110 protein-coding genes and 3 tRNA genes (1 of these 113 running past the window's edge) are annotated in these 113138 nt (G+C 66.8%); 78 read left to right on the top strand and 35 right to left on the bottom strand.

The window, feature by feature from the left end; translation table 11 throughout:
• Positions 1 to 326, top strand: the 3' portion of a protein-coding gene (trxA, locus tag QCD75_RS06725) for a thioredoxin (RefSeq protein ID WP_301226911.1). It extends 88 nt beyond the left edge of the window; only the last 326 of its 414 coding nucleotides appear in the window; its start codon lies beyond the left edge, outside the window; its stop codon occupies positions 324 to 326.
• 114 nt (positions 327 to 440) lie between these two features.
• Here trxA and QCD75_RS06720 read toward each other — a convergent pair whose 3' ends face one another.
• A complete protein-coding gene (locus QCD75_RS06720; protein ID WP_226758396.1) occupies positions 441 to 719 on the bottom strand; it encodes a putative quinol monooxygenase in 279 nt (92 codons plus the stop codon).
• 101 nt (positions 720 to 820) lie between these two features.
• Between QCD75_RS06720 and QCD75_RS06715 the strand changes: the two genes are divergently transcribed.
• The gene (locus QCD75_RS06715; protein ID WP_301226909.1) at positions 821 to 2497 is read left to right on the top strand and encodes an AMP-binding protein; all 1677 of its coding nucleotides are present in this window, start codon (positions 821 to 823) and stop codon (positions 2495 to 2497) included.
• A 173-nt stretch (positions 2498 to 2670) separates the two neighbouring features.
• Entirely contained in the window at positions 2671 to 3591 is a 921-nt protein-coding gene (locus tag QCD75_RS06710; RefSeq protein ID WP_301226907.1) for a hypothetical protein, read from the top strand.
• Positions 3592 to 3694: 103 nt separating this feature from the next.
• On the opposite strand, the gene QCD75_RS06705 is transcribed toward QCD75_RS06710, so the two are convergent.
• A complete protein-coding gene (locus QCD75_RS06705; RefSeq protein WP_301226905.1) occupies positions 3695 to 4675 on the bottom strand; it encodes a DNA-3-methyladenine glycosylase family protein in 981 nt (326 codons plus the stop codon).
• Between the two features lie 164 nt (positions 4676 to 4839).
• Between QCD75_RS06705 and QCD75_RS06700 the strand changes: the two genes are divergently transcribed.
• Complete coding sequence (locus tag QCD75_RS06700; protein WP_301226904.1) at positions 4840 to 5268, top strand: VOC family protein; 429 nt, start codon at positions 4840 to 4842, stop codon at positions 5266 to 5268.
• A gap of 24 nt (positions 5269 to 5292) precedes the next feature.
• Here QCD75_RS06700 and QCD75_RS06695 read toward each other — a convergent pair whose 3' ends face one another.
• On the bottom strand, positions 5293 to 6459 hold the full coding sequence (locus tag QCD75_RS06695; protein WP_301226901.1) for an SLC13 family permease: 1167 nt from the start codon (positions 6457 to 6459) through the stop codon (positions 5293 to 5295).
• A 97-nt stretch (positions 6460 to 6556) separates the two neighbouring features.
• On the opposite strand from QCD75_RS06695, the gene QCD75_RS06690 reads away from it, so the two are divergent.
• From QCD75_RS06690 to QCD75_RS06665, 6 genes are all read left to right on the top strand, one after another.
• A complete protein-coding gene (locus QCD75_RS06690) occupies positions 6557 to 7942 on the top strand; it encodes a cystathionine beta-synthase (protein ID WP_301226899.1) in 1386 nt (461 codons plus the stop codon).
• An 84-nt stretch (positions 7943 to 8026) separates the two neighbouring features.
• Positions 8027 to 9229 carry a cystathionine gamma-synthase gene (locus QCD75_RS06685; protein ID WP_301226897.1) on the top strand — a complete coding sequence of 401 codons (1203 nt, stop codon included), beginning with the start codon at positions 8027 to 8029 and terminating at the stop codon, positions 9227 to 9229.
• Positions 9230 to 9235: 6 nt separating this feature from the next.
• Complete coding sequence (locus tag QCD75_RS06680) at positions 9236 to 10528, top strand: glycosyltransferase 87 family protein (protein ID WP_301226896.1); 1293 nt, start codon at positions 9236 to 9238, stop codon at positions 10526 to 10528.
• 77 nt (positions 10529 to 10605) lie between these two features.
• A complete protein-coding gene (locus QCD75_RS06675) occupies positions 10606 to 11136 on the top strand; it encodes a winged helix-turn-helix transcriptional regulator (RefSeq protein ID WP_301226895.1) in 531 nt (176 codons plus the stop codon).
• Positions 11133 to 12479, top strand: coding sequence for an MFS transporter (locus tag QCD75_RS06670; RefSeq protein ID WP_301226893.1), 1347 nt, complete (start codon positions 11133 to 11135; stop codon positions 12477 to 12479). The genes QCD75_RS06675 and QCD75_RS06670 overlap by 4 nt, the downstream gene beginning before the upstream one ends.
• An 82-nt stretch (positions 12480 to 12561) precedes the next feature.
• The gene (locus QCD75_RS06665) at positions 12562 to 13923 is read left to right on the top strand and encodes a glycosyltransferase 87 family protein (RefSeq protein WP_301226891.1); all 1362 of its coding nucleotides are present in this window, start codon (positions 12562 to 12564) and stop codon (positions 13921 to 13923) included.
• 72 nt (positions 13924 to 13995) lie between these two features.
• On the opposite strand, the gene QCD75_RS06660 is transcribed toward QCD75_RS06665, so the two are convergent.
• From QCD75_RS06660 to QCD75_RS06645, 4 genes are read right to left on the bottom strand one after another with little or no spacing between them, the layout of a single operon-like run.
• Positions 13996 to 15195 (bottom strand): acyl-CoA dehydrogenase family protein, encoded by a 1200-nt coding sequence (locus QCD75_RS06660; RefSeq protein WP_301226889.1) that lies wholly within the window; start codon positions 15193 to 15195, stop codon positions 13996 to 13998.
• Positions 15196 to 15219: 24 nt separating this feature from the next.
• Complete coding sequence (locus QCD75_RS06655) at positions 15220 to 16725, bottom strand: APC family permease (protein WP_301226887.1); 1506 nt, start codon at positions 16723 to 16725, stop codon at positions 15220 to 15222.
• Positions 16722 to 17939, bottom strand: a complete 1218-nt coding sequence (locus QCD75_RS06650; RefSeq protein WP_301226885.1) for a glutathionylspermidine synthase family protein — start codon at positions 17937 to 17939, stop codon at positions 16722 to 16724. The genes QCD75_RS06655 and QCD75_RS06650 overlap by 4 nt, the downstream gene beginning before the upstream one ends.
• A 2-nt stretch (positions 17940 to 17941) precedes the next feature.
• On the bottom strand, positions 17942 to 18622 hold the full coding sequence (locus tag QCD75_RS06645) for a Tat pathway signal protein (RefSeq protein WP_301226883.1): 681 nt from the start codon (positions 18620 to 18622) through the stop codon (positions 17942 to 17944).
• Between the two features lie 163 nt (positions 18623 to 18785).
• Between QCD75_RS06645 and QCD75_RS06640 the strand changes: the two genes are divergently transcribed.
• The 6 genes from QCD75_RS06640 to QCD75_RS06615 all read left to right on the top strand — a co-directional run bounded on the left by QCD75_RS06640 (position 18786) and on the right by QCD75_RS06615 (position 24919).
• Positions 18786 to 19439, top strand: coding sequence for an MOSC domain-containing protein (locus tag QCD75_RS06640; protein ID WP_301226881.1), 654 nt, complete (start codon positions 18786 to 18788; stop codon positions 19437 to 19439).
• Positions 19440 to 19832: 393 nt separating this feature from the next.
• Positions 19833 to 21983, top strand: a complete 2151-nt coding sequence (locus tag QCD75_RS06635; RefSeq protein WP_301226879.1) for a DEAD/DEAH box helicase — start codon at positions 19833 to 19835, stop codon at positions 21981 to 21983.
• A gap of 231 nt (positions 21984 to 22214) precedes the next feature.
• Positions 22215 to 22286, top strand: a tRNA-Thr gene (locus tag QCD75_RS06630).
• Positions 22287 to 22348: 62 nt separating this feature from the next.
• Positions 22349 to 22422: transfer RNA gene (locus QCD75_RS06625), tRNA-Met, on the top strand.
• A 147-nt stretch (positions 22423 to 22569) separates the two neighbouring features.
• Complete coding sequence (locus QCD75_RS06620; RefSeq protein WP_301226877.1) at positions 22570 to 23229, top strand: NAD(P)H-binding protein; 660 nt, start codon at positions 22570 to 22572, stop codon at positions 23227 to 23229.
• A gap of 121 nt (positions 23230 to 23350) precedes the next feature.
• Complete coding sequence (locus QCD75_RS06615; RefSeq protein WP_301226875.1) at positions 23351 to 24919, top strand: Na+/H+ antiporter; 1569 nt, start codon at positions 23351 to 23353, stop codon at positions 24917 to 24919.
• A gap of 210 nt (positions 24920 to 25129) precedes the next feature.
• Here the strand turns inward: QCD75_RS06615 and QCD75_RS06610 are convergent, their stop codons facing one another.
• Both QCD75_RS06610 and QCD75_RS06605 read right to left on the bottom strand, forming a co-directional pair.
• A complete protein-coding gene (locus QCD75_RS06610; RefSeq protein ID WP_301226873.1) occupies positions 25130 to 28078 on the bottom strand; it encodes an FG-GAP-like repeat-containing protein in 2949 nt (982 codons plus the stop codon).
• A gap of 224 nt (positions 28079 to 28302) precedes the next feature.
• A complete protein-coding gene (locus tag QCD75_RS06605; protein ID WP_301226990.1) occupies positions 28303 to 29478 on the bottom strand; it encodes an ROK family protein in 1176 nt (391 codons plus the stop codon).
• 107 nt (positions 29479 to 29585) lie between these two features.
• On the opposite strand from QCD75_RS06605, the gene QCD75_RS06600 reads away from it, so the two are divergent.
• The 5 genes from QCD75_RS06600 (at position 29586) to QCD75_RS06580 (ending at position 34672) form a co-directional block, all read left to right on the top strand.
• Positions 29586 to 31292 (top strand): glycoside hydrolase family 13 protein, encoded by a 1707-nt coding sequence (locus tag QCD75_RS06600; RefSeq protein ID WP_301226871.1) that lies wholly within the window; start codon positions 29586 to 29588, stop codon positions 31290 to 31292.
• A 62-nt stretch (positions 31293 to 31354) separates the two neighbouring features.
• Positions 31355 to 32287 carry an aldo/keto reductase gene (locus QCD75_RS06595; RefSeq protein WP_301226988.1) on the top strand — a complete coding sequence of 311 codons (933 nt, stop codon included), beginning with the start codon at positions 31355 to 31357 and terminating at the stop codon, positions 32285 to 32287.
• A 184-nt stretch (positions 32288 to 32471) separates the two neighbouring features.
• Positions 32472 to 33335 carry an HpcH/HpaI aldolase/citrate lyase family protein gene (locus QCD75_RS06590; protein WP_301226869.1) on the top strand — a complete coding sequence of 288 codons (864 nt, stop codon included), beginning with the start codon at positions 32472 to 32474 and terminating at the stop codon, positions 33333 to 33335.
• A 24-nt stretch (positions 33336 to 33359) separates the two neighbouring features.
• The gene (locus tag QCD75_RS06585; RefSeq protein ID WP_301226867.1) at positions 33360 to 34319 is read left to right on the top strand and encodes a DUF2797 domain-containing protein; all 960 of its coding nucleotides are present in this window, start codon (positions 33360 to 33362) and stop codon (positions 34317 to 34319) included.
• A 128-nt stretch (positions 34320 to 34447) separates the two neighbouring features.
• On the top strand, positions 34448 to 34672 hold the full coding sequence (locus QCD75_RS06580) for a DUF3188 domain-containing protein (RefSeq protein ID WP_301226865.1): 225 nt from the start codon (positions 34448 to 34450) through the stop codon (positions 34670 to 34672).
• Here the strand turns inward: QCD75_RS06580 and QCD75_RS06575 are convergent.
• Together QCD75_RS06575 and QCD75_RS06570 are read right to left on the bottom strand one after the other, a co-directional pair.
• The gene (locus QCD75_RS06575; protein WP_301226863.1) at positions 34662 to 36323 is read right to left on the bottom strand and encodes a SulP family inorganic anion transporter; all 1662 of its coding nucleotides are present in this window, start codon (positions 36321 to 36323) and stop codon (positions 34662 to 34664) included. The genes QCD75_RS06580 and QCD75_RS06575 overlap by 11 nt on opposite strands.
• Entirely contained in the window at positions 36320 to 36697 is a 378-nt protein-coding gene (locus QCD75_RS06570) for an ArsR/SmtB family transcription factor (protein ID WP_226760464.1), read from the bottom strand. Before QCD75_RS06570 ends, QCD75_RS06575 begins: the two co-directional genes overlap by 4 nt.
• 168 nt (positions 36698 to 36865) lie before the next feature.
• Here QCD75_RS06570 and QCD75_RS06565 point away from each other — a divergent pair, with 168 nt between their 5' ends.
• Genes QCD75_RS06565 through QCD75_RS06550 form a run of 4 tightly spaced genes read left to right on the top strand, consistent with a single transcriptional unit; the run spans position 36866 to position 40204 of the window.
• Complete coding sequence (locus QCD75_RS06565; RefSeq protein ID WP_301226860.1) at positions 36866 to 37351, top strand: FAS1-like dehydratase domain-containing protein; 486 nt, start codon at positions 36866 to 36868, stop codon at positions 37349 to 37351.
• Between the two features lie 2 nt (positions 37352 to 37353).
• On the top strand, positions 37354 to 37791 hold the full coding sequence (locus tag QCD75_RS06560) for a MaoC family dehydratase (RefSeq protein WP_301226858.1): 438 nt from the start codon (positions 37354 to 37356) through the stop codon (positions 37789 to 37791).
• Positions 37792 to 37806: 15 nt separating this feature from the next.
• Complete coding sequence (locus QCD75_RS06555) at positions 37807 to 39084, top strand: MFS transporter (protein WP_301226856.1); 1278 nt, start codon at positions 37807 to 37809, stop codon at positions 39082 to 39084.
• 52 nt (positions 39085 to 39136) lie between these two features.
• On the top strand, positions 39137 to 40204 hold the full coding sequence (locus QCD75_RS06550) for a UDP-N-acetylmuramate dehydrogenase (protein ID WP_301226854.1): 1068 nt from the start codon (positions 39137 to 39139) through the stop codon (positions 40202 to 40204).
• A gap of 12 nt (positions 40205 to 40216) precedes the next feature.
• On the opposite strand, the gene QCD75_RS06545 is transcribed toward QCD75_RS06550, so the two are convergent.
• The gene (locus tag QCD75_RS06545) at positions 40217 to 40696 is read right to left on the bottom strand and encodes a hypothetical protein (protein ID WP_301226852.1); all 480 of its coding nucleotides are present in this window, start codon (positions 40694 to 40696) and stop codon (positions 40217 to 40219) included.
• A gap of 69 nt (positions 40697 to 40765) precedes the next feature.
• Between QCD75_RS06545 and QCD75_RS06540 the strand changes: the two genes are divergently transcribed.
• Positions 40766 to 41872 (top strand): winged helix DNA-binding domain-containing protein, encoded by a 1107-nt coding sequence (locus QCD75_RS06540; protein WP_301226850.1) that lies wholly within the window; start codon positions 40766 to 40768, stop codon positions 41870 to 41872.
• A 39-nt stretch (positions 41873 to 41911) separates the two neighbouring features.
• On the opposite strand, the gene asd is transcribed toward QCD75_RS06540, so the two are convergent.
• From asd to QCD75_RS06470, 14 genes are all read right to left on the bottom strand, one after another.
• On the bottom strand, positions 41912 to 43042 hold the full coding sequence (asd, locus tag QCD75_RS06535; protein WP_301226848.1) for an aspartate-semialdehyde dehydrogenase: 1131 nt from the start codon (positions 43040 to 43042) through the stop codon (positions 41912 to 41914).
• A gap of 52 nt (positions 43043 to 43094) precedes the next feature.
• Positions 43095 to 43514, bottom strand: coding sequence for a hypothetical protein (locus QCD75_RS06530; RefSeq protein ID WP_301226846.1), 420 nt, complete (start codon positions 43512 to 43514; stop codon positions 43095 to 43097).
• Positions 43515 to 43589: 75 nt separating this feature from the next.
• The gene (locus tag QCD75_RS06525) at positions 43590 to 43991 is read right to left on the bottom strand and encodes a hypothetical protein (RefSeq protein WP_301226844.1); all 402 of its coding nucleotides are present in this window, start codon (positions 43989 to 43991) and stop codon (positions 43590 to 43592) included.
• Positions 43978 to 44409: a hypothetical protein gene (locus QCD75_RS06520; RefSeq protein WP_301226842.1), complete on the bottom strand. Its 432-nt coding sequence runs from the start codon at positions 44407 to 44409 to the stop codon at positions 43978 to 43980. Before QCD75_RS06520 ends, QCD75_RS06525 begins: the two co-directional genes overlap by 14 nt.
• 7 nt (positions 44410 to 44416) lie before the next feature.
• Positions 44417 to 45070, bottom strand: coding sequence for a hypothetical protein (locus QCD75_RS06515; protein WP_301226840.1), 654 nt, complete (start codon positions 45068 to 45070; stop codon positions 44417 to 44419).
• A 9-nt stretch (positions 45071 to 45079) separates the two neighbouring features.
• A complete protein-coding gene (locus QCD75_RS06510; protein ID WP_301226838.1) occupies positions 45080 to 46165 on the bottom strand; it encodes a hypothetical protein in 1086 nt (361 codons plus the stop codon).
• Between the two features lie 147 nt (positions 46166 to 46312).
• Positions 46313 to 46717, bottom strand: a complete 405-nt coding sequence (locus QCD75_RS06505; protein ID WP_301226836.1) for a hypothetical protein — start codon at positions 46715 to 46717, stop codon at positions 46313 to 46315.
• On the bottom strand, positions 46714 to 46947 hold the full coding sequence (locus QCD75_RS06500) for an NF038396 family protein (protein ID WP_301226834.1): 234 nt from the start codon (positions 46945 to 46947) through the stop codon (positions 46714 to 46716). The genes QCD75_RS06505 and QCD75_RS06500 overlap by 4 nt, the downstream gene beginning before the upstream one ends.
• Before the next feature lie 4 nt (positions 46948 to 46951).
• Complete coding sequence (locus QCD75_RS06495) at positions 46952 to 47539, bottom strand: dihydrofolate reductase (protein ID WP_301226832.1); 588 nt, start codon at positions 47537 to 47539, stop codon at positions 46952 to 46954.
• Positions 47536 to 48339, bottom strand: coding sequence for a thymidylate synthase (locus QCD75_RS06490; RefSeq protein WP_301226830.1), 804 nt, complete (start codon positions 48337 to 48339; stop codon positions 47536 to 47538). The genes QCD75_RS06495 and QCD75_RS06490 overlap by 4 nt, the downstream gene beginning before the upstream one ends.
• A gap of 75 nt (positions 48340 to 48414) precedes the next feature.
• A complete protein-coding gene (locus QCD75_RS06485; RefSeq protein ID WP_301226828.1) occupies positions 48415 to 49392 on the bottom strand; it encodes an NUDIX hydrolase in 978 nt (325 codons plus the stop codon).
• Between the two features lie 11 nt (positions 49393 to 49403).
• Positions 49404 to 51668: an RNA degradosome polyphosphate kinase gene (locus tag QCD75_RS06480; RefSeq protein ID WP_301226826.1), complete on the bottom strand. Its 2265-nt coding sequence runs from the start codon at positions 51666 to 51668 to the stop codon at positions 49404 to 49406.
• 114 nt (positions 51669 to 51782) lie between these two features.
• Positions 51783 to 52754: a mycothiol synthase gene (mshD, locus tag QCD75_RS06475; RefSeq protein WP_301226824.1), complete on the bottom strand. Its 972-nt coding sequence runs from the start codon at positions 52752 to 52754 to the stop codon at positions 51783 to 51785.
• 247 nt (positions 52755 to 53001) lie between these two features.
• Positions 53002 to 53700: a winged helix-turn-helix transcriptional regulator gene (locus QCD75_RS06470; RefSeq protein WP_226760481.1), complete on the bottom strand. Its 699-nt coding sequence runs from the start codon at positions 53698 to 53700 to the stop codon at positions 53002 to 53004.
• Between the two features lie 256 nt (positions 53701 to 53956).
• On the opposite strand from QCD75_RS06470, the gene QCD75_RS06465 reads away from it, so the two are divergent.
• From QCD75_RS06465 to QCD75_RS06435, 7 genes are all read left to right on the top strand, one after another.
• Positions 53957 to 54691 carry a permease gene (locus QCD75_RS06465; RefSeq protein WP_301226821.1) on the top strand — a complete coding sequence of 245 codons (735 nt, stop codon included), beginning with the start codon at positions 53957 to 53959 and terminating at the stop codon, positions 54689 to 54691.
• Positions 54692 to 54867: 176 nt separating this feature from the next.
• The gene (locus QCD75_RS06460; protein WP_301226819.1) at positions 54868 to 55482 is read left to right on the top strand and encodes an FABP family protein; all 615 of its coding nucleotides are present in this window, start codon (positions 54868 to 54870) and stop codon (positions 55480 to 55482) included.
• 117 nt (positions 55483 to 55599) lie between these two features.
• Complete coding sequence (locus QCD75_RS06455; RefSeq protein ID WP_441005442.1) at positions 55600 to 56307, top strand: flavodoxin family protein; 708 nt, start codon at positions 55600 to 55602, stop codon at positions 56305 to 56307.
• A 22-nt stretch (positions 56308 to 56329) separates the two neighbouring features.
• Positions 56330 to 57412 (top strand): CAF17-like 4Fe-4S cluster assembly/insertion protein YgfZ, encoded by a 1083-nt coding sequence (gene ygfZ / locus QCD75_RS06450; protein WP_301226817.1) that lies wholly within the window; start codon positions 56330 to 56332, stop codon positions 57410 to 57412.
• A complete protein-coding gene (locus QCD75_RS06445; protein WP_301226815.1) occupies positions 57409 to 57807 on the top strand; it encodes an ankyrin repeat domain-containing protein in 399 nt (132 codons plus the stop codon). The genes ygfZ and QCD75_RS06445 overlap by 4 nt, the downstream gene beginning before the upstream one ends.
• 119 nt (positions 57808 to 57926) lie before the next feature.
• Positions 57927 to 58490, top strand: a complete 564-nt coding sequence (locus QCD75_RS06440; protein WP_301226813.1) for a PadR family transcriptional regulator — start codon at positions 57927 to 57929, stop codon at positions 58488 to 58490.
• A gap of 75 nt (positions 58491 to 58565) precedes the next feature.
• Positions 58566 to 60092 (top strand): DHA2 family efflux MFS transporter permease subunit, encoded by a 1527-nt coding sequence (locus QCD75_RS06435; RefSeq protein WP_301226811.1) that lies wholly within the window; start codon positions 58566 to 58568, stop codon positions 60090 to 60092.
• Positions 60093 to 60130: 38 nt separating this feature from the next.
• Here QCD75_RS06435 and QCD75_RS06430 read toward each other — a convergent pair whose 3' ends face one another.
• From QCD75_RS06430 to QCD75_RS06410, 5 genes are all read right to left on the bottom strand, one after another.
• A complete protein-coding gene (locus QCD75_RS06430) occupies positions 60131 to 60841 on the bottom strand; it encodes a GNAT family N-acetyltransferase (RefSeq protein ID WP_301226809.1) in 711 nt (236 codons plus the stop codon).
• Between the two features lie 52 nt (positions 60842 to 60893).
• Positions 60894 to 61919: a 6-phosphofructokinase gene (locus QCD75_RS06425; protein WP_301226807.1), complete on the bottom strand. Its 1026-nt coding sequence runs from the start codon at positions 61917 to 61919 to the stop codon at positions 60894 to 60896.
• A 156-nt stretch (positions 61920 to 62075) separates the two neighbouring features.
• Positions 62076 to 62330 carry a PspC domain-containing protein gene (locus tag QCD75_RS06420; RefSeq protein ID WP_301226806.1) on the bottom strand — a complete coding sequence of 85 codons (255 nt, stop codon included), beginning with the start codon at positions 62328 to 62330 and terminating at the stop codon, positions 62076 to 62078.
• A gap of 3 nt (positions 62331 to 62333) precedes the next feature.
• Complete coding sequence (locus QCD75_RS06415; protein ID WP_301226804.1) at positions 62334 to 62624, bottom strand: hypothetical protein; 291 nt, start codon at positions 62622 to 62624, stop codon at positions 62334 to 62336.
• Between the two features lies 1 nt (position 62625).
• Complete coding sequence (locus QCD75_RS06410; RefSeq protein WP_367400634.1) at positions 62626 to 64047, bottom strand: PspC domain-containing protein; 1422 nt, start codon at positions 64045 to 64047, stop codon at positions 62626 to 62628.
• Between the two features lie 337 nt (positions 64048 to 64384).
• Here QCD75_RS06410 and QCD75_RS06405 point away from each other — a divergent pair, with 337 nt between their 5' ends.
• Complete coding sequence (locus QCD75_RS06405; protein ID WP_301226800.1) at positions 64385 to 65806, top strand: ATP-binding protein; 1422 nt, start codon at positions 64385 to 64387, stop codon at positions 65804 to 65806.
• Positions 65803 to 66477, top strand: a complete 675-nt coding sequence (locus QCD75_RS06400) for a LuxR C-terminal-related transcriptional regulator (protein WP_301226799.1) — start codon at positions 65803 to 65805, stop codon at positions 66475 to 66477. Before QCD75_RS06405 ends, QCD75_RS06400 begins: the two co-directional genes overlap by 4 nt.
• Positions 66478 to 66600: 123 nt before the next feature.
• Here QCD75_RS06400 and QCD75_RS06395 read toward each other — a convergent pair whose 3' ends face one another.
• Complete coding sequence (locus QCD75_RS06395) at positions 66601 to 67818, bottom strand: pyridoxal phosphate-dependent aminotransferase (RefSeq protein ID WP_301226798.1); 1218 nt, start codon at positions 67816 to 67818, stop codon at positions 66601 to 66603.
• Positions 67819 to 68142: 324 nt separating this feature from the next.
• Between QCD75_RS06395 and QCD75_RS06390 the strand changes: the two genes are divergently transcribed.
• From QCD75_RS06390 to QCD75_RS06345, 10 genes are all read left to right on the top strand, one after another.
• Positions 68143 to 68215, top strand: a tRNA-Trp gene (locus QCD75_RS06390).
• A 77-nt stretch (positions 68216 to 68292) separates the two neighbouring features.
• Positions 68293 to 68577: a preprotein translocase subunit SecE gene (gene secE, locus QCD75_RS06385; RefSeq protein ID WP_226760311.1), complete on the top strand. Its 285-nt coding sequence runs from the start codon at positions 68293 to 68295 to the stop codon at positions 68575 to 68577.
• A 115-nt stretch (positions 68578 to 68692) separates the two neighbouring features.
• Positions 68693 to 69571 carry a transcription termination/antitermination protein NusG gene (gene nusG, locus QCD75_RS06380; RefSeq protein WP_301226797.1) on the top strand — a complete coding sequence of 293 codons (879 nt, stop codon included), beginning with the start codon at positions 68693 to 68695 and terminating at the stop codon, positions 69569 to 69571.
• Positions 69572 to 69702: 131 nt separating this feature from the next.
• Positions 69703 to 70134 (top strand): 50S ribosomal protein L11, encoded by a 432-nt coding sequence (rplK, locus tag QCD75_RS06375; protein WP_024365990.1) that lies wholly within the window; start codon positions 69703 to 69705, stop codon positions 70132 to 70134.
• A 135-nt stretch (positions 70135 to 70269) separates the two neighbouring features.
• A complete protein-coding gene (rplA, locus tag QCD75_RS06370; RefSeq protein WP_301226794.1) occupies positions 70270 to 70977 on the top strand; it encodes a 50S ribosomal protein L1 in 708 nt (235 codons plus the stop codon).
• Positions 70978 to 71071: 94 nt separating this feature from the next.
• On the top strand, positions 71072 to 72187 hold the full coding sequence (locus tag QCD75_RS06365; protein ID WP_301226792.1) for a GNAT family N-acetyltransferase: 1116 nt from the start codon (positions 71072 to 71074) through the stop codon (positions 72185 to 72187).
• A 125-nt stretch (positions 72188 to 72312) separates the two neighbouring features.
• The gene (locus QCD75_RS06360) at positions 72313 to 73422 is read left to right on the top strand and encodes a GNAT family N-acetyltransferase (protein WP_301226790.1); all 1110 of its coding nucleotides are present in this window, start codon (positions 72313 to 72315) and stop codon (positions 73420 to 73422) included.
• A 332-nt stretch (positions 73423 to 73754) separates the two neighbouring features.
• Positions 73755 to 74339: a 50S ribosomal protein L10 gene (gene rplJ, locus QCD75_RS06355; RefSeq protein WP_301226788.1), complete on the top strand. Its 585-nt coding sequence runs from the start codon at positions 73755 to 73757 to the stop codon at positions 74337 to 74339.
• Positions 74340 to 74413: 74 nt separating this feature from the next.
• Positions 74414 to 74788, top strand: coding sequence for a 50S ribosomal protein L7/L12 (rplL, locus tag QCD75_RS06350; RefSeq protein ID WP_301226786.1), 375 nt, complete (start codon positions 74414 to 74416; stop codon positions 74786 to 74788).
• Positions 74789 to 75004: 216 nt separating this feature from the next.
• Positions 75005 to 76837, top strand: a complete 1833-nt coding sequence (locus QCD75_RS06345) for a bifunctional metallophosphatase/5'-nucleotidase (RefSeq protein WP_301226784.1) — start codon at positions 75005 to 75007, stop codon at positions 76835 to 76837.
• Between the two features lie 128 nt (positions 76838 to 76965).
• Here QCD75_RS06345 and QCD75_RS06340 read toward each other — a convergent pair whose 3' ends face one another.
• Both QCD75_RS06340 and QCD75_RS06335 read right to left on the bottom strand, forming a co-directional pair.
• The gene (locus QCD75_RS06340; RefSeq protein ID WP_301226782.1) at positions 76966 to 77475 is read right to left on the bottom strand and encodes an aminoacyl-tRNA deacylase; all 510 of its coding nucleotides are present in this window, start codon (positions 77473 to 77475) and stop codon (positions 76966 to 76968) included.
• 5 nt (positions 77476 to 77480) lie between these two features.
• A complete protein-coding gene (locus tag QCD75_RS06335) occupies positions 77481 to 78680 on the bottom strand; it encodes an acetyl-CoA C-acetyltransferase (protein ID WP_301226780.1) in 1200 nt (399 codons plus the stop codon).
• A 441-nt stretch (positions 78681 to 79121) separates the two neighbouring features.
• Between QCD75_RS06335 and rpoB the strand changes: the two genes are divergently transcribed.
• From rpoB to QCD75_RS06290, 9 genes are all read left to right on the top strand, one after another.
• The gene (gene rpoB, locus QCD75_RS06330; protein WP_069949305.1) at positions 79122 to 82640 is read left to right on the top strand and encodes a DNA-directed RNA polymerase subunit beta; all 3519 of its coding nucleotides are present in this window, start codon (positions 79122 to 79124) and stop codon (positions 82638 to 82640) included.
• 106 nt (positions 82641 to 82746) lie between these two features.
• On the top strand, positions 82747 to 86646 hold the full coding sequence (locus QCD75_RS06325) for a DNA-directed RNA polymerase subunit beta' (RefSeq protein WP_301226779.1): 3900 nt from the start codon (positions 82747 to 82749) through the stop codon (positions 86644 to 86646).
• A 464-nt stretch (positions 86647 to 87110) separates the two neighbouring features.
• Entirely contained in the window at positions 87111 to 87485 is a 375-nt protein-coding gene (rpsL, locus tag QCD75_RS06320; RefSeq protein WP_011692814.1) for a 30S ribosomal protein S12, read from the top strand.
• Position 87486: 1 nt separating this feature from the next.
• Positions 87487 to 87957: a 30S ribosomal protein S7 gene (gene rpsG / locus QCD75_RS06315; protein WP_011692813.1), complete on the top strand. Its 471-nt coding sequence runs from the start codon at positions 87487 to 87489 to the stop codon at positions 87955 to 87957.
• A gap of 69 nt (positions 87958 to 88026) precedes the next feature.
• Positions 88027 to 90141 carry an elongation factor G gene (gene fusA / locus QCD75_RS06310; RefSeq protein WP_226760322.1) on the top strand — a complete coding sequence of 705 codons (2115 nt, stop codon included), beginning with the start codon at positions 88027 to 88029 and terminating at the stop codon, positions 90139 to 90141.
• A 258-nt stretch (positions 90142 to 90399) separates the two neighbouring features.
• Positions 90400 to 91590 carry an elongation factor Tu gene (gene tuf, locus QCD75_RS06305; protein ID WP_069949303.1) on the top strand — a complete coding sequence of 397 codons (1191 nt, stop codon included), beginning with the start codon at positions 90400 to 90402 and terminating at the stop codon, positions 91588 to 91590.
• A gap of 288 nt (positions 91591 to 91878) precedes the next feature.
• Positions 91879 to 93432, top strand: a complete 1554-nt coding sequence (locus QCD75_RS06300; RefSeq protein WP_301226775.1) for a carboxylesterase/lipase family protein — start codon at positions 91879 to 91881, stop codon at positions 93430 to 93432.
• A gap of 84 nt (positions 93433 to 93516) precedes the next feature.
• Positions 93517 to 97590: a hypothetical protein gene (locus QCD75_RS06295; RefSeq protein ID WP_301226774.1), complete on the top strand. Its 4074-nt coding sequence runs from the start codon at positions 93517 to 93519 to the stop codon at positions 97588 to 97590.
• Between the two features lie 47 nt (positions 97591 to 97637).
• Entirely contained in the window at positions 97638 to 97763 is a 126-nt protein-coding gene (locus QCD75_RS06290; protein WP_264197201.1) for a hypothetical protein, read from the top strand.
• Positions 97764 to 97853: 90 nt separating this feature from the next.
• On the opposite strand, the gene QCD75_RS06285 is transcribed toward QCD75_RS06290, so the two are convergent.
• Positions 97854 to 99281 (bottom strand): GH1 family beta-glucosidase, encoded by a 1428-nt coding sequence (locus tag QCD75_RS06285; protein ID WP_301226770.1) that lies wholly within the window; start codon positions 99279 to 99281, stop codon positions 97854 to 97856.
• 402 nt (positions 99282 to 99683) lie between these two features.
• On the opposite strand from QCD75_RS06285, the gene rpsJ reads away from it, so the two are divergent.
• From rpsJ to QCD75_RS06165, 24 genes are all read left to right on the top strand, one after another.
• Positions 99684 to 99992: a 30S ribosomal protein S10 gene (rpsJ, locus tag QCD75_RS06280; protein ID WP_024366135.1), complete on the top strand. Its 309-nt coding sequence runs from the start codon at positions 99684 to 99686 to the stop codon at positions 99990 to 99992.
• Between the two features lie 17 nt (positions 99993 to 100009).
• A complete protein-coding gene (gene rplC / locus QCD75_RS06275; protein WP_301226767.1) occupies positions 100010 to 100660 on the top strand; it encodes a 50S ribosomal protein L3 in 651 nt (216 codons plus the stop codon).
• Positions 100661 to 100664: 4 nt separating this feature from the next.
• On the top strand, positions 100665 to 101288 hold the full coding sequence (rplD, locus tag QCD75_RS06270) for a 50S ribosomal protein L4 (protein WP_056425230.1): 624 nt from the start codon (positions 100665 to 100667) through the stop codon (positions 101286 to 101288).
• Positions 101285 to 101590: a 50S ribosomal protein L23 gene (rplW, locus tag QCD75_RS06265; RefSeq protein ID WP_056425233.1), complete on the top strand. Its 306-nt coding sequence runs from the start codon at positions 101285 to 101287 to the stop codon at positions 101588 to 101590. The genes rplD and rplW overlap by 4 nt, the downstream gene beginning before the upstream one ends.
• 29 nt (positions 101591 to 101619) lie before the next feature.
• Positions 101620 to 102459 carry a 50S ribosomal protein L2 gene (gene rplB, locus QCD75_RS06260; RefSeq protein ID WP_301226762.1) on the top strand — a complete coding sequence of 280 codons (840 nt, stop codon included), beginning with the start codon at positions 101620 to 101622 and terminating at the stop codon, positions 102457 to 102459.
• 12 nt (positions 102460 to 102471) lie between these two features.
• Complete coding sequence (gene rpsS, locus QCD75_RS06255) at positions 102472 to 102753, top strand: 30S ribosomal protein S19 (protein ID WP_018773666.1); 282 nt, start codon at positions 102472 to 102474, stop codon at positions 102751 to 102753.
• A gap of 38 nt (positions 102754 to 102791) precedes the next feature.
• Complete coding sequence (gene rplV / locus QCD75_RS06250) at positions 102792 to 103157, top strand: 50S ribosomal protein L22 (protein ID WP_069949298.1); 366 nt, start codon at positions 102792 to 102794, stop codon at positions 103155 to 103157.
• On the top strand, positions 103158 to 104003 hold the full coding sequence (gene rpsC / locus QCD75_RS06245; protein ID WP_301226758.1) for a 30S ribosomal protein S3: 846 nt from the start codon (positions 103158 to 103160) through the stop codon (positions 104001 to 104003).
• Positions 104004 to 104420 carry a 50S ribosomal protein L16 gene (rplP, locus tag QCD75_RS06240; protein WP_301226756.1) on the top strand — a complete coding sequence of 139 codons (417 nt, stop codon included), beginning with the start codon at positions 104004 to 104006 and terminating at the stop codon, positions 104418 to 104420. It begins immediately after the preceding gene.
• A 2-nt stretch (positions 104421 to 104422) separates the two neighbouring features.
• Complete coding sequence (gene rpmC, locus QCD75_RS06235) at positions 104423 to 104752, top strand: 50S ribosomal protein L29 (RefSeq protein WP_301226754.1); 330 nt, start codon at positions 104423 to 104425, stop codon at positions 104750 to 104752.
• Entirely contained in the window at positions 104749 to 105057 is a 309-nt protein-coding gene (gene rpsQ / locus QCD75_RS06230; RefSeq protein WP_226760326.1) for a 30S ribosomal protein S17, read from the top strand. Before rpmC ends, rpsQ begins: the two co-directional genes overlap by 4 nt.
• A gap of 421 nt (positions 105058 to 105478) precedes the next feature.
• Positions 105479 to 105847, top strand: a complete 369-nt coding sequence (rplN, locus tag QCD75_RS06225) for a 50S ribosomal protein L14 (RefSeq protein WP_003803789.1) — start codon at positions 105479 to 105481, stop codon at positions 105845 to 105847.
• Positions 105848 to 105850: 3 nt separating this feature from the next.
• Positions 105851 to 106210, top strand: a complete 360-nt coding sequence (gene rplX, locus QCD75_RS06220; protein WP_226760327.1) for a 50S ribosomal protein L24 — start codon at positions 105851 to 105853, stop codon at positions 106208 to 106210.
• Positions 106210 to 106791, top strand: a complete 582-nt coding sequence (gene rplE, locus QCD75_RS06215; protein WP_024366124.1) for a 50S ribosomal protein L5 — start codon at positions 106210 to 106212, stop codon at positions 106789 to 106791. Before rplX ends, rplE begins: the two co-directional genes overlap by 1 nt.
• A gap of 92 nt (positions 106792 to 106883) precedes the next feature.
• Positions 106884 to 107282: a 30S ribosomal protein S8 gene (rpsH, locus tag QCD75_RS06210; RefSeq protein ID WP_056425243.1), complete on the top strand. Its 399-nt coding sequence runs from the start codon at positions 106884 to 106886 to the stop codon at positions 107280 to 107282.
• Between the two features lie 18 nt (positions 107283 to 107300).
• Entirely contained in the window at positions 107301 to 107837 is a 537-nt protein-coding gene (gene rplF / locus QCD75_RS06205) for a 50S ribosomal protein L6 (protein WP_301226749.1), read from the top strand.
• Positions 107838 to 107839: 2 nt separating this feature from the next.
• Positions 107840 to 108223, top strand: coding sequence for a 50S ribosomal protein L18 (gene rplR, locus QCD75_RS06200; protein WP_226760329.1), 384 nt, complete (start codon positions 107840 to 107842; stop codon positions 108221 to 108223).
• Positions 108224 to 108249: 26 nt separating this feature from the next.
• Complete coding sequence (gene rpsE, locus QCD75_RS06195; protein WP_301226746.1) at positions 108250 to 108933, top strand: 30S ribosomal protein S5; 684 nt, start codon at positions 108250 to 108252, stop codon at positions 108931 to 108933.
• A gap of 1 nt (position 108934) precedes the next feature.
• Positions 108935 to 109141 (top strand): 50S ribosomal protein L30, encoded by a 207-nt coding sequence (gene rpmD / locus QCD75_RS06190; RefSeq protein WP_301226984.1) that lies wholly within the window; start codon positions 108935 to 108937, stop codon positions 109139 to 109141.
• A complete protein-coding gene (gene rplO / locus QCD75_RS06185; RefSeq protein ID WP_011692793.1) occupies positions 109142 to 109636 on the top strand; it encodes a 50S ribosomal protein L15 in 495 nt (164 codons plus the stop codon). It abuts the gene before it with no gap.
• Between the two features lie 185 nt (positions 109637 to 109821).
• Positions 109822 to 111132, top strand: coding sequence for a preprotein translocase subunit SecY (secY, locus tag QCD75_RS06180; RefSeq protein WP_301226743.1), 1311 nt, complete (start codon positions 109822 to 109824; stop codon positions 111130 to 111132).
• 5 nt (positions 111133 to 111137) lie between these two features.
• On the top strand, positions 111138 to 111707 hold the full coding sequence (locus tag QCD75_RS06175) for an adenylate kinase (RefSeq protein WP_301226982.1): 570 nt from the start codon (positions 111138 to 111140) through the stop codon (positions 111705 to 111707).
• A gap of 106 nt (positions 111708 to 111813) precedes the next feature.
• Positions 111814 to 112641 carry a type I methionyl aminopeptidase gene (gene map, locus QCD75_RS06170; protein ID WP_301226741.1) on the top strand — a complete coding sequence of 276 codons (828 nt, stop codon included), beginning with the start codon at positions 111814 to 111816 and terminating at the stop codon, positions 112639 to 112641.
• Between the two features lie 239 nt (positions 112642 to 112880).
• Positions 112881 to 113138 (top strand): hypothetical protein (locus QCD75_RS06165; RefSeq protein WP_301226739.1); only part of this gene is annotated, 258 nt, incomplete at its 3' end.

Below are 113138 nucleotides of genomic sequence, written 5' to 3'. Positions count from 1 at the left end.
GCGGCCCGTGCAAGCAGTTCGGACCCACATACGCCGCAGTTTCCGAGAAGCACCAGGACGTCGTCTTCTCCAAGGTGGACACCGAAGCCGAGCAGCAGCTCGCCGCCGAGGCCGGCATCACGTCCATCCCGACGCTGATGGCGTTCCGCGAAAAGGTGCTCGTGTTCTCCCAGCCGGGCGCCCTGAACGCCCAGCAGCTGGAGCAGGTCGTCGACGCCGTCAAGGCCCTGGACATGGAGGAAGTCCACGCGCACGTGGCCCGGTCCCAGGCCGAGGCCTCCGCGGCAGGCGGCAAGCAGGACGGCAGCCAGATCCCGGAGGCCTAACCGCCCCGCGTCTGACCGGCACGCAGCACACAGCAACGCGGGGTCACTTCGCGCCCATGATCTTCCGATTAATGGGCGCGGAGTGACCCCGCGTTGTCTTTGTTGGGGGCGTGTTTAGAGGTGGACGAGTTTGACCGGCTCGGCCAGCAGGGCGCTGAGGGACTCGTTGAGGTCCTGGACCGCGGAGCCCTTCGAGTGCTTGTCCAGGTCCTCCTGCGAGGCCCACTGTTCGGTCAGAACCAGCCGGTCCTCGGTGGCCTCGGTCAGCTCGTACCGGATGCAGCCGGGTTCGGTGACCACCTCGTCGATCGCGATCTCCAGCGCGAGCTTCACACGGAAGAACTCGCCGTCGTTGGGAATGAAGATGGCCTGAAGGTCAATGGGTGCGCTCATGGTTTTCACAATACCGGGCCGCGGCTTCCTGTCCCGAAGATTTCGTAGGACATCCAAGCTTTACTCTTCTCTTGCTGGCCGACTGTTGGTAGCGTCACATCATGCTTGCATACACAGCCGGGGACACTGACGTCCCGCTGCTCGAGGAAACCATCGGCGACAATTTCGAACGGATCGTGGCCAGGTTCCCTTTCCAGGACGCCCTGATCGAGGCCGCGGCCGTGCCCGGGGAAGAGGCCCGGCGCTGGAGCTACACCAAACTGAACGACGACGTCGACCGCGTGGCACGCGCGCTGCTGGCCCTGGGCGTGGCCAAGGGCGACCGGATCGGCATCTGGAGCCCGAACTGCGCCGAGTGGACCATCCTGCAGTACGCGACGGCCAAGACCGGGGCGGTCCTGGTCAACGTCAACCCCGCCTACCGCAGCCACGAGCTGGAGTTCGTCGTCAAACAGAACGGCATGCGGATGCTGGTCGCGGCGCCGTCGGACCGCAACAGCGACTACACCGGCATGGCCCGGCAGGCGCTGGCTGAATGCCCGGACCTGCGCGAACTCGTCTTCCTTCCCGACGCCGGCCTGCCGGCGCTGATGGCCGGGGTCCCCGAAACGGAGGCGGAGCGGACGTTCGCGGAGCTGCTCAAGCGGGCCGACGACGTCGCCCATGCCGACCTCAAGGCGCGGATGGCCGAACTGGACCCGCACGACGCGATCAACCTGCAGTACACCTCCGGCACGACCGGGTTCCCCAAGGGTGCCACGCTCTCGCACTACAACATCCTGAACAACGGCCACTCGATCGGCGAGCTGCTGGAGTACACCGAGCACGACCGGGTGGTGCTGCCGGTGCCGTTCTACCACTGCTTCGGCATGGTGATCGGGAACCTGGCCGCCCTGAGCCACGGCTGCGCCACCATCATTCCCGGCCGCGGGTTCACCCCTGCCGCGGCGCTGGAGGCGGTGCAGGACTTCGGCGGGACGTCGCTGTACGGGGTGCCGACGATGTTCATCGCCGAGCTCGCCCTGCCGGACTTCGCGTCCTATGACCTCTCGACCCTGCGCACCGGGGTGATGGCGGGCTCGCTGTGCCCGATCGAGGTGATGAACCGCGTCATCTCGGAGATGAACATGTCCGATGTGGCCATCTGCTACGGGATGACGGAGACCTCGCCGGTGTCCACCATGACCCGCAGCGTGGACACCATGGCCCAGCGCACCGAGAGTGTGGGCCGGACCATGCCGCAGCTGGAGAGCCAGATCGTGGACCCGATGACCGGGGCGGTGCTGCAGCGCGGCGAGATCGGCGAACTGTGCACCCGCGGGTACTCCGTGATGAAGGGCTACTGGAACCAGCCGGATAAGACCGCCGAGGCGATTGATGCCGAGGGCTGGATGCATACCGGCGACCTCGCCCGGATGGATGAGGACGGCTACATCGTGATCGAGGGCCGGATCAAGGACATGGTGATCCGCGGCGGCGAGAACGTCTATCCCCGCGAAATCGAGGAATTCCTGTACACGCATCCGGACATCCAGGACGTGCAGGTGATCGGGGTCCCCGACGCCCGGTACGGCGAGGAACTGATGGCCTGCGTGATCCTCAAGCCCGGCGCCGGCCCGATGGATGCGGTCAGCCTGGCCGAGTTCTGCCGCGGGAAGCTGGCGCACTACAAGATCCCGCGCTACGTGGACGTGCGCGAGGACTTCCCGATGACCGTCTCCGGCAAGATCCGCAAGGTGGACATGCGCCAGGAAGCCGTCGCCCGCCTGGGCCTCTGACGGCGCCCCTGACAGCAACGCGCCTGGCATCAACGCCCCTGACAGCAACGCGGGGTCACATCGCGCCCATAAATGCCCCCGGCATGGGCCGTAAGTGACCCCGCGTTGCCTGGAATCCGGGCGGCTGTGGATAACCTCCGCGCCCTCGTTGGTTCGGGGCCACAATGGGTCGCATGGTCCGCATCGCGCCGCTCCCCGACAGCCTCGTCCAGATCCCGTTCACGGTCTATGAGTCCCGCGCGCTGGGGGTCCCGCCCAAACGCCTGCGGGCCCGTGACCTGTCCGACGGCGGCCGCCTCATCTACCTGCCCGCCGGCCGGCACCTGGAAATTGTCGAACGTGCCCGCATCCTGGCCGCCGCCACCCCCGGCGCCTGGGTGTCCCACGAAACCGCCGCCGTCCTGACCCTGCTCGGCCTGCCCCCGTGGCTGGGGGAGTGCTCCAGCATCCACCTCAGCAAGCCGCATGGACTGCCCCGGGTCCGCCGCGCCGGGGTCACCGGCCACCGCGTGCGGTCCAACCCCGGTGAGCTGACCGACGTCGACGGCATCCCCGTGACGGCACCGCCGCGGACCTGGCTGGATCTGGCCGCGGACCTGCCGCTGAACTACCTCATTGCCCTGGGCGACCAGATCATCCGCAGACCCCGCCCGGGCCTCGAACAGCGGTCCCAGCCCTACGCATATAAGGAAGGGCTGCGGCTGCTCATCCGCCAGCATCCCAACATGAAAGGGGTCGAGAAAGCCCGGCTTGCCCTGGATGAGATGCGGGTGGGAGCCGACTCCTTCCCGGAGACCTTCCTGCGCCTGGCGCTGCTGGACGCGCGCCTGCCGGAGCCGGAGCTGCAGCTGCGACTGGAACCGGAGGACCCGCGCTCGCCGGCCGCCGACCTGGGCTACCGGAGGTACCGGATCGCGATCCAGTACGACGGCGCGCCCCACCTCACGCGGGAACAGCAGTCCCGCGACAACCGGCGGGACGAGGCGTTCCGCCACGCGGGCTGGGCATACTTCAAAGTCAACGCCGATGACCTGGCCGAAGGTTTCGAGGGCGCCATCGCCCGGATCAAGAGGGTCCGGCCCGGTCGTGCCTGACCCGCCCGCAGACAGCAACGCGGGGTCAGATTGCGCCCATAAAGCGGCTCCGGACGGGCCGTAAGTGACCCCGCGTTGCCAGTGGAGGGGAGGGGTGGGGCGGCTAGTGGGCGCGGTGGTCCTGGATGGTCATCCGCGGGCCGAAGGTCGGTTTGCGGAAGCCGCTCAGGCCGATCATCCGGACCACGCGCTGCCGGTGCCCGGCCCACGGGGCCAGCAGCCGGAGCATGCCGGCGTCGTCTGTCCTGCGGCCGGTCAGCGCCGCGCCCACATATGCCGCCAGGTGGTAGTCGCCCACGGCAATCGAGTCCGGGCAGCCGTGGGTGCGCTGCACGACCTCCGCAGCGGTCCATGCGCCGATGCCGGGGATGGTCTGCAGCTTCGCGGAGGCCTCCCCGGCCGGCAGCGCGGCCAGTCGTTCCAGTGCGACGGCGGAACGCAGCGCGCGCATCACGGTCGCCGAACGCTGGGGGCCCACCCCGGCCTTGTGCCATTCCCAGGACGGGATGCGCAGCCACTGCTCGGGCGTGGGCTGCACCATCAGGTTGGCCGGCGCGACGGTGCCGGCGCCCGGCGCCGGGGTTCCGAAGCGGTACATCAGATAACGGTAGCCGCGCCGGGCCTCGATCAGGGTCACCTTCTGTTCCAGGATCGTGGGGACGAGGGAGTCGATGAGGCGGCCGGTGGACGGCAGCCGCACGGCGGGGTTCCGGCGCCGCGCCTCCGTGACCATCCGGGGGAGCGTGGCGTGAAACGCGGGCTCGTCAAAACCGGACCAGTCGTCATCGCGGCCCAGCATCCGCGGTACGGAGTCGGCGGCATCGGCCGCGCCCGGCCCCCAGGCCTGGACATCGACTGCCGGGTCCGCCCGCGGGCCGGCGGCGGTGAGGCGGAGTGTGGCCGGCCCCGTGGGCGTCGTGAATCCCAGCCACAGGCCGTCCGGCATGGTGCGGATGGACGGATCGCCGTGCCCGCGCAGAAGCGTGCCGATTGTTTGGGACAGGTCGAAGGGGCCGCCCGGGTGCCAGCGCAGCGAGGCGTCCGCCGCGGCGGCCAAGCCGGCGGGGACGTCTGCAATGGTCATCCGACCATGATTCCACGAACGCCTGACAGCGGCCGTACCGGGGCGTCCGCGGCATGGGCCGTAGGCCCCTTATCCTCCCGCGTTGCCGGGGCTAGACTCCGGCTGTGGCACGGCCCGGCACCGCCCGCCGCCGGGCCCGGATCCCTTCTTCTTAGGAGCACGTCATGGCTGGTGGAGTAGTACATTTCGAGATCCCCGCGGACGACGAGAGCCGCGCCCGGGAGTTCTACAGTTCGATCTTCGGCTGGGAATTCCAGGTGCTGCCGGAGATGGACTATAGCCTCGCCATGACCACGCCGATGGACGAGCATGGCCGGCCCGCGGTGTCCGGTTCCATCAACGGCGGACTGTTCCGGCGGACGGGCCAGCTCACCGCCCCGGTGGTGACGGTGGATGTGGCGGACATTGACGCCGCCCTGGAGCAAATCGTGGCGCACGGCGGTTCCGTTCACCGGGAAAAGATGGAGGTGTCAGGGTCCGGCTGGAACGCTTATTTCAAGGACTCCGAGGGCAATATTGTGGGCCTGTGGCAGAACGCGGTCCCCGAGGGCGGAGCCGGCTCCGCGGCCTCCGGAAACGACCTCGGCGCCTGACGCCCGCGGCCGCCGCCCCTCCAGTCAGTGCATCCCGGTGGTGAGCCACAGCGCCACGACCGCGAGCGGCACGGTGAGGACGACTGCGGCGAGGCCGGCGACCGCGAAGCCGCCCCAGCGGATCTCGACGTTGAGCGTCCGGAGCCGTTCGTGCCAGAGCAGCGTGGCCAGCGAGGCCCACGGGGTCACCAGCGGGCCGAGGTTCACACCGATCAGCAGCGCCGCGAGCCGCACCGGCGAGTCGCCGGCCGGTTCCAGGGCGAGGTAGGCCGGCAGGTTGTTCACCGCATTGGCGGCCCCGGCGCCCAGTCCCGCGAGCTGCAGCAGGGCCGGGAGGGACTCGCCGGAGCCGGCGATTCCGGACAGGAACCGGGTCAGGCCGTTCGCGTGCAGGGCCTCCACCACCATGAACAGTCCCGAGGTAAGCATGAGGGGCCGCCAGGGAATCATGGACCAGCGCAGCGCCGAGCGGCGGCGCCACAGGAAGAAGCCCAGCAGCACCGCCGCGGCCGCCATTGCCGGATACTGCACCGGCACGCCGGAGACAAGCGCCGGCAGCAGCATCACCATCACCCCCGACGCCGAATACAGCAGCACCCTGTCCCGCGGCTTGTGGACCGGCTGCGGCCCGTAGCGGCCGGCGAGGTCCTTCCGGAAGGCCAGCCACAGCAGCACGATCGGGACCAGGATCCCCACCAGGGCCGGCGCCCAGACCAGGGAAGCGAAGCCGGCCGGGCTCAGGTGCAGCCGGTCCTGGGCGAGCAGATTGGTCAGGTTCGAGACCGGCAGCAGCAGGGAAGCGGTGTTGGCCAGCCAGATGGTGGTCAGTGCAAAGGGCAGCGGCGGGATCCGGGCGTGAATCGCCAGCAGCACGACGACGGGGGTCACCAGCACCGCCGTCGTGTCCAGGGACAGGAACACGGTGGAGACGGTGGCCAGGCCGATCACCAGCAGCCACAGCAGGAACACCCGGCCCCGGCCCAGCCTGGCGAGACGCTCCGTCACCACCCGGAACAGCCCGGCGTCGTCCACCAGCTCCGTCACCAGGGACATGGCCACCACAAAGGCCAGCACCGGCACGGTGCGGCCGGCCAGCTCCTCGAACGCCGGCCACGGCAGCAGTCCGGTGAGCAGCGCCGCACACCCTGCCGCCAGCATGCCGGCAGGGAGCAAGTAACTCTTCAGCTTCATCGGCTGTACCCACGGTTCACCGCATAATCTTCGCACCGGCGTTCCCAGAGAGCCGTTCCGACGTGCCCCGGGCCGCGGAGACGGTAACTTTGTACCTATGAAGTACGCCCAGTCCGTTCTGGACCTCATTGGCAATACGCCGCTCGTCAAGCTGCACCACGTTACCGACGGCATCGGGGCCACGGTCCTGGTGAAGCTGGAATACCTGAACCCCGGCGGTTCCATCAAGGACCGCATCGCGGTGAAGATGATCGAGGAGGCCGAACGCAGCGGCAAGCTCCAGCCCGGCGGCACCATCGTGGAACCCACCTCCGGCAACACCGGCGTCGGCCTGGCCCTCGTCGCCCAGCAGAAGGGCTACCGCTGCATCTTCGTGGTGCCGGACAAGGTCGGCGAGGACAAACGCGCCGTGCTGCAGGCCTACGGCGCCGAGGTCGTGGTGACGCCCACCGCCGTCGCCCCCGACAGCCCGCACAGCTACTACGGCGTCTCGGACCGGCTCGTCACCGAGATCCCCGGGGCCTACAAGCCCGACCAGTTCTCCAACCCCGCCGCCCCGGCCAGCCACTACGAGTCCACCGGGCCGGAGATCTGGCGGGACACGGACGGCCGGGTCACCCACTGCGTGATCGGCGCCGGCACCGGCGGCACCATCACCGGCACCGGCCGGTACCTCAAGGAAGTCTCCGCCGCCCGTGCGGAGGCCGACGGGGGCGTGGTCAAGATCATCGGCGCCGACCCCGCAGGTTCGGTCTACTCCGGCGGAACCGGCCGGCCGTACTTCGTCGAGGGGGTCGGCGAGGACATGTGGCCGGCCAACTACGACAAGGCCGTCCCGGATGACGTCATCGCGGTCAGCGACGCGGACTCCTTCGAGATGACGCGCCGGCTCGCCCGCGAGGAGGGCCTGCTCGTGGGCGGCTCCTCCGGCATGGCCGTCGTCGCCGCCCTGCAGGTCGCCAGGGACCTGCCCGACGAAGCCGTCGTCGTCGTGATCCTGCCCGACTCCGGCCGCGGCTACCTCGCCAAGATCTTCAACGACCAGTGGATGCGCTCCTACGGCTTCCTGGCCAGCGGCGACGAGGCCTCCGTGGGCGAAATCCTCAAGGCCAAGACCGGGGAACTGCCGGACCTCGTGCACATCCACCCCAACGAGAGCGTCCGCGACGTCATCAACATCATGAACGAGTACGGCGTCTCGCACATCCCGGTGCTGTCCCAGGAACCGCCCGTGGTGATGGGCGAGGTCCTCGGCGCCGTCGACGAACGCACCCTGACCGCCAAGCTCTTCCGCGGGGAGGCCAAACTCTCGGACAAGATCTCCGAACACATGGAGGCCCGGCTGCCGGTGATCGGCTCGCTCGAATCGATCTCGACCGCCCGCGAACTCCTCTCCGACGCGGACACCCTCATGGTGACGTTCGTCGGCGCGCCGGTGGGGATCCTCACCCGCCATGACCTGCTCGCCTACCTGAGCAACTGATCCCAGCAACTGACCCCAGCAACTGACCCGGACACCGGACCGCCCCCCGGGGAGCGGTCCGGCCACCGGCCGAAAGGAACGCAAATGTCAATGCCCGAAAACTCTTCCGCAAAAAACGCCGGCTTCAACACCCGCGCCGTGCACGCCGGCCAGGAGTTCGAGCCGCGCACCGGCGCGGTCGTGCCGCCCGTGCACTTCTCCACCACCTACGCCCAGGAAGCGATCGGCGTGCTGCGGGCCGGCTACGAATACGGCCGCGGCACCAACCCCACCCGTGACTCGCTGCAGGAACAGCTCGCCGCGCTGGAGGGCGGCTCCGCCGCGTTCTCCTTCAGCTCCGGCCTCGCCGCCGAGGACTCCATGATCCGCGCACTCACCCGCCCGGGTGACCACATTGTGCTCGGGAACGACGCCTACGGCGGTACCTACCGGCTGATCGCCCGGGTGCTGGGGGAGTGGGGCATCGGCAACACCCCGGTGGACATGTCCAACCTTGACGCCGTCGCCACGGCCGTGGCCGCCAACAAGACCCGGCTCGTGTGGGTGGAGACGCCGTCGAACCCAAAGATGAAGATCACCGACATCGCGGCCCTCGCCAAGGTCGCGCACGACGCCGGCGCCCTCCTCGTGGTGGACAACACCTTCGCCTCGCCGTACCTGCAGAACCCGCTGGCCCTCGGCGCCGACGTCGTGGTGCACTCCACCACCAAGTACATCGGCGGGCATTCCGACGTCGTCGGCGGCGCGATCATCGTCAATGACGCGGAGCTGGCCGAGAAGATCGGCTTCGTCCAGTTCGCCGTCGGCGCCGTTTCCGGCCCGATGGACGCCTTCCTCACCACCCGCGGGCTCAAGACCCTCGGCGTCCGGATGGACCGGCACAGCGACAACGCCCAGGCCGTGGCCGAGTGGCTGCTGGAGCGCCCCGAGGTGGAGGCCGTGCTGTACCCGGGACTGCCCTCGCACCCCGGGCACGAGCTGGCCAAAAAGCAGATGAAGAAGTTCGGCGGGATGATCTCCGTGCAGTTCAAGGGCGGCGAGGCGGCGGCACGCAAGGTGGCCGAATCGACCTCCGTGTTCACCCTCGCGGAGTCCCTGGGCGGCATCGAGTCCTTGATGAACTACCCCTCGGAAATGACGCACGCCTCGGTCAAGGGCACCGAGCTGGCCGTCCCGGTCAACCTGATCCGGCTCTCCTGCGGCATCGAGGACGTCGAGGACCTGATCGCCGACCTTGAGCAGGCGTTCACGCAGATTGCCTCCGCGACCGGCGAGTCAGGCAGCTAAGCACCCGTGACAACCACCACCAGGGCCCTGCCCTCCACCACACGCGGCTGGCTCGCGACGGCGGCCGGCGCGTCCGCCGTCGTCGCCGCCCTGGTGGTGCTGTACTCGGCCTACGATCCGCTGCTGAATGACTTCGAGGTCTACTTCTACGGCGGCAACCGGGTGCTCCAGACCGGGGAGACCGGCGTCAACGAGCTCTACGCGGCCCGGGACGGGCTGCCGTTCACCTACCCGCCGTTCGCGGCACTGCTGTTCGCGGCCCTGGCGACGCTGGGCCAGCGCGGCGGCGGCCTGGTATTCATCACCACGGCCCTGCTGGGCGCCGGCATCGTGTCCGCCTGGCTCGCGCGGCACTACTTCCGCCTCGGCGGCTGGCGGAACGCGGCCGCCGACTGGCGGTTCCGGGCCGTGACCCTGGCCGGCACCGCCGCGATCCTGCTCCTGGGGCCCTGGCGGGACACCTTCGATTTCGGCCAGATCAACATCATCCTGATGGGCCTGATCCTGGCTGACTTCGCGCTCCACGGCAAAGCCCGGGCCGGGGAGATCCGCTGGCCCGCGGGGCTGCTGATCGGCATCGCGGCCGGCATCAAACTGACCCCGCTCGCCTTCGGGCTGTACTTCCTGGTCCGCCGCGACTTCAAGGCCCTCGGCTGGATGGCGGCCGGCTTCTTCGGCTCGATCGGCCTGGCCTGGGCCGTGCTGCCCCACGCCTCCCTCACCTTCTGGACCCAGATCCTGCCCGACACCGGACGGATCGGCGGACCGGCCTATGTTGACAACCTCTCGGTCAAGGGCCTGCTGCTGCACCTGGGCCTGCCGGATTCCGGTCTGACCAGCCTGGTGTGGCTGGTGCTCTCCCTGGCCCTGGCCGCGGTTGCCGCGCTCGTGATCAAGTGGGCGGTGGACGCGGACGAGAACTTCGTCGCTGTCTCCGCGACCGCCGTGCTGATGCTCCTGGTCAGCCCGGTGTCCTGGTCGCACCACTGGGTGTGGATGGCCGTGGCGCTGCCCTGCATGGGCTTCGCGATCCACCGGGTGCCGTCCCGGAACGGGCGGATGCGCCTCGCCGGGTGGATCATCGTGGCGTTCTCGGCCCTCGCTTTTTACCTGACGCCCAAATACCTCTCGGTCATGGCCGGGGCGGCCGAGTGGGGCAAGGACCCGCAGACCCAGTGGCAGCTCATTGTGGCCAGCCTCGGCGTGGCCTGCGGCATCGCCATGCTGGTCTACTGGGCGCTGGCCTACCACCCGTCCCGCGCCGCGCTCCGCGGACGCACGGACGCCGGGCTCCGCTGAAGCTCTGACTCCGGGTTCCGCCGGCACTTTGCCTCCGGGTATGGCTTTCTTGAAGATAGTCAGCTAGTTTTGTCCGCATGGCACTTCGATCGGACTGGTCCCAGCGGAACTGCAGCATGGCGCGCGGGCTGGACATCCTGGGGGACCCGTGGGGCATGCTCGTCCTCCGCGAGGTCTTCTTCGGCAACGGCCGCTTCGACGCGATGAAGTCCCGGCTCGGGGCCGCGGATTCCGTCCTCACCAAACGCCTGGCCGCCCTCGTCGACGCCGGGCTGCTCGCCCGGCAGCCGTACGCCGACGGCGGCCGCACCCGCCAGGAGTACGTGCTCACCGCCAAGGGGGAGGATGCCCTGCCGGTGCTGAACGCCGTCGTCCTCTGGGCCGAAAAGCACCTGCCGGCGCCCTCGGAGCAGTCCCACATGTTCGTGATGCACACCGGCTGCGGGGCGCGCACCACGTCCGCGGACAGCTGCACGGCGTGCGGGGAACGGCTCACCGTCCGGAACACCAGCTGGCACAGTCTCACCCGCACCCCGGATCCCGTGCCGCTCGCCGCCGCCCCGGACCCGGCCGGCACCACCCCCCACGCGAACGGAGCCGCCTCATGAGCGCCCCGAAAAACACCCTGCTGCCCGCGCGCCGGCGGAGGATCCACCCGGCCTGGACCGTCGCCGCCGTCGCGTTCCTCGCGCTCGTCGGCGCGGCCGGCTTCCGGGCAGCGCCGGGGGTGCTGATGGTGCCGCTGCAAAACGAATTCGGCTGGTCCACCACCGTGCTCTCCGCCGCGGTCAGCATCAACCTGGTGCTCTTCGGCCTCACCGCGCCCTTCGCCGCGGCCCTGATGGAACGCTTCGGCGTCCGCGCCGTCACCGCCGTGGCGCTCGTGCTGATCGGGGCCGGCAGCGCCCTGACCGTGCTGGTGACCGAGTCCTGGCAGATCCTGCTGACCTGGGGACTGCTGATCGGGCTCGGAACCGGGTCCATGGCGCTGGTCTTCGCCGCGACCATTGCCAACACCTGGTTCGCGAAGAGCCGCGGGCTGGTGATCGGCATCCTCACCGCAGGCAGCGCCGCCGGGCAACTGGTCTTCCTGCCGTTCATCGCCGCCCTGGCCCAGGACCCGGGCTGGCGGCAGGCGTCGCTGCTGATCGCCGCCGGGGCCCTGGCCGTGGTGCCGCTGGTGCTGAAGTTCCTGAAGAACTCGCCCGCCGATGCCGGCGTGCTGCCCTACGGGGCCGACGCGGAGCCGGTGACCACGCCCGGGTCCACTTCCGGGTCCCCACCCGGGCCGGGTCAGGCGGGGGCCGGGGAACCCCGCCGGAATGCCGCCGCCCGGGCCCTGCAGGTACTCAAGCGCGCCAGCAAGTTGCGGACCTTCTGGGCCCTCGCTGCCGGGTTCGCGATCTGCGGCGCCACCACCAACGGACTGATCGGCACCCACTTCATCCCCTCCGCCCACGACCACGGCATGTCCCAGACGACGGCGGCAGGCCTGCTGGCCGTCGTCGGGATCTTCGACATCGCGGGGACGATCGCCTCCGGCTGGCTGACGGACCGGTTCAACCCGCGGATCCTGCTCGCTGTCTACTACCAGTTCCGCGGGATTGGCCTGCTGGTGCTGCCGCTGCTGCTGAGCGCCACCGTCCAGCCCAGCATGATCGTGTTCGTGGTGATCTACGGACTGGACTGGGTGGCCACCGTGCCGCCGACCGCTGCCATCTGCCGCCAGGTCTTCGGCGCGGACGGCAGCGTGGTGTTCGGCTGGGTCTTCGCCGCCCACCAGCTCGGCGCGGCCGCAGCGGCGCTGGCGGCCGGCGCCATCCGGGACGCCACCGGACAGTACACCTACGCCTGGTTCGGGGCGGCCGCGATGTGCACCATCGCCGCCGTGATCAGTGCAACCATCCGCAAGGATGCCGGCAGGAAGGACGTAGTCGCGGTCCCCGCGTAAGGCTTCGGTAGGATGACAGCGAGGCACGGCGCCTTGCCGGCGCCCTGAAGGGGCCCCGGCTCAGCCAGATCCTGGGGGACCCTTGCCACTGCTCGATGCCGAAAACAGGCCCGCGCCGTCCGCGCCATCGCAGCCCTCCGGGCTGTCGCAGCGGCATCCGGTCCCGCAACTGCTGCAGCTCTCCAACGCCCTGGCCCTGGCAGCGGTGCTGTACCTGGTGTGGACCTGGCTCGGTGTCTGGGCGGAGCAGGGCCTCGACTTCAGCGTCTACTGGCACGGCGGCAGGATCCTCAACGACGCCGGGGCTGCGCCGTCGGACCTCTACCGGGGCAACATCGACTGGTCTGGCGGTCCCCAGTTGCCGTTCACGTATCCGCCGTTTGCCGCGCTGCTCTTTGGCCTGCTGGCCAGGCTGCCGGAACCCCTGGCGCTCACGTTGTTCAACGCGGCCGGGACCGTTGTGGCGGGCTGGATTTCTCTGCGCGCCGTGAAGTACTGGAACGCCGGGGCTGACTGGCGGGGCACCTTCACTTCGGCGCGCAACCGCTGGGGCGCCGCCGTGCTGGTCCTGGCCGTCCTGAACCTTGGTCCCTGGCGTGAGACCCTGGCTTTCGGGCAGATCAACATCCTGCTCATGGGCCTGATGGTGGCGGATCTGCTGTCCCGGAACCGGCGCTGGACCAGCGGCTTCCCCGGCAGCGGATTCCTGGTGGGCGTCGCCGCCGGCATCAAGTTGACGCCACTGGTGTTCGGGCTGTACTTCCTGGTGCGAAAAGACTGGCGCGGGCTGCTCAACATGGGTGCGGGCTTCGCCGGCACCGTGCTGGTCGGCTGGGTGCTCCGTCCGGCCGAATCCCTGCAGTTCTGGTTGGAGATCCTCCCGGACACGTCCCGGATAGGTGGCGCCGGCTACGTCGACAACCTCTCCCTCAAAGGGGCGCTCCTGCACTTCGGCGTCCCGGAAGCTTCGGTCACCGTGCCGTGGTTGCTGCTGAGCCTGTTGGTGGTGGCGGTGGCTGCCGGGATCATCCGGTTGGCCAGCACCCAGGGCTCGCGCGTTGTGGCCATCTCGACGACGGCGCTCACCATGCTGCTGATCAGCCCGGTGTCCTGGTCACACCACTGGGTCTGGGTCGCGGCCGTACTGCCGGCCTTCGCCTGGACCCTTCGCGAGACGCCGCTTCGACACCGCGGAGTGCGGTGGCTCATGGGCGCAGTGCTGGGGATCTCGGTCCTGGTATTCCTGTTCTCGCCCAAGACCATTGGTGCGGCGCTGGGTGCGGAGAACCTGGACATCCAGACGCCGGGCCCCTGGATCATGGGCTCCAGTTCCGGCGTGTTCTGTGCCCTCGCCATCATGGGATGCTGGCTTCTGGTGCTCCGGCGCGGCTCGCTGGCCCCGGCGTTCGATGTTCACCAGGATGTTGAGCCGGCCAAGAGTTAAAGTTCTTGGGCAAGGCGGATGCGGATGTGACCGGGACGGTGGCGTTGCTGCTCTCGCCCCACGGGTGCAGGCCTAACGGAAGGCGGGGAGCCCGGTGATGTGCTGGCCCAGGACCAGGGTGTGGACCTCGTCCGTGCCCTCGTAGGTGCGCACCGACTCCAGGTTCGCGGCGTGCCGCAGCGGCGAGTAATCCAGGGTGATGCCGTTCCCGCCGAGGATGGTCCGGGCCTCCCGGGCGATGGTGATCGCCTCCCGCACGTTGTTGAGCTTGCCCAGCGAGATCTGCTCTGGCCGCAGCTTCCCGGCGTCCTTGAGCCGGCCCAGCTGCAGCGCCAGCAGCGTGCCCTTCTGGATCTCCAGCAGCATGTTCACGAGCTTCTCCTGGGTCATCTGGTAGCCGGCGAGCGGCCGGCCGAACTGCAGCCGTTCCTGTGCGTACTTCAGCGCGGCCTCGTAGGAGTCCCGGGCCGCACCCATCGCGCCCCACGCGATCCCGTATCGCGCCTCGTTCAGGCAGCTGAACGGGCCGCGCAGGCCGCGTGCTGCCGGGAGCAGGGCCTCCGGGCCCAGCCGGACGCCGTCGAACGTGACATCGCACTGGATCGAGGCGCGCATCGAGAGTTTCTGCCCGATCGGCGTCGCGGTCACCCCCGGGGTGCCGGCGGGGACCAGGAAGCCGTGGACGCCGTCATCGGTCATCGCCCACACCACCAGTACGTCGGCCACCGAGGCGAGCCCGATCCAGCGTTTGGTGCCGTCCAGAATCCAGCCGGCGTCCTCGCCGGTGCCGTCGCGGCGGGCGAAGGTCTTCATCGCGGCGGGGTCCGAACCGGCGGTGGGTTCGGTCAGCGCGAAGCAGCCGATCAGTTCGCCGGCCGCCATCCGGGGGAGCCAGTGGAGTTTCTGCTCCTCGGAGCCCCACTTGTGGATGGCCGTCATGGCCAGCGAACCCTGCACGGAGACGAAGGTGCGGATGCCGGAATCGCCGGCCTCCAGTTCCATCGCCGCCAGCCCGTATTCGACGGCGGAGCGGCCCGGGCAGCCGTAGCCCTCCAGATGCATGCCGAGGACGCCGAGTTCGCCCAGTTCCGGGGCCAGCTCGAGCGGGAAGACGCCGTCGTCGTACCAGCCCGCGATGCCCGGGCGGATGCGCTGGTCGGTGAAATCGCGGACCCGTTCCCTGACCGCCAGTTCCCCTGCGCTCAGCAGGGAATCGATGGCCAGGACGTCGGACAGGTCAGGACTGGCAGGAAAATCAGCGTCGTTGCTCATTCCAGCATCCTACGGCGGCGCCCGCTACACTGCGGCGCCGGCGGTCCTGCTTTCAAGGAAATAGCGCCGGGTTGACGGTGCGAAACGGCACACCGCGGCCAGCACCGCGCCGAGAGCCAACAGCACAACACCGCTGACGAAGGCCCCGCCGACGCCGAAGATCTGCGTATCGCCATAGCCCGGATCCCACATCTGCACCGCCGAGACGCAGAATGCCCCGGTCAGCGCCAGCGCGCCGGCCAGCGGGAGGACGCCGCGGAACCAGAGGTTGCGGGCCGAGCCGCGCAGGGTCCCGCGGAAATACCAGACGCAGGCGAACCCGGTGAGCGCATAGTAGAAGGCGATAAAGAGGCTGATGGAGCTGATCGAGTCCGAAAGCAGGTTCTCACTCAGCAGGCTCATCAGAACGTAGTAGGCCATGGCGGCGGCACCCATGACCTTGGTCGAGAACCCGGGGGTCTGGTAGCGGGGGTGGACCTCGCCGAACTTCGCGGGCAGGGCCCCGTGCGCCCCCATGGACAGGGCGCCCCGGGCCGTGGGGAGGATGGTGGTCTGCGTGGAGGACAGTACCGATGCCAGGACGGCCACGACGATCAGCCAGCCCCAGGGACCCAGCACCACGTCCTTCATCGCGAGGAACACGTCGTTCTGATTGGCCTGGTTGCCCAGGCCGATCCCTTCCGTGCCGACGGTGGCGTACATCATCACCAGCAGGGCCACGGATACGTAAATGGCCACTAGGACAAACGCCGAAATGATCGCGCCGCGGCCGGGCGTCGTGGCCGGGTTCTCCGTCTCTTCGTTTACCGCAAGGCAGGTGTCCCAGCCCCAGTAGATGAAGAGCGCCAGAAGCACGCCATGGACGACGGCGCCCGGATCGGCGAAGGCGCCGGCCGGGTTGAACCACTCAAAGTCGAAGGCCTGGCCCTCGGGGACGCCACCCGCGATCCGGAACACAATTGCCAGGGCGAAGATGCCCAGCGAGATGTATTGAACATAGGTCAGGACCCGCTGGACATGTTCACCGAGCCGGATGCCCCGGTAGTTCACCACGGTCATAAAGGCAATGAACAACACCCCGGTGGCGGTCACCACGAGGCTGTTTGAGGCCAGCGAGCCGTCCCCGACCAGCAGCCACAGGTACTGCCCGGCGACCTGGCCCAGGTTGGCCAGCACCACGACGCCGGCCAGCGCCACCCCCCAGCCGCCCAGCCAGCCGGCCCAGTGGCCGAAGGCGCGCCGGGCCCAGATGAAGGTGGTCCCGCAGTCCGGCATGGCGCTGTTCAGTTCGCGGAAGGCGTAGGCGATGAAAAGCACCGGGACGAAGCCCAGGAGCAGGATCAGGGGCGTGTAATTTCCATTCACCGCCACGATCAGGCCAAGGGTGGCGGCGAGGGAATAGACCGGGGCGGTGGACGCAAGGCCCAGCATTACCGAGTCACCGAGATCCAGGATTCCGGCGCGTAGCCCCTTGGAAGGGACGGCCTGTTGTCCACCGGGGCTGCCGGCCGTCGTCGTCCTGGTGCTCATAAAGTGGTACCTGCCTTGCTGGAATGGGCCTTCGATAGGGAGGAGGGCGGGGCCACAGAGTCGATCGTGTTTGGCACAAAGCGGCAGAAGTAGTCGGTGATCGGGCCATCGGATTCGCGGATGCCGCAGCCGACCGATTCGCCGTCGACCACCCAGAGCCCCAGCACCGGACGGTTGCCGTCAAAGTCAGGCAAGGCGTGGAACTGCTGGTAGCACCAGCCTTCACGGCCGTAGCCGCCGGGCTGTTCAAGGTTGACGCCTTTGGCGTGGATCTTGATGTTGTCCCCTTCGCGGCCGTGCAGCGGCTTGGCCACCCATTCGGTCAGTGGGCCCGGGCCGTCAAGATAGGCCGGCAGCAGGTTCGGATGGTCCGGGTAGAGATGCCACAGGGCCGCGAGCAGTGCCTTGTTGGACAGGAGCATTTTCCAGGCCGGCTCTACCCAGCGCGGGTTGTGGGCACGCTGGAGCAGGCGCTGGCCGAACGGCTCCTTCATCATCAGCTCCCAGGGATAGAGCTTGAACATGGTGCTGATCATGAAGTTGTCCAGGTCCACGAAGCGGTTGAGGTTCGGGTCCCAGCCGATATCGGACATGTTGATGCCGATAGTGGTCCAGCCGCCCTGGCCCGCGACGTCCCGCATGTAGGCAGCCGTCATCCAGTCTTCGCCGGATTCCTCCGCTTCGGCGTGGGCAACATGCAGGGTACTCATGCCGGTCCTGTATTGCAGCTTCTTCCACTGCCGGACCAGGGCTTCATGGATGCCGTTCCACTGGTCCTTCCCGGGGAAGACGTCCTGCAGCCAGAACCACTGCGCCACCGCTGCCTCGATGAGCCCCGTGGGGGTGTCCGCGTTGTATTCCAGCATCTTGGCCGGGCCGCCGTGGCCGTCGTAGACAAAGTCGAACCGTCCATAAACATCAGCGTCACCGGCCTGAAGCGACTCCGCGGCGAGCTCCAGCGCCTGCGGCCCGATACCAATCGTCCCCATTGCGCCGGTCGCGAGGAACTTCGCTGCCTCCAGAGACATCAGGTGCATCTCTTCCGCAGTCCCTTCAAGGGTCTCCACCTCGTCCACGGTGAACTCGTAATAGGCACCCTCGTGCCAGTACTCGACGGCGCGCCCGTCCGGCATGTCAGTGGTGGAGAAGACCAGGCCCTGCTGTTCGATCCGCTGCTTCCAGTCCGGCCGTGGCTCGGAAATATGTCGTTTCATGCCTAGCCGCCCGTGCTTCCGCCCTTGGAGCTGGAGCCGAAGCCGCCCCGGCTCACAGTTCCACCCTTGGAGCTGTACCCCGTCGACGCCTTCGCCCCGGCCGGGGCAGTCTTGGTGTAGCTGGGGTAGCCGGACCGGTTCTGTCCCACCCCCGGCACGCTCGCGCCGCGGGAATAGAAGTACCAGGCGTAGGCGCCGGAACCGCGTCCCTGGGTGCTGCTGTTGCCGCACTGGGAGTCATCGACGCGCTCGCCGGTGCCGTCGTTGAAGCACACCTGGGCGTAGTCGGCGTCATCCTCGTTGCTGGCCACCATCGCGGTGATGGTCCCGGCCAGCAGCGCGGTCACGCCGAGCGCCACAACAGCCGTGCGCCGCTGGGAGCGTTTCTTCCGGTCGGGAGCTGACGCCAGCTTCCGCGCACGTTCACGGCCGAAAGGGTCCACCAGGGGGCTCGACGGGCGGGCGCCGGCCAGCGGCGGGGGTCCGGGGGTATCTGACAAGGCGTGCTGGTCCGCCAGTTCGGGGCGGAGGGCCGGCTGAGGCACCTGCCACGGCGGCTGCTGACGGTCATTGCTCCGGGGCCTGGGGGTGAAGTCCTCCCGGGCAGTTCCCCACGCCGGCGGCCCTGAATCTGTTATTCCACCCTCCGGGTTCGCTTCCCCCGGGTGCTCCTGCTTGTCCATGCGTTCCCCTGCGTTCCCCTGGATTGCATTTGCCGTGACTTGCGGCAGTAGTGCCGGAGCCAGCCTAACCGCCATCCGTTCCACCGTTTACCGATGTATTGGGCAGAACTCCCCATGCCTGCCACGGCACCCGCCCGGCGGGGCCCGGGCCTACACTGGTGCCATGGACACCGCTTCCGTTCTCGCCGTCTGCCGCGTACACCAGCTGCTGGAGGACCCCGGCAGCGTCGGCGTCACCGCGATCGACAAACGGCCCGTGGCCGGACCGGTCAGGGTGCACAAGCTCGGGCTGCGCGGTGATGTCCAGGCCAGCCGCGTCCACCACGGCGGCGAGGACCAGGCGCTCTACGCCTATTCCCAGGACGACGCCGACTACTGGACAGCGGAGCTCGGCCGGGAACTGCCGCCGGGGATCTTCGGCGAGAACCTGCGCGTCGCCGGCATCAGCGCCACGGACGCCCTGATCGGCGAACGCTGGAAGATCGGACTCGACGTCGAAGTCGAGGTGACCTCCCCGCGCGTCCCCTGCGCCACCTTCCAGCGGCGGATGCATGAGCCGCACTGGGTGAAGCGGTTCGGCGACGCCGGGCGGGTCGGGACCTACCTGCGCGTGGTGCGGGTCGGCAGCATCCAGGCGGGGGACCACATCCACCGGATCTTCCTCCCCACCCACGGGGTCACCATCGGCAAGTGGTTCAGCGATCCCACGGTGGAGGACATGGAGGCCCTGCGGGACGCCGACGCCGACGGTGAGATCCGCCTCCAGCCGGAGTATCTGGGGGAGTTCGAGAAGCTGCAGCGCCGCCCCGGGGTGTAGCGGGCCGGGGGCCCGTGTGCGCAAGCTCACCGCCGTCGTGGGCTCCCGGGTTACCCAAGGGCGGATCCATGCCCTACAATTGAACTATCCCCCACTCCGGAAATCCCTTATTTCCTGCCCAATTCTTGAGGCAAGACTGGTAAGTGTTGGGGCCCGCGCAATTGAGATGCGGGCATTTTCATAGGGAGAGCCGGCTAAAGAAAACGCTGTACAGACTGCTGGGATAGCAGCCAAGAGTTGCAGCGGGAAGTCCTGCCACGGGATTGCGAAAGCGCCGGGCTTCTATGTGACCGGCCGGTCAAAGTATGCCCGGCGATTTTGTGTCACGCGTACTGCGGCCCCGCTCACCTCGGGTTGTGCCGCTTGGCCCCTATGGATGAGGATATTTCACCTATGCCCGAAACTCAGAACAACTCCGTCGAAACCGAAAACATTCAGAGCGACGTCGAGACTTCTGAAACGGCTGCCCCCGCAGCCGGCACCGCCCCGGTATTCACCGAGGCTCCTGCCCCCGTTGAGGTTCCGGCTGCTGCCGAGACCGCACCGCAGGCTGACACCACGGCCGCCCCGGCCAACGACAAGGCTGACACCCAGGCCGCCCCGGCCAAGGACGAGGACGAAGAAGAAGGCGTCAAGTTCGTTGACCTCGGCATCGACGCCCGTGTCCTGGCTGCCCTGCAGGACGTCGGCTACGAGAAGCCGTCCCCGATCCAGGCAGCAACCATTCCGCTGCTGCTCGAAGGCCGCGACGTCGTGGGCCTGGCCCAGACGGGCACCGGTAAGACTGCAGCATTCGCAGTACCGGCACTGTCCCGCCTGGCCGAGCTCCACGACCTCAACGGCCCGTCCCGCAAGACCCAGGCCCTGGTGCTCGCTCCGACCCGTGAGCTCGCACTCCAGGTCGCCGAGGCCTTCACCTCCTACGCCAAGCACATCGATGACTTCACCGTCCTCCCGGTGTACGGCGGCTCCGCCTACGGCCCCCAGCTCGCTGGCCTGCGCCGCGGCGCCCAGGTTGTTGTCGGTACCCCCGGCCGTGTGATCGACCACATCGCCAAGGGCTCCCTCGACCTGTCCGAACTCCAGTACCTGGTGCTGGACGAGGCTGACGAGATGCTCCGCATGGGCTTCGCCGAAGACGTTGAGCAGATCTTCCAGCAGACCCCCGAGGGCCGCCAGGTTGCACTGTTCTCCGCCACGATGCCGAGCCAGATCCGCCGGCTGTCGAAGCAGTACCTGAACAACCCGGCCGAGGTCCAGGTCAAGTCCAAGACCACCACCGGCGCGAACACCCGCCAGCGTTACCTGCAGGTCATGGGCCCGCACAAGCTCGACGCACTGACCCGCATCCTCGAGGTTGAAGAGTTCGAAGGCGTCATCGCCTTCGTCCGCACCAAGATGGCGACGGAGGACCTGGCCGACAAGCTGCGTTCACGGGGCTTCCAGGCTGCTGCCATTAATGGCGACATCCCGCAGCAGCAGCGCGAGCGCACCGTTGAGGCCCTGCGTGACGGAAAGATCGACATCCTCGTCGCCACCGACGTCGCGGCCCGCGGCCTTGACGTCGAGCGCGTCAGCCACGTGGTCAACTACGACATCCCCCACGACACCGAGTCCTACGTGCACCGCATTGGCCGTACCGGCCGTGCAGGCCGTTCCGGTGACGCGATCCTCTTCATGACGCCGCGGGAGAAGTACCTGCTGCGTTCCATTGAAAAGGCGACCCGCCAGCCGGTCGAGCAGATGCACCTGCCGACCGCGGAATCGGTCAACACCCTTCGCCTGGGCAAGTTTGCCGAGAAGATCACGGAGACGCTTGCGTCCGAGGACGTCGCCGCATTCCGCGACCTCATCTCCTCGTACGAAGAAGAGCACAACGTCCCGGCGTCGGAGATCGCTGCTGCGCTGGCCGTCATGGCCCAGGGCGGCCAGCCGCTCCTGGTCAAGGAACTGCCTGCTGCTCCTGAGTTCCAGAAGCGCGAGCGGTCCAAGGACGGCTTCGGCTCACGCGGCCCGACCCGCACCCTGACCGAGGGCAACGCCACCTACCGGATCGCCGTCGGACGCCGTCAGCGCGTTATGCCGGGTTCCATCGTTGGCGCCATTGCCAACGAGGGCGGCATCTCCTCGGCCCAGATCGGCGGCATCGACATCCGTGCGGACCACTCCCTCGTGGAGCTTCCCGCGGACCTCAGCGCCGACCAGCTGAAGGCGCTGTCCCGCACCCGGATCGGCGGCGAGCTGATCCACCTCGAGCTGGACAACGGCCGTTCGCCCGCGAGCGACCGCGGCGGCGAGCGTGGCGGCTACCAGGGTGGCGGCCAGGGCGGCAGCCGCGGCGGTTACTCCGGCGGCGGCGACCGTGGCGGCAACTTCAAGGGCAACGGCGGCTTCAAGCGCGAATTCCGCAAGAACGACGGCGAGCGGACTTCCGCTGACCGTGGCGGACGCTCCTTCAGCGACCGCAACGAGCGTGGCGTCGGCTCCGATGCGGCCCGCAAGCCGCGCACCGAAGGCGGCTTCAAGCCCCGCACCAAGTGGTAACCATGAGCTGCTAAACACTGACTCACCCTGAAAACGGGCCGGCTCCAGAGCCGGCCCGTTTTTCGTTAAGTTCCCTTGGTCACATCCGGGAGCCCGGCGGTGCTCCAGGCCCACCCGCGGGCCGTCGCCGGGCCTCCTACAGGCCCGATTTCCGCCGATTTTGACGCTTTGGGAGCCCTCCCGGTGCCGATTTGTTGGGAGCGGAATCTTCCGGTAGAGTATTTACTCGTTGCCCCCCTAGCTCAGTGGTAGAGCGCGTTCTTGGTAAGAACGAGGTCACCGGATCGATTCCGGTGGGGGGCTCTGAATGAGGGCCTGTGTCAAGGCGGTTTTTGACCGGCTTAGCGCAGGTTTTCCTCATTTATGGCGGCGTAGCTCAGTTGGTTAGAGCGCACGACTCATAATCGTGAGGTCGGGAGATCGAGCCTCCCCGCCGCTACAGAAAGACTCTGCAGGCCCGGCCTGTGGGGTCCTTTTGTTTTAACCCCCTTTGCGCTATCACTTTTGGTGCTTAACCGGGCGTTTTGGCCGCGATAAGTGATAGCGCAACGGGGGCCGGGGCGCGGTTGTGGGACAGAATGGGTCCATGACGCGAATCGCAATCATTGGCGGCCACGGCAAAGTGGCTCTGGAACTGTCCCGCATCCTTTCCGGGGAGGGAACGGACGTGACGTCGTTTATCCGGAACCCGGGCCACCGGGAGGACGTCGCGGCCACGGGCGCCACTCCCGTTGTGCTGGATGTTGAAAATTCGACGACGGCGGAGATCGCCGAGGCGCTGAGGAGCCATGATGCCGTGGTCTGGTCGGCCGGCGCGGGCGGCGGAAGCCCCGAGCGGACCTATGCGGTGGACCGGGACGCTGCCATCCGGTCGATGGACGCGGCGGCCGAAGCCGGCGTCGGGCGGTACCTCATGGTCTCCTATCTTGGTGCCGGGCCGGACCACGGCGTCCCCGAGGACAACAGTTTCTACGCGTACGCCGAGGCCAAGGCCGCAGCGGACGCCTATCTGCGCGGGACGGCCCTGGACTGGACCATCCTGGGCCCGGGAGCGCTCACGGACGGGCCCGGAAACGGCCTGATCGAAGTCAACCCCGCGGACACTTCCGGCGGCTCGGAAACGGCACGTGCCAACGTGGCCCTCGTCGCGGCCGCGGTGCTGGGCCTGCCATCAACGGCCGGGCGCACCATCGAATTCCGGGACGGCACGCTGCCCCTGGCGGCCGCCCTGGAGCCAGTGAGCTAATCGGGCGGCGGGCCGCCGGACGCCTGCCGGCTTGCGCCCGGCAGGTGCCGATAGGGTGGTGGGGGCGGCCGGCTCATCCAACGCAGCGGCCTGACCCGACGACTCCCGGGAAAGTGGGCCTATGGACCAGCTGGCACTCATCATTGGACTCCTGCTGGCCACCGTGGTGGCGGTCGGCATCGGGGACCGGCTGCGGCTGCCGTTTCCGGTCCTGATGCTCATCCTGGCCGCCTCGCTGACCTTCATTCCGGGGTTTCCGGAGATGTCCATCTCGCCGGAACTGATCCTGCCCATCTTCCTGCCGCCCTTGCTCTTCGCCACGGCCCAGCGCAGTTCCTGGGCCGTGTTCCGGGTCCGGTGGCGCACCCTGCTGATGCTTGCCGTGGCCCTCGTGGTGGTCTCGACCGCGGTGGTGGCCGGGGCGGCCTGGCTCCTGATCCCGGGGATCGGTATTCCCGCGGCGATCGCCCTCGGCGCCATGGTCGCCCCGCCGGATCCGGTGGCCGTGGAGTCCATCGCCGGCCGCGTCCACATGCCCCGGCGGCTCATCACCGTGCTCCAAAGCGAGGGCCTCTTCAACGACGCCGCGGCCATCGTCATTTTCCAGGCCGCGGTCGCCGCGACCGTCTCCGGCACCCAGTTCTCACCCGACGTGGCCCTGCAGTTTGTGCTCGGCGCGGCGGTCGCGGTGGCCGTGGGCATCGGCATGGGCTGGCTCACCAGCCTGATCACCCGGCTGGTGCAGTCCATGGTGGCCCGCAGCGCCGTCACCCTGGTAGTGCCGTTCGCGGCCTACATCCTCGCCGAGGAGGTTCACGCCTCGGGTGTGATCGCCGTCGTCGTCACCGCCCTGGAGATCCAGCGGCACGCCCGGCCGCAGGACGCCGCCGAGCGGGTCACCCGCAGCGCCTTCTGGGACGTCGTGGAGCTGCTGGTCACCGGGCTGGCGTTCGGCCTGGTGGGGCTGGAGGTGCGGCAGGTCGTCCGTGATGAAGGCGACGGCATCGTCGGCATGATCGGCAACGCCGTGGTGGTGTGCGTGCTGGTGTTCGCTGTCCGGTTTGCGTGGATGGCCATGATGTCCGGCCTGGCGCGCACCCGGGATTCCCTGCGGCCGACCTCCGCCAAGGAAGTCCTCATCCTCACCTGGTGCGGCATGCGCGGACTCGCCACCCTGGCCCTCGCCCTGGCGCTCCCGCTGACCGTTGCCGACGGTAGCCCGTTCCCGGCCCGGAGCCAGCTCATCGTCATAGCCTGCGCGGTCCTGCTGGCCACCCTGGTGCTCCCGGGGCTGACCCTGCCGTGGCTCATGCGGGCCCTGAAGGCTTCGGGTGACGGCTCGGAAGAGCGCGACGCCGCACGGGTACTCGCCCGGCGCGCACAGGAGGCGGCGATCGCGGCGCTGAAGGCGAACGAGCTGATGAAGGAGCTGCCGCCGGAGAAGGTGGCGCTGGTCAAGGAGAAAATGACCCGGCTGCACGCTGAACTCCTCGACGGCAGCATCCGCAACGAAAGTGTGGGGGAGCTGCGCCAACGCGGACGGGAGCTGGCGATTGCCGTGCAGACGATCGCGCTCGATGCGGCCCGCCAGGAAGTCGTCGCGGCCCGCAACGAGCCCGGCATGGACCCCGAGGTTGCGGACCGGGTCCTGCGGCAGCTGGATCTGCGCACCATGATCATGCCGGAGTAGGCCGCCGGAGGAGCCTGACGGCGTCGCCCGCCGGAGTACCCCGCCGGAGTACCCCGACGGCGTCGGCCGGAGTCGCCCCCGAGCTGCCTGCCGGAGCAGGCCGGCGGCGCAGCGCGCTCCGGCGGCGCCGCGGGTTAACAGAGGAAGGGCCGGATCGCTGACGCTCCGGCCCTTCCTCTCACCTCCCGGGCTCCCGGGTGCAGCCCCGGCCTACGACACCGAACCCGTGAAGGTCCGGGGGAGGTAGCCCTCGTTCGGCTGCATGCCTGTTCCCGAGTAGGCCCAGAGCGAACCGTCGGGCCTGCGGGCCACCAGGTCGGGGAAGCTGTCCGCGTTCAGGTTTCCGGCGCCCAGGACGGTGTCAAACACGTTCCAGCCTGAGCCGATCCTGCGCGGGACGGAAAGCTTTCCCGTGCCGTCTCCCGGGTACATCCACAGGGTGCCGTCGAACTTCCTGGCGACGATGTCATTCTTTCCGTCGGCGTTGAAGTCACCGGCGCCGAAGAGCTTGTCGAAGACTTCCCAGCCGTAGTCGCCGATCTTGACCGGCGAGGAGTAACCTTCGTTGGTTCCGCTGATGGTGCCCGTGCCGCGGTACAGCCAGAGCGAACCGTCGGATTTCCTTGCCATGAGGTCGTTCTTTCCGTCCCCGTTCAGGTCCCCGGTTCCGGTCAGGGCGGTGAAGGCGTCCCAGCCGGCCGTGCCGATTTTTTTCGGCGCCGTGTAACCGGGGTCGGTGGCGTCGACCCGGCCGGTGCCGGGGTAGATCCACAGGCTGCCGTCGGGCTTCCGGGCGACGAGGTCGCTCTTTCCGTCCCCCGTGAAGTCCCCGACGCTGACCAGCGCATTGAACACATCCCAGCCGAAGTCGCCGATCTTCCGCGGCACACCGTAGGCGCCCTTCCCGTCGCCGGGATAGAACCACAGTGTTCCGTCCGGCTTCCGGGCCAGCAGGTCTCCGACCTTGTCGCCGTTGAAATCCCCGACGGCCGTCAGGGAATCGAAGACGTCCCAGCCGAAGTCGCCGATCTTCCGCGCGCTGCTGTACCCCTCGTCCCGCATGGCGGTCCCGGCGTAGAAGAAGACGTTTCCGTCGGCCTGGCTGGCCACGAAGTCGGCCGTGCGGTCCCCGTTGGCGTCGCCGGTGCCCAGGATGGTCGTATAGATTCCCCAGCCTGACCCAATCTGCTGGGGCTGGACGAGCTTCGCGGGCCCGGAGTTGGAATACAGCCAAAGCGTTCCGTCCGGGCGCCGTGCCGCCAGGTCGTTGGTTCCGTCGCCGTTGAAATCCTGGATCGGGATCAGCTGGTCAAAGATGTCCCAGCCGTAGTCGATCTGACGGGGGGGTCCCGGCCAGCCCGTGCCCATTCCCGGGTAGAGCAGCAGCACGCCGTCGGGGCGCCGGGCCAGGATGTCCGGCCTGCCGTCGCCGTCGAAGTCGCGCACGCCCAGGAGCGCATTGAAGGCGTCCCAGCCGAAGTTGCCGATCTTGACCGCCGCGGTGTACCCCTCGTTGCCCGCCGAGACATTTCCGGTGCCGGCGTAGAACCAGAGCGATCCGTCGAATTTGCGGGCGACGAGGTCGTTCCTGCCATCACCGTTGAAATCGCCGGTCCCCATGATGGTGTCGTAGATCTCCCAGCCGGTGCCGATCCGCTGGCCGGCACCGGACTTGCCGGTGCCGTCGCCCGGGTAGAACCACAGCTCGCCGTTGGCCTTGCGCTGGATCAGGTCAGCGATTCCGTCGCCGTTGAAGTCACCGGGGGCGACCAGCACGGGCTTGGCCGCCGGCATGGCATCAATGGTGACCCCGGCGGCGGAATCCGAGACCCAGTCGATGGTTACCTTGGTCCCGGCATGGGTCGTGAAGGTCTGCCCGGCCTGCCAGGCCTGGTTGTAGCTGTAAAAGCCGTTGAAGGTCGTGGTGTTGGGCTGGAGGGCGATGGACCCTGCGCCGAATGCCTGGACAACCTTCACTCCGCGGTTACCGTTGACCGCCGTTGCCGCGTCATTGCCCACCGGAAGGCGAAGTTCCAGGTTGTAGCCCTCCCCGCTGACGGGATCGGTGAACTTCAGGGCGCGGCTCTCGTCGGCGCTTCCCCAGGCCCGCAACTGGTAGGAATTCCTGCCGACCGCCTTCCCCAGGTTCCTGACCTCGGCGCCGGCGCCGAATCCGCCGAATTCGTACATGGGGGAGCTGACCACCGGCTGGCTGCTCTGTGAGACGCCCATCACGTCGAGGTTGTCCTTGTATTCCTCCACGCTGCACGTGCTGTCCGCGAACGAACCGTCAGCGTTGGTGGCGGTGTCCACGGCCCCGTCCCCGCACCGGAGCCTGTTGGCGTGCATCAGGCCCAGGACGTGGCCGAATTCGTGCGTCAGCACGCTCCTGGTCAGCGACGCCGGGAGCGGCATAATGACGCGTCCGCTCGTTCCGCTGTAGCTCCAGCCGGCGCCGTAGGCTCCGTCGGAGAGCGTGGGTGAGGAAACGAAGACCACCATTGCTGTCAGGGGGCTGGGAACCCAGCCGGTTTCTGCGACGATCGTATTCATCATGGACGAATAGCTTTGGGTGGACGTTGCCTTGCTCGTCCTGTTTTCGACCGTGGCGACGCTCATGGACAGCCTGCCGTTCGACATGGCCTGCCAGTACTGGCTGCTGGTGTCGACGGCGGCACGGGCGTCCGCCTCCGGGATGGTCGCCGTCCTGTCGGCCAGCTGGACCATGACCAGCCTCACCTTGATGTCACCGCTGCGGCTGAGGGAATAGGCCTCGGTGGTTGCCTTGCGCTGTTCGGCGCCCTTCCTCACCTGCATCGCAGTGCTCTCAACGGACGCACTGGATGTGGGTCTGCTGCCGCCAACGACTTCCGTGAACAACGGCTCCGGAGCGGCCAAGGTCTGCGCCTCGGCCGTTGCCGCGGGAGCCGTGGTCAGCGCGGGGCTCGGCACGGGCGACGCTGCCGGGACCGGCGTGGCGGTGGTCGCGGAGGAGCCGGCTGCCGACGGCGTCGCTGTCGCCGTGGGCGTGGGCGAGGCCGTCGAGGCGGGGGCTGGGGTCGTTTCAGCGAGGGCCGGCGAGAGCGTCACGGCAGTGAGCGAGGCGAGAGTAACGACAAACGCTGTGAGAAGCGCCGTCGTCTTCCGTATTGAGTTCACGTTTTGTCTTTCATGAGACCGCCGCCCCGCTGAAGGCTCAGCGGAAAGGCCGGGGAGACCGGGAAGTGAGGTCAGTCTACGGACGGCGCGCCGTCAGACCCGGCGATCTGCAAGAAACTTTCGTCTTAGGTAGCAAATCGTTGCAGAATCTTGAGCAAAGCCTGCGCGCTACAGCCACCAGCCCCAGCCGCCAGCCCCACCGCCAGCCCCGCCGAATGCCGGTCCTACCGCCCGAGTTCCAGCTCGAGGGCGTTCGCCTCGACGTAGTCCAAGGCGTGCCGGATGGCGCCGACCGTGACGATCGCGTCGCCCAGCGGCGAGACCGTCACCCGAGGCGGCGTCGCCGTGAAGCGGGGGAGCAGGGCCGTGATGCCGGGCAGCAGCGCCCCCGCCGATTCCGCCACAGCGCCGCCGATCACCACCTGTTCCGGGTTGATGAAGCTCGCCACGGAGGCGATGACCCGTGCCATCCGTTCCGAGAGGCGGTCGAGGATGGCCAGCGCTGCGGGGTCCCCGGCGGCGGCATCCTCGAAGACACGCCGGGCGCTGGCCTCGCCGCCGGTGGCAGGTCCGCCGCCGGCCGCGGACCACTGCCTCGCCAGGGTGGCGATGCCGTCGCTGGAGCCCACCCCCTGCACCAGGTCCAGGTACCCCATTTCCCCGGCCGCGCCGCCGCGGCCGTGCAGCAGCCGCCCGGACTCCATCACCCCGGCGCCCAGCCGTTCACCGGCCAGCAGCACCACGAGGTCATCCACGCCGGCGCCGGAACCCCGCCACCGTTCGCCCAGGGCGGCAAGGTTCGCGTCGTTCTCCAGCAGCACCGTCCAGCCGTGCAGCTCCTTCAGCGCCGAACGGAGCCCGACGTCGAACAGGCTCCAGAAGGGCTGGCTGACCAGCACCTTCCCGTCGCGGTCCACGGGTGCGGCGATGCCGGCCCCCACAGCGAGGACACTGGCCGGGCTGGTCCCGGCGGCGGCCAGCGCCCGGCGGCAGGCACGGTCGACGACGTCGATCCGCTCCTCCGCGGGGATGTCGGCGGCCCGGAAGCTTTCGCTGGAACGTCCGAGGACGGTGCCGCGGAGGTCCGCGACGGCGGCGGTGGTGGTGGCGGCGCCGATGTCCAGGCCGAGGACGAATCCTGCCCGCGAGTTCAGCTCGAAGCGCCGTGCCGGGCGTCCCTTGCGCGGACTGCCGGGCTGGTCCTCATCGCGGGCGTCCAGCTCGCGGATCCAGCCGCGCCGGAGGAGGTCCTCACAGACGGCAATGACGGATGCCCGGGTCAGCCCGGTCCGGGCCATCAGCTCGGTGCCGGTGGCCACCTCCGTGCCCCGGATGACGCCCAGCACCGACCGGGCGTTCACCCGGCGCAGCAGCTGGGGGGTGGCGGCGGCGTGCGGCATCGGATTATTGACCTCCCCGTCGGTCCGGACCCATAATTGTTCAGGCAATATATTTAGCTTGTATCTAAATTACCAGAACCCAGTTCCGAACCCCGGAGGATCACCCCTTGTCCAACACCGCCACGCTGGCAACCCTGTCCGGTTCCGATCTCGCCGCCGACCCCAACTGGTGGCGCCAGGCCTCTGTGTACCAGATCTACCCGCGCAGCTTCTACGACTCCAACGGTGACGGACTCGGCGACATCAAGGGCATCACGGCCAAGGTCCCGTACCTGTTGGGACTCGGAATCGACGCCGTCTGGCTCAGTCCCTTCTACCCCTCGGCCCTCGCCGACGGCGGCTACGACGTCGACGACTACCGCGACGTGGACCCCAAGCTCGGAACACTGGCCGACTTCGATGAGATGTCCGCCGCCCTGCATGCCGCCGGCATCAAGCTGATCGCCGACATCGTGCCGAACCACTCCTCGAACCGGCACATCTGGTTCCAGGAGGCCCTCGCGTCCCCCCGCGGCTCCGACGCCCGCGAGCGGTACATCTTCCGGGACGGCAAGGGCGAAAACGGCGAAATCCCGCCCTCGGATTGGGAGTCCGTCTTCGGCGGCCCGGCCTGGGAACGCATCACCGAGCCGGACGGCACCCCCGGCCAGTGGTACATGCACATCTTCGCCAAGGAACAGCCGGACCTGAACTGGTCCAGCCGCGAAATCCGCGACGACTTCCTCAAGACCCTGCGCTTCTGGTCCGACCGCGGCGTGGACGGCTTCCGGGTCGACGTGGCGCACGCCCTCACCAAGGACCTCACCGAGCCGCTGCTGTCCAAGGTGGAGCTGAGTGAGGCCAACAGCGGCACCGACGGTTTCGACGACGGCTCGCACCCGTTCTGGGACCGCGACGAGGTCCACGAGATCTACGTCGAATGGCGCGAGGTCTTCAACGAATACACCCCGCCGCGCACCGCCGTCGCCGAAGCGTGGGTCCACGCGAGCCGGCGTGGCCGCTACGCGAGCCCGCAGGGCCTGGGCCAGGCCTTCAACTTCGACCTCCTGCAGGCGGACTTCGACGCCGAGGAATTCCGCGAAATCATCACCCGTAACCTCGCCGAAGCCACCGAGTCCGGCGCCTCCTCCACCTGGGTGTTCTCCAACCACGACGTCGTCCGGCACGCCACGCGCTACGGCCTGCCCCAGGGCGGCGGCCGGCATGCCAAGGGCCAGGACGGCAAGGGCTGGCTGCTGGCCGGCGCACCGGCCGAGGAGCTCGACGTCGAGCTCGGGCTGCGCCGTGCCCGCGCGGCCACCCAGCTGATGCTGGCGCTGCCGGGCTCCGCGTACCTTTACCAGGGCGAGGAACTCGGCCTGCAGGAGGTCGCGGAAATCCCCGACGCCGCCCGCCAGGACCCGACGTTCTTCCGCAACAAGGGCGTTGAGATCGGCCGGGACGGCTGCCGCGTCCCGCTGCCCTGGACCGCCGAGGGCACCTCCTTCGGGTTCGGCGACGGCGCGGCGCACCTGCCGCAGCCGGCCTGGTTCAGCCGCTACGCCGTCGCGGCCGAGGACGGGGTCGAGGGTTCCACCCTCGAGTTCTACCGCCGGGCGCTGAAGCTGCGCCGCGAACTGCAGACCTCCGAAGAACTGCAATGGCACCCCACCGCGAGCCCGGCAGTGCTGCACTTCAGCCGCCCGGGTGGCTGGCAGACCGTGACCAATTTCGGGAACGAGCCCGTGGAGCTCCCCGCCGGAGAGGTGCTGCTCAGCAGTGCACCGCTCGAGAAGAACCTCCTGCCGGGCAGCACCACCGTCTGGCTGCGGTGAACCGGCCGGAGGCAAGCGAGCCGGCCGGGGAGCCGGCCGTTCAGCCGGCCGCGGGCCAGGAGCTGATTTATGGCTGCATGGGCTTGGGCGGCAGCTGGTCCCCGGAGCCGTACTCGTCCGCGCAGGTGGACGAGGCGGCTGCCGCCGTCGGCGCCGCCCTCGAATCCGGCATCACCCTGTTCGACCATGCCGACATCTACCGTGGCGGCAAGTCCGAGGCGGTCTTCGGCGAGGTGCTGGCGCGGACTCCGGGTCTGCGCGAACGCATCCGGCTGCAGACCAAGGTGGGCATCCGGCTCAACGAACAGGGCCTGGAGACGTATTACGACCTGAGCGGGGACGCCATCCTGGCCCGGGTCAACGAAAGCCTCGCCCGGCTCCGCACGGACTACGTGGACGTCCTGATGCTGCACCGGCCCGATCCGCTGCTGGACCCCGCTGAGGTTGCCTCCGCCGTCGGGCAGCTGATGGCGGAGGGCAAGGTCCGGGCGCTGGGAGTGTCCAACATGTCCGGGCCGCAGATCGAGATGCTGCAGGACCGGCTCAATACGCCGGTGGTCGCCAACCAGCTGGAGATGAGCCTGTCCCGGCGCGCCTGGCTGGAGAGCACGGTGCTCGTCAACCATGCCGAGGGAACGGACTACAGCTTCCCGCACGGCACGGTGGAGCACTGTGTCCGGCACGGGATCACCCTGCAGGCCTACGGGTCGCTGTCGCGGGGCCTCTACACCGGGGCACCGGCCGCGGCGCCGTCGGCTGCGGAGGAGGCGACCGCCGCCCTGGTGGCGCAGCTGGCCGCGGAGAAGAAGACGACCGGGGAGGCGGTCCTGCTGGGCTGGCTGATGAAGCACCCGGCCCGCATCGCGCCCGTGATCGGCACCGCCAACCCGGACCGCATCCGCGCCTGCGCCGGCGCGGCAGAGGCCGCCGCCGGCATGACCCGGGCCCAGTGGTACCGGCTCTGGGTCACGGCGCGCGGCAGCAACATCCCCTAACAGCCCGCCGCCGCACCCCACCCGCCGCACCCCACCCGGTAGACCGCAGTTGAGGCCGTTCTGGGCCCCGGGAACGGCCTCAACTGCGAGCCACCCGGCCAAGGGCGTGATTTTGGTCGTATTGGTCGCCCCCAGGGGCCGGAATACTTCGCGGGGAACACCCCTGAACGGATAGCGTAGATACATGACTTCCACCACCACCGCCGGGACCGTCCGGCCCCAACGCAACATCCCAGCCGAAATCGCCCGCTCCTGGCTGCTGGTGAACGCCATGAAACCGGAGCTCTTCGACCAGTCGGCCGCGTCCCGCGCGGACGCCGTCATCCTGGATATCGAGGACGCGGTGGACCCCTCGCAGAAGGACGCCGCCCGCGCCAACGTCGTGGACTGGCTGACCGCCGGCGGCAGCGCCTGGGTCCGGATCAACGACGCCACCAGCCCCTTCTGGGCCGATGACCTCGCCGGGCTCCGCGGCACCCCGGGCCTGCTGGGCGTGATGCTCGCCAAGACCGAGTCCGCGGACCAGGTCACCGAGAGCTTCCACCGCATGGACGGCAAGACCCCGGTCATCGCGCTCGTCGAGTCCGCCGTGGGCATCGAGGAAGCCAACAACATCGCCAGGGCCCAGGGCGCGTTCCGGCTGGCCTTCGGTTCGGGCGACTTCCGCCGCGACACGGGCATGGCGGCCACCCCCGAGGCCATGGCGTACCCGCGGGCCAAGCTCGTGGTCGCCAGCCGCGTCGGGAACCTGCCGGGCCCCATCGACGGCCCCACCGTCGGCACCAACCACCCGATCCTGCGCGAGCAGACCGGCATCACGGTGATGATGGGCATGACCGGCAAGCTCTGCCTGGCGATCGACCAGACCCCGGTCATCAACGAGGTCATCAGCCCGACGCCCTCCGACGTCGCCTGGGCCACGGATTTCATGGCCGATTTCGAGGCCAGCGGCCGCGTCATTCGCGACGGCTCCGACCTCCCGCGTCTGGGCCGCGCCGAGAAGATCATGAAGCTCGCGGTAGCCTTCGGGGTGCAGCCGGCGCTCTAGCCGGCCCCGAACCAAGGAGACCCCGTGGCCGATACCCGCTATCTGGTCCACGGGGTCTTTTGGGATGCCGCACCGGCCGCGCCGGCCGCGCCGGCCGGATTGCCGGACCCCGACGGCGGGCGCCCGGCGCTGCGCCTGCAGGACCCTGACGGCGGCTTCATTGAACTTCCGCTCGACGCCGGGACCCGGCTGGGGTTCCGGCTCGCCGCCGACGGGAAGCGCTGCCTCGGGCACCACAGGGTGCACGGCCCTGCCGACCGCGACCACGTCCTGTGCCCGGCACGGGCACAGGCCGTGAAAGGCAGCCAGTGCGAGCGGTGCTTCGTGGTCGACGATTCGCGGCTCATCCACGACTTCCACCGCGGCGGGCATGTGCCGCCAGGGCTGCGGGCCTACCTGATGCAGCCGCACTGGCTCTACATCGCCACCTTCGCCAACGGCGCCAGCAAGGTGGGCACTGCCGCGAACCTGCGGAAATGGAAGAGGCTCGCCGAACAGGGCGCCGTCGTCGCCCGTTATGTCGCCCGGGCCGCCGACGGCCGCGTCGTCAGGATCCTCGAGGACCTGGTGACCCGCGACGCCGGTATTCCCCAGCAGATCCGGTCGGCCGCCAAGGCCGCGGCCCTGACCGGGCCGGCGCCGGCCGACGAACTGGACGCCCGGAACAGCCGGCTGGCCGGCGGCGTCCGCGGGCTGCTGGCCGGCGCCGGGGGCGGCGGCTTCGAGGTCCTGGACGAGCGGTGGCTGCGGCCCGGGCTGTCCGATGCGGCCTGCGCACCGGCTGCCCGGCACGCCTACCCGCATGAGCTCAGCTCGGGCGCCCACGGGTTCCGGATCGACTCGCTGAGCGGCAGCGTCGCGCTGGCCCGGCTCGACGGCGCCGACCTCGAGTTCGTCGTCAATCTCGCCCGGCTGAAGGCGCGGACCGTCAACCTCGGCGACTATGGAAGTGACGTCCCCGCAGTCCAGGAAGCCCTGTTCTGACGCTGGAACTGTCCCGCGACGCGCAGAAAACCGGACGCGCCCGAATGCCCGAGTCGCCAGGTATTGTGTGTGTCGCCAGGAATTTTGCGGCTCGCGGCGTTGCCGGCGGGCCCCAGTAGACTGGCACGGTGCTGAAAGAATTCTGGGAATCCGCGTCAACCACCTACAAGGTGCTGGTTTTCAGCGCGATGGGGCTGCTCGCCGTCGGCATCACCTTGAACCTCGTGGGGAACACCTCCGGCAACCAGGACCTCGCGGTCGCCTCCCTCGCCGTGATCGGCCTGGGCCTGATTCTGCACATCGCCGGGATTGTGGTGCGCGGCCAGACGATCCGGAAGAACCTCAAGCGTTAGCTGCGGCGTTCCGGAGCACGTGGCTGCGGGCATGCTCCACAGCCTCGGGCAGGGATGTGAACAGGTGCTTGTGGTGCCGCAGCGAGCGGATCACCCCGACGTTGGTGACCAGCTCGAGGTGCTGCGGCTGGACGCCTTTCAGCAGGACCGTCACGCCGCGCAGCTCCAGCGCAGCGATGACCTCCACCAGCGTGTGGGCCCCGGTGGCGTCGAGCATCCGCACCTGCGAGAGCCGGATGATGGCCACCTGGATGTCCTTGACCTGGCTGATTTCCTGCAGGACGCGTTCCGCGGCGCCGAAGAACATGGCCCCGTCGAGCCGGAAGATAGCGATGTGCTCGTCCCCCTCCTTGTGTGGTCCCGGCACCTCCTCGCGCTTCACCCCGCTGAGCGAGGCGAACTTGCGCAGGGTAAAGATGGCCGCGGCGACAAGCCCGATCTCGATGGCCACGATCAGGTCGAAGGCCACGGTGATCAGGGCCGTCAGGACGAACACGAAGGCGTCGGCGCGGGTGGAGCGCATGATGGCGCCGACCGTGTGCCTGGACACCATGCGGACTGCCGTGACCATCAGGATCCCGGCCAGGACCGCGAGCGGGATCCTTCCGACCAGTCCGGCCGCCAGATAGATGATGGCCAGCAGCACGAACGCGTGGACAATCGCAGACAGCCGGGTCTTGGCGCCGGAGCGGACATTGACCGCTGTCCGGGCGATGGCGCCGGTGGCCGGCATGCCGCCGAAGAACCCTGCCGCGACGGAGGCGAGCCCCTGCCCCGTGAGCTCCCGGTCCGGGCTGTAGGCCCCGGAGGGCCTCCCGTCAGGGCCCACCATCCCCGCTGCCACCCGTGCGGACAGCAGCGATTCGATGGCGGCCAGCATCGCAATGGACACCGCGGGCATCAGCAGCCCGCCCAGCGCCGCCGGATCGAGGGAGGGCATCGACGGTGCAGACAGCGAATGCGGCAGCTCACCGATCCGGGGGATCTCCAGCTGGAGCAGCTCGGCTGCCACGGTGGCCAGCAGGACCGCGACCAGGCTCGCGGGCAGGGCCTTGTTCAGCTTCGGGAGCAGGATCATCACGGCGGCCACGCCGGCCACGACGCCGAGCGTCTGGAAAACGGCGGGCGCGGTGGCCTGGGAGGCGCTCTCGATGGCGGCCAGGAGGGTGTTGTGGCCCGGTATCCCGGTGGTGCCGGTGGCCATCGGGACCTGCTGGAGGAAGATGATCGCGGCGATGCCGAGGGTAAAGCCCTCCACTACCGGCCACGGGATGAAGGCCACCGCCCGGCCCAGCCCGCTGATGCCCAGGATTATCACCAGCAGCCCCGCCATCAGGGAGACCAGGGCGATGCTGCCGACGCCATGGAGGGCGACGACCGGCGCCAGGACGACGACCATCGCGCCGGTCGGGCCGGAGACCTGCACGTGCGAGCCGCCCATGACGGCTGCCACGAGGCCGGCGACGACGGCGGTGACGAGTCCGGCTTCGGCGCCGACGCCGGAACTCACTCCGAAGGCCAGTGCCAGCGGCAGGGCCACAATCCCGACAGTGATCCCGGACAGCAGGTCCGTCTTCCAGGACGAGCGCAGGCCGTCATAGTCACGCCGGGACGGGAGGAACCGGCGGAGGTGCGCCAGTGCCGCGCTCATGAAACGGAATCCTTCAGGTGTTCGCTGGGCAGTTCCTGCGCGAGTCTGAGTCGGTCGTTGGAATCGGCCAGGCTGTCGAGGAGGAAGGTCCGGGCGATGGCCAGCAATTCGGCGATTTTCGGATGGGCCAGCCGGTAGGTCACCGTGTTGGCGGAGCGGGTCGAGGTCACCACCCCGTGCCGGCGCAGGGTGGCGAGGTGCTGGGACAGGTGGGACGCTTCGAGGCCCGTCTCGGCCAGCAGATAGCTGACGGGCGCCGCATTATCCGGCGCGGCGGACAGCAGTTCGAGCACACGGATCCGCGCCGGGTGGGCGAGGGCCTTGAACAGGTTCGCCTTGATCTCGTACAAGGGGGTTTGCGCTGCCGAAATCATCGCTGCCCGTGCTTTCTGGCCCTGAGGTCCCTCGACCGGCCATGAGTTGATGAATTGATGTTTTCATCATACCGCATTCCGGAATGCTGTTCAGAATTCCTGCCAGCATTCCATTCAGGGGACCGTCATCGGCGCAGCTGCCCGGAGGCCTGACGCTAGGCTGGAACCATGACTATCAATCCGGATCTGCAGGGGCGCAGCTACCCTGCCAAAGAGGTGTACGACGTCGGTCGCGAGAAAATCCGCGAGTTCGCCCGCGCCGTCAAAGCCACCCATCCCGCCCACTTCGAGGTGGATGCTGCCAGGGCCCTGGGCCACAGCGACCTCGTGGCGCCGCCGACCTTCGCCATCATCGTCGCCCAGCGGGCCGACGCCCAGCTGATCGAGGACCCGGACGCCGGCATCGACTTCTCCCGCGTGGTCCACGCGGACCAGCGGTTCATCCACCACCGGCCCATCATCGCCGGGGACCGGCTGGTTGCCGAACTGCACGTCGACGGCGTCCGTGCGATGGGCGGGGGAGCCATGATCACCACCCGCTCGGAAATCTTCGCCCTGGCCGCCGGTGCCACCGACGGTGAGGCCCGCGACGAGGCCCGCGAGGCCGTCGCCACCGCCACCTCGTCCATCCTGGTCCGCGGAGAGGGACAGTAGACATGACACCCACACTTTCGGAACTCGCGGTCGGCCAGGACATCGGCAGCCGCAGCATCAGCGTCACCCGCACGGACCTGGTCAAGTACGCCGGTGCCTCCGGCGACTTCAACCCCATCCACTGGAACGAGGCCTTCGCAACCGGCGTGGGACTGCCCGGTGTGATCGCGCACGGCATGTTCACCATGGGCTCCGCCGTCCAGCTCGTAACCGACTGGGCCGGGGATCCCGCCGCCGTCATCGATTTCCAGACCCGCTTCACCAAACCCGTTCCGGTGTCCGACACCACGGGGACCGCCGAGGCCGGCGCCGTGATTGAGGTCAGCGGCGCCATCGGAGCGCTCGACGCCGCGGTTGGCACTGCCCGGGTGGACCTGACCGTCGTCTCCGGCGGCCAGAAGGTGCTCATGAAGGCCCAGGCCGTCGTCAGGCTGGCGTAACCGGATGGCGATGCCGTGAACCTGCGCACCGGCCAGGCCGTAGAGGTCACGCAGTGGCGTAACGCCGTGGTGGCCGCGTACGCATTCAGCGGCATCGCGTTCGCCACCTGGGTGTCCCGGCTCCCGGCCATCCGCGACGGACTGGACCTGACCCCGGCGAACGTCGGACTGCTGTTGCTGTGCATGACCTTGGGCTCCTTCGTCTCGGTCTCAGCGTCGGGACTGATCGTGCTGCGCTTCGGCTCCAAGCAGACCATCCGGATCGGCAGCATCATGGTGGGCGCCGGGCTGGTCCTGGCCGGCATGGGAACCACGGTCCTGGCCAACCCGCCCGCCGTCGCCGCGGGGCTGGCCGTGATCGGACTCGGCACGGCCAGCTGGAACACGGCCTCCAACGTCGAGGGCGCCGCGGTGGAACGCGCCGTCCGACGGCACATCATGCCCCGGCTGCATGGATCGTTCAGCCTCGGGACCGTTGCCGGCGCCGGGGCAGGAGCCTGGGCCGCCGGATCCGGCGTCCCCGTCTTCTGGCATTTCGCCGCGGTGGGGCTGTTGGTCACCGGTTCGGTGGCCACGGCCGCTGCCTGGTTCCGTGCGGACATCACTCCGGTGGACGCCGGCCCGGGTTTCAAGCCGGCCCGGCCCGATACCTTCGAGGACCCCTCCACCGGACCCATTCCGGTCATCCTGCCGGGTACGGCCCAGCCCGAAGCCCCGCTGGACAACAAGCGTCAGATCGCCCTGGCCTGGCGGGACCGCCGCACCCTCCTGCTGGGGGTGCTCGTGCTGGGGCTGGCCCTCGCCGAGGGCGCAGCCGGGGACTGGGTGGCCCTGGCGCTCGCCGATGGCCACGGACAGTCCGACGCTGCGGGCGCCGCCGGGTACGGGCTCTTCGTCACGTTCATGACCGTGGGACGCTTCGCCGGCACCGTGGTCCTGGACCGCTTCGGCCGCGTCCCGGTGATGCGCTGGTGTGCGGCCTTGGCCGTGCTGGGCCTTGGCCTGTTCGTCTTCGCGCCGGTGCCGTGGGTGGCCTATGCCGCCCTCGCCGTCTGGGGACTGGGCGCCTCGCTGGGCTTCCCGGTGGGCATGTCCGCCGCCGCCGACGACCCGGCCAGGGCGGCCGCCCGCGTCTCCGTGGTCTCCACGATCGGCTACGGCGCATTCCTCTGCGGGCCGCCGCTGCTGGGCCTGCTGGCGGAGCACATCGGCATCCTGCACTCCCTGCTGGCCGTGGTGGTGATGCTGGTGGTCAGCTTCCTGCTTTCCCCGGTGGCCCGGAAAGTCAGCTGACCGGCAGGGCGCTGCTTAGGGCAGTGCGGTGTTCCCCGGCTAGGCTGGTCGGGTGACCCAGACTCTGCTTTCCGCCCTGACCACGGCCGCCGTCGGCGGCCCCGCCGGCAAATTCATCGAGGCCCGCACCGAGGCCGAGATCATCGAGGCCGTCCGCTCAGCGGATGCTGCCGGTGAGTCCCTGCTGATCATCGGCGGCGGCTCCAACCTGTTGGTGTCCGACGACGGGTTCCCCGGCACTGTGCTGAGGATCGCCTCGGAGGGGTTCACCGTCAACGCGGAGGACTCCTGCGGCGGCGTCGCCGTTGTGGTCCAGGCGGGCCACAACTGGGACGCCCTGGTGGAGCACGCCGTGAGGCATGCCTGGTCCGGGATCGAGGCGCTCTCGGGCATCCCGGGCTCCACGGGCGCCACCCCGGTCCAGAACGTCGGTGCCTACGGCTCGGACGTTTCCCAGACCATCGCCGCCGTACGGACCTGGGACCGGGAACGCAACGCCGTGCAGACCTTCACCAACTCGGAACTCAAGTTCGGCTACCGCGATTCGATCCTCAAACAGACCACCGTCAACGGCTCCCCGCGCTACGTTGTGCTCACGGTCGAGTTCCAGCTGCCGCTGGGCCGGATGAGCGCCCCCATCCGCTACGCCGAGCTCGCCCGCGCCCTGGGCGTTGAGGCCGGCCGGCGGGCCTACGCCAACGATGTCCGGCGGGAGGTCCTCCGGCTCCGGGCGTCCAAGGGCATGGTGTGGGACGCAGCGGACCGGGACACCTATTCCACCGGCTCCTTCTTCACGAACCCGATCGTGCCCGCAGCCGCCGCCGCCGGGCTGCCGGACGATGCGCCGCGCTACCCGGGCGGCGCGGACGGCCTGACCAAGCTCTCGGCGGCCTGGCTGATCGACCAGGCCGGCTACGGCAGGGGGTTCGGGCTTGAGCCGGACAGCGTCTCCGGCGGCCGGGCCTCGCTGTCCACCAAGCACACGCTGGCCATCACCAACCGGGGAGCCGCCAGCGCGGCGGACTTGCTGGCGATCGCGCGCGAGGTGCGCCGCGGCGTCGTCGAACGCTTCGGGATTGAACTGCACCCGGAACCGCTGCTCATCGGTGTGGAGCTCTAGGAAAGCGGCCGGTCAGTTCCTGCCGCGGTGCGGGACCACCCTGCTGAACAGCATAAAGGTGAAGCCGGACGCGGCGGCGCCGAGGAAGAAGACCTGGCAAAACGCCACGGACTGCTCGCTGGGCCCGCTGAGGAGCAGGAATCCGGCGAGGGCGAAGACGACCGCCCCTGCCAGCAGGGCCACGGAGCCGAGCAGGAGACTCTGCACGGTGTCGGGCAGCTCCCCAGGTTCCAGGCTGTCCGGTGATGCACCGTCGTCCCGCGCGGGGGAGCGCGGCTGCACCGACGTGGCCGTGATAAAGCTGGTCACCGCCACAGCCATGGACACCACGGCCACGAGCTGCAGGGTGCTCATCACGGGCGAGAGCCGCGTTCCGCTGGCGATGGCAATGGCGAGCCCCGCGGCCATGCCGGCGGCGCTGGAAGCCCAGCCCAGCAGGGCCAGCCTTCTGCTCAGGGGCCGCAGCAGCGGCCACATCTCGCTCATGGTCATCCCTCAAGCGTAAGGAGTCCGGCTGGAAGGCGGCTGGGAACTGCCAGTCCGGCGTCCTAGCATGGGTGCATGACAGCTACGGCGCGTCCCCGGCTCAGCCGGGCGATCCTGGGCCGGTTGCGGCTGGCCTCCCAGGGTCTGGCCGGGTCCGGATTCCGCAGCGTCGCGGAAGCGGTGCGCTGGATGACGGCGATGCAGGCGCAGGACCTGGGGGCAGCACTCTGGGCTGTCGGGATCCGCGTGCCGGGATCCCGCGTAGGGGACGTCCGCAGCGCCCTCAACCGGGGTGAAATAGTGCGCTCCTGGCCGATGCGCGGCACCCTGCACCTGATGGCTCCCGAGGACCTGAAGTGGATGCTGGCCATTACCTCCGATCGGCTGATCCGCGGCCTGGCCGGGCGTCACCGGGAGCTCGATATCTCCGCCGCGGACGTCGACGCCGCGGCCGGGACCGCGCTGCAGCTGGTCTCCGGCGGGGCGGCCGCCAGCCGGGCGGAGCTGTTCCAGGCCTTCGAACGGGCAGGCCAGTCCACGGCCGGCCAGCGCGGCATTCACCTGCTGGGGATCCTGTGCCAGCGGGCCTGGCTGGTCCAGGGGCCGATGGCCGGCAACCAGCAGCTGGTGGTGGCCTTCGACGACTGGATCACCGAATCGCGGACCGTGGACCGTGCGGCGGGCATCGCCGAGTGGCTGCTGCGCTACCTGCGCAGCCACGGTCCCGCCACCGAGCGTGACTTTGCCTGGTGGTCCGGCATTCCCCTGACGGAGGTCCGTGCCGCCCTGGCCGACGTGAAGGACCAGTTGGTGGAGGTGGCGTTCGAGGGGATCAGCTATTGGCTCTCGCCGGAAACGGCGGCGCTGCTCGACGAAGGCGTCCCCGCAGCGCGCCTGGTGCTGGCACTGCCCGGCTTCGATGAGTTCGTGCTCGGCTACACGGACCGGTCGCTCGTGCTGCCGCCCGAGCATGCGGACAGGGTCGTGCCGGGCGGCAACGGCGTCTTCCGGAAGACGATTGTTGCCGGCGGCCAGATCGTCGGCACCTGGGACGTCACCCGCAACGGCGGGGGCGCCGCCGTCGTCCCCAGGCCCTTTGACGACGTTAACGGGCTGCGGCCTGCCGCCCAAAAGTCTTTTGAGCTGCAGGCGGCGAAGTACCGGAGATTCCTCGGCACCTGAACCGGGGCGGTGGCGTCCGGCGCGGATGCCGCTGAGGTCCTAGAGGTTGCCGGTCGCGATGTTCAGCATGCGGCGCAGCGGCTCGGCCGCACCCCACAGCAGCTGGTCGCCGACCGTGAACGCGCTGATGTACTGCGGGCCCATTTCCAGCTTGCGGATGCGGCCCACCGGGATGTCCAGGGTGCCGGATGCCGCCACCGGGGTGAGCTGGGACACGGAGGCGTCCTTGGAGTTGGGCACCACCTTGGCCCACTCATTGTCCGAGTCCAGCAGCTTCTCGATCTCGGCGACAGAGAGGTCTTCGCGGAGCTTGAGCGTGAGTGCCTGGGAGTGCGAGCGCATCGCACCGATCCGGATGCACAGCCCGTCCATGATGATGTGCTGATCGCCGGAGGTACCGAGGATCTTGTTTGTCTCCACCCCGGCCTTCCACTCTTCCTTGGACTGGCCGTTGCCGAGGTCCGCATCGATCCAGGGGATCAGCGATCCGGCCAGCGGGACGCCGAACTGGGTGGCATCGATGTCGGTGCGCTGGTGGGCCAGGACCTTGCGGTCAATGTCCAGGATGGCCGACGCCGGGTCGTCCAGTTCCGAGTTGACCTGGGCGTTGAGGGTGCCGAACTGGCTCAGCAGTTCGCGCATGTGCCGGGCGCCCCCGCCGGAGGCAGCCTGGTAGGTCATGGAGGTGCCCCATTCGACAAGGCCGTTCTTGAACAGCCCGCCGAGGCCCATCAGCATGCAGGAGACGGTGCAGTTGCCGCCGATGTAGTCCTTCACGCCGCCGGAAAGACCGGCGTCGATGACGTCGCGGTTGATCGGGTCCAGCACGATGATCGAATCGTCGTTCATCCGCAGGGTGGAAGCAGCATCGATCCAGAGGCCGTCCCAGCCGCGGCTGCGCAGCTCCCCGTGGACCTGCTTCGTGTAGTCGCCGCCCTGGGCGGTGACGATAATCGGCAGCTTCGCCAGGGCATCGACGTCGAACGCGTCCTCGAGCTTGCCGGCCCCTTCAGCGAACGCCGGGGCTGCACCTCCCGCGTTGGAGGTGGAGAAAAATACCGGGTTGATGTTGGCGAAGTCGCCCTCGTCCTGCATGCGCTGCATCAGGACGGAACCGACCATGCCACGCCAACCGACCAGTCCAACGGACGGGGTAGCTGCTGTAGTCATTGGGCCAGTTTAGACTTTGTTGGCTCCGGGGCGCAGCCGGTTACGTCACCGCTCAATCCAACTGCCGCGGACTGGGATCCGGCATGCCCCGCTCCCGGCGGATTTTTCGCGCCCGGAATTCGGACACGGCCAGCCGTACGGCGTAGGCTGCCCCGGCGATCCCGCCGGCGGTAAGCGCGAGTGCTCCCCACAACGGGTCCTGGCCGGTGGCCGTGGGGGCCGCGAGCAGGAAAAGGGAGAACGCCGTCACCGCGGCGAAAATCATGGCGAGGACCAGCATGCCCGGCGCGGTGGTGACGATGGGTCCCGTGCCGGCACGGGCAAAACCGATCTCATCGGCGGCGTAGCTGTGCAGCCTGCCGCCGTCAGTAGTCCTGGCCAGCAGGCGCTTCTCGCCGTCGGCCACGGCCTGTTCGTGTCTGGCCCTGGTCTGCTCGTCTGCGTGGCGGCGCGCTGCGTAAAGGTCCATCATTCTCCTGGAAAAGGGTGGGTGCTGTCCGGGAAGAGCCACGGACGGGACAGGGCGGAAGGGCGGGTTGTGGTCGGGTTACTCAACGGGCCTCGGGAGGTTGCGGGCTTTGCGCAGCTTTTCGGCTTTGCGCTCGGATAAATAACTGGCCCAGCCGAAGTACAGCGGATAGAGGATGAGCAGGTACATCCACCAGATCTCGCCCAGAATCTCCCATTGATCGGTGATGCCCATTTGGACCAGTCCGTAAAGCATGCCGCCGAATGCGATGGTGATCAGGACGGCGAGGAACAGCAGGCCGGCCGATGAATTCGTGGGTGCGATGATGCCAAGACCATCGTCCTTGCGGACACCGTATTCCTCGGCCGTGTAGGCGACTATCTCGCCGTTCTCCGCGAGTCGGTGGACCACCCGCGCTTCCGGCGGTTGGTAGGGGATGTAGCCCGGTTCCTGGGGCACGTCCCGGCTACGCCTGGCCACGGGACTCCTCGAGGCCGTGCACGCTATTCAACGGGCCGTGGCAGGTTGCGGGCCGTGGCAGGGTGCGGGCCGCGCGCAGCTTTTCGGCATTGCGCTCGGAGAAGTAGCTGGCCCAAGCGAAAACAAAGGGACAAATGCACGCGGGAAACACCCACCACACCCGGCCCGCTATGTCCCACACGTCCTGGATGATCACTTGGACGACGAAGTAGGCCAGACCCCCCATTCCTGCCGACAGCAGGATTGCCAGGAACAGCAGACCCCCGGATGAGTTCACGGGTTCGATGATGCCAAGACCGTCGTTGTGGACACCGTATTCCTCGGCCGTGTACGCGACCACCTCGCCGTTCTCTGCCCGGCGGTGGATGACCCGTGCCTCCGTCGGCTGGTACGGCACATAGCCGGGCTCCTGGGGCACGTCCCGGCTACGCCTCGCCACGGCACTCCTGGATGGCGCGCAGCAGTCCGGCGTCGTCCAGCCCTTCGGTTTCAGCGACCTCGTCGGTGGCGAAGTTGGGGATGCCGGTGGCCCAGGAGTCCGCGCCGCGGCGGACCAGCAGGTGCTTCTCGGCGTCGAGGCTCTTGAACACGAGGTACGCCGTGCCCCCGGGATTCTCCGCCACATGCTTGCGGACCACGCGGAGGGTGGCCTCGGCCGAGCTGATTGATGGATCCTGGGCGAAGACGAACCAGGTCCCCAGCAGCCGTGGCTGCAGCATCAGGGCGACACCGGGCGCCTCGAGCAGCACCACGTTGTCCATGCTGTCCTCGGTCAGCAGGGAAAGTTCGGTCCAGCTCCCAGCCTGGCCGAGGGCCGTGGCGACGGCCGCGGCCACCCCCTTGACTCCGAGGTCGCCGTCGTCGTCGACGGCAGCCAGATCCCGGGCCAGGAGCGACGACGCCCCGGCCGTGGCCAGCGTGATGTCGTCCACCAGTTCCCCGGCTCGGAAGACGCTGACGGACCGGTCCCGGGCGGGCCCTTCGAACACGTTGAGGAGGTAGGCGAATTCGCCCACGCCGAAGCCGATGACGTCGACGCCGAGCCGCGGCTCCTGCTGTGTCTCTTCCTGAACAGTCATGCGATTCTCCTAATCCCCGAAGCCGAAGAACTTGGCCACGGACTTCCCAGCATCTTTGACGGTATCCTCGGCATCGCTGACGAATTTCCCGGGATCCCTGACGGCGTCGGCGATACCCTCTCCGATGTTCTGGCCCACGCTGCTGATCGTGTCCCAGTTTTCGTAGATGGCGACCCCGACGCTGGCGACCTGGCAGACGGTTCCGGCCGGAGGCGGCAGGAAGCAGCCGATGCCGAGCCCGGCTTTAAGCGCGCTGCCAACGCCGCCCTTGATGTCCCCGTCCGCGAAGCTTTGCACCGAGTCGTAGGTGTTAAAGCCCACTCCGGCCCAGCCGAGTCCGCGCGCCAGACCCGATTTCCCGAGCCATTCCATCTTGGACCCGGCTCCGATCCAGGCCTTTTCCTCCAGCAGCGGCCTGAGCTTGGACAGCGGTCCGCCGAACTGGTGCAGGTTCTTCAGGGAGACAATGTCCGAGGCTTTGTCGATCCGGGAAAGGAGTCGGTTTGCTTTGCCCGTGTCCTTGAGCAGCCCTTCCAGGGCGCGGTTGCCAGCGGTCGTCTGCCCCAGGTGCCGGCTGTCGAAAGCCGGTCCGCCCAGGCGGTGGTGACCTCTGGTCAGCATGGTCTGGGCCAGTTCCGCCCGCTGGTTTTTCAGGACCCAGCCGTACTGTCCGACGTGCTTGGCCAGCGTCAGCGGCGCCTTGATGTTCTTCTGGACTCCCATCGCGGCGCGGAACCCGCCGACAACGGCTGCTCCGCCGACAACGGCCAAGTTGCCGCCCGCGCTGCCGAGGGCGCCGGGGCCGCCGCCGGCTCCGGTGGCCGCGTTGCTGGCTTTCTCCTGCTGTTCGGCGTGGGTCAGCAGGCGCTTGGACTCCGCCTTGAGTGCCAGTGCAGTCTTTTGGATCAGGGCGCGGTGGCCGCCGTTCCACTCGGAGGTGAAGCGCGCGCCGTCGGCACCCTTCCAGACGGTGTTGTTGTTGATGGCCGACGTCAGCGTGGTCGACTGTTGTAGCAGCGTCTCGGACGTCTTGCCGAATTGTTGTGCGAGTGTGCGCAACTGGGCGACGTCGGCGCCCCACAAGTTTCCTGCCATAGCGGATCCCCCTATCCGTGCATCAGCCTAACCGGCTGCGGCCGGGATCTGGTGCATTCCGGCGTGCGTACCTAACCGGCACCAATGTAGCCGGAACCGCCGTGACCGGCGATGGGGTATTCTCCCCATCGCATTGCGCCAGCCCGCCTAGTCCCGGACTATTGAACGGCGGGTAGGGTGCTGAAGTGTCTTCCCGCTGGCCCGTCGAAGGCGGACGGCCTTGCGTTCCTTGACGTAGTACGCCCACGAGACGGGCACCGTGAAGAGGACGATGGCGAAGGCAATGATCAATTCCACCCAGTCCGTAACCTTGTCGTCGATCAACAGCCCGACGCCGGCTACAACTACCACGCCGGAGAACAGTGAGATCAGGACGGCAAGGAACAGCAGGCCCCCGGCCGAATTGATCGGCTCCACCCCACTCCCCACCGAGCCTTTGTAGACGCCGTACTCCTCAACGGTGAGTCCATGCTTCGCGGCTTCCAGTTCAATCTGGCGCTTGTAGAAGCCCTTGCGCCGGGGCGGGCGTCCGTTCTCCGGAGCGTCGCTCAACGTGGGCCGACGCCGTCGCCGCCCTGCTCCGTGAGCAGCGCATGCTTGCGCTTCCGTAGGGCGAAGAACGCCCCGAAGGCAAAGGCCTGGGTGACCACCACGAGCACGATTGCGCCGAGGATCTTGTCGCCACCCAGGATCATGGTCAGCCCCACGATCGCGGAGAGCAGCGCCAGCAGCGGCAGCAGCATATAGCCCAGGACAAAGAGGGTCTCGGATTTGGTCGGCATCCCCTTAGCCCTCCGCCCGGTGCCAGACGTTGATGCGGTAGCGGGTGCCGTTCTCCGCTGTCTGCCAGCCGTCGGCGGGCAGGCTCGCGCCCATGGTCCAGTCGTAGCCGAGGTCCGGGGCGAAGGTGTCGCCCTCCGTGGTGCTGTCGATAGTGGTGATAACGGCGACGTTGGCGAGGTCCATCGACTGCGCATAGATGTTGCCGCCGCCGATGATCCAGACCATTTCGTTGCCGGCGGCGAACTGGGACTCCAGGAGGGCATCGTCCAGGGACTTGACCGCGACGGCGCCCGCCGCGATGGGCGTCTCGCCCCAGCCTTCCTGGCGGGTGATCACAATGTTCGTCCGCCCGGGCAGGGGGCGGTATTTGTCGGGGAAGGACTCCCAGGTTTTGCGGCCCATGATCACGGGGTGTCCGCTGGTGAGCCGGGTGAAGTGCACCATGTCCTCGGGAAGGCGCCACGGCATGCCGCCGTCCTTGCCGATGACACCGGTGCTGGTTTGGGCCCAGACGACGCCGAGCCCGGTGAGGGCGTCCAGCGTGGCGGTAAAATCAACGGGCTGCGCGCCCGGCATTTTGTCGTTGCTCATACGGCTATCGGGGCCTTAATCGTCGGGTGGTGCTGGTATCCGACTACCTCGAAGTCATCGAGGGTGTAGTCGAAGATGGAGTCCGGCTTGCGGGTGATCTTGAGCTGCGGGTAGTCGTAGGGGGTCCGGGCGAGCTGCTTGAGGACCTGGTCCATGTGGTTGTCGTAGATGTGGACGTCGCCGCCGGTCCAGACGAATTCGCCGGGTTCAAGGCCGGTCTGCTGGGCAACCATGCAGGTCAGCAGGGCGTAGGAGGCGATGTTGAACGGCACGCCCAGGAAGGTGTCCGCGGAGCGCTGGTAAAGCTGGCATGAGAGCTTGCCGTCGGCGACGTAGAACTGGAAGAACGCGTGGCACGGCGGGAGGGCCATGTCCTTGAGCTCGGCCACGTTCCAGGCCGAGACGATGTGCCGCCGGGAATCCGGGTTGGTCTTGAGGTTCTCGATGAGTTCGGCGATCTGGTCAATGTGGCCGCCGTCGGGGGTCGGCCAGGAACGCCACTGGACGCCGTAGACCGGACCGAGTTCGCCGTCGGCATCGGCCCATTCGTTCCAGATGGTGACACCCTGGTCCTGCATCCACTTCACGTTCGTGTCCCCGCGGAGGAACCACAGCAGTTCCACGGCGACGGACTTGAAGTGCACGCGCTTGGTGGTGATCAGGGGGAAACTCTTGCTCAGATCGAAACGCATCTGGCGGCCGAAGACACTCAGGGTGCCCGTCCCGGTGCGGTCCGATTTGTGCGTGCCGTGATCCAGGACATCGCGCAGCAGGTCTTCATAGGGCGTTGGAATGCTCACCGTCCCAGTCTACTGAGAAGTCCGGTCCGAGCCTTATTCGTCTTGCTGGCTGAGCAGGCCGGAGGATCAGGGACCTCAGTCGTCGAAGGGCCTGAACCGCTCCACCGCGACGACTTTGTCCTTGCTGTGGTGCGCCACATGGCACACGATGATCTCGCCGGGAGCAAGGAACGGATCGGTGTCCGGCAGCAGGGCGCGCAGCCGGGAACCCATGTGCTTTCCCAGCTGGGCGAACACGGTGGGGAGGGCGGGGCGGTGGGTGCAAAGCGCGACGGCCCGCTGCTTGTCGAAAAGGCCCTCGACGGCGGCGGCCGTCTTGTGCGGATGGCGGCCGTGCCGGTGCTCCGTGAGGGCCTCGTTCAGCTTTACCTTCGCGTCGGACGCCTTGGCGTACGGGGCGATGGTGGCGACGCACCTAAGCCAGGGGCTGGAGACAACGCGCATGGGTTTCCACGCCTGCAGCAGCCGCCCCACGGCCTGCGCCTGCCGCATCCCGGTGGCAGCCAGGGGGCGGTCCCCTTCGGCTTTGGACCAGGAGGAGCGTGGCTTGGCCTTGGCATGGCGCACGATCACCAGCGGCCACGTTTTCAATTCGCCGCGGACGTGGGCGGCATCCAGATGCTCCAGCGGTGCCACGTCGCTCGGGTTGCTCAGCAGGCGGGCGGCCTTCTCCGGCGAGCACCACATGACGCTGTCCACCTCCTTGCCGTCCGGCAGGAGCGGGGCGCCGTCGACGTCGACCGCCCAGTAGTGGACCACTTTCAGGCCCGCCGGGACGTGGTAGTGGATGGCGGGCAGCGGGATGCCCAGCGGCGCCTTCAGCCCGATCTCTTCCTCGACCTCGCGGGAGGCGCACTCGGGCACCGTCTCGCCGGGGTCGATCTTTCCTTTGGGCCATGACCAGTCGTCATACCGCGGGCGGTGGATAAGCAGGACCTCGAGCTTGTCCTTGTCGCCCGGGGCGATGCGCCACGGCACGGCGCCCGCAGCCACCACGGCAATCTCTTCGCCGAGATGGTCTGTCTGGTCGGCAACCGGTGTATCGCTGCTCAACGCCAGAGCCCCTACCGCAGCCCTGCCGCGCGCTGCCGCGAGCGGGAATTGAGCAGCCACGACTGGATGTCCTCGAGTTCGTGCCCGTCTTCGGCAAGGTGGTGGCGGGTCCATTGCGCCTGGCTGTCCAGGTGCCAGCTGGCGGTGCCCGGATCCATGTAGCGGCGCAGCAGGTCCATGACGTACGTGGTGTCGTCCCCGCTGGTGAGCTGGACGAGGGCTTCCACCCGGCGGTCAAGGTTACGGTGCATCATGTCCGCCGAACCGATGTAGACCACCGGGTCCCCGCCATTGGCGAAAGCGAAGACGCGGGAGTGCTCCAGGAAACGGCCCAGTACCGAGCGGACGGTGATGTTCTCGCTGAGGCCTGGCACCCCGGGACGCAGTGAGCAGATGCCGCGGACGATGATGTCCACCGGCACACCGGCCTGCGAGGCCCGGTACAGGGAATCGATAATCGCTTCGTCCACCATCGAGTTGACCTTGATCTGGACCCGGGCGGTCAGGCCCGCCCGGGCGTTCCGGATCTCGGTTTCGATCCGGTCGATGAGTCCTGACCGGACCGAGCGCGGCGCCACCAGGAGCCGCTTGAAGGTCGACTTCGGCGCGTAGCCGGACAGCTGGTTGAAAAGCTTGGACAGGTCCTCGCCCACCTGCTCATTGGCCGTGAGCAGGCCCAGATCCTCGTAATAGCGGGCCGTGCGGGGGTGGTAGTTGCCGGTGCCGATGTGGCAGTAGCGGCGGAGGCCATCGACTTCCTGGCGGACCACGAGGGAGAGTTTGCAGTGCGTCTTGAGGCCCACGATTCCGTAGACCACGTGCACGCCGGCCTGCTCCAGCTTCCGGGCCCAGGAGATGTTGGCCTGTTCGTCGAAGCGGGCCTTGATCTCCACGAGGGCCAGGACCTGCTTGCCGGCTTCGGCGGCATCGATCAGGGCATCGACGATCGGCGAGTCGCCCGACGTGCGGTACAGCGTCTGCTTGATGGCCTGGACCTTCGGGTCCGAGGCCGCCTGCTCCAGGAACGCCTGCACGGAGGTCGAGAAGGAGTCATAGGGGTGGTGCAGCAGGATGTCCCGCCGCCGCATGGCCGCAAAGACGTTCGCCGCCTTGGACGTTTCCGATTCGTTGAGGTACCGGGAGGTGTGGGGGACGTGCTTGGGGTAATGCAGGTCCGCCCGGTCGATTCCGGCGATGACCGAGAGGCCCCGGAGGTCCAGCGGCGCGGGGACCGAGTAGACCTCGGACTCCTCGACGCCCAGCTCCCGGATCAGCAGGGCCCGGATGTTCGGATTGATGTCGTTCGTGACTTCCAGCCGGACCGGCGGCCCGAAACGGCGGCGCAGCAGTTCCTTTTCCAGGGCCTGCAGCAGGTTCTCGGCGTCGTCCTCCTCGACCTCGAGGTCCTCATTGCGGGTGACCCGGAAGGTGTGGTGCTCCAGCACCTCCATCCCGGCAAAGAGCTGGTCCAGGTGGACGGCGATGACTTCCTCGAGGGCGATGAAGCGGGCCACCCGGCCCGGCACCGAGCCGGCGCGCGGGCCGTCAACCGAGATCAGCCGGGGAAGCTGGTCCGGGACCTTGAGGCGGGCGAAGAGCTCCTTGTCGCTGACCGGATTGCGGACGACGACGGCGAGGTTGAGTGAGAGTCCCGAGATGTAGGGGAAGGGATGGGCCGGGTCCACGGCCAGGGGGGTCAGGATCGGGAAGACCTTCTCGGCGAACATGGCGCTGAGCTGGTCCTTGGCCTGGGAGTCGAGTTCGTCCCAGTGCATGAGATGGATGTGCTCATAGGCCAGCGCCGGACGGATCTGCTCGGCGTAGACGAGGGCATGGCGCTGCTGCAGCCGGTGGGCCTCCTCGCCGATCTGCTCGAGGACCTGCATCGGGCTGAGCCCGGCAGGGGAGGGGACGGCCAGGCCGGTGGCGATCCGGCGCTTCAGCCCGGCGACGCGGACCATAAAGAACTCGTCCAGGTTGGACGCGAAGATGGAGAGGAAGCTGACGCGTTCCAGCAGGTGCAGGTCCGGGTCTTCGGCCAGTTCCAGCACGCGGGCGTTGAAGGAGAGCCAGCTAAGTTCACGGTCCAGGAAGCGGTCCGGGCTGAAGTCGCCCTCCGGCTCCAGGCTGGGCGCGAATTCAGGAATGTCGATGCGGTCCTGGGTGGCCCGCGAGGCGGGCACTTCGGAGGAGCCAAACCGGGCACGCGCGGGTCGCACTTTTTTGTCCGATGTAGCGGCTTCAGACGTGGCTGTCCGGGCAGATTCCCGTTGCATGGTCTCTCCTAATGCTGGCGCGATTTAGCTTCAACCTTACAAGCAATCAGCCAGCGATCAGCTTTCGGGCGGTCCGGATTTCCCCGGGCGCAGACAGGATGTCTGCCCAGTGGATTAACGCCCTTCCAGCGGGGCGTACATGACGTCGACGTCCCAGCGGGTGAAGCCGAGCCGGCGGTACAGCGAAACGGCCGGGATGTTGTCCGCATCGACGTAGAGCATGACGGCGTGCAGCCCCTGGTGCTGGAGGTGCCGGACGCCGGCGACGGTCAGCGCCTTGCCCAGCCCGCTGCCCTGGGCCCCGGGTGTGACGCCGACCACGTACACCTCGCCGATGGCCGGGTGGTCTCCGTGCCGGGGGTGCACCTTGGTCCAGTGGTAGCCGAGGATCCGGTCCGCGGCATCGACGGCCAGCAGGAAACCGGCGGGATCGAACCACGGTTCGGCCATTCTGGCGTCCAGGTCGGCGCGGGTCATGTTTCCCTGCTCGGCGTGGTGCGCGAACGCGGCCCGGTTGGCGGCGAGCCAGGGATCCTCATCCCGGCCGGGAACGAAATCGCGCAGTGTCACCCCGTCGGGCAGGGGGACGTCGGGCAGTTCCGCTGCCGCGCCGGTGAGCCGCATCTTCCACAACTCGCGGACGGGGCCGTAGCCGTAGCGTGCGGCGAGGTCGGCCGCGGCTTCGTGGTTGCCGTGGGACCAGGCTTTCAGGCCGGTGAAGCCGCGGGTGTTCTTGAGCTCGCCGACGAGCCGGTCCGCCACGCCCTGGTTTCGGTAGCTCGGGTGGACGGCGATTTCCAGCACTCCTGTGCCGTCCGGGTCCCCGATGACGACGGCGACCCCGGCCAGGTCCTGCGCTGTCGCCGGGTCGGATTTGTCGTTGGGGCTGTACAGGGCGAGGGTCAGCACCGAATGCTCACCGGCGTCGGCGGCGCGCAGCGTGACGAGCGTCTGTTCGGACAGCGGCGGGTTGCCATCGGATTCCTCCGCGTCGGCCGCGAGGGCCAGGACGTCCTTCAGGAGCTGCTCATCCGCGGCTCCCTTGGCGACGAGCACGGGCCAGTTTTCAGGTTGCGCAGGACTCATGGTGCAAGGCTATACGGTGCGGTGGGGGCGGGGCCGATTTTGTCGTTTCCGGAACTGTTCCGTATAGTCGTTAACTCATCCGGCTGTTCGTCCAGAGCCTGTTTCTGGAGCGGCCGTCCGGGTGCGAGGGGGATCCACCACTGGGGTGGCCTCGATACGTTCGACCCGTATGTCCTCCACTGAAGCAGAAAAGCCCCGGACCAAGGTCCGGGGCTTTTCTTTGTTCTGTGGCCGGAACCCGTTACGTTCAGGCTTCGGTGAGCTCTTCCTCGGGGTGCCGGACCAGCGTCAGGCGGTAGCCCACGTTGCGGACGGTGCTGATCAGGTTCTCGTGGTCGGCGCCCAGCTTGGCCCGCAGCCGCCGGACGTGGACGTCCACGGTGCGGGTGCCCCCGTAATAGTCGTAGCCCCAAACCTCGGTCAGCAGCTGCTGGCGGGTGAACACCCTGCCGGGGTGCTGCGCCAGGTACTTGAGCAGTTCAAATTCCTTGAAGGTCAAGTTCAGCGGTGCCCCATTGACCCGGGCAGTGTAGCTGGCCTCGTCAATAACGACGCCGGCGGCCCGGATCTCGGTCGGGGCATCGTCCTGTTCAGTCACGGCCCGCGCGACGCCCAGCCGGATCCGGGCTTCGACCTCGGCCGGCCCGGCGGACTCGAGCAGGATGTCGTCGACGGCCCACGCCGAGGACACGGCGGCCATGCCGCCCTCAGTCAGGATGAGCATCAGGGGGGCGCTCAGACCGGTGGCCTTGAGCAGTTGGGTCAGGGAGCGGGCCCCCACGAGGTCTTTGCGGGCGTCCAGCAGGACGATGTCGCAGGGGTCGGTCTCCAGTAGCGCAGTCGGCTCGGCCGGGAGAATATGGACCCGGTGGTTCAGCAATTCCAGAGCAGGCAGGACGTCCACCGATGAGCCGGTGCTGTTCGTCAGTAGCAGGATGTGCGACATGTTTCCTCCAAGGGGTGTCCGCGCATCGTTGGGCGTCTGTAGCTGACTTTGAGTATACCCAAATGCCCCCTCCCGGACACGGTTCCGTCACCCCCGGCCGTTTCTTTTGCGACACAAAACGGTCACATAGGGCAGGATTGATCCGTCGGGGCCGCAGCCCCCTGACGAAAGATCAGGTCGAAGTGGGGTCCGCAGTGAGCGAAGGTACAACGGTGACCGGAACACGTATAACGGCTAAACAGATGCCGGGTGAACGGTGAAGTCCTGGATCATCGGCATTATCGGCCTGACCGGACTCGCCGCGATTGTCGGCGCGTCCTATCTCTCGCCGGAGGCTCTTCTGGCCGTGGGAGTGCTGACCGCGGCCGGCGTCGGCATCGGCTGGCCGCATTTCCTGGGCATCCCGGCCCGGAAGACCCTTGGCGCCCTGATCGCCCTGCCCGGTGTCGGCGCCGCCATTGCCGCCACTTATCTTCCGGCCCCGGGTTTCCTGGACTGGACGCCGTCGTTCATGGCGGCGGGCGTAATGGCGATCTTCGTGATGCAGTTGATCCGCGGCACGGGGCAGGCGCAGCGCCTGGAGTCCACCCTCGGTTCCTCTGCCGGGGTCATGCTCTCCTGCCTGGGCGCGGGCTGGATCGCTTGCTCGCGTTTCAACGGCGTGCATGAGATGCTCCTGGTCGCGGCGATCAGCGCCTCGATCGCCCTGCTGGCGGGCCTGATCCGCTGGCCGGACCGGATCGTGGCGCCGCTGGGCGTCATCGGCGCGGGCCTGGCAGGACCACTCGCCGGCCTGGTCTTCTCCGACATCGCCGTGCTGCCGGCCGCGATCGTCGGGGTGGTGGTGGGGGCGGTGCTGGTGAGTTTCCGCCGGTTGGTGATCATCCGCGGTGAATCGCTAAGCTTTGCGGCAGCCCTCGGAATAGGGCTCGCGCCGGTCGCCGCCATCGGTTCGCTGGCTTACTTCATAGACAAACTACTCATCTACTAAAGCGCTAGGATGGCATCATGTCCGTACTTGCATTTGAAATCTTCTTCCTTGTTCTGCTCGGCGTTGCCAGCCTGGCCATGGCGTGGTTCGCCGGCTTTGTTGTCTACCGCCTTTTCAAAGGCCAGAAGTAAACAGCCAGAAATTAATAGTCGTCTTCGTTTCCAGAGGTAGCTGCTGTGCCGATTGAAATACCGACAGATCTGACACCCGAAATCGTTCCGCTGTCCTGGCTCATTGGTGAGTGGGAGGGCCGGGGCCGGCTGGGGGCCGGGGAAGAGGATTCCGAGCACTTCCTGCAACACGTCTCCTTCACGCACAACGGCCTGCCGTACCTGCAGTACCGTGCCGAAAGCTGGCTGACCGACGACGACGGCACCAGGCTGCGTCCGTTGACGGTCGAAACCGGTTTCTGGGCCCTGGAGCGCAAGCAGCGCGAGGAAGACGGCGGCCCGGGACTGATCCCTGCCGACATCGTTCCCGTGCTCAAGAGCGCCGACGAGGTCGAAGCCATGCGTAACAAAGATGGAGGCTTCGACATCTCCGTGTCGATCTCCCACCCCGGCGGGATCTCCGAGCTGTACTACGGCCAGATTAAGGGCCCGCAGATCCAGCTCAGCACCGACATGGTGATGCGCGGCAGCCACTCCAAGGAGTACACCGCCGCCACCAGGATCTTCGGACTCGTGGACGGCAATCTGCTCTGGCGCTGGGACGTGGCAACCGGCAAGGGTCCCGCGGGGGGCAGCGGCCTGGCAGCCCACGCGTCCGCCATCCTTCACAAGGCCAGCTGACCATCGGCGCCCCGAGCGCCGTCGAACGCAGCTTGATCCAGAGGTCTCACTGTTTTTCCGTTGTCCGTAGCGACCGCAGGGAGCACCAAAGTGAATGCCACAGCTGCAATGCCCAACATGCCTGCCGATTACAGCGACCTCAAGGCCGTGTACTTCAACGGCACCCTCAAGAAGTCCCCGGAGACCTCGCACACCCAGGGCCTGATCGAGGTCAGCCGCCGGATCATGGAAAAACACGGCGTGAGCACGCGGGTCATCCGGACGGTGGACCACGACATCGCCAGCGGCGTCTATCCGGACATGCGCGAGCACGGCTGGCAGACCGATGAATGGCCGGAGCTCTATCCGTCCGTCCGGGACGCCGACATCGTCGTCGTGGCCGGACCGATCTGGCTGGGCGACAACTCCTCGCAGACCAAGAAACTTATCGAACGCCTTTATGCGCACTCCGGCGAGCTCAACGGCAAGGGACAGTGGGCGTTCTACCCCAAAGCGGGCGGCTGTCTGATCACCGGCAATGAGGACGGGATCAAGCACTGCGCCATGAACGTCCTCTACAGCCTCCAGCACATTGGCTTCACCATCCCCCCGCAGGCCGACGCCGGCTGGATCGGCGCCGTGGGGCCGGGCCCGAGCTATCTCGATGCAGGCTCCGGCGGTCCGGAAAGTGACTTCACCAACCGCAACACCACCTTCATGACCTGGAACCTGCTGCACCTGGCCCGGATGCTGAAGGACTCCGGCGGCATTCCCGCCTACGGAAACCTGCCAGAGGCCTGGAAAGCCGGGACCAGGTTTGACTTCGAAAATCCGGAATACCGCTAAGCCCTAAGGACTTCTACTACATATGACTAACAAGAGCCCCCTGCTGGCGCGCCCCGGCGCCGTCGAGGCCGGCGGCGCGGACGCCGGCGTCGCCTCCCACTACGGCGAACCGCTGCGCGAACAGCGCGCGCTGGCCGCCGGCACCGCCGTCGTCGACCTGTCCCACCGCGGTGTCGTCACCGTTGCCGGGCCGGACCGGCTGAGCTGGCTCAACACCCTGTCCTCCCAGCAGCTCACCAACCTGGCGGCCGGCCAGTCCAGCGAGCTGCTGCTGCTCAGCGTGCAGGGCCGGATCGAATTCGACGCGCGGGTGGTGGACGACGGCGCGACGACCTGGCTGATCGTGGAGTCAGCCGAAGCCGGCCCGCTGGCCGAGTGGCTGAACAAGATGAAGTTCATGCTGCGCGTCGAGATTACCGACGTGTCGGCGGACTGGGCCGTGCTGGGAACCACCCGGAAGGTGCCGGAATGGTCCGGCCTGCTGGTGTGGGAAGACCCCTGGCCGCATGTCGGCGCCGGCGGCTACTCCTACGCTGTGGTGGGGGAGGACGCCCACCCCGGGCTGGAACGGCCCTGGTTCGAATACCTCGTACCGGCCGCCGGGCTGGAAGCCACGGTGGGCGACCGCCCGCTCGCCGGCGTCTGGGCGGCCGAGGCGCTGCGGATCGCGGCGTGGCGGCCCCGCTGGGGCGCCGAAACCGACGACAGGACCATCCCGCACGAACTGGACCTCCTCCGCACCGCCGTGCACCTGAACAAGGGCTGCTACAAAGGCCAGGAAACCGTGGCCCGAGTCCACAACCTGGGCCACCCGCCACGCCGGCTGGTGTTCCTGCAGCTCGACGGCTCGCAGCACACCATGCCTGCGGTCGGCAGTGAAGTCCGGTCCGGTGATCGCAAGGTGGGCACCGTGACGTCCGTGGCGCAGCACTACGAAATGGGGCCGGTGGCCCTGGCGGTGGTCAAGCGTTCCGTCCCGCCGGAGGAAGTACTGACCGTACTGGACGGCGACGAGCCCTACACCGCGGCGCAGGAAGTCATCGTGGCTCCCGATGCCGGCCAGGTCGTGGGCCGCCAGACAGGCTTCCTGCGGGGCACACGATGAGCGGCGATACTTCCGGCGCCCCCGACGAGGAAACCCTGGCCCTGGCCCATGCCCTCTTCGACGCGGCCCGTGCAGGGGACAACACGCTGCTCGAGCGCTATCTGTCCGCCGGCGCCCCGGCGACCATGACCAACGCGGCCGGCGATTCCCTGCTGATGCTCGCGGCCTACCACGGCCACGCCGGCACCGTCCGGCTGCTCCTGGCGCACGGCGGAGAGGCCAATTCCGCCAACGACCGCGGGCAGACGCCGCTGGCGGGGGCCGTTTTCAAGGGCTACACAGACGTAGCGCAGCTGCTGGTCGAGGCCGGCGCGGACCCCGACGCCGGGACGCCCTCCGCCCGGGCAGCGGCACAGATGTTCGAACGTAAAGACATCCTGGCCCTGCTGGGCTGAGGCGCCGCCGCGGTGCCGCGGTGTCTTGCGCCCTAATACTCCATATGGAATAGTTCTAGTGGAATAACTGCCGCGGCTTCCGGCCGCATTGAGTGACACCGCGTGAAGGACAACGCACCATGGCCCGAACCGCACCCCTGACACCGCTGGGGGTCGCCGCACTTTCCCTGTTGGTGGAAGAGCCCATGCATCCGTACGAGATGTACCAGCTGCTGATGGCCCGGCATGAGGACCGGCTCGTGAAGGTCCGGCCGGGAACGCTGTATCACGCGGTCGGACGGCTCGAGGAGCAGGGGCTGGTCTCCGCCACCGGCACGGACCGTGAGGGCAACCGTCCCGAACGCACCACTTATGAGATCTCCGGGGCGGGCCGGGAAGCCCTGACCCAGAGGCTTCAGGACATGCTGTCCGTCCCCGCCAACGAGTACCCCTCGTTCCCGCTGGCCGTCTCGGAAGCGTACAACCTGCCGGCCGGCGTCGTGATTGACCTGCTCGAGGGCCGCCTCAAGGGCCTGGCGGAGCAGCTGGACTTCCTCGCCGCCGCGCAGGAGCGGGTCCGGACGAAGGGCGTCGAACGCAAGTACTGGATCGACATGGAGTACCAGCAGGCCATGCTGCGCGCCGAGACCGGCTGGATCCGCAACCTCCAGGCCCAGCTTGGCACCGGACAGCTGGCCTGGTAGCCCATCCGGGGCACCGGCAGCGACGAATGCTTTTGGAACGACGACAACCATCCTTTTCAACCCGTAAGGAATCCCATGGAAAACGTTGCCAGGCCGTGGCCGGCACTCTGGTCCCTCGTGATCGGGTTCTTCATGATCCTGGTCGACACGACCATCGTCTCGGTGGCAAATCCCCGCATCATGGAGGGCCTCAACACCGACATCAACTCGGTTATCTGGGTGACCAGCGCCTACCTGCTCGCCTACGCCGTGCCGCTGCTGATCACCGGCCGGCTGGGCGACCGCTTCGGCCCGAAGAAGCTCTACCTGACCGGGCTCGTCGTCTTCACCCTGGCCTCCCTGTGGTGCGGGCTCTCCGGTGACGTGCAGATGCTGATCCTGGCCCGCGTGTGCCAGGGCTTCGGCGCCGCGCTCATGACGCCGCAGACCATGGCGGTCATCACCCGGATCTTCCCGCCAGACCGGCGCGGGGCGGCGATGGGAATCTGGGGCGCCACGGCCGGCGTCGCCACCCTGGTCGGCCCGATCCTCGGCGGCGTCCTTGTCGACGGCCTCGGCTGGGAGTGGATCTTCTTCATCAACCTGCCGGTGGGTCTGGTCGGGTTTTTCCTGGCCCTGCGCTATGTGCCTTCCCTGAGCACCCACCCGCACAAGTTCGACATCCCCGGCGTGCTGCTCAGCGCTGTCGGGCTGTTCCTGCTGGTGTTCGGCATTCAGGAGGGCGAGACCTACAACTGGGGCACCATCACCGGTCCCATCACGGTGTGGGGGCTTATCATCTCCGGGATCGCGGTCCTGGTGGTGTTCGTCGTGTGGCAGAAGGTGAACAAGGGCGAACCCCTGCTGCCGCTGTCCCTGTTCAAGGACCGCAACTTCTCCCTGGCCAACATCGGCATCACCACGGTCGGCTTCACGGTGACCGCCTTCAGCCTCCCGCTGATCTTCTACTACCAGATTGTCCGGGGCCTGACCCCCACCCAGTCGGCGCTCATGATGGTGCCGATGGCGCTCATCTCCGGCGGACTCGCCCCGGTGGTGGGCAAGATCATCGACCGGGTCAACCCGAAGTTCATCACCGCGGCCGGCCTGGTCCTGATGTCGGTGGCGCTGTTCTGGAACTCCTCCCTCATGCACCCCGACACGCCGATCTGGCTGTTCCTCCTGCCGAGCGCGGTACTGGGGTTCGCGAACGCGGGCATCTGGGCGCCTCTGAGCTCCACGGCGACCCGTAACCTGCCGCCGCGCCAGGCGGGCGCCGGCTCGGGTGTCTACAACACCACCCGGCAGATCGGTGCGGTCCTGGGCAGCGCCGCGATAGCGGTGTTGATCCAGGCCCGGCTCGCGGCGGAGCTTCCGGCGGCGCCGGCTGGTTCCGGCGGTGCCAGCCCCATGGCCTTCGGCGGCACACTGCCCGAGGCACTGAAGGAGGGATTCTCGACGGCGATGGGCCAGTCCATCATGCTGCCTGCTGCCGTCATCCTGATCGGCGCGGCAGTGGCACTGTTCTTTGCCAAGCCCCAGCCGGTGCAGGGCTGGGCAACGCCCGGTACTGCACCGGCAGCGGCGGCCGGCACCAGGGGCGGTGTGGTGCAGTCCCGCTGAGGGCAGTCCCGCTGAGGTGAGGCCGGGGTGCCGCCGGGTTAGCCCAGCAGCACACTGGTCTGGATGCCGCCGGCGGTAAAGCCCAGGCTCCGGGCAATGGCCAGCGAGCCCTGGTTACTGACATCGGAGCGCCACTGCAGCGTCAGTCCGGACGCCAGGGCCTCGTGGGCGGCGATCGAGGCCGCCAGCGATCCCAGTCCGCGCCGGCGCCACTCCGGGGCGACCAGCACGCCCATGTGCGCCAGGATGCCCTCCCATTCGGTGTACGCGCCGCAGGCGACCGGGGTCCGGCGGCCCTCTTCCAGATGCATGATGGTGAAGCGGTGCTCAAGGTCCGAGAGACCCACCTCGTTCACATCATCCGGCGGGCAGGCGGCTTCCAGTTCGATCGCTTCCGGATTTCCGTGCGAGACGGTGAGCTCCTCCGACGGCTGCTGCAGGGGCAGATCGTCCGCGAAGAACAGCGCCGCCGCACCGAGCCCGTGTCCGCCGTGGTCCCGGGTGATGGTCAACAGGGTGAGGTGCTGTGCGAGTTCGCCGTCGGACAGCCCGACGGCGGCGTCCAGCGCCCACTGCGGGCCGACGAGGGCCGAATTGCCGAACAGCCGGACGAACTGGACGGCCCGGGCCGACTCATCGGCACGCGTGATGCGCTCGCCCGCGGCGGCCGCGAAGGCGCCGTCGTCGAGCCCCAGGCGGCGGGCCCACGCGAGCTGGATGATGTCGACCGAACCGGGCTCAAGTGTCATGGCTCCACCCTACCCACCGGCGTGTCGGGCTGAGTGCGGCGGAGCAGGTGGGTCAGCCGAAGAGGACCGCGGCCTCGTCATAGCGGTATTTCGGGACAGTCTTGAGGTTGCCGAGGGCAGCGTCGAATCCCACGTGGACAATGTCGGTGCCGTTCAGGGACACCATGGTGCCCCAGCGTTCCTCGACGACGGAGTCGATGGCGGCCATCCCCAGGCGGGTTGCCAGCACCCGGTCGAACGCGGTGGGAACCCCGCCGCGCTGGATGTGGCCCAGAACGGTCGCCCGGGTTTCGATGCCGGTCATGGCCTCCAGTGCCGGGGCCAGCCGCTCGGAAATCCCGCCGAGCCGCGGGCGGCCGAAGGTGTCCAGGCCGCGTTCGGAGTGCGGCGTCTCCTGGTCGTCCGGGACGAAACCTTCCGCGACCACAACGAGCGGCGCGCGGCCGCGGTCCCGGGCCGAGACCACCCACTCGGCGATCTGCTCCATCGAGGCCTTCTGCTCCGGGATCAGGATGGCGTGGGCGCCCGAGGCCATGCCGGCGTGCAGCGCGATCCAGCCCACGTGCCGGCCCATGACCTCGGCGATCATGCAGCGGTGGTGGGACTCTCCCGTGGTGCGCAGGCGGTCGATCGCTTCGGTGGCGATCTCGACAGCGGTGTCGAAGCCGAAGGTGTAGTCGGTCGCGTCGAGGTCGTTGTCGACGGTCTTGGGGACGCCGACGATCTTCAGTCCGGCGTCGGTGAGCCGTTTCGCGGCGGCCAGGGTGCCTTCGCCGCCGATGGCGATCAGGGCGTCGATGCCCAGCCGGTCCATGTTGGCCTTGATGACCTCCGGCCCGCCGTTGTTTTCGAACGGGTTGGTGCGTGAGGTGCCCAGGATGGTCCCGCCCTGCTTGGCGATGCCGCGGACCATGGTGCGGGGGATGTCGATGGTGTCAGCCTCGACGACGCCGCGCCAGCCGTCCAGGAATCCCACGAATTCGTGGCCGTGGACGGCGATGCCCTTCAGGACGGCGCCACGGATGACGGCATTCAGTCCGGGGCAGTCTCCGCCGCTGGTGAGGATTCCAATTTTCATGTCTCGGCTCAAATCCTGGTTCGAAGGTGTACAGGCAGAGCGCCACGCTGAGCTCACCTTAGAGTCTAATCGCGCCTGTGGGCCACGACACAAACGGTTACAACGGGAAGTGCCCCCGCCGGCCGGCAGGGGCACTTCACTTCCTGGTCGGGGCCGTCAGGGCCGGGGCGAGCGCTTCGACAGGAACGACTCAAGGATGATGGCGTTCTGCTGGTCCGGGAGGAGCAGCCAGGCCACGAGGTAGAACACGAATGCCGGCCCGGGAAGCAGCGCAATAAGCAGGAAAGCGATCCGGACGAACGCAACGTCAACGTTCAGTTTGGCGGCGATCCCGCCGCACACACCGCCCAGCCAGCGCTGCGGACCACGTTTCAGGCCAAGGCCCCGGATGGTGCTGAAGAATTTATCCATAATTCAAGACTTCCCTGTCGATGCTTCTTTGTCACGTCCGCGGGCCGAGAGCACCCCGCCGATCACGAGTGCCGCCCCGGCGCCGATCATCAGGCCGATCACCACGTAGGTGCCGTTGAGCGCCACGATGCCGAGCTGGGAGACGATGATGAGCGCCGCGAGGGCCACCACGATCAGCCCCCAGACGATCGTGCCCACACGGGGCGCGGCGTCCTCCACCGGGTCCGGGTACCGCGGCGTGGAAGCCCGGCTGGTGCCTTCCGGGCCGCCGGTAGGTGCGTCATAGCTGCTCATGTCAGTTCCCTTCCTTGATGGTGACGTTGCTGAAGGTGCCGTCGATCCTGACGATCAGCGTGGCTCCCGGCTTGCCGGTGTTGTAGTGGCTTTGCTGGGTGGTCATGCCGCTGTGGTTCTGGCTTCCCTCCTTGAGGTTCCCCATGGTCATGTCGGCGCGGATCTCGACCGGTACGGAGTCCGGAATGACCACCGTGAGGTTGCTCGCCGTAGCGTCGATGGGGACCACAAGATCGGTTCCCAGCGGCGGATTGAGCGCGAGCCGCGTCAGGTCCACGGTCCCGGTGCCGGCCGTGATGTCGAAACCGCCCCGGGCCTGGTCGAGGCTCACCGGTGACCAGTCGGCGTTCTGCGGGCGGAAGCGGTCGCCGTTGGGAAGCACGTTGAAGATGCCGCCGACGATCAGGGCGACGACGGCAAAAAACCCGAGGATGCCCGAGGTGCGGCCCCTGAGCCCGGCGATGAGAATGCCGAGACCCAGGACCACCGCAGCGCTGGCCCAGACGATGGCGTTGCTGGAGGTGCCCAGGTCGATCACGTTGGCGACGTCGAGGGCCTTGAGGCCGCCGCCCACCAGCAGGGCGACGCCGGCGGTGACTGCGACGGCGGGGGCGCCGGGACCTGGATTCCGGGTCTTGGCCGGCGGGACGGGCCCGCCGCGCTCCGGCTGGTAGGCACCGCCCGGCGGGGGGACGGGTCCCGAGGGCGGGGGCGCGCCCCAGGCCGGGCCGGGGATGGTGGAGTCACCGTAGCGGGGCAGCGTGCCGGACGCGCCGTACCCGGTGGTGGCGAACGGCGCCGGCGGGGTTGCCGGCGTTGAGGGGGTTGACGGGGCCGGCGGGTAGGCCGGGTCTGTCGGGCTTCCGGGCTGGGGATTCGAGGACATGGGCATGGCTCCGATCCGGGATTTGTTGCGCTGGGTCAGGTAATAGATGAGGTAGATAGCGCCGCCCACCCAGAAGACGGTCCAGATGAAGGGGACGAAGCCGTAGCGGTCCCAGCCCCAGACACCGGTACCCAGGCTGGGGAAGCCGATGATTGTGGTGACCAGGGCACCGGTCATCCCGGCCGTCCAGCGGCCTGCGGCGGCCTCCTGGACGTGGATGCGGCCGTCGGGTTCGGGCAGGAGGGCCCAGGCGACGCCGTAGAGCAGGACGCCGACGCCGGCGAAGACAGTCAGGACGATGAGGATGCCGCGGATAATCAGCGGGTCGACGCCGAAGCGCTCGGCGATGCCGCTGGCCACTCCGCCGATCCAGCGCTCGCGGCCACGATGGATGCCCTGGCTGCGGATCCAGTCGAAGAAGTTCTGCGGCTGGCCGGTGGCCGGCGGGGGCGTCGGGCCAAAGTACGGCGGCGGGGCCGTCGCGCCGGAGTGGGGCGGTGGCGTTCCGGGGCCGCCGGGGCCGGCTGAAAAGTCCAACGGGAGAGTCGCGGAAGTATCCAGCGGTGCAGTGGCGTCCATATCGGCAGCGGGCCGCTGCCCTGCCGCAAAGCCGCCTGTAGGCTCTGCGGGTTCAGTGCCGGAACTGCCGGAGGGCTCTGCGGGCTCAGCAGCCTGTTGTCCTGCGGGCTGCCCGGCAGTGCGGTCTGCCCGGTCGTGTCCTTCATCGGGGTTCGGAGTGTGCGGATTCATACTTCGATCCTCCCGTCAGCCACGGATCCGCTCTACTGGGGGACACCCTGAACTGTCCCTGAGTCACCCCCGGTTAGAGGCGGAAACGGGTCCCGGAAACCCTGATCCATGCTTGGATTGAGTCATGACAACCGCCGTGTCCCGCCCGCCGCTGGTGCGCGGCAGCGACCGGGTGATTGCCGGCGTCTGCTCCGGCCTCGCCCGGCATCTGGGCTGGCCGCTGCGGCTGGTCCGGATCGGCATGGTGGTCGCCGCGCTCGCGGGCGGTGCCGGAGTCGCGTTCTATGCCTGGCTCTGGATCATGGTGCCCACCGCCGACGAAAGCGCCAAACGCGATTCCCGCCGGCCGGCGTCGCCCATCGCGCCGGCGGTCAGCGCACCCTTTGCGGCCTCCACGGCTGGGACGTACGGTCCCGGCCCCTATGCGGGTTCCCCGTCGGAGTCCCCGACCCCCTGCGCAGCCGCTGCCGCCGGCACGGCAGCTCCGGAGGCGGCAGCCGCGCCGGCCGGGTCGGTTCCGGCCGGCGCCTGGCGGAACAGGGTCACCGGGATGCGTTACGGCAAGGAGATACTGCTCGGTGCGGGACTGCTGCTGGCCGCCGGCATCCTGATCGCCCGCCTGCTCGGCGTTGATGTTCCGCTCGGAACGCTCATCCCGGTCGCGGCCATCCTCGGCGGCGCGGCCATTGCCTGGATGCAACTGGATGAGACCCGGCGGGCAGGGCTCGTGGACAAGACCAAAGCGGACCAGGCCGGCGGCTGGGCCCGCCTCGCGGCCGGGCTGGCGCTCGTTGTGGCCGGCGTCCTGGTGATGGTCTCCGGCTCCGGTTCCTGGGAACAGACGTGGCTCGCCCTGCTGTCCTCCGTCGCGGTGCTCGGCGGCGTGGCGCTGGTTCTCCTGCCCTGGGGACTGAAATTCTGGCGCGACCTGGAGACGGAACGGGCCGGGCGGGTCCGCGCCACCGAACGGGCCGAGATCGCCGCGCACCTTCATGACTCCGTGCTGCAGACGCTGGCCCTGATCCAGCGGCGCGCCGGCAACGAGAGCGACGTCGTCCGCCTCGCCCGCGCCCAGGAGCGCGAGCTGAGGGGCTGGCTGTACCGGGACCCGGGCAAGGAATCCGGGCAACTGTCCGAGGGCATCAAGGCCGCGGCGGCGGAAGTGGAAGACACCCTGGGCCATGCCGTCGAGGTGGTCACGGTAGGCGACTGCCCCATGTCCGAACGGCACGAGGCCCTTGTCCAGGCGGCCCGCGAGGCGATGCTGAACGCGGCCCGGCACGGCGGCGGCGCGGTATCGGTATACCTGGAAGTGACCGACGGCTGGGCCGAGGTCTTCGTGAAGGACCGCGGCCCCGGCTTCGACCCGGACGCCGTCCCCGCGGACCGGCTGGGGGTCCGCGAATCGGTCATCGGGCGGATGAACCGCCACGGCGGCACCGCCACCATCAGCAGCAGCCCGGACGGCACCGAGGTGCGGCTGAGGCTGCCCCTGTCAGCGGCACCCGCCGGCGCCGGCAACAGCAACGGAGAGGTACGACTGTGAGCAGCACTGAAGCGGGGAGCCCGGCGCCGGGGATCCGGGTGGTGATCGTGGATGACCACGCCATCTTCCGCTCCGGCCTGAAGGCCGACCTGGACCCGGACATCATTGTGGCCGGCGAGGCCGGGACGGTGGAAGGGGCCGTGGCTGTGATCGCGGCCGTGCGTCCCGACGTCGTTCTCCTCGATGTCCATCTGCCGGGCGGCCTTGGCGGCGGCGGCCGGGAAGTGCTGGCCGGCTCGGCGCCTTTGCTCGGCAGCACCCGGTTCCTGGCCCTGAGCGTCTCGGACGCGGCCGAGGACGTCGTCTCGGTGATCCGGGCCGGCGCCCGCGGCTACGTGACCAAGACCATTTCCGGCGCGCAAATTTCGGACGCCGTCCGTCGGGTCGCGGGCGGCGACGCCGTCTTCTCGCCCCGGCTGGCCGGCTTTGTGCTGGACGCCTTCGGCACCGCTCCGGCCGACATCGCTGACGACGAACTCGACAGGCTTTCCGCCCGCGAGCTCGAGGTGATGCGGCTGATCGCCCGCGGCTACAGCTACAAGGAAGTCGCGAAGGAACTGTTCATCTCAATCAAGACCGTGGAAACCCACGTCTCGGCGGTGCTGCGCAAGCTGCAGCTCTCCAGCAGGCACGAACTCACCCGCTGGGCCGCCGAACGCCGGCTCCTCTGACGCTCCCGCAGCCCGGACATGCCCATTCTTAAACGCAATCAGTGGACAGAATGGCATTCTGTCCACTGATCGCGGGCAGGACTGGACATGTCCAGTCCTGCGGGGTGGGTTGTGCGGTGCGTCCTACTTCGCCTTGCCGAGGAAGTCCTGCAGGCGGGCGACGCCGGTGGCCAGGTCCTCGTCGCCGAGGGCGTAGGAGAGGCGCAGGTAGCCGGAGGGTCCGAACGCCTCGCCCGGGACCACCGCCACCTCCACTTCATCCAGGATCAGCGTGGCCAGCTCTGCCGACGTCGCAGGCCGGACGGGCCCGTTCGCGGACGGGAACTCCTTGCCGAGCAGGGCCCGGACGTCCGCGTACACATAGAAGGCGCCCTTCGGCGTCGGGCATTCCACGCCCTCGATGGCGTTCAGCCCGGCCACGATGGCTTTGCGGCGGCGGTCGAAGGCGAGTTTCATCTCATCGACGGCGGTCAGCGGCCCGGACACCGCGGCAAGGGCGGCCATCTGCGGAATGTTGGAGACGTTCGACGTCGCGTGCGACTGCAGGTTTGTCGCGGCCTTGATCACGTCGGCCGGCCCAATCATCCAGCCGACACGCCAGCCGGTCATGGCATAGGTTTTCGCCACGCCGTTGAGGATGACGACCTTGTCGCCCAGTTCGGGGACGGCCGTCGCGATCGAGGTGAAGGGCACGCCGTCGTACGTCAGGTGCTCATAGATCTCATCCGTGACAACCCACAGGCCCTTCGAAGCGGCCCACAGGCCGATCTCCCTCACCTGCTCCGGCGAGTACACGGCGCCGGTGGGGTTGGAGGGGGAGACGAAGAGCAGGATCTTGCTGCGGTCCGTCAGGGCACCTTCGAGCTGCTCCACCGTGACCAGGTATTCCTGCTCCGGTCCGGCGAAAACCTCCACCGGCACGCCTCCGGCGAGCCGGATGGCCTCCGGGTAGGTGGTCCAGAACGGCGTGGGGACGATGACCTCGTCGCCCGGATCGAGCAGCGTGGCGAAGGTGTTGTACACGGCCTGCTTGCCGCCGTTGGTGACGAGCACCTGGGATGCCTCGGCCTTGTAACCGGAATCCCGGAACGTCTTGGCCGCGATGGCCTGCTTCAGCTCCGGCAGGCCCCCGGCAGGGGAGTAGCGGTGGAACCTGGGCTGGACGGCGGCTTCGATGGCTGCCTGAACGATGTAGTCGGGGGTCGGGAAGTCGGGCTCCCCGGCGCCGAAGCCGATCACCGGCCGGCCGGCCGCCTTCAGCGCCTTCGCCTTGGCATCAACAGCCAACGTGGCGGATTCGGCTATGGCGGAAATTCGCTTTGAAATGCGGGCGGCAGGCATCGCGGGTCCATTCTTCGCTTGCAGCGGGGTGGCTGTTTGTGGGATTCGACGGAATCTACTCTATGCTGTTCACCGGATCGTCCGGGGGGACGGCGCGCAAATGTGACTGCCGTTGCGGCAGATGCTTTCAGCAGCCGGTTTTTCTCCCTTCGTTCTCCCGCCCGGTTTCTCTGCAGGATTTCCCGGGGGACGGACGCTCGGTGAGGGCCGGTTCGACGTAGGCGCAGTTGTTGCGTAGACTGGTTCTCCGGTGTTGAAAACACGATGATGGTCTGCGCCTCAGCGAAGTCTGGGGAAACGGGCCGGACCTGGTTTTCGATCCATAGGGTAGTGGCGCAATTGGTAGCGCAGCGGTCTCCAAAACCGCAGGTTGCAGGTTCGAGTCCTGTCTGCCCTGCGCAAGCTGTCCCGGTTCTCCGGGGCAAGCGCAGCACCCATGGTTCAGTTCAGAGCCGGGTATCCGACATTGCGAGGATGAGTGAGGACCAGGTGACCGAAACAGCTGCAAGCAGCTCAAGTGGCCGCCCCGCCAAGAATGCCCCCAAGGCAGGCTTCTTCGCTCGAATCGCCCTCTTCGTCCGCCAGGTCATCGGCGAACTGAAGAAGGTCGTTGCACCGACCCGCAAGGAACTGATCAACTACACGATCGTGGTGCTGGTATTCGTGGTCATCATGATGCTCCTCACCACCGTGCTGGATCTGGCCTTCGGGACCGCAGTGGGCTGGGTATTCGGCGGCACGAGCCCCACGGACCGCTGACGCGACCGGTCCGCAGACTACGTGGATTACCACCGGGATTCCGGAGGTTCTGCGGGGTGTGCGGAATTGAGTCATTTAAATAGGCATGTTAGGCAATGAGGAAGCAGGAGACCAAGTGTCTGAGCAGGAGCTCGAGGTAACTGAGACTGAGCTGGATAAGAGCCAGGACGCCGCGGTGGAAGCCGGGGAAGAGTCCGAGGCTGCGTCTGCTGCGCCCGAATCCGACGTCGCCGACGAAGCCGCTGACACGGCAGAGGCTGGCGAAGCCACCACTGACGAGTCCGCTGAGGCGGAGACCGCCGACGCCGGCGAAGAAGCGACCGCTGGCGATGAAGCAGTCGAAGCCGAAGAAGGGTCCGACGACGCGCTGGCCGCTGCTGCCGCCGCCGCCGAGGTTGACCCGGCCGATGAGTTCAAGGCCAAGCTGCGCCGCCAGGAAGGTGACTGGTACGTCATCCACTCCTACGCCGGCTACGAAAACCGCGTCAAGGCCAACCTTGAAACCCGCATCCAGACCCTGGACATGGAAGATTACATCTTCGAAATCCAGGTTCCGATGGAGGAAGTCGTTGAGATCAAGAACGCTCAGCGCAAGGTCATCAACCGCGTCCGCATCCCCGGCTACGTCCTGGTCCGCATGGACCTGACGGATGCCTCCTGGGGCGCCGTCCGCCACACTCCCGGCGTCACCGGCTTCGTGGGCAACGCCCACAACCCGGTCCCGCTGCGCCTCGACGAGGTCTTCTCCATGCTCGCCCCGGTCTTCGAGGAAGAGCAGGCGGAGAAGGGCAAGCCGATCAAGCATGCAGCCGCGCAGATCGACGTCGACTTCGAGGTTGGCGAGTCGGTCATCGTCAAGGAGGGCCCCTTCGAGACCCTTCCGGCCACGATCTCCGAAATCAAAGTGGACTCCCAGACCCTCGTGGTCCTGGTCTCCATCTTCGAGCGCGAGACCCCGGTCACGCTGGCCTTCAACCAGGTCAGCAAGATCTAGCTTTTCCCCACAGAATTCGCCCCGGGCTGCCCGCTTTAGCAGCCAGGTGCGGCCGGCCGCCTCGCCATGGCGGCCAACAACCTGAGGCACGCTCCTGTGTCCCAGGAAATATTTGAGAGAAGGACCCTACATTGGCTCCCAAGAAGAAGGTCACCGGCCTCATCAAGCTGCAGATCCAGGCAGGTGCCGCTAACCCGGCCCCGCCCATCGGTCCTGCGCTTGGCCAGCACGGTGTCAACATCATGGAATTCTGCAAGGCGTACAACGCTGCGACGGAAGCCCAGCGCGGCAACGTTATCCCCGTGGAAATCACGGTCTACGAGGACCGTTCCTTCACGTTCATCACCAAGACCCCGCCGGCTGCGGAGCTCATCAAGAAGGCTGCAGGCGTTGCCAAGGGTTCGCCCACCCCGCACACCGTCAAGGTTGCAAAGCTGACCCAGGCCCAGGTCAACGAGATCGCCACCACCAAGATGGAAGACCTCAACGCCACGAGCCTGGAAGGCGCCGCGAAGATCATCGCCGGCACCGCCCGTTCCATGGGTATCACCGTCGAAGGCTAATAGCCTTCCCCGCCGGGCAACCGGCACCACCTAAACATTGAGACGTTGGGAACCCGGACAAGCCGTTCGGACTCCCGACTGTGGCAGGGCCCAGCGCGGTCCGCAGACCACAACTGCACAAGGAGAATAAGCAGCATGGCAAAGCGCAGCAAAGCATATGAGGCAGCCGCAGCCAAGATCGACGCGGAGAAGTTTTACGCGCCGTTCGAGGCAGTGACGCTGGCCAAGGACACCAACCCGTCCAAGTTCGACGCCACCGTTGAGGTTGCATTCCGCCTGGGTGTCGACCCGCGTAAGGCCGACCAGATGGTCCGCGGCACCGTTATCCTGCCGCACGGCACCGGTAAGACCGCCCGCGTCCTCGTCTTCGCCACGGGCGACAAAGCTGAGGCAGCAATCGCAGCCGGCGCCGACTTCGTTGGTTCCGATGACCTGATCGAAAAGATCGCAGCCGGCTGGACCGACTTCGACGCCGCCGTTGCCACCCCTGACCTCATGGGCAAGGTTGGCCGCCTCGGCAAGGTTCTGGGTCCGCGTAACCTGATGCCGAACCCGAAGACCGGCACCGTGACCGCTGACGTCGCCAAGGCCGTCAACGACATCAAGGGCGGCAAGATCGACTTCCGCGTCGACAAGCACTCGAACCTGCACTTCATCATCGGCAAGGTTTCCTTCGACGCCCTCAAGCTGGCCGAGAACTACGCAACGGCTCTGGAAGAGGTCCTTCGCCTCAAGCCGTCCGCTTCCAAGGGACGCTACATCCAGAAGGCCACCGTGGCCACCACGTTTGGCCCGGGCATCTCGGTTGACCCCAACGTCACCAAGGTCCTGACCGAGGTCTAAGCCTCACCCGCCTGGCAGCAGGCAGCAGAAAAGACCGTCCCGCATCCGCGGGGCGGTCTTTTCCGCATTCCGGGGCACCGGCTACGCTGTTCCGGTGACTGCCGCGACGTGCCGCATTGAACGCCTCGTGCTTCCTGACGCCCTCGACTCCCCGGACGCCGGCGACTTCCTCGAGGTCGGGGAATTGTGCGACGCCCTGACGCTCCAGACCTGGGGCAACCTGGACCGGTCAACGCCGCCCGAGGCCCGGCTCCAGTTCTGGCGGGACAACGCCTACCGGAAAATCCAGCTGTTCTTTGTGCGCCAGGACGGACGCATGGCAGCCAGGTCCTGGGTCCGCTTCGGACTTCAGGAGAACCTCGGCAGCGCGACCGTCCATGTCGATGTTCTTGAGCAGTTCAGCGGCCGGGGGATCGGCCAGGCGCTGCTCCGCCACGCGGAGGCGCTGGCGGCCGCGGCGGGCCGCACCATCCTGCAGAGCTACACGGAGCACCCCGCCGGCTTCGACCCGGAGGACCACGGCGCAAACGTCAGGTCGGCCACCGGGGCGGGGGCACTTCCCGCTGGCGCGCGGGGCGTCCGCTTTGCCCTGAAAGCCGGGTACCGGCTGGAACAGGTCTCCCGCTTCAGCGCCCTGGATGTCCGCGCGCATGCCGCGTCGTGGGATGCGCTGGAACGGGAGGCCCTGGCCAAGGCGGGGGAGGACTATGAGCTGGTGTCCTGGACGGGCCGCTGCCCGGAGGAGCACACCGGGCAGCTCGCCGTGCTGATGTCCCGGATGAGCACCGACGCACCGACCGGGGACCTGAGCTACGGCCCGGAGATGTGGGACGTGGCACGGGTCCGCCACGTCGAGGACACCTGGCGGCGGTCCGGCCTGGCGTCCCTCGTGGCGGCCGCCCGGCACTGTGGCAGCGGGGAACTGGCCGCCTACTCGGTGCTTCAACTCACGCCGTCGAAACCGCGGCTGGGCGACCAGGACGACACCCTCGTCGCTGCCGGCCACCGTGGCCACCGCCTGGGCATGCTCGTCAAGATCCGCAACCTCGGCCGCCTGCTCGCGGAGTACCCGGCCGTGGAACGCGTTATTACCTTCAACGCGGCCGAAAACGCCCACATGCTCGCCATCAACGTTGCACTTGGTTTCCGACCGGCCGGCTTCGACGGCGAATGGCAGCGGACCCTCGACGCCGGCGGCCGGGCGTCGTAGCGGGACCGGAGCGCGTCGGACGATGGAACGCCGGCGCAAACCGGCATATGCTGACGGAGGAAGCCCTGTTAGTGCCGGGAATCCGGTACCCGTAGATGGCAGAACAGCTGGGGATGATGCCCGTTATGGCAAACGACGTACGGATTGAACAGCTGTGGATCCCCGATTCGCTTGACGGGCCGGACGCTGCCGACTTTATTGCCGCCGTCGAGGTGGGCCGCAAGGTGCGCATGCAGACCTGGGGGAGCGACGACCTCGCCTACGCGCCCCGGGAGAAACTGCTGGAGATGGCGGACCCGTACGAGCGCCAGGTCATCCTCGTGGCCAGGGTCGACGGCGAAATCGTCGGGACCGTCGACATCGCCTTGCCTCTCTCGGACAACCTCGACCTGGCCGAATTTGCCCTCGACATCCTGCCGGAGTTCCAGGGCCGCGGCGTTGGACGGCAACTCCTCGAAGCCGCGGAGCACTTTGCCCGGGACGAGGGCCGTCACACCATCCTGATCGACACGAACCATCCGAGCTCATCGCTGGGCGACAGCGAAGCCGGCCAGCTCGTGCCCGGGACGGGCCTTGGCTTCGTCCCGGTGAACAGCCGGGAAGTGGAATTCGCCCGGCACAGCGGCTATACCCTGCAGCACATCGAACAATTCAGTGCCTGCACGCTGCCCCTCGACAGTGAGCTCGTGGAGCAGCTGGAAACCGAGGCCGAGGAAGCGAACGCTGGCCGGTACCGGCTGCACCACTGGACGGACCGGTGCCCGGAACAATGGCTCGAAGCCGTCGCCGCGCTAGAAAACAGCGCCGGCGAAGACGGTGTGCCCGGGGCCGACGACGGGGGCATGGTGTTCGACGGCGGCATCCTCCGCGAGGCCGAGGACGTCGCCATCGCACAGGGACGCAGGACGGTGGTCACCGCCGTCGAACACATCGCCGGCGGCGAGCTCGTCGGCCTGACCACCATCAGCGTCCTCGCGATGCGCCCCGACGTCGTGTTCCAGGACGACACCGTGGTCCTGCGGGAGCACCGCGGCAATAAACTGGGCCTGCTGATCAAGGTCTCGAACATGGAGAGGCTCTCGGAGCAGTTCCCGGATGCCCGGGTCCTCTACACCTGGAACGCCCCGGAAAACCGGTACCTGCTCACCGTCAACCAGCAGCTCGGATTCACCACCGCCGGCGTAACAGGCATCTGGCAAAAGGAACTCCCGGACTTCGGCCCCAGCGTCAGCTGACAGCGCGCCCGGCAACCGGGGGGCGCCCGCCGGGGCCACGATTTGGAGCACACGCCCGGTCTCGCGTAAGCTGGAGGGACCAAAGACCGTCGGTTGTTGGAAATCCACTCTCCCAAGCAAGACTCACTTCTGCAGTCGCGCCGGGAGAGCCAGTGGATCTCCGGACGAAGGACCCTGAACATAGGGCGGCCGGCGCAGGTGAACGAAGCAAAGCTCCGCAGTCATGGACTGCGTCGAGACAAGCCCCGTGCATCTGCGCGGGGCGTTTTTTAGTTTTTAGCTCTTTTGAGCGGGGACCGGGAAATACCGGCACTATCCCCGGAAGGAGGGTTATGGCAACGCCTAGCAAGGTTTCAGCAGTAGCTGAGATCACTAACGATTTCAAGGAATCGAACGCCGCTGTCCTGACCGAATACCGTGGGCTCACCGTTGCACAGCTCAAGCAGCTGCGTGTCTCTCTCGGCCAGGACACCAAGTTCTCGGTCGTCAAGAACACCCTGACCGCCATTGCAGCCAAGGAAGCTGGGGTCGAAGCATTCGACGGCCAGCTCGCCGGCCCCACTGCAATCGCGTTCATCAAGGGTGACGCAGTTGCCGCTGCCAAGAGCCTGACGGATTTTGCCAAGACCAACAAGCAGCTGGTTATCAAGACCGGTTACTTCGAGGGCAAGGCACTGAACGCCAGCGAGGTTGCCGCACTGGCAGCACTCGAGTCCCGTGAGCTGCAGCTCGCAAAGGTTGCAGGCATCCTCAAGGCTCCTGCTGCCGCCGCTGTACGCATCATCGACGCACTGCGCCTCAAGCTTGAAGAAGAGAACGGCGCACCGGCTGAAGCCGAAGCGCCCGCCGCTGAAGAAGCTCCGGCCGACGCAGCAGCTGAGGCTCCGGCCGACGCCGCAGCCCCCGAAGAGAACTAACTCTTTAAACCAGACTCCGGTGCGAAGGCACGGCTCCGGCCGCCCGAGCACCACTATAGGAAGGACGCCACACCATGGCGAAGCTCACCAACGAAGAGCTCATTGAAGCTTTCAAGGAACTCACCATCATCGAACTCTCTGAGTTCGTCAAGCTCTTCGAAGAGACCTTCGAAGTAACGGCCGCTGCTGTTGCAGTTGCTGGCCCCGCTGCCGGCGGCCCCGCTGAAGAAGAAGAGCAGACCGCATTCGACGTCATCCTGGAGCACCCGGGCGACAAGAAGATTGCAGTCATCAAGGAAGTTCGTGCAATCACTTCCCTGGGCCTCAAGGAAGCCAAGGACGTTGTTGACAGCGCCCCGAAGGCCATCCTCGAAGGCGTCACCAAGGAAGCTGCCGAGAAGGCTGTTGCACAGCTCGAAGAAGCCGGCGCTCGCGTTACCCTCAAGTAACTCGCCGCTTCAGGGACTGTCCGGGAACCCAGCGTTCCCGTTCCGCTCCGGGAAACCCCGTCCACTCCGGTGGGCGGGGTTTCCTGCGTCCGGGCCGGAAACCAACGGAACATGAAATTCCCAAAACAGGTTGCTGGCTCTCTGTTCTCCCGGGATGGCGGGCCCCTAGACTTTGGTTTTGTGCCAACAGGCCGCCAACGCTGAGGAGCTCACACAATGACCGACCCCACCACCCCGCTCTCCCGCCGTGCCATGCTCACCGCGGCCCTCGTCGGAGGCAGCGCGGGCGCCGCGGCCCTGGCCGGGGCCCCGGCGGCTGGCGCATCCCCGGGCAGCGGCGGAAAACCGTTCACCCTGACGGTGCTTGGTACCACCGACCTGCACAACAATGTCTTCAACTGGGACTACTTCAAGAACACGCCCTACGCCGACACGGCAGGAAACAAGATCGGCATCGCCCAGGCGGCCACGCTGATCAAGGCGATGCGGGCCGAGCGCGGCGCGGCCAGCACGCTCACCATCGACGCCGGCGACACCATCCAGGGGACGCCCCTGGCCTACTACTTCGCAAAGATCAGCCCCGTTTCCGCCACGGTCAAGCACCCGATGGCGCTGGCCATGAACGCGGTGGGGTACGACGCCGTCGGCCTCGGAAACCACGAATTCAACTACGGCATCCCGCTGCTGCGCACCTGGGAAAGCCAGCTCGACTTCCCCCTGCTGGGCGCCAACGTCCACGACGCCGTCACCGGCCGGCGCGCCTTCAGCCCCTACGTCCTCAAACGGGTCAAGCCCGACAACGGCTGGGTCACCGTGGGCCTGGTCGGCTTCGTCACCCCCGGCTGCGCCCTGTGGGACCGCGACAACGTCCAGGGCAAGCTGGACTTCAACGGCATCGTCGAGGAAGCCAAAGTCGTCATCCCGCAGCTGAAGGCCGCCGGAGCCGACGTCGTCATCGTCACGAGCCACTCGGGCGCGACGCCGGGTTCCTCCTACGGCGATGCCCTGCCGTTCCCCGAGAACGCCTCCACTCAGCTGGCCGAAGAGGTACCCGACATCGACGCCATCCTGGTCGGCCACGCCCACCTGGAGATCCCGGAACGCTTCGTGGCCAACAAGGCCACCGGCAGGCAGGTGCTCCTGACCGAACCCCTCAAGTGGGGCATGCGCGTCTCCGTGATGGACCTGGAACTGGTCAAGGAGAAAGGCCGGTGGACCGTCACGTCCGCCCACTCGCACCTGCTGGACGCCAAGACGGTCGACGCCGACCCCGCCGTCGTGCGTGCCGTCCAGGCCGGGCACGAGGCGACGGTGAAGTACGTCAACGAGGTGATTGGCACCTGCACCGCCCCGCTGAGCACGGCCACCGCGTGCTGGGAGGACTCGGCCGCGATTGATGCGATCAACTACGTCCAGGCCAGCACCATCAAAGCCGAACTGGCCAACGGGCCGGCCGCCGCGCTGCCGGTCCTCTCAATCGCAGCCGCGTTCTCCCGTGCCGTGGACGTCAAGGCCGGGCCGCTGACCATCCGGGACGTCGCAGGGCTCTACATCTTCGACAACACGCTGCTGTCCATCAAGGTCACCGGCGCGCAGGTGAAGGATTACCTGGAATGGTCCGCGCAGTACTTCAAGCCGGTCTCCAGCACCACCGCCCGCGCCGCCGACGTCACCAACGCCGTCACCGCGGCGGCCCCGGGCGGGACACCGGACTACAACTACGACGTCGTCTACGGCCTTGACGCGCCGCTGAACTACGAGATTGACCTCGCGAAGCCGGTGGGGGAGCGCATCACCGGGCTCAGCTACGGCGGCCAGGCCCTGCGGATGGACCAGGAGTTCGCCCTGGCCATCAACAACTACCGGCAGAGCGGCGGCGGCAACTTCCCCGCCGTGAAGACGGCCCCGGTGCTCTCCAACAGCCAGCAGGAAATCCGGCAGCGGATCATCGACTACGTCGTGGCCAACGGAACCCTGGACGTGGCCCTGTTCAGCCAGGACAACTGGCGGCTCACCGTCAACGGCGCGGCCCTCACCGTCACCCCCTAGCCCCACCCAACACAAACGCGGGGTCACTTACGGCCCATCCCGGGCGTCGGGACGGGCCGTAAGTGACCCCGCGTTGGTGTTTTTTAACCCGGGGGAGTTAACCCTGGCGGGCTAGATCGCCAGGCGGGTCAGTTCGGCTCCGAGATGTCGGCGACGACGGCGCCGAGGGCGGCGGTCAGGGCGTCGGCGTCCACGAAGGCGCTGTAGCCGTGCTCCCCGGCGCCCATCGAAATCCGGCGGCCCGTGATGCTCCGGTCCGCGTACACCGGCCAGGCCACGGTGCTTCCCAGCGGGGTGATGGTGCCGCGCTCGTAGCCCGTGGCAGCCAGGGCCACGTCCGCCGCCGGGAGGGAGAGCTTGTTGACCCCGAGCAGCGCCCGGAGCTTGGGCCAGGAAATCTGCCGGTCGCCGGGAACCAGCGCGAACAGGAAGCTTCCGTCCCTGTGCTTGACCACCAGCGACTTCACGATGTCCCCGGGCTGGATGCCGAGGATCCGGGCCGCCTCCTCGAGGCTGCCGGCGGCGCGCCGCTCGACGAGCTGGACACTGAGCCCGCGGGCGGCGGCGTCGGCCAGGAACCGCTCCCGGCCGGCGCCGTCACCGGCCGCTCCCCTTGCGGGGGCTGCGGGGTCCGTCATAGCGTTCAGTCGCGGTACAGCAGGAGCGCTTCGCCCTGCCCGCCGCCGCCGCACAGGGATACGGCAGCCTTGCCGGCGCCTCGCCGCTTCAGCTCGTGCGCCGCGTGCAGGGCCAGCCGGGCGCCGGAGGCACCGATCGGGTGGCCCAGGGCGATCGCGCCGCCGTGGATGTTGCACTTCTCCAGTGGGTAGTCCAGGTCCTTGAGCGACTGCACGGCCACGGAACCGAACGCCTCGTTGATCTCGATGAAGTCCAGGTCCGCGGCGGACCAGCCGGCCTTGTGCAGGGCGCTCTTGATCGCGTTGGAGGGCTGGGAATGCAGCGAGTTGTCCGGCCCGGCCACCTGCCCGGGCTTGCCGACAACGGCGAGGTACTCCAGTCCGTTGTCTTCGGCGAACTTCCGGGAGGACAGCACGAGGGCGGAGGCGCCGTCGGACAGCGGGGAGGAGTTGCCGGCGGTGATGGTGCCGTCCATGACGAACGCCGCCCGCAGCCCGGCCAGCGAGCCGGCCGTGGTGTCCGGCCGGATGCCCTCATCCGCGGACAGGATGACCGGCTCGCCCTTGCGCTGCTTGACGCTGATCGGGGCGATTTCACCGTCGAACACGCCGTCCTTGGCGGCGCGGGCGGCGCGCTGGTGGGACGCGGCCGCCACCTCGTCCTGGGACGTGCGGTCGATCCCCAGCGTGAGGTTCTTGGCCTCGGTGGACAGGCCCATGGACTGCCCGTCGAAGGCATCGGTCAGGCCGTCATGGGCCGCGACGTCGAGCGCCTGGACGGAGCCATAGGTCCAGCCCTGCCGCGAACCGGGAAGGATATGCGGGGCACGGGTCATGGACTCCTGGCCGCCGGCGACGACGACGGTGGCGTCGCCGGCGCGGATCATCCGGGCCGCATCGATCACTGCCGTCAGCCCTGACAGGCACACCTTGTTGATGGTCAGGGTGGGAACGTTCCAGCCGATGCCGGCGGCGATGGCGCTCTGGCGGGCGGGATTCTGGCCCGCCCCGGCCTGCAGCACCTGGCCCATGATCACCGAGTCCACCTGCTCGGCCTTCACCCCGGAGGCAGCGAGTGCGGCGCGGATGGCGTGGGCGCCGAGCTCCACCGCCGTGAAGCTGGCAAGCTGCCCGTTGAGGCGCCCCTGGGGCGTGCGGGCGGCGGCGAGGATGACAACATCATTGTCGTCTGCAGAGTTGCTCATGGTTATCTCTTCCGATCTTGAACGAGTTACAGCAAGGTTATCGTGACCCCCGTCACCGTGCTATTTGGCCGGTGGTGGCCCGGCGGCGGTGCCGCGGCGGTGCCGCGGCGGCGCGGGGAGGATGCGGGGGCAGGCGCGGCCGGTGCGGCGGGTGGGGCCGGGGCGGGTGCTTGCAATCCCGGGCGAAGTGGGGTAGACAAGTAGGTTGCTTTGCCGTATCGTAGATATTTGCGTCTTCCCTGTTTACCTTCAGCCTTCATATAGCGGTGGGCTTAGCCTTGCAGCTGTGCCATCAATGTGCCGTCAACAACGGCACCAGCATGGTCAGCGCGGGTCCCGGGTCATATAGCGGAACCGGACTGGTAGCACTGCGGAGTCACTCTGCAGGGTACATAACGGGGGAGATCTGAAAACGCCTGAAGGTCTGTGGAAGGATCCCTCTTGGTCGCCTCGAGCACCTCTAATGTAAACAACGCTGCAACCGCTATCAATGCCGACAGCACCGACGGTGCAACCCGCCGGCTCTCATTCGCAAAGATTCACGAACCACTTGACGTTCCGAATCTGCTTGCCCTGCAAACGGACAGCTTTGACTGGCTGGTCGGAAACGAACGCTGGCAGGCACGCGTAGCCAAGGCCGTCGAAGAAGGCGACCTCAGCGTCGCCACCTCCTCGGGTCTGTCCGACATCTTCGAAGAGATCTCCCCGATCGAGGACTTCCAGGGCACCATGTCCCTGAGCTTCTCGGAGCCGGAGTTCGCTGATCCCAAATACACCATGGCTGAGTGCAAGGACCGGGACGCAACGTACTCGGCTCCGCTGTACGTCAAGGCCGAATTCATGAACAACAACACGGGCGAAATCAAGCAGCAGACCGTGTTCATGGGTGACTTCCCGCTGATGACCGAGAAGGGCACCTTCGTCGTCAACGGCACCGAGCGTGTCGTTGTCTCCCAGCTGGTCCGCTCCCCGGGCGCCTACTTTGAGCGCACCGCCGACAAGACCAGTGACAAGGACATCTTCACCGCGAAGATCATCCCGTCCCGCGGCGCCTGGTTCGAACTTGAAATCGACAAGCGCGACCAGGTCGGCGTTCGCCTCGACCGCAAGCGCAAGCAGTCCGTCACGGTGCTGCTGAAGGCCCTCGGCTGGACCGAAGGCCAGATCCTCGAAGAGTTCGGCCAGTACGACTCCATGCGCGCAACGCTGGAGAAGGACGCCACCGAGACCCGCGAAGACGCCTTGCTGGACATCTACCGGAAGCTGCGACCGGGCGAGCCGCCCACTGTCGAGGCTGCCCAGTCGCTGCTGGACAACCTGTACTTCAACTCCAAGCGCTACGATCTGGCCAAGGTCGGCCGTTACAAGATCAACCGCAAGCTCGGCATCGACCGCTCCCTTGGTGACAAGGAAGCGTCTGTCCTGCACGTTGAAGACATCGTTGCCATGATCAAGTTCCTGGTTGCACTGCACGCCGGCGAGAAGACCCTCACGGGCAAGCGCGACGGCCAGGACCACGAGCTGCGCGTTGAGATCGATGACATCGATCACTTCGGCAACCGCCGCATCCGCGCCGTCGGCGAGCTCATCGAGAACCAGGTCCGCACCGGCCTGTCCCGTATGGAGCGTGTTGTCCGCGAGCGGATGACCACCCAGGACGTCGAGGCCATCACGCCGCAGACGCTGATCAACATCCGCCCCGTCGTGGCAGCCATCAAGGAGTTCTTCGGAACCTCCCAGCTGTCCCAGTTCATGGACCAGAACAACCCGCTGTCGGGTCTGACCCACAAGCGCCGCCTGTCGGCGCTTGGCCCGGGTGGTCTGTCCCGTGACCGCGCAGGCATGGAAGTCCGAGACGTTCACCCGTCGCACTACGGACGCATGTGCCCCATCGAAACCCCTGAAGGCCCGAACATTGGCCTGATCGGTTCGCTGGCTTCCTACGGACGCATCAACCCGTTCGGCTTCATCGAGACCCCGTACCGTCTCGTGTCCGAGGGTGTTGTCTCCGATGAGGTCGAGTACCTCACGGCCGACGACGAGGCAGAGGTCCTGATTGCACAGGCCAACGCCCCGCTCGATCCGAACAAGAAGTTCGCCGAAGAGACCGTCCTCGTCCGTGCCCGTGGTGGTGGAGGCGAGCCCGTGCTGGTCCCCGCCGCCGAGGTCGAGTTCATGGACGTTTCCCCGCGCCAGATGGTGTCGGTGGCTACTGCCCTGATCCCGTTCCTTGAGCATGACGATGCTAACCGCGCACTCATGGGTGCCAACATGCAGCGCCAGGCCGTGCCGCTGGTCCGTTCCGAGGCACCGTTCGTCGGTACCGGCATGGAGCGCGCCGCTGCTGTCGACGCCGGTGACGTCACCATCGCGAAGAAGGCCGGTGTGGTCACCGAGGTTTCCGCCGAGCTCGTCATCATGCTCAACGATGACGGCACGGAAACCAACTACCGCATCAACAAGTTCGCCCGCTCCAACCAGGGCAACTGCTACAACAACCGCGTTCTGGTCAGCGAAGGCCAGCGCCTGGAGGTCGGCGGCATCATCGCTGACGGCCCGGCAACGGACCAGGGCGAACTGGCCCTCGGAAAGAACCTGCTCGTGGCATTCATGTCATGGGAAGGCCACAACTTCGAGGATGCCATCATCCTGTCCCAGCGGATCGTGGCTGAGGACGTTCTTTCCTCCATCCACATCGAGGAGCATGAGATCGATGCCCGCGACACCAAGCTTGGTGCCGAGGAAATCACCCGTGACATCCCGAACGTGTCCGAGGAAGTCCTGGCCGGCCTTGACGAACGTGGCATCATCCACATCGGCGCCGAGGTCGAAGCCGGCGATATCCTGGTCGGAAAGGTCACGCCCAAGGGCGAGACCGAGCTGACCCCGGAAGAGCGCCTGCTGCGCGCCATCTTCGGTGAGAAGTCCCGCGAAGTGCGCGACACCTCCCTGAAGGTTCCGCACGGCGAGTCCGGCACCGTGATCGGTGTCCGCGTCTTCGACCGCGACAACGACGACGAGCTGCCCCCGGGCGTCAACCAGCTGGTCCGCGTCTACGTGGCTGCCAAGCGCAAGATCACCGACGGCGACAAGCTCGCCGGCCGTCACGGCAACAAGGGCGTTATCTCCAAGATCCTTCCGATCGAGGACATGCCCTTCCTTGCCGACGGCACCCCCGTTGATATCGTCCTGAACCCGCTGGGTGTTCCGGGCCGTATGAACGTCGGCCAGGTGCTGGAAACGCACCTCGGCTGGGTTGCCAAGACCGGCTGGAAGATCGAGGGCGAGCCCGAGTGGGTCAAGCAGCTGCCGAACCTGCCGCGCGAGAGTGGCTCGACCACTGTTGCAACGCCGGTCTTCGACGGTGCACGTGAAGAGGAAATCACGGGCCTGCTCGACTCCACCAACGTCACCCGCGACGGTGTCCGCCTGATCAACTCCTCGGGCAAGACCCGCCTGTTTGACGGCCGCTCCGGCGAGCCGTTCCCGGATCCGATCTCGGTCGGCTACATGTACATCCTGAAGCTCCACCACCTGGTGGACGACAAGATCCACGCGCGCTCCACCGGCCCGTACTCCATGATCACGCAGCAGCCGCTGGGTGGTAAGGCTCAGTTCGGTGGCCAGCGCTTCGGTGAAATGGAAGTGTGGGCGCTCGAAGCTTACGGCGCCGCCTACACGCTCCAGGAGCTCCTCACGATCAAGTCGGATGACATCCATGGTCGTGTGAAGGTCTACGAAGCCATCGTCAAGGGCGAGAACATCCCCGAGCCGGGCGTTCCTGAGTCCTTCAAGGTCTTGATCAAGGAAATGCAGTCGCTGTGCCTGAACGTGGAAGTTCTTTCCACGGACGGAACCACAATTGAAATGCGTGACTCTGATGACGCAGTCTTCACGGCTGCGGAAGAACTGGGCATCGATCTGTCTCGTGCAGAGCCCAGTTCCGTAGAAGAGGTTTAGCAGGCGGGGTACGACGGCGGGTTCCCCACCCGTCGTCGTACGCCCCCTCCCTCTTCCCGTAACCCAAGACTTCAGAATTTAGAGAACAAGAGAGAACAGGGACCATATGTCCAGCGAATCCTCCTTCGGCCTCATGCAGATCGGCCTCGCCACCGCGGAAGACATCCGTGGCTGGTCTTACGGCGAGGTTAAGAAGCCGGAAACCATCAACTACCGCACGCTCAAGCCTGAGAAGGACGGCCTCTTCTGCGAGAAGATCTTCGGCCCGTCCCGCGACTGGGAGTGCTACTGCGGCAAGTACAAGCGCGTGCGCTTTAAGGGCATCATCTGCGAGCGGTGTGGCGTTGAGGTCACCCGCGCAAAGGTCCGCCGTGAGCGCATGGGCCACATCGAGCTGGCCGCCCCGGTCACGCACATCTGGTACTTCAAGGGTGTTCCGTCCCGCCTGGGCTACCTCCTTGACCTGGCGCCGAAGGACCTCGAAAAGGTCATCTACTTCGCCGCCTACATGATCACGAGCGTCGACGCCGACAGCCGCCACGAGGAACTGCCCAACCTTCAGGTTGAGCACGACATCGAGAAGAAGCAGCTGATCGACAACCGCGACTCGGACATCGCCACGATCGCCCGCGACCTTGAGAACGAGGTTGCCCGTCTCGAAGGCGAAGGCGCCAAGGCTGCCGACAAGAAGAAGGCCCGCGACTCCGCTGACCGCCAGATGGCCAACGTCCGCAAGCGCGCGGATGCGGAAATCGAGCGCCTCGAGCAGGTCTGGGACCGGTTCAAGAACCTCAAGGTCGCTGACCTTGAAGGCGACGAAGGCCTGTACCGCGAACTGCGCGACCGTTACGGCATGTACTTCGAAGGCTCCATGGGTGCCGAAGCCATCAAGAAGCGTCTTGAGAACTTCGACATGCAGGCCGAGTCGGACATGCTCCGCGACATCATTGCCAACGGCAAGGGCCAGCGCAAGACCCGCGCCCTGAAGCGGCTCAAGGTGGTCAACGCTTTCCTGACGACCAACAACAGCCCGCTCGGCATGGTGCTGGACGCCGTCCCGGTGATCCCGCCGGAACTGCGCCCGATGGTCCAGCTGGACGGTGGCCGCTTCGCGACCTCCGACCTCAACGACCTCTACCGTCGCGTGATCAACCGCAACAACCGGCTCAAGCGCCTGCTTGACCTGGGTGCTCCGGAGATCATCGTCAACAACGAGAAGCGCATGCTTCAGGAAGCTGTTGACAGCCTCTTCGACAACGGCCGCCGCGGCCGTCCGGTCACCGGACCGGGCAACCGTCCGCTGAAGTCCCTGAGCGACATGCTCAAGGGCAAGCAGGGTCGTTTCCGCCAAAACCTCCTGGGTAAGCGCGTTGACTACTCCGGCCGTTCCGTGATCGTCGTCGGCCCGCAGCTGAAGCTGCACCAGTGTGGCCTGCCGAAGCAGATGGCGCTGGAGCTCTTCAAGCCGTTCGTGATGAAGCGCCTGGTTGACCTCAACCACGCCCAGAACATCAAGTCGGCCAAGCGGATGGTCGAGCGCTACCGCCCGCAGGTCTGGGATGTCCTCGAAGAGATCATCACCGAGCACCCCGTGCTGCTGAACCGTGCACCCACCCTGCACCGTCTCGGCATCCAGGCGTTCGAACCGCAGCTTGTTGAAGGTAAGGCAATCCAGCTTCACCCGCTGGTTTGTGGCGCCTTCAACGCTGACTTCGACGGCGACCAGATGGCAGTGCACCTGCCGCTGAGCCCCGAAGCCCAGGCGGAAGCCCGCATCCTGATGCTGTCCTCGAACAACATCCTGAAGCCCTCTGACGGCCGCCCGGTGACGCTGCCTTCGCAGGATATGATCATCGGCCTCTACCACCTGACCACCAAGCGTGTCGGTTCAGCTGGCGAGGGCCGGATCTTCTCCTCCGTTGCGGAAGCCATCATGGCGTTCGACCTGCACGAGCTGCACCTGAACTCCCAGGTCAAGATCCGGCTTGAGGGCTTTGTCCCCTACGCCGGCTGGGAAGCTCCGGAAGGCTACGAGCCGGGTCAGACCGTGCTCGTCCAGACCTCCCTGGGCCAGGTCCTCTTCAACGAGACCCTGCCCGCGGACTACCCGTGGGTCGAGAATGTTGCTGACAAGGGCGAACTGTCCACGATTGTCAACGACCTCGCCGAGCGCTACCCGAAGGTCGTCACGGCGGCAACGCTGGACAACCTGAAGGATGCCGGTTTCTACTGGGCCACCCGGTCCGGCGTCACCGTCGCCATCTCCGACATCGAGGTGCCCAAGGACAAGCCGCGGATCCTCGCCGGTTACGAGACCATGGCCGCCAAGATCCAGGGCCAGTACGACAAGGGCCTGATCGACGACGACGAGCGTCGCCAGGAACTGATCGAGATCTGGAACAAGGCCACGAACGAGATCGCCCAGGCGATGCGTGACAGCCTGTCCCCGATGAACACGATCAACCGCATGGTGTCCTCCGGCGCCCGTGGTAACTGGATGCAGGTCCGCCAGATCGCGGGTATCCGTGGCCTGGTGGCCAACCCTAAGGGCGAGATCATCCCGCGTCCGATCAAGTCCTCGTACCGCGAGGGCCTGTCGGTGCTGGAATACTTCATCGCCACGCACGGTGCCCGTAAGGGTCTGGCCGACACCGCGCTGCGTACCGCCAACTCGGGTTACCTGACCCGCCGTCTGGTGGACGTCTCGCAGGACGTCATCGTCCGCGAAGAGGACTGCGGTACCGAGCGCGGTCTCATGACCGCCATCGCCGTGGCTGACGCCAACGGCGAGCTGGTCCTGGACGAGAACGTCGAGAACAGCGCGTACGCCCGCACCCTGGCCGTGGATGTCGTTGACTCCAAGGGCAAGGTCCTGGCAGCAGGCGGCACCGACTGCGGCGACGTCGTCATTGCCGAACTGTTCGCAGCCGGCATCACTGAGGTCAAGGTCCGCTCCGTACTCACCTGTGAGTCCAGCGTCGGAACCTGCGCCCTGTGCTACGGCCGTTCGCTGGCCACGGGTAAGACCGTCGACATCGGTGAGGCAGTCGGCATCATCGCCGCACAGTCCATCGGTGAGCCGGGTACCCAGCTGACCATGCGTACGTTCCACACCGGTGGTGCTGTTTCCTCCAGCGGTGGCGACGACATCACCCAGGGTCTGCCCCGTATCCAGGAGCTCTTCGAAGCCCGTACTCCGAAGGGTGTCGCACCGATTGCAGAAGCAGCCGGCCGCATCACCATCGAAGAGTCCGAGCGCCAGATGCGCCTGGTCATCACCCCGGATGACGGATCCGAAGAGATCGCTTACCCGGTGCTGCGCCGTTCACGTCTTCTCATCGAAGACGGCGAGCACGTCAGCGTCGGCCAGAAGCTCATCAACGGTCCGGTCGACCCCAAGCAGGTTCTGCGCATCATGGGCCCCCGTGCCGCGCAGAAGTTCCTGGTTGACGAAGTCCAAGGCGTGTACCGCAGCCAGGGCATCGGTATCCACGACAAGCACGTCGAGGTTATCGTCCGCCAGATGCTGCGCCGCGTCACGGTCATCGAGTCCGGCGAATCGGATCTGCTGCCCGGCGAGCTCGCCGAGCGCAGCCGCTTCGAGGATGCCAACCGCCGTGTTGTGTCCGAGGGCAAGACGCCGGCATCCGGGCGTCCCGAGCTCATGGGCATCACCAAGGCGTCCCTGGCGACCGAGTCCTGGCTGTCCGCAGCTTCCTTCCAGGAAACCACCCGCGTCCTGACGCAGGCGGCCATGGAAGGCAAGAGCGATCCGCTGCTCGGCCTAAAGGAAAACGTCATCATCGGTAAGCTCATCCCGGCCGGCACGGGTCTCCCGCGCTACACCGAGGTCACGGTGGAGCCCACTGAGGAAGCGAAGGCCAACCTGTTTACCGGCCCGAGCGCGTTCAGTGACTTCTCCTACGATTCCCTGGGCGGCGACGGAGCTCCCGAGTTCCACGCCATCCCGCTGGATGACTACGACCTGGGCAGCGACTTCCGCTAACCGCCCATAACCAACGCGGGGTCACTTGCGGCCCAATCTGAACCTCGGATTGGGCGCGAAGTGACCCCGCGTGGGTGTTTAACCCCCGTTGCTGTTTAACCCCCCGTTGGTGTCTAAGGTGCGACGGCGGACGGGCCCGGTTCCGGGCCGATTAAGGGCCGGGACCCGTCCGTGTTAGACTTGAGACTAATTGTTATTGTGGCAGTGGATGAGAGCGACGGTAGAAGCTGAAAGGCTGAACCAGGTCGACGTTTCCGGTTTGCAGGGTTCTTGTGCAACGTATGCCACATTTTCGCATGCCTAGGGGCAGTCCGGGATGAAAGTCCGCGGATCCCGGCGTGCGGTCCGACTATTAAGGCTTCGCCTCAGCCGCTCCGGAGAGAACTTCAAAGCTCGAGCGGCGGGGCGCAGCGACAAGAGAGCGGCTGCCAACGGCCGCTCCGGATAAAACGGAGAACACGAGAGTGCCTACGATTAACCAGCTGGTCCGCAAGGGCCGCACGCCTAAGGTCAAGAAGACCAAGGCCCCCGCGCTTAACGGCAGCCCCATGCGCCGCGGTGTCTGCACCCGCGTGTACACGACGACCCCGAAGAAGCCGAACTCGGCTCTGCGTAAGGTTGCACGTGTGCGCCTTAACGGTGGCGTTGAAGTCACCGCTTACATCCCCGGTGTAGGCCACAACCTGCAGGAGCACTCCATTGTGCTCGTCCGTGGCGGCCGCGTTAAGGACCTTCCGGGTGTCCGTTACAAGATCGTCCGTGGTGCCCTCGATACCCAGGGTGTCAAGAACCGTAAGCAGGCTCGTAGCCGCTACGGCGCAAAGATGGAGAAGAAGTAATATGCCTCGCAAGGGTCCGGCCCCCAAGCGGCCGCTAGTTCTAGATCCCGTTTACGGCTCCCCGCTGGTCACCCAGCTGATCAACAAGGTGCTCGTTGACGGTAAGAAGTCCACCGCAGAGCGCATCGTTTACGGTGCACTCGAAGGTGCGCGTGCCAAGTCCGGCGGCGACCCGGTTGCAGCCCTCAAGAAGGCCATGGAGAACGTCAAGCCTTCCCTCGAGGTCCGCTCCCGCCGCGTCGGTGGCGCCACCTACCAGGTTCCGGTTGAGGTCAAGCCGGGCCGCTCCACCGCACTCGCCCTGCGCTGGCTGGTTGGCTACTCCAAGGCCCGCCGCGAGAAGACCATGACCGAGCGCCTCCAGAACGAGATTCTGGATGCCTCCAACGGTCTCGGTGCCGCTGTGAAGCGTCGCGAAGACACGCACAAGATGGCCGAGTCCAACAAGGCCTTCGCACACTACCGCTGGTAATACTTCCCGGACGCCGCCGGCTCTACCGAGCCGGCGGCGAACGTGCAGTCCATCCGAAAGGGAGACACCGTGGCACAGGACGTGCTTACCGACCTTAGCAAGGTCCGCAATATCGGCATCATGGCCCACATTGACGCCGGCAAGACCACTACTACCGAGCGCATTCTGTTCTACACAGGTGTGAACCACAAGATCGGCGAAACGCACGACGGCGCTTCGACGACTGACTGGATGGAACAGGAAAAGGAACGCGGCATCACCATCACGTCTGCCGCCGTGACCTGCTTCTGGGAAAACAACCAGATCAACATCATCGACACCCCCGGCCACGTTGACTTCACGGTTGAGGTTGAGCGCTCCCTGCGCGTCCTCGACGGTGCAGTTGCCGTGTTCGATGGCAAGGAAGGTGTGGAGCCGCAGTCTGAGACTGTCTGGCGCCAGGCTGACAAGTACAACGTTCCGCGCATCTGCTTCGTCAACAAGATGGACAAGCTCGGCGCTGACTTCTACTTCACCGTCGACACCATCATCAGCCGCCTCGGTGCCAAGCCGCTCGTCATGCAGCTGCCGATCGGCGCCGAGAACGACTTCATCGGCGTCGTCGACCTGCTGTACATGCGCGCACTGGTCTGGCCCGGCGACTCCAAGGGTGACGTCACCATGGGTGCCAAGTACGAGATCCAGGAGATCCCGGCTGACCTCAAGGAAAAGGCCGAAGAGTACCGCGCAACGCTCGTCGAGACCGTTGCTGAGTCCTCCGAAGAGCTCATGGAGAAGTACCTCGAAGGTGAAGAAATCACCACCGACGAGCTCAAGGCCGGCATCCGCAAGATGACGATCAACTCCGAGCTCTACCCGGTCTTCTGCGGCTCCGCGTTCAAGAACCGCGGCGTCCAGCCGATGCTTGACGCCGTCGTGGACTACCTGCCGAACCCGCTCGACGTCCCGCCGATGATCGGTCACGATCCCCGCGACGAAGAGAAGGAACTGACGCGCAAGCCGTCCTCCGAGGAGCCGTTCTCGGCTCTGGCGTTCAAGATTGCCACGCACCCGTTCTTCGGTCAGCTCACCTTCATCCGCGTGTACTCCGGTCACGTGGAAGCAGGCTCCCAGGTGGTCAACTCCACCAAGGGCAAGAAGGAGCGCATCGGCAAGCTGTTCCAGATGCACGCCAACAAGGAAATGCCCGTTGACGGCGCTACCGCTGGCCACATCTACGCAGCGATCGGTCTGAAGGACACCACCACGGGCGACACCCTGTGTGATCCGAGCAACCAGATCGTCCTCGAGTCCATGAGCTTCCCGGAGCCCGTGATCTCTGTTGCGATCGAGCCGAACACCAAGGGTGACCAGGAGAAGCTCTCCACGGCCATCCAGAAGCTCTCCGCTGAGGACCCGACCTTCCAGGTCTCCCTCAACGAGGACACCGGCCAGACCATCATCGCCGGCATGGGCGAGCTCCACCTGGATATCCTGGTGGACCGCATGCGCCGCGAATTCAAGGTCGAGGCAAACGTGGGCAAGCCCCAGGTTGCCTACCGCGAAACCATCAAGCGTGCTGTAGAGCGTCACGACTACACGCACAAGAAGCAGACCGGTGGTTCCGGCCAGTTCGCAAAGATCCAGATCGCGATCGAGCCGCTCGACACGTCCGAGGGCGAGCTGTACGAGTTCTCGAACAAGGTCACCGGTGGACGTATTCCGCGTGAATACATCCCCTCGGTCGACGCCGGTATCCAGGATGCGCTGAACGACGGCGTCCTCGCCGGCTACCCGGTTGTCGGCATCAAGGCCACGCTGATTGACGGCGCGTACCACGATGTTGACTCCTCGGAAATGGCGTTCAAGATCGCCGGGCGTATGGCTTTCAAGGAAGCCGCACGCAAGGCGAACCCCATCCTGCTCGAACCGCTGATGGATGTCGAGGTCCGCACCCCTGAGGAATACATGGGTGAAGTAATCGGTGACCTCAACTCCCGCCGTGGCCAGATGCAGTCCATGGAAGATGCCCAGGGCGTCAAGGTCATCCGCGCGCACGTCCCGCTGTCCGGCATGTTCGGCTACATCGGTGACCTGCGCTCGAAGACCCAGGGCCGCGCTGTGTACTCCATGACGTTCCACAGCTACGCCGAGGTCCCGAAGGCATTTGCCGACGAGATCATCCAGAAGAACCGCGGCGAGTAGTCCCCAGGGCTCTCGCAGCAACAAACTCGGGTGCGTTTCCGTCAACGGGGATTCACCCGGTGCAGATGGCCGGTTCCGGCCAGCCGCTTTTCCGGGCCAGCCGGGCGGCCATCTGCACCGGCAGACTCGAGGGACTAGTATTAGTTCCTGAATCTGCAATTTCATCAATCCAAAGCCCCCCAAGTAGACTTACTGAAGTTTCGCCGCGACAAGCGCGGTCGAAGAGTAAGTCATTTGAAAACGTTCTAGGAGGAACCTGTGGCAAAGGCAAAGTTCGAGCGGACTAAGCCGCACGTCAACATCGGCACCATTGGTCACGTTGACCACGGTAAGACGACGCTGACGGCCGCGATTTCCAAGGTGCTGTACGACAAGTACCCGACACTCAACGAGCAGCGCGACTTCGCGTCTATTGACTCTGCTCCCGAAGAGCGTCAGCGCGGCATTACCATCAACATCTCCCACGTTGAGTACCAGACCGAGAAGCGCCACTACGCACACGTAGACGCTCCGGGTCACGCTGACTACATCAAGAACATGATCACCGGCGCTGCACAGATGGACGGTGCAATCCTCGTGGTTGCCGCCACTGACGGCCCGATGGCTCAGACCCGCGAGCACGTCCTGCTCGCCCGCCAGGTTGGCGTTCCCTACCTGCTGGTTGCACTGAACAAGTCGGACATGGTCGATGACGAAGAGCTCCTCGACCTCGTCGAAATGGAAGTTCGCGAGCTGCTTTCGGCTCAGGGCTTCGATGGCGATGAGGCTCCGGTCGTTCGCGTTTCAGGCCTGAAGGCTCTCGAAGGCGACCCGGTTTGGGTCAAGTCCGTCGAGGACCTCATGGAAGCTGTCGACAACTCCGTGCCGGACCCGGTACGCGACCGCGACAAGCCCTTCCTGATGCCGATCGAAGATGTCTTCACGATCACCGGCCGTGGCACCGTTGTTACGGGCCGCGCCGAGCGTGGAACCCTCGCCATCAACTCCGAGGTCGAGATCGTCGGCATCCGCCCGGTCCAGAAGACCACGGTTACCGGTATCGAGATGTTCCACAAGCAGCTCGACGAAGCATGGGCCGGCGAGAACTGTGGCCTCCTGCTCCGCGGTCTGAAGCGCGACGATGTTGAGCGTGGCCAGGTTGTCGTCAAGCCGGGTTCCATTACCCCGCACACCGACTTCGAGGCTAACGTCTACATCCTCTCCAAGGACGAAGGCGGACGTCACAACCCGTTCTACTCCAACTACCGCCCGCAGTTCTACTTCCGCACCACGGACGTAACCGGCGTTATCACCCTGCCGGAAGGCACGGAAATGGTTATGCCCGGCGACAACACTGAGATGACCGTTGCGCTCATCCAGCCCATCGCCATGGAAGAGGGCCTCGGCTTCGCTATCCGCGAAGGCGGCCGCACCGTTGGTTCGGGACGCGTTACCAAGATCCTCAAGTAATACTTGCTGATCTGAGTTAGACCCCTGATCGGGTGGCCGTCTCACGGCCCCCGTGAAGCAATGAACAGCCCCGCTGCAGTCGCAGCGGGGCTGTTCTTTTTGCTGCGCCACTGCTGCGACGCCAATACGCCTCCTGCGCCTTCCGCCACCTCCGCCTCCGACGCCCCTCTGCCGCCGACGCCACCTCCGCCGCCGATGCCCCTTTGCCGCCGACGCCACCTCCGCCGCCAGGGCCGGCAGGTCCAAGGCCCCTTACCCGGCCGCGCGCGCCGGGCCGACGATGGTCTGATGAACGAACTGGTGACGACGGTTAACGGGGTGCTGCGCGGGAGCTTTGCCGACGGCGTTCACACCTTTCTCGGTGTACCGTATGCCGCACCGCCCTTCGGCGCGGGCCGGCTGCGGCCGCCCCGGCCGGTCACGCCGTGGCCCGGCGTGCGTGATGCCACAGCCCTTGGGCCGGAGCCCCCTCAGGTGGCGCCGCCGACCCCCAGCGGCCCGGCCGCCGGGGCATCCGAGGACTGGCAAGCCGTCGGGGCCGCGTTCGCGGCGGTGGACCGGGCTGCCCCGGCCGAGGACTGCCTGAACCTCAACGTCTGGACGCCGGAGACCTGCGCGTCCAGGTTGCCCGTCATGGTCTGGATCCAGGGCGGCATGTTCGAGCTCAGCTCGACGGCGGCCTACGACGGCAGCCGTTTCGCCCGGGACGGTGTGGTCTGTGTCGTCGTCAACTGGCGTCCGGGCGCGGAAGGCTTCCTCTACCTCGGCGACGGCATCGCCAACCTCGGGCTTCTCGACCAGGTCGCTGCGCTCCAGTGGGTACGGGACAACATCGCTGCCTTCGGCGGGGACCCCGGCAATGTCACTGTCTTCGGCGAGTCCGCCGGTGCGATGAGCATCGGGATGCTGCTCGCCATGCCCCGCGCGGACGGGCTCTTACGGCGGGCGATCCTGCAAAGCGGCGCAGCCCACCAGGTCACGCCCGCCGGGGATGCGCTGCGCATCGCCGGATACCTGGCCGGCAAGCTCGGGGTGCCCGCGACCCGTGAGGCGATCGCGGGCGCCGGCGTCGCGCGTCTGCTGTCGGCCCAGGCCGGACTGAAGGACGAGCTGCTCGCCGACCCCGACCCGGAGCGCTGGGGCGATGCGGTGGTGGCCAGCACGATGCCGTGGCAGCCCGTCATCGACGGCGACATCCTGCCGGGACCGCCGATCGATCGGATCGCTGCCGGAGCCGGCAGCCAAGTCGACGTGATCGTAGGCACCAACGCCGAGGACTGGCGGCTCTGGCTGGTCGCCAGCGGCGCGATCGCCGGGATCACTGACGAGATCCTGCGCGGACCGGTCCGCTCCTTCGGACACCAGGCTTTGGCCACGTACGGCCTGCCGGCCGGGCAGGCGCTGGCCGCCTACCGGGCGCACTACCCGTCGGCAACTCCCGGTGATCTGCTGGCTGCGGTCCAGACTGACTGGTGGATGCGGATCCCCGCGATCCGTCTGGCCGACGCGCATGCCCGCTCCAGCTCCGCGGCGGGGACCTACATGTACGAATTCCACTGGGCCGCACCGGGTCTCGGCGCAGTCCATGCCCTTGAGGTTGCTTTTGTCTTCGACACGGCGGCACCGGACGCACCGCTGTTCGGTCCGCTGCTGGGCAACGATCCGCCGCAGGAACTCGCGCGCACCATGCACGCCGCGTGGGTGGCGTTTGCGGGCACGGGCGCCCCGGGCTGGCCGCAGTATGACCCGGGGCGGAGGGCCACGATGCTGTTCGACGCGGTTTCCCGGGTTGTGGAGGATCCCCGGTCGTGGGAGCGTGCCCTGTGGGCAGGCATCCGTTGACTGCCCGCCGGTGATATATTTCATCTAGTCATTGGATTTAATGGGCTGGGTGGATCCGGACAGCCAGAATCACGAAGGGCATCTATGTCGACCGCTGTCCCGCCCCTGTTTGTCCTGCTTCTGATGGCGGGCGCCCTCCTGGTGGGTGTCCGCTGGGGGAGGGGGCGGCAGCGCCGGCGCAGCGAGGCGGAGAGCGGGGGGACCTTCGCGGCGGGTTTCCGTGCCGGGCATCTCCAGGGCTGGAGGGATGCGGAGTCCGCGCACGGGCAGGCAGCGTCGGCTATCCCGTCTTCCGCACTGACAGTGCCGCCAGCCCCAACCCAGCAGTTCCAGCCGGTCCGGCAGGAACTGTATCGACCCCTGCCGTTCCAGCCGCCCGCTCCGCCGCCGCCCCCGCGTCCGGCTGTTCCGCAGGAATCCGCCGCGGAGCGGGCCGCCCGCAAGGAGAAGCGGGACCGCCAGAACATCAACATCACGCTCTACGTCGCCAGCCTCCTGCTGGTGGCTGCCGGCGCCCTGTTCGTCGGCACGGCCCTGCCGGAAGTCCTCCGCTTCGCCGGCGTCGTCGCCATCACTGCGCTGTTCTATGCCGGTGGGCTGATCCTGCACGAGAAGGCCCCGCGGCTCCGGCCTGCCGCGGTCGCATTCACCGGTACCGGGCTGGCCCTGATACCGGTGGCCGGCCTGGCCCTGTACAACTTCACCCTGCCCGACGGCCCCGCCGCCTGGCTGGTCACCTCATCCATCGGCACCGTCGCCTATGTTGCCGCCGCCGTCCGGATGGACAGCAAGGTCCTCGCCTATCTGTCCCTGACCTTCGCGGTGTCGACGGCGTGGTCCGGGATTTCGGTCCTGGGCGGAGCCCTCGTCTGGTACTTCGCGGCGCTGATCGCCATGGCGGTCATCCTGACGCTGCTGGCCCTGACCCGGCCCCGGTGGATGCCCCCGGTCTTCCTCAAGCCGCTCATGGACCTGCACCCGTTTGTGGTTCCCGCCGTCGCGGTCGCGGTAACCTTCATCCCGCTGCTGCTCGGCAGGGGCGAGTACGCGCTCATCATGTTCCTGTGTGGCGGCTACTTCGCCTTGATGGCGGTGGTTCCGCAGAGCCGATTCCGGGTCGCCCAGTACTACGGGGCGCGGTTCAGCCTCACCGTGGCGCCGGCGGCCGCGGTCTGGGCGGCGAGTGACAGCCTGCCGTGGATGCTGCTGACAGCCCTCGTGCTGGCGGCCCTCCAGGCCGTGCTGCTGGCCTCGGGGCGGGACGTCGTTCCTGCTGCGCTACTGGGGTCGGACGGCCGCAGGCGGGCGGACGCCCTCGGCACCTTCGGGCTGCAACTGTTCCTGACCCTGTCCTGGCGTGCGGTGACCCTGCTCGATGTTCCAGTCGGCCCAAATGCCGACGTGCCGGTATGGGCGCCGCTGCTGCTGGCCTTGCTCACCGCCATGGCCCTCGCGGTGGGCCTGGGCGGGCTGGCGGAATGGGCGCCGCTGGCTGCCCTCGCGCTGTCCGCGGCCATCGGCGACCCTGCCGGCGGCTGGACCCCGGCGGGCTTCCTGCTGCTGGCAGCGCTGTTCTGGGCCGGCCGCTCGCGGCACCCGGCGGAGCCCTTGCGGCTGCACTTCGTTCTCGCCGCCCGCACCGCAGCGGCGCTGGCCGTTCCCGCGGCCACCGCGGCGGTGACCGGTGAACTCCCCGACTCGCTTCCGGTGGTGTCCGCTTTCCTGCTGGCCCTCGTGGCGCAGCAGCTCGCGACCGCAGTCCTCGTCCGGGCGGGGGTGCCCTCGCTGGCCCCCAACCAGACCCTGGCCGCCTTCACCCTCGCGGCGCTTCCCGCCCTCGCCGCCTTGGCCTTCGTCGACGATACGCAGGGGAGAGCGTTCACCGGCACGGCCATCGTGTTCCAGCTCCTCGTCTGCCTGGGTATCGGCCGGGCCCTCACCGCACAAGCGGCAGCAGGATCCCCGTGGCGTGCCGGGATCCCTGAGCTGCTGCCCGTGGGCATGGCGGCGGCGCTGTGCGGCCTGGCGTTTGCCGGCGTCTCGCTCCGGGCCGGCAACATCAGCCTGGTCCTGACCGTGCTTTATCTGGCGGCAACTGCCCTGCGACGCGTCGGGATTCAACAGCGGTGGAGCTACTGGTGGCTGGCCCGCGGGACCGGCATCGTTCTGGTCCTGACGGGCTACCAGCAGCTCCGGCAGGACGCCGGCCCGCTGCTGATCGGCGGCGGGGAACTCGCGGGAGCATCGCTTGCATTACTGGCGTTGGGGCTGCAGCTGGCATTCCCCCTGCTGGCCGAGGCCCGGGGACGGGCTCCCCGCGGCGTGCTCACCGACGCCGCCGTCGTGCTCGGACTACAGGCTGCCGGACTGTCCCTGCTCAGGTCCTCCGGCCTCCAGGACCAGGCAGCCGCGGGCTGGCAGCTGACCGCCGCCGTCCTCGTGATGTCCCTCAGCGCGGCGGCGGCGGGGTTCGTGCTGCGCGCCCGTCCAGGGGCGGCGGTGCTTGCCCCCGCGGCGCTGGCGGTGCTGCTGCTGGCCCGTGGGGGTACGGCGCTCGACGTCGAGCTGGTCCTGGGCATCTTTGCGGCCTTCAGTGCCGCGATGGTGGTGGCCGCCACGTCGCGCACGGCCAAAGGCAGCTACTTCGCTGCGGCCCGGGTGCTGACCCTGGCACTGGCGCTCGTGCTCAGCTATGACGCGACGGTCTCGGTGACCGCCGTGTCGGTGACCTTCGGGCTGGTCCTCGCGGCCCAGCACGTGATCCGCTGGCTCATGCGGCACCGGCTGCTGGAAGTCCCGTTCCAGCAGGCGGCGGCGTGGATCACGCTCGCCGCCCAGACGGCGCTGCCGCTCGGCTACCTTGCGGCAGCGCCGGACGACGGCGGCCGCTGGGTCGTCCTGCTGCACGTGGGCCTGCTGCTGGTTTCCGCCGCAGCCGCCAGCCGGGTGTTCGCGGCCCGCGGGGCGGCCTACCTGACGGTCTATGCCGCCGTGCTTGGCACTGTGGCGCTGGGGCCGCTGGCACAGTTCGACGGCGCTGGGGCTGCCGGCGCTTTCCTTGTCCGGCCGTTGCTGAGCTCCGACGGGGTCGTGGCGGTGCTGCTCGTGCTGGCGCTGGCCGCCACCGGCGCAGGCCTGCTCTTCCGTCGGAACGCGCGGGCCGACGTCGAACGCTGGCTCTGGCTGGCCGGCTCCGGTGCCTTTGCCGGGTCGGCCCTGCTGCTGGCGCCTGCGGCCGCTGACTGGCTGACCGGGGCATCGGTGCTGGTGCTCGCGGTGGTCCTCTTTGCGGCGTCGCACCTGGAGCGGTGGCCGGCGGTGTATGTGCCCGCGGCGGCGGCGGCGCTGGCCGGTGCCACGCTGGCAGCCGCAGAGTTGCTGGACGCCGTTCCGGGCGAGTGGGGCAGCTACCTGCCGTGGCTGGCCGGCTGCGCCCCGGCCGCTGCGGCAATGTACGCCATCCGGTGGCTGCGCCGCGGCCCCTTGGGCGCCGATCCGGTCCGGCGCTTCTCGCTCGCGGCCGCCGGGGTCCTGGGTCTGGGCCTCGCCGCGGCCGCCGGGCTGCGGGGGGACGCGACGTCCTGGGCCGGTGCCGTGCTTGTGGCGGCCACCGCCGCGGCCTGCTGCGCCGAAGCGCCGGCTCCTGCCCGCCGGGTGGCCGCGGAACTGGGAGCCTTTGCCACGACGGCGGCCGTGCAGCACACGGTGCTGTTCACCGGACTCGGCGCGGGGTCCGGCTGGCCCGACTGGTTCTGGACCCTCCAGTGGTACGTGGTTCTCGCGGCCGTGCTGGGCGCACTTCGCCAGCTGTCCGGAAACCGGGCAGCAGTCCGGGTGCTGTGGTCCGGCGGCGCGGGACTCCTGACGCTGTCCGGGCTGGGAATCATCCTCGGCGGTGATCCGGGGCAGCAGCTCTGGGTCCTGGCGCTGATGGCCGTGCTGCTCATGGCCGGGCTGGCCGTGGGGGAACGGTTGTTTGTCTGGTGGGGCGCCGCGGGGGTGGCGCTGTGCATCCTGTGGGCGATGCGCCAGTACACCTTCGTCTTGCTGGCCCTCATTGCCCTGGCCCTGATCGCAATCGCGGTCTGGCGGCTGAACCGCAGCAAGCCCGCCGCGCCCGAGCCGGCGGCGCACCGCGAGCCGGCGGACCATGGTTGACGGGGGCCGGGCGCTGATATCGTTGCTCCCAACGAAGGGAGCTCACAATGGGCTGGTTTATTTTCCTGTTGGTGGCCGTTGCCGTCGTCGCCGGTGTCTTTTGGGCCAAGAAGCACTTCCGCCACGAGATTGAGCGGGCCAAGCGCATCAGCCGGGCAAACCGGGAGAAATAGGCGCAAGGACGGGCAGCCGGCCGGAGCACCACGGTCCGGACTGCCCCGTTCGTCCGGACTGACGGGTCAGTCCGGCAACGCCCTGTCCGGTCAGCCTTTGCGGGCCCGACTGAGTGCCTGGTACCAGTAGTAGGAATCCTTGGGCGTGCGTTCCTGGGTGTCGAAGTCCACATGGACCAGGCCGAAGCGTTGCGAGTAGCCGGCCGCCCACTCGAAGTTGTCCATCAGCGTCCAGACGTAGTAGCCCAGCAGCTCGACGTCCTCGGCGATGCCGCCGGGCGCCGTGGCGGCCAGGGCGTGGCCGAGGTGGGAGGCGATGTAGCTGATCCGTTCCGTATCCGCGATGGGCCCGGACACATGGTCGGGTTCGGGGAAGCTGGCCCCGCTTTCGGTGATGTACAGCGGCGGGAGCGCACCGGCATACCGGTCCTTCAGCTCGCGCAGCAGCGGCCCCAGGTGGTCCGGTGCCACCGGCCAGCCGAAACCCGTGGTGGCATACTCCGGGAACGCCGCCATGTGGAACGGCATCTTCAGCATCGCGTCCGTGGTGCCCACAGGGCTTTCGCCCGGTCCGGCGCCCGTCGCGACCTTCACGGGGTAGTAGTAGTTCAGCCCGTAGAAGTCCAGGGGCTGGTGGATGGTCCGCAGGTCGGCGTCGGAGCTCTTCCCCAGCGAACGGAACCAGGGCTTCGCGACCAGCGGCACCTTCGGGTACCGGCCCAGGAGGATGGGGTCCGCATAGACGCGGTTCAGCACGAGGTCGAAGATGTTGGCCAGGAACCGGTCCGTCACCGAGCGGGACGCGGGCCGGACCGGGGAATGCAGGTTGGTGACTCCCACGGCGCCGGTGACCCCCTCCGCGCGCAGCGCCTGCACGGCGAGGCCGTGGCCGAGGAGCTGGTGGTGCACCGCGGGCAGGGCATCGAAGAGCAGGTCGCGGCCCGGGGCGTGGACGCCCAGGGCGTAACCGTTGAGCGTCACTGACACCGGTTCGTTCAGCGTCACCCACTGGGCCACACGGTCGCCGAACCGCCGGCCGGCCGCCGCGCTGTATTCGGCGAAGCGTTCCGCGGTGGACCGGTTCAGCCAGCCGCCTCGGTGTTCCAGCGGCAAGGGGGTGTCCCAGTGATACAGGGTGGCCATCGGGGAGATGCCGGCCTCGAGCAGCTGGTCGATCAGCCGGTCGTAAAAATCGAGCCCTTCACTGTTGAACGGCCCGGTTCCCTCGGGCTGGATCCGCGGCCAGGAAAGGGAGAAACGGTACGAGTCGATGCCGAGCGTGCGCATCAGCTCGATGTCTTCGGGGGTGCGGTTGTAGTGGTCGCAGGCGATAGCGGGGGAGTGGCCGTCCCGGATGCTGCCGGGTTTTTCGGCGAAGGCGTCCCAGCCGGAGGGGCCACGGCCGCCGGCGGCAAGGGAGCCCTCGATCTGGAAGGCGGCAGAGGCAACGCCCAGCTGGAAATCGGGGCTCAGGCGCGCGGCGAGGGCCTGAACTGCTACAGAGTCCTGCACAGTCATGTCCCTATCATCCCCACGCGGCCCGCTGAAGGCAATGACCCGCCGGGCACGCCTCCACGTTGCCCCTGATTCGCTTCTGCCCGTTAATTCCGGCATACTAGATGAGTTGTTCAAGCGCTCCTTCGCGTCCCGATCCGGATAATGCCGGGTGTCAGGGTCCAGGTAGGAGACCAAACATAACTCACTCCCCATGGAACTGCGGGCGGGTACGCGTGAAAAGCGCGACACGCCCGACCGCGGGGGTCGGTTACGCCGGCAGGTTGAGGAACCCGGATTTATCCGGATTCAGCTTGTGCGGCGGGTGGTAGTTACGACTTCAATTGCTTCGGCAGCCACATGCAACATGCAAGTAAACAGAGCAGCCCTCACTGGAGCAGCACCAACGAAAGAGAGTCAGGCGACATGGCGGGACAAAAAATCCGCATCCGGCTGAAGTCATACGACCACGAGGTCATTGACTCTTCAGCACGGAAGATCGTTGAGACGGTCACGCGCGCAGGCGCCACGGTAGTAGGCCCTGTGCCGCTGCCGACGGAGAAGAACATCTACTGCGTCATCCGCTCTCCGCACAAGTACAAGGACAGCCGTGAGCACTTCGAAATGCGTACTCACAAGCGTCTGATCGACATCATCGACCCCACGCCGAAGGCTGTTGATTCGCTTATGCGTCTCGACCTGCCGGCCGACGTGAACATCGAAATCAAGCTTTAGGGAGGTGCTGAGAAACTATGACCGCAACCCGTAACGTAAAGGGCCTGCTGGGCACGAAGCTCGGCATGACCCAGGTCTGGGACGAGAACAACAAGCTCATCCCCGTCACTGTGGTCCAGGCTGACTCGAACGTCATCACGCAGCTGCGCAACGCAGACACTGATGGCTATGTCGCCGTTCAGATCGGCTACGGCCAGATCGATCCCCGCAAGGTCACCAAGCCGCTGGCTGGTCACTTTGAAAAGGCAGGCGTCACGCCTCGCCGCCACGTCGTAGAACTGCGCACTGCAGATGCTGCATCTTACGAGCTGGGCCAGGAGCTCTCTGTAGAGCTCTTCGAAGCCGGCCAGAAGATCGACGTCGTTGGCACCACCAAGGGTAAGGGCTTCGCCGGTGTTATGAAGCGTCACGGCTTCCACGGCGTTGGAGCTTCCCACGGTGCCCACAAGAACCACCGTAAGCCCGGTTCCATCGGTGGCGCATCCACCCCGAGCCGCGTCTTCAAGGGCATGAAAATGGCCGGCCGCATGGGCGCCGTTCGTCACACCACGCTGAACCTCACGGTCCACGCGGTTGACGTCGAGAAGTCGCTGCTCCTGATCAAGGGCGCCGTCCCCGGCGCCCGCGGCCAGGTCGTCCTCGTACGCACCGCCGTGAAGGGAGCCTAGTTCAATGACTAGCACTGTCAAGGTTGACCTGCCTGCAGAGATCTTCGACGTACAGACCAACGTGCCGCTGCTGCACCAGGTCGTCGTTGCCCAGCTCGCTGCTGCTCGCCAGGGTACCCACAAGACCAAGACCCGCGCCGAAGTTTCCGGTGCAGGTCGCAAGCCGTTCAAGCAGAAGGGCACCGGCCGCGCCCGTCAGGGTTCAATCCGTGCTCCTCACATGACCGGTGGTGGCGTTGTCCACGGCCCCACGCCGCGTGACTACAGCCAGCGCACCCCCAAGAAGATGATTGCTGCTGCACTGCGCGGCGCTCTCTCTGACCGCGCCCGTAACGGCCGCATCCACGTTGTTGCTGAACTGGTAGCCGGCACCAAGCCGTCCTCCAGCGCGGCACTGGCAACTCTGCGAGGTGTCTCCGAGCGCAAGAACCTGCTCGTCGTCATCGAGCGCGCCAACGATGTTGCTGCACTCTCCGTGCGCAACCTCACTGATGTTCACGTTCTGTACGCAGACCAGCTGAACACCTACGACGTTCTCGTCTCCGATGACGTTGTCTTCACCAAGGCTGCCTACGAAGCATTCGTTGCTGACCGGGCAGTGGCAAAGAACCAGGAGGATGCCAAGTGAGTGCAGCCACCCTCAAGGACCCGCGCGACGTCGTGCTTGCACCCGTCGTCTCGGAAAAGAGCTACGGCCTGATCGATGAGGGCAAGTACACCTTCCTGGTGGACCCCCGCTCGAACAAGACCGAGATCAAGCTGGCCGTGGAGAAAATCTTCTCCGTCAAGGTCGACTCGATCAACACCATCAACCGTGCCGGTAAGCGCAAGCGCACCAAATTCGGATGGGGTACCCGCAAGAACACCAAGCGTGCAATTGTGAGCCTCAAAGAAGGCACTATCGACATCTTCGGCGGTCCGCTCTCGTAGCGGAGACCACTTTAACGAGGAAATAAATTATGGGAATCCGTAAATATAAGCCGACTACCCCGGGCCGTCGCGGCTCGAGCGTAGCGGACTTCACTGAAATCACGCGGTCGACGCCGGAAAAGTCGTTGGTTCGTCCCCTCCCGAAAAAGGGTGGACGTAACAACACCGGCAAGATCACGACCCGTCACAAGGGTGGTGGCCACAAGCGCCAGTACCGTCTGATCGACTTCCGTCGCCACGACAAAGACGGCGTCAACGCCCGCGTTGCCGAAATCGAGTACGATCCGAACCGCACGGCTCGCATCGCACTCCTGCACTACATTGATGGCACCAAGCGGTACATCATTGCCCCGAACAAGCTGGCCCAGGGTGACACGGTAGAGGCAGGTGCCGAGGCTGACATCAAGCCCGGCAACAACCTTCCGCTGCGCAACATCCCGGTCGGTACCGTTATCCACGCAGTCGAACTGCGTCCGGGTGGCGGCGCCAAGATGGGCCGCTCCGCCGGCGCATCGATCCAGCTCGTTGCTAAGGAAGGCCGTTTCGCCCAGCTGCGTCTGCCTTCCGGTGAAATCCGCAACGTTGACGTGCGCTGCCGCGCAACCGTCGGCGAGGTCGGCAACGCCGAGCAGTCGAACATCAACTGGGGTAAGGCCGGCCGTATGCGGTGGAAGGGCGTTCGCCCGACCGTCCGTGGTGTCGCCATGAACCCGGTTGACCACCCCCACGGTGGTGGCGAGGGTAAGACGTCCGGTGGACGTCACCCCGTCAACCCGAACGGTAAGCGCGAAGGCCGCACCCGCCGTCCCAACAAAGAGAGCGACAAGCTTATTGTTCGTCGCCGTCGTACTGGCAAGAACAAGCGATAGGAGCCTGGACACATGCCACGCAGCCTGAAAAAAGGTCCTTTCGTTGACCAGCACCTCTTTGTAAAGGTAGCCAGGGAAAACGAAAAGGGCACCAAGAACGTCATCAAGACCTGGTCCCGCCGCTCGATGATCGTCCCCGACATGCTCGGCCACACGATCGCCGTACACGACGGACGCAAGCACATCCCCGTGTTTGTCACTGAGTCGATGGTCGGGCACAAGCTCGGCGAATTCGCTCCCACGCGGACATTCCGCGGCCATGTCAAGGACGACCGTAAGGGCAAGCGCCGCTAGGCGCCTGCACTTACGTCAAAGACGAGAGAAGGAAAGCAATGGAAGCCAAGGCAATTGCGCGTCACATCCGCGTAACGCCTATGAAGGCCCGGCGCGTCGTCAACCTTGTTCGTGGTAAGCAAGCGAATGAGGCTCTGGCAATTCTGAAGTTTGCCCCCCAGGCAGCTTCGGAGCCGGTATTCAAGGTAGTTCAGTCGGCAATCTCCAACGCCCGGGTCCTCGCGGACCGCGACGGCGTGGCGTTTGACGAGGGTGACCTCATCATCAGCGAAATGTATGTTGATGAAGGCCCGACCATGAAGCGGTTCCAGCCGCGAGCCCAGGGTCGTGCATTTCAGATCAAGAAGCGCACGAGCCACATCACCGTGGTAGTCGCTACCCCGGAGAAAGAGGAGGCTCGCTAAGTGGGACAGAAAGTTAACCCGCACGGGTTCCGACTCGGCATCACCACCGATCACGTATCGCACTGGTTTGCTGACAGCACCAAGCCCGGCCAGCGGTACAAGGACTTCGTTCGCGAAGACATCCGTATCCGCCAGCTCATGTCCACGGGCATGGAGCGCGCCGGCATCGCCAAGGTTGAAATCGAGCGCACCCGCGACCGTGTCCGTGTGGATATCCACACGGCACGTCCGGGCATCGTTATCGGCCGCCGCGGTGCAGAAGCAGACCGCATCCGCGGCGAGCTCGAAAAGCTCACCGGCAAGCAGGTTCAGCTGAACATCCTCGAGGTCAAGAACCCCGAGATGGAAGCACAGCTTGTTGCCCAGGGCGTAGCTGAGCAGCTGACTTCCCGCGTGGCTTTCCGCCGCGCGATGAAGAAGGCCATGCAGTCCGCGCAGCGTGCAGGTGCCAAGGGCATCCGTATCGCTTGCTCGGGTCGACTGGGCGGCGCAGAAATGTCCCGCTCGGAGTTCTACCGCGAAGGCCGTGTGCCCCTGCACACCCTCCGCGCGAACATCGACTACGGCTTCTACGAAGCCAAGACCACCTTCGGCCGCATCGGCGTGAAGGTCTGGATCTACAAGGGTGACATCACCGCCAAGGAACTGGCTCAGCAGGCAGCTGCTGCTCCGTCCCGCGGCCGTGGTGCCAGCGACCGCCCGGGCCGCCCGAGTGGCGCTGACCGTGGAGACCGCCGTCGTCGCCCTGACCGCCCGGCCGAGGCTGCACCCGCTGCTGCCGAAGCTCCGGCGGTTGAAGCCGGTGCCGCAGGCACGGCGCAGTCAGTAGAAGGAGGACAGGCTTAAATGCTTATCCCACGTCGAGTCAAGCACCGTAAGCAGCACCACCCGGGTCGTTCCGGCGCTGCTACGGGCGGCACCAAGGTCTCCTTCGGTGAGTGGGGTATCCAGGCTCTGAGCCCGGCATACGTCACCAACCGTCAGATCGAGTCTGCCCGTATCGCGATGACCCGCCACATCAAGCGTGGCGGCAAGGTCTGGATCAACATCTATCCTGACCGTCCGCTGACGAAGAAGCCGGCCGAAACCCGCATGGGTTCCGGTAAGGGTTCTCCGGAATGGTGGGTCTCAAACGTCAAGCCGGGCCGGGTTCTCTTCGAGATCTCCGGTGTCGATGAAGCAACTGCCCGCGAGGCACTGCGCCTGGCGATCCACAAGCTCCCGTTGAAGGCACGCATTCTGCGTCGCGAAGGTGGTGAATAGAAATGTCAGTAGGATCCAAGGAACTTGCATCTGCACAGCTGGACGGTTTCGACAACGAGCGACTCGTTGAGGAACTCCGTAAGGCCAAGGAAGAGCTGTTCAATCTGCGTTTCCAGTCCGCCACCGGCCAGCTGGAGAACCACGGTCGGCTGCGCGCGGTAAAGAAGGACATCGCACGCATCTACACCGTTCTCCGTGAGCGCGAGCTCGGCATTCGTGTCGAGGTTGCCGCACCGGTTGTGGAAGCCAAGGAAGAAAAGAAGTCCAAGAAGGCTGCAACCAAGAAGGCTGACAAGGCTGAAAAGGTTGAGACCGAGGAGGACTCCAAGTGAGCGAAAAGGACGAGAACGTGACGGAAACTGTTTCCGGCGCAGCTACGGCTGACGAGCGCGGTTACCGTAAGACGAAGCGCGGTTTTGTGGTCTCGGACAAGATGGAAAAGACCATCGTTGTCCAGGTCGAGGACCGTGTGAAGCACGCCCTCTACGGCAAGGTTCTTCGCCGCAACACGAAGATCAAGGCTCACGACGAAGAGAACAGCGCCGGCATCGGCGACCTCGTTCTCCTCGCCGAGACCCGCCCGCTCTCCGCTACCAAGCGGTGGCGTCTGGTGGAGATCCTCGAGAAGGCCAAGTAATACCTGCAGCCATGCTGTAAGTCGAGAAACCCCCGTTCCCTTCTGGGAGCGGGGGTTTCCCCGTTTCCGGGCGCCGGGGGAGTGCAGCGGCCACCGGCCGGCAGGCTGCCGTGCGTGACGCCGTCGTCTGTGGTATTGGCTGATTCTGACTGAGGGCCTAAACGTGCTAAGATTTTGAGTTTGTATGGCGCCCTCTGTGCGCCGTCATCAACCTCGTAAACAAGCGTGCCACGGCATAGTGCCCCCTTGCGCCCCGATCCGTCGGAATCCGCCTGGGAAGCAAATGTTTTTGGCACGGGAGTTTAGGCCTGGTCTGGCAAAATCCAGGCAGGTCAAGAGACACCCCGATCAACCGTTCCGCAAGGCTCATTCCGTAGGAAGACTTTCGGTCTGAGAACCAGCGCGACGCAAGGAGTAAATAGTGATTCAGCAGGAGTCGCGACTCAAGGTCGCCGACAACACGGGTGCTAAGGAAATCCTTACCATTCGCGTTCTCGGTGGATCTGGCCGTCGCTACGCAGGCATTGGCGACGTAATCGTCGCTACCGTCAAGGACGCAATTCCGGGCGGCAACGTAAAGAAGGGCGACGTCGTCAAGGCTGTCATCGTCCGTACCAAGAAGGAACGCCGCCGTGCGGACGGTTCCTATATCAAGTTTGACGAGAACGCAGCTGTGATCCTGAAGAACGACGGTGACCCCCGCGGTACCCGTATCTTCGGACCGGTTGGTCGTGAACTTCGCGATAAGAAGTTCATGAAGATCGTTTCTCTGGCTCCGGAGGTGCTTTAGTCCATGGCTAAGATCAAAAAGGGTGACCTCGTTCAGGTCATCACTGGCGCCAAGGCTGAGCGCGGCGGCGACAAAGGCAAGCAGGGCAAGGTTCTGCGCGTGTTCCCCGAGTCCAACCGCGTGTTGGTCGAGGGAATTAATCGCGTAACCAAGCACACCAAGGTCGGTCAGTCGCAGCGCGGCACCAAGACCGGTGGCATCGAAGTCGTCGAGGCTACGATCCACATCTCCAACGTGGCTCTGGTTGACCCGTCCACCAAGAAGCCCACCCGCGTCGGTTTCCGCACCGAGACCGTTGAGCGCGATGGCGTGAAGCGCGACGTGCGTGTCCGCGTGGCCAAGAGCTCAGGGAAGGACATCTAATGACTGAGACTCTCGAGACTCCGGCAAGCAAGATCGTTCCTCGTCTGAAGACCAAGTACGCGGATTCCATCAAGAGCACGCTCGTTGAGGAATTCAAGTACGAGAACGTCAACCAGGTTCCCCGTCTGGTCAAGGTCGTTGTGAACATGGGTGTTGGAGATGCCGCCAAGGACTCCAAACTGATCGACGGCGCTGTCCGCGATCTGACCCTGATCACCGGCCAGAAGCCGCAGGTAACCAAAGCCCGCAAGTCGATCGCACAGTTCAAGCTGCGCGAAGGCATGCCGATCGGTGCACACGCAACTCTGCGTGGGGACCGCATGTGGGAATTCCTGGACCGTCTGGTCACGCTGGCTCTGCCGCGTATCCGTGACTTCCGGGGCCTCAGCGGCAAGCAGTTCGACGGCAACGGCAACTACACCTTCGGTCTGACCGAGCAGGTTATGTTCCACGAGATCGACCAGGATTCCATCGACCGCGTTCGCGGCATGGACATCACCGTCGTGACCACTGCCAAGACCGACGACGAAGGCCGCGCGCTGCTCAAGGCGCTTGGCTTCCCGTTCAAGACCGAAGATTAATCTAGCTACGTAAAAGGTCCGTCCGCGCAGGTTCCCCCCGGGAAAAAAGACTGCACGGCGGAAACCGTTATGAGGAAGGGCAAGAGCCCACCATGACAATGACAGATCCCGTCGCAGACATGCTTACGCGTCTGCGCAACGCAAACTCGGCATACCACGATTCCGTGTCCATGCCGTACAGCAAGCTCAAGGCACGCGTTGCCGACATCCTGAAGGCCGAAGGTTACATCGCCTCCTGGAAAGAAGAAGACGCGGAGGTTGGCAAGAAGCTGACCCTCGAGCTCAAGTTCGGTCCGAACCGCGAGCGTTCAATCGCTGGCGTTCGTCGTATTTCCAAGCCGGGACTGCGCGTTTACGCAAAGTCCACCAACCTGCCGCACGTGCTCGGTGGCCTGGGTGTCGCAATCCTGTCCACCTCTTCCGGCCTCTTGACTGACAAGCAGGCCGGCAAGAAGGGCGTGGGCGGCGAAGTCCTCGCTTACGTCTGGTAACGGGAAAGGAAGAGAATAATGTCACGTATTGGACGTCTCCCCATCACCGTTCCTGCCGGCGTTGAGGTCAAGGTTGACGGCTCTGTCGTCAACGTCAAGGGATCCAAAGGCGAGCTGAGCCACACTGTGCCCAGCCCGATCGAGGTTTCCCTGGAAGATGGCACCCTGACTGTCGCCCGCCCGAACGACGAGCGCGCCTCACGTTCGCTGCACGGCCTGACCCGCACCCTGATCGCCAACATGATCCAGGGTGTCACCGCAGGCTACGAGAAGAAGCTCGAAATTGTCGGAACCGGTTACCGCGTTCAGGCAAAGGGTTCTGACCTGGAGTTCGCTCTGGGCTACAGCCACCCGGTCAGCGTCTCGGCACCGAACGGCATCACCTTTGCAGTAGAGACCCCGACCAAGCTCTCTGTTTCAGGCATCTCCAAGCAGCAGGTCGGCGAGGTTGCTGCCAACATTCGCAAGCTGCGGAAGCCGGACCCCTACAAGGGCAAGGGCATCCGTTACGCAGGCGAAGTCATCCGCCGCAAGGTCGGAAAGGCTGGTAAGTAACCATGGCGATCGCAATTAACAAGAAGCGTACGAACAAGAGCAAGTCTGCCCAGCGCAGCCGCCGCCAGCTTCGTATCCGCAAGCGCATTTCCGGAACGGCTGTACGTCCTCGTCTGGTCGTCAACCGCTCCGCACGCCACGTATTCGTCCAGGTTGTCGATGACACCCAGGGCCTGACCGTAGCGAGCGCCTCCACTTTGGAAGCCGACCTTCGTGCATTCGAAGGTGACAAGACTGCCAAGGCCAAGCGCGTTGGCGAGCTCGTCGCCGAGCGCGCCAAGGCCGCCGGTATCGAAGCCGTTGTCTTCGACCGCGGTGGTAACAAGTACCACGGCCGGATCGCCGCCGTCGCTGACGGCGCACGTGAAGGTGGGCTGTCACTGTGACCGAAAATAACGAAAAGGACATTCAGGTGACTGAAGCTGTAGCTGCTCCGGCAACGGAGACCGCTGCGCCTGCTACCACTGACGGCGCCCGTGGTGGCGCTGCTCGTCGTGGCGAGCGTGGCGACCGCGGCCAGGGCCGTGGCGACCGTGGTGGCCGTGGTGGCCGCGATGGTGGCCGCGAAGCCGAAAAGAGCCAGTTCGTAGAGCGCGTCGTAACCATCAACCGTGTTTCCAAGGTCGTCAAGGGTGGTCGTCGCTTCAGCTTCACCGCCCTCGTCGTCGTCGGTGACGGCAACGGTATGGTCGGCGTTGGCTACGGCAAGGCTAAGGAAGTTCCTGCCGCAATTGCGAAGGGCGTCGAAGAAGCCAAGAAGTCCTTCTTCCGCGTTCCCCGCATCGGCAGCACCATCCCGCACCGCGTACAGGGTGAGGCCGCCGCAGGCGTCGTCATGCTGCGTCCGGCTTCCGCCGGTACCGGTGTTATCGCCGGCGGTCCGGTCCGTGCAGTACTGGAGTGCGTGGGCATCCACGACATCCTCTCCAAGTCGCTCGGATCTTCCAACGCCATCAACATCGTGCACGCGACTGTTGACGCGCTGAAGCGCCTCGAAGAGCCGGCAGCAGTGGCAGCACGCCGCGGCCTCCCGCTCGACGAGATCGCTCCGCCGGCAATGGTGAAGGCGCTTTTGAACCAGAAGGCAGGTGTCTGAGTTGGCTAAGAACGTGCTTATCTCCGACGCAAAGTTGGAGATCACTCAGATCAGGTCCGCCATTGGCGGCAAGCAGAACCAGCGCGACACCCTGCGGTCCCTCGGCCTGAAGCGGATCGGACACACCGTTGTCCGCACCGCCGACGCCGTGACCGTCGGGATGCTCAACACGGTTCCGCACCTGGTAAAGGTAGAGGAGGCGAAGTAAATGGCAGAGAAGAACACCGCCGAGAAGGCACAGGGCGCCGCTGCTGAGAAGCAGAACGCACTGAAGGTGCACCACCTGCGTCCCGCCCCGGGTGCCAAGACCGCCAAGACCCGAGTTGGTCGTGGTGAAGGTTCCAAGGGTAAGACCGCTGGTCGCGGTACCAAGGGTACGAAGGCCCGCTACCAGATCAAGGCTGGCTTTGCCGGCGGCCAGCTGCCGCTGCACATGCGCCTGCCGAAGCTGCGCGGCTTCAAGAACCCGTTCCGGGTTGAGTACCAGGTTGTAAACCTGGACAAGCTCAACGAGCTGTTCCCGGAAGGTGGCGCAGTCACCGTGGAGAACCTGGTCGAAAAGGGTGCTGTTCGCAAGAACCAGCCCGTCAAGGTGCTTGGCACCGGCGACATCACCGTCAAGGTTGACGTCACCGTCCACGCATTCTCGGCCAGCGCCGCAGAAAAGATTGCTGCAGCAGGCGGAAGCACCACCGCCCTCTAACGAGGCGGCGGGGCAGTTGCCCGTTGTGAAAACTCCCGGCACCCGGGGCTCAGGCCCAGGGCGCCGGGAGTTTTTTTATTTTCAGGGCCCGGCGATTGTTCGCGGGGCGCGTCCACCCGCTAGACTCGGTTGTTGGGTTTATTTGACCTATCTCACACGACTTTACTTATTACTCAGGAGGACGCTTGCTTAGCGCATTTGGCCGGGCCTTTCGCACGCCTGATCTGCGACGCAAGTTGTTGTTCACGCTGGCAATCATCACAATCTTCCGCTTGGGTGCCTTCATCCCCTCGCCTGGTGTGAGCTACCAGAATGTCCAGCAATGCTTGCAGAACGGTCAGACCTCGGGCGGCATTTACCAGCTCGTCAACCTGTTCAGCGGCGGTGCACTGCTGCAGGTGTCCGTCTTCGCCCTGGGCATCATGCCGTACATCACGGCGAGCATCATCGTCCAGCTGCTCCGGGTGGTCATTCCCCGGTTCCAGGAGCTGTACGACGAAGGCGCCTCGGGCCAGTCGAAGCTGACGCAGTACACGCGTTACCTCACGATCGCCCTGGGCCTGCTGAACGCCACGACCCTCGTGTCCCTGGCCCGTTCCGGCCAGCTGCTGCCGAACTGCCAGCTTCCGGTCATCCCCGATGACAGCATCATCACCACGATCCTCATCGTCATCACGCTGACGGCCGGCACCGGCCTCATCATGTGGATGGGTGAGCTGGTGACGGAAAAGGGTGTCGGCAACGGCATGTCGCTGCTGATCTTCACCTCCATCGTCTCGAGCTTCCCCACCTCGCTGGGTGCCATCTGGACCTCGCAGGGTCCGGGGACGTTCTTTATGGTCCTGGTCATCGGCCTGCTGACCGTGGCCGCGGTGGTCTTTGTGGAGCAGTCCCAGCGCCGCATCCCGGTGCAGTACGCCAAGCGGATGATTGGCCGCCGCACCGTGGGCGGCACCAGCACGTACATCCCCATCAAGGTGAACATGGCCGGCGTCGTGCCCGTCATCTTCGCATCCTCGATGCTGTACCTGCCGGGCCTGATCTCGCAGTTCAACCAGCCCAAGCCGGGCGAGGCAATGGCACCGTGGGTTGAGTGGATCAACAACAACCTGACCCGCGGTGACCACCCGATCTACATGGTGCTCTACTTCGCCATGATTGTGTTCTTCACTTACTTCTATGTTGCGATCACTTTCAACCCTGAAGAAGTTTCTGACAACATGAAGAAGTACGGCGGCTTCATTCCGGGTATCCGTGCCGGCAAGCCGACCGCGGATTACCTGCAGTATGTGCTTTCCAGGATCACCCTCCCGGGGGCCATGTACCTGGGCTTTGTTGCACTGATCCCGCTGGTCGCACTGGTCCTGATCAATGCCAACCAGAACTTCCCGTTCGGTGGCACCTCGATCCTGATCATGGTCGGCGTCGGTTTGGAGACCGTCAAGCAGATAGATGCGCAGCTACAGCAGCGTCACTACGAAGGGCTTTTGCGATGACGAGAATGTTGATTATCGGACCTCCCGGATCCGGCAAGGGAACGCAGGCGGAGCGCATTTCAGAGCGCCTCGGCGTCATAGCGATTTCCACGGGAGACATCTTCCGCGCCAACGTTAAGGGTGAGACCCCGCTTGGCATTGAAGCCAAGAAGTACATGGACGCGGGCGATTTCGTCCCGGACAGCGTGACCAACAAGATGGTCCGCGACCGCCTCGGCGAGGACGACGTCGAGAACGGCTTCCTCCTGGACGGCTACCCGCGCACCACCGCGCAGGTGGATTACCTCGACGGGATCCTGGCCGACGGCGACCAGAAGCTCGACGTCGTCCTGCAGCTCACGGCCGACGACGAGGAACTCGTCACCCGCCTGTTGGGCCGCGCCCTGGAAACCGGACGCACCGACGACAACGAGGCCGTCATCCGGCACCGCCTGGATCTGTACCACGGCCAGACGGAGGCTGTAGTCGCGAAGTATGCCGACCGAGGCATCCTGACCCGCGTCGACGGCATCGGCGGCATCGACGAGGTCACCGACCGCGTCATGGAAGCCATCAAAGCGGCGCAGTCGGCCTGATTCAGGCCGCGAACTTTGAGGCCCCTCCCGGGACACCGGGAGGGGCCTCAGCCATTTGGCCGTCCGCCTCCCGGGGCGGCACAGCCCCAACGAAAGGAAGTCGCGGATGGCATTCGGCCAGCCACGCATCGAATACAAGACCAACGCCCAGATGCGCTCCATGCACGCGGCCGGGCTGGTGCTCAGCCGCGCGCTCGACGCCGCCGTGGCCGCTGCCGCCCCGGGGAAGACAACCAAGGACCTCGACGCCGTGTTCGCCGCGGTCCTCAAAGACGCTGGCGCCACCTCCAATTTCCTTGGCTACCACGGCTTCCCCGCCACTATCTGCACCTCGGTCAACGAGGAAGTCGTGCACGGCATCCCCGGCGAACGCGTCCTGCAGGACGGGGATATCCTCTCGATCGACGGCGGCGCGATCCTTGACGGTTGGCACTCCGACTCGGCCCGCACCGTGATCGTCGGCACCGCCGACCCCGAGGACCAGCGGCTCTCCGACGTCACCGAGGCCGCAATGTGGCACGGGATTGCCGCCTTGGCGACCGGCAAGTTCGTCGGCGACATCGGCAACGCCGTGGACGAATATGTGTCCTCGGTGCCCGGCAAACCGCTGGGCATCCTCGAGGACTACGTGGGCCACGGGATTGGCTCCGAGATGCACATGTCCCCGGACGTGCCGAACTACCGCACCAACCACCGCGGCCCGAAGATCCGCCCGGGGCTGTGCCTGGCCATCGAGCCCATGCTGGTGCGAGGAAGCATTGAGACCGCCGTGCTTGAGGATGACTGGACGGTCGTGACCACGGACGGCAAGCGGTCCTGCCAGTGGGAGCACTCCGTGGCTGTCCACGAGAAGGGCATCTGGGTCCTGTCCGCGCCCGACGGCGGTGCGGCGAAACTGGCCCCGCTCGGCGTCGTGCCCGTCCCGATTCCCTGACCTCCGGCGCGCGGCGGCGCGTCGTGGATCTGGCGCCTCGCCGCAGGGCACCGGCGTCGCCTCCGATCCGCCGCCGGGCTGTGGCGCGCCAGCGCCTGAGACCCGCCCCGGTGCCCAGCTGTGACGCCAGCGCCTGAGACCTGCCCCTGTGCCCGGCTGCGACGCACCAGCGGCTGAGAACCGCCCCGGTGCCCCAGTCATTCGCTCCGCGTTAGCACTGGCGACGCGCTGGTTTGCCCGTGACGCAGAACGGCTCTGGCGACGCTGGAATACAGCAGCGTGAGGAATTCGTCGTGTCGGAAGGATTTTGGAGCCGCGTGACTGGCCCGGCTCGCCTGAGTTCGGGCGGACAGCGACGCGCGCAATGGCGGGCGATCCGCTCCAGCTCCGAGGACTCGCATTGGCACTGGCGACGCGCTGGTTTGCCCGTGACGCAGAACGGCTCTGGCGACGCTGGAATACAGCAGCGTGAGGAATTCGTCGTGTCGGAAGGATTT

It is taken from the genome of Arthrobacter sp. PsM3, from assembly GCF_030433895.1.
GTDB lineage: Bacteria > Actinomycetota > Actinomycetes > Actinomycetales > Micrococcaceae > Arthrobacter.
This window is presented reverse-complemented; position numbering and strand designations above follow the sequence as displayed.

Excerpts from the sequence above, each read along its gene's own strand:
- QCD75_RS06720 (WP_226758396.1), bottom strand. The coding sequence starts at position 719 with ATGAGCGCACCCATTGACCTTCAGGCCATCTTCATTCCCAACGACGGC.
- QCD75_RS06715 (WP_301226909.1), top strand. The coding sequence starts at position 821 with ATGCTTGCATACACAGCCGGGGACACTGACGTCCCGCTGCTCGAGGAA.
- QCD75_RS06710 (WP_301226907.1), top strand. The coding sequence starts at position 2,671 with ATGGTCCGCATCGCGCCGCTCCCCGACAGCCTCGTCCAGATCCCGTTC.
- QCD75_RS06705 (WP_301226905.1), bottom strand. The coding sequence starts at position 4,675 with ATGACCATTGCAGACGTCCCCGCCGGCTTGGCCGCCGCGGCGGACGCC.
- QCD75_RS06700 (WP_301226904.1), top strand. The coding sequence starts at position 4,840 with ATGGCTGGTGGAGTAGTACATTTCGAGATCCCCGCGGACGACGAGAGC.
- QCD75_RS06695 (WP_301226901.1), bottom strand. The coding sequence starts at position 6,459 with ATGAAGCTGAAGAGTTACTTGCTCCCTGCCGGCATGCTGGCGGCAGGG.
- QCD75_RS06690 (WP_301226899.1), top strand. The coding sequence starts at position 6,557 with ATGAAGTACGCCCAGTCCGTTCTGGACCTCATTGGCAATACGCCGCTC.
- QCD75_RS06685 (WP_301226897.1), top strand. The coding sequence starts at position 8,027 with ATGTCAATGCCCGAAAACTCTTCCGCAAAAAACGCCGGCTTCAACACC.
- QCD75_RS06675 (WP_301226895.1), top strand. The coding sequence starts at position 10,606 with ATGGCACTTCGATCGGACTGGTCCCAGCGGAACTGCAGCATGGCGCGC.
- QCD75_RS06670 (WP_301226893.1), top strand. The coding sequence starts at position 11,133 with ATGAGCGCCCCGAAAAACACCCTGCTGCCCGCGCGCCGGCGGAGGATC.
- QCD75_RS06660 (WP_301226889.1), bottom strand. The coding sequence starts at position 15,195 with ATGAGCAACGACGCTGATTTTCCTGCCAGTCCTGACCTGTCCGACGTC.
- QCD75_RS06655 (WP_301226887.1), bottom strand. The coding sequence starts at position 16,725 with ATGAGCACCAGGACGACGACGGCCGGCAGCCCCGGTGGACAACAGGCC.
- QCD75_RS06650 (WP_301226885.1), bottom strand. The coding sequence starts at position 17,939 with ATGAAACGACATATTTCCGAGCCACGGCCGGACTGGAAGCAGCGGATC.
- QCD75_RS06645 (WP_301226883.1), bottom strand. The coding sequence starts at position 18,622 with ATGGACAAGCAGGAGCACCCGGGGGAAGCGAACCCGGAGGGTGGAATA.
- QCD75_RS06640 (WP_301226881.1), top strand. The coding sequence starts at position 18,786 with ATGGACACCGCTTCCGTTCTCGCCGTCTGCCGCGTACACCAGCTGCTG.
- QCD75_RS06635 (WP_301226879.1), top strand. The coding sequence starts at position 19,833 with ATGCCCGAAACTCAGAACAACTCCGTCGAAACCGAAAACATTCAGAGC.
- QCD75_RS06620 (WP_301226877.1), top strand. The coding sequence starts at position 22,570 with ATGACGCGAATCGCAATCATTGGCGGCCACGGCAAAGTGGCTCTGGAA.
- QCD75_RS06615 (WP_301226875.1), top strand. The coding sequence starts at position 23,351 with ATGGACCAGCTGGCACTCATCATTGGACTCCTGCTGGCCACCGTGGTG.
- QCD75_RS06605 (WP_301226990.1), bottom strand. The coding sequence starts at position 29,478 with ATGCCGCACGCCGCCGCCACCCCCCAGCTGCTGCGCCGGGTGAACGCC.
- QCD75_RS06590 (WP_301226869.1), top strand. The coding sequence starts at position 32,472 with ATGACTTCCACCACCACCGCCGGGACCGTCCGGCCCCAACGCAACATC.
- QCD75_RS06575 (WP_301226863.1), bottom strand. The coding sequence starts at position 36,323 with ATGAGCGCGGCACTGGCGCACCTCCGCCGGTTCCTCCCGTCCCGGCGT.
- QCD75_RS06570 (WP_226760464.1), bottom strand. The coding sequence starts at position 36,697 with ATGATTTCGGCAGCGCAAACCCCCTTGTACGAGATCAAGGCGAACCTG.
- QCD75_RS06565 (WP_301226860.1), top strand. The coding sequence starts at position 36,866 with ATGACTATCAATCCGGATCTGCAGGGGCGCAGCTACCCTGCCAAAGAG.
- QCD75_RS06560 (WP_301226858.1), top strand. The coding sequence starts at position 37,354 with ATGACACCCACACTTTCGGAACTCGCGGTCGGCCAGGACATCGGCAGC.
- QCD75_RS06545 (WP_301226852.1), bottom strand. The coding sequence starts at position 40,696 with ATGACCATGAGCGAGATGTGGCCGCTGCTGCGGCCCCTGAGCAGAAGG.
- QCD75_RS06540 (WP_301226850.1), top strand. The coding sequence starts at position 40,766 with ATGACAGCTACGGCGCGTCCCCGGCTCAGCCGGGCGATCCTGGGCCGG.
- asd (WP_301226848.1), bottom strand. The coding sequence starts at position 43,042 with ATGACTACAGCAGCTACCCCGTCCGTTGGACTGGTCGGTTGGCGTGGC.
- QCD75_RS06530 (WP_301226846.1), bottom strand. The coding sequence starts at position 43,514 with ATGATGGACCTTTACGCAGCGCGCCGCCACGCAGACGAGCAGACCAGG.
- QCD75_RS06515 (WP_301226840.1), bottom strand. The coding sequence starts at position 45,070 with ATGACTGTTCAGGAAGAGACACAGCAGGAGCCGCGGCTCGGCGTCGAC.
- QCD75_RS06510 (WP_301226838.1), bottom strand. The coding sequence starts at position 46,165 with ATGGCAGGAAACTTGTGGGGCGCCGACGTCGCCCAGTTGCGCACACTC.
- QCD75_RS06500 (WP_301226834.1), bottom strand. The coding sequence starts at position 46,947 with ATGCCGACCAAATCCGAGACCCTCTTTGTCCTGGGCTATATGCTGCTG.
- QCD75_RS06495 (WP_301226832.1), bottom strand. The coding sequence starts at position 47,539 with ATGAGCAACGACAAAATGCCGGGCGCGCAGCCCGTTGATTTTACCGCC.
- QCD75_RS06480 (WP_301226826.1), bottom strand. The coding sequence starts at position 51,668 with ATGCAACGGGAATCTGCCCGGACAGCCACGTCTGAAGCCGCTACATCG.
- mshD (WP_301226824.1), bottom strand. The coding sequence starts at position 52,754 with ATGAGTCCTGCGCAACCTGAAAACTGGCCCGTGCTCGTCGCCAAGGGA.
- QCD75_RS06470 (WP_226760481.1), bottom strand. The coding sequence starts at position 53,700 with ATGTCGCACATCCTGCTACTGACGAACAGCACCGGCTCATCGGTGGAC.
- QCD75_RS06455 (WP_441005442.1), top strand. The coding sequence starts at position 55,600 with ATGCCTGCCGATTACAGCGACCTCAAGGCCGTGTACTTCAACGGCACC.
- ygfZ (WP_301226817.1), top strand. The coding sequence starts at position 56,330 with ATGACTAACAAGAGCCCCCTGCTGGCGCGCCCCGGCGCCGTCGAGGCC.
- QCD75_RS06445 (WP_301226815.1), top strand. The coding sequence starts at position 57,409 with ATGAGCGGCGATACTTCCGGCGCCCCCGACGAGGAAACCCTGGCCCTG.
- QCD75_RS06440 (WP_301226813.1), top strand. The coding sequence starts at position 57,927 with ATGGCCCGAACCGCACCCCTGACACCGCTGGGGGTCGCCGCACTTTCC.
- QCD75_RS06435 (WP_301226811.1), top strand. The coding sequence starts at position 58,566 with ATGGAAAACGTTGCCAGGCCGTGGCCGGCACTCTGGTCCCTCGTGATC.
- QCD75_RS06430 (WP_301226809.1), bottom strand. The coding sequence starts at position 60,841 with ATGACACTTGAGCCCGGTTCGGTCGACATCATCCAGCTCGCGTGGGCC.
- QCD75_RS06425 (WP_301226807.1), bottom strand. The coding sequence starts at position 61,919 with ATGAAAATTGGAATCCTCACCAGCGGCGGAGACTGCCCCGGACTGAAT.
- QCD75_RS06420 (WP_301226806.1), bottom strand. The coding sequence starts at position 62,330 with ATGGATAAATTCTTCAGCACCATCCGGGGCCTTGGCCTGAAACGTGGT.
- QCD75_RS06415 (WP_301226804.1), bottom strand. The coding sequence starts at position 62,624 with ATGAGCAGCTATGACGCACCTACCGGCGGCCCGGAAGGCACCAGCCGG.
- QCD75_RS06405 (WP_301226800.1), top strand. The coding sequence starts at position 64,385 with ATGACAACCGCCGTGTCCCGCCCGCCGCTGGTGCGCGGCAGCGACCGG.
- QCD75_RS06395 (WP_301226798.1), bottom strand. The coding sequence starts at position 67,818 with ATGCCTGCCGCCCGCATTTCAAAGCGAATTTCCGCCATAGCCGAATCC.
- secE (WP_226760311.1), top strand. The coding sequence starts at position 68,293 with ATGAGTGAGGACCAGGTGACCGAAACAGCTGCAAGCAGCTCAAGTGGC.
- rplA (WP_301226794.1), top strand. The coding sequence starts at position 70,270 with ATGGCAAAGCGCAGCAAAGCATATGAGGCAGCCGCAGCCAAGATCGAC.
- QCD75_RS06360 (WP_301226790.1), top strand. The coding sequence starts at position 72,313 with ATGGCAAACGACGTACGGATTGAACAGCTGTGGATCCCCGATTCGCTT.
- rplJ (WP_301226788.1), top strand. The coding sequence starts at position 73,755 with ATGGCAACGCCTAGCAAGGTTTCAGCAGTAGCTGAGATCACTAACGAT.
- rplL (WP_301226786.1), top strand. The coding sequence starts at position 74,414 with ATGGCGAAGCTCACCAACGAAGAGCTCATTGAAGCTTTCAAGGAACTC.
- QCD75_RS06345 (WP_301226784.1), top strand. The coding sequence starts at position 75,005 with ATGACCGACCCCACCACCCCGCTCTCCCGCCGTGCCATGCTCACCGCG.
- QCD75_RS06340 (WP_301226782.1), bottom strand. The coding sequence starts at position 77,475 with ATGACGGACCCCGCAGCCCCCGCAAGGGGAGCGGCCGGTGACGGCGCC.
- QCD75_RS06335 (WP_301226780.1), bottom strand. The coding sequence starts at position 78,680 with ATGAGCAACTCTGCAGACGACAATGATGTTGTCATCCTCGCCGCCGCC.
- QCD75_RS06325 (WP_301226779.1), top strand. The coding sequence starts at position 82,747 with ATGTCCAGCGAATCCTCCTTCGGCCTCATGCAGATCGGCCTCGCCACC.
- rpsG (WP_011692813.1), top strand. The coding sequence starts at position 87,487 with ATGCCTCGCAAGGGTCCGGCCCCCAAGCGGCCGCTAGTTCTAGATCCC.
- QCD75_RS06300 (WP_301226775.1), top strand. The coding sequence starts at position 91,879 with ATGAACGAACTGGTGACGACGGTTAACGGGGTGCTGCGCGGGAGCTTT.
- QCD75_RS06295 (WP_301226774.1), top strand. The coding sequence starts at position 93,517 with ATGTCGACCGCTGTCCCGCCCCTGTTTGTCCTGCTTCTGATGGCGGGC.
- QCD75_RS06290 (WP_264197201.1), top strand. The coding sequence starts at position 97,638 with ATGGGCTGGTTTATTTTCCTGTTGGTGGCCGTTGCCGTCGTCGCCGGT.
- QCD75_RS06285 (WP_301226770.1), bottom strand. The coding sequence starts at position 99,281 with ATGACTGTGCAGGACTCTGTAGCAGTTCAGGCCCTCGCCGCGCGCCTG.
- rpsJ (WP_024366135.1), top strand. The coding sequence starts at position 99,684 with ATGGCGGGACAAAAAATCCGCATCCGGCTGAAGTCATACGACCACGAG.
- rplC (WP_301226767.1), top strand. The coding sequence starts at position 100,010 with ATGACCGCAACCCGTAACGTAAAGGGCCTGCTGGGCACGAAGCTCGGC.
- rplD (WP_056425230.1), top strand. The coding sequence starts at position 100,665 with ATGACTAGCACTGTCAAGGTTGACCTGCCTGCAGAGATCTTCGACGTA.
- rplB (WP_301226762.1), top strand. The coding sequence starts at position 101,620 with ATGGGAATCCGTAAATATAAGCCGACTACCCCGGGCCGTCGCGGCTCG.
- rpsS (WP_018773666.1), top strand. The coding sequence starts at position 102,472 with ATGCCACGCAGCCTGAAAAAAGGTCCTTTCGTTGACCAGCACCTCTTT.
- rplV (WP_069949298.1), top strand. The coding sequence starts at position 102,792 with ATGGAAGCCAAGGCAATTGCGCGTCACATCCGCGTAACGCCTATGAAG.
- rplP (WP_301226756.1), top strand. The coding sequence starts at position 104,004 with ATGCTTATCCCACGTCGAGTCAAGCACCGTAAGCAGCACCACCCGGGT.
- rpmC (WP_301226754.1), top strand. The coding sequence starts at position 104,423 with ATGTCAGTAGGATCCAAGGAACTTGCATCTGCACAGCTGGACGGTTTC.
- rplX (WP_226760327.1), top strand. The coding sequence starts at position 105,851 with ATGGCTAAGATCAAAAAGGGTGACCTCGTTCAGGTCATCACTGGCGCC.
- rplE (WP_024366124.1), top strand. The coding sequence starts at position 106,210 with ATGACTGAGACTCTCGAGACTCCGGCAAGCAAGATCGTTCCTCGTCTG.
- rpsH (WP_056425243.1), top strand. The coding sequence starts at position 106,884 with ATGACAATGACAGATCCCGTCGCAGACATGCTTACGCGTCTGCGCAAC.
- rplF (WP_301226749.1), top strand. The coding sequence starts at position 107,301 with ATGTCACGTATTGGACGTCTCCCCATCACCGTTCCTGCCGGCGTTGAG.
- rplR (WP_226760329.1), top strand. The coding sequence starts at position 107,840 with ATGGCGATCGCAATTAACAAGAAGCGTACGAACAAGAGCAAGTCTGCC.
- rplO (WP_011692793.1), top strand. The coding sequence starts at position 109,142 with ATGGCAGAGAAGAACACCGCCGAGAAGGCACAGGGCGCCGCTGCTGAG.
- QCD75_RS06175 (WP_301226982.1), top strand. The coding sequence starts at position 111,138 with ATGTTGATTATCGGACCTCCCGGATCCGGCAAGGGAACGCAGGCGGAG.
- map (WP_301226741.1), top strand. The coding sequence starts at position 111,814 with ATGGCATTCGGCCAGCCACGCATCGAATACAAGACCAACGCCCAGATG.